This window comes from Solwaraspora sp. WMMD791, assembly GCF_029581195.1.
Classification (GTDB): domain Bacteria; phylum Actinomycetota; class Actinomycetes; order Mycobacteriales; family Micromonosporaceae; genus Micromonospora_E.
On record NZ_CP120737.1, the window covers coordinates 4,778,924 to 4,892,653 of the forward strand.

Consider the following 113,730-nt stretch of genomic DNA (forward strand, 5'->3'; position numbering starts at 1 on the left):
ACGTGGCGTAGCTGGCCGTCGACGGCTCGCCGGCGTCGGTGAAGCCGCCCCGCTTCAGCGAGATGCCCCGGTACTCGATGTCGACGCCGTCCTCGACGAGCTCCAGGCACAGTGCCACGGTGTCGCACTGCTCGCCGCCGGTGGTCACCCCGTTGATCTGCGCGGCGATGGCCGCCGGGTCGGTGGTGCCGGCCAACTGCGTGGCGAGGGCACTGATCACCACCGCGTCGTAGGCCTCACCGGCGTACAGGAAGTCGTTGAGCTGGCCGTCGACGGTGCGCAACCGCTCGACGAAGTCGTCCGACAGCGGCGTCAGCGGGCTGGTGCCCTTCATCCCGGACAGCAGGCCGGCCTGATCCTCGAACTCGGCCGCGAAGGAGTTGATCATGTTTCCGTCGGTGCCGTACAGCCGGACGGGCTCGACAGCGACGTCGTCGGTCGTCGACGTGTCGCCGCAACCGGTGGCGGTGACCAACAGGGTCGCGCAGACGGCCAGGGCGGCGGTGCGGGAGCCGCGTGACACGGGCATGGGACGTCCTCCATCGGCCGAAGGTCCGCAGGGCACCTTAGCGTCTTACCGGCTCAAACGCGATGTCAGGCATGGTACGCGGGCCGCCGGGCGGCCAGTTGGGCGGCATTGCGACCGAGTGGGCGGTTCGGTGGTCACGCCTTGACCACGCGACATACCCTTCCGCTCATGACCGACCGACGCGACGGGGCCGACGAGGCGTTCACCGACGCCACCGAGATCCTGCGCTCCGCCCTGGCCGGCGACAGCGACGGCGTGGCCGGGGCCTTCGACGCCGTGGTGGACCGCAGCGGCGTGGCCGGCGCCTACGACGTGGCGTGGTGCCTGGCCGCGACGATGGTCGGCGACGACGTCCCGGTCGGCGGCTGGACCCTCGACTTTCCCGGCATCGACGAGGCACGCTACGACGCCCGCTGGGTGGCACGGTTCATCAGCGCCTACGCGAACTCGGACAGCTCGACCGGGGAGGCGTTGTTCGGCGCGGCCCTGGCCGACGGGCAGCTACCGGAGTGCCTGCTCACCCTGGCCGGCTCCGCGGTCGCCACACTGCGCCGCCGCCGCGCCGCCTGACCGGCCGGTCACCGGGCTGCCACCGCCGTCGGGCCGGTCACCGGGCTGCGACCGCCGTCGGGCCGGTCACTTGCTCCAGTCGTGTTTGGCGGCGCGGACCAGTTTGTCCTTGAGCTCTCTGGTGTGCCGGCGGGAGACCGGCAGCTCGGTGCCGTCGATCACCACGACGTAGCCGGAGTTCGCCAGCCGCAGCTCGGTGATCAGCCGCAACTGGACCAGGAACGACCGGTGGATCCGGACGAACCCGGCATCGGCCCACCGCTCGCCGAGCGTGGCCAACGGGACCCGGACCAGATGCGACCCTTCCGCGGTGTGCAACCGGGCGTAGTCGCCCTGCGCCTCGACCCAGCGGACCGCCGAGCGGGGCAGCATCCGGGTCGTACCGGCCAACTCGACCGGGATCGCCGGATCCTCCTCGTTGCGGGCCATCGCCGCCGGATGCGACGGCACCACCCGGGCGGTCAGCACCCGTCGGACCGACTCCGCCAGCCGTTCGGCCCGCACCGGCTTACGGACGTAGTCGGTGACGCCCAGGTCGAACGCGTCCACCGCGGCGTCGTCGTAGGCGGTGACGAAGACGATCGCCGGCGGCCGGGCGAACCGGCGCAGTACCCGGGCCAGCTCCATGCCGTCCAGACCAGGCATCCGGATGTCGAGGAAGACCGCGTCGACGTCGGTGTCGCGCAGCACCCGCAGCGCCTCGGTGGCATCGGACGCGGTGTGCAGCCGGGCCACCCGGGGGTCGGCCCGTAGCAGGTACGCCAGCTCGTCGAGGGCCGGTGGCTCGTCGTCGACGGCGAGCACCCGCAGGAACGGGGTCACGACACCACCTCCCATCGCCCGGCCGCGCCCGGCCGGGCGTCGGGGTGGAACTTCGGCACCCGCATGCTCACCTTCGTACCCGCTCCCACGGCTGTCTCCACCACCAGGCCGAACTGGTCGCCGAAGACCGACCGCAGCCGCTCGTCGACGTTCGACAGGCCGACGTGCTGGCCGGCGTCGTCGGCCGGGTCGCCACCTCGACGGACCTGATCCGCCCCGGTGCCGCCGGTGAACACCGCCGGGTCCATCCCCACGCCGTCGTCCTCCACGGTGATGTGGCATTCGGTGCCGGCGTCGCGCGCCTCGATGCTGACCGTGCCGAGGCCCGGTTTGCGGGACAAGCCGTGCCGGACCGCATTCTCCACCAGCGGCTGCAGACAGAGGAAGGGCAGATGCACGGGGAGCACCTCGGGGGCGATCTGCAGCCGCACCTGGAGCCGTTCGCCGAACCGGGCCCGCTCGATCGTCAGATAGCGGTCGATGGACCGCAGCTCCTCGGCGAGCGTGGTGAACTCGCCGTGGGCCCGGAACGAGTAGCGGGTGAACTCGGCGAACTCCAGGATCAGGTCCCGGGCCCGCTCCGGGTCGGTCCGTACGAACGAGGCGATCGCGGTGAGCGCGTTGTAGATGAAGTGCGGGCTGATCTGCGCCCGTAACGCGCGTACCTCGGCGCGGGCGAGCCGTTCCCGCGACGAGTCCAGCTCGGCCAGGGCCAGCTGGCTGCCGGCCCAGTGCGCGGTCTCTAGGGTGGCCTGGACCAGGCCGGGCGCCGGATCGTCGTCGACGACGGCGACCAGAGCCACGGCGGCGGCCCGGTCCGGCCCGGTCAGCGGCGCGACGACCGCGCCGCGGATCAGGCAGTCGGGGCGGTCGCAGGGCAGGTCCCGGGCGGTCAGGACGACCGACCGGCCGGTGTCCAGGGCCCGGCCGGTAGCGGCGACGAGCTGGTCGCCGTGGTGGCCGCCGCGCCCGTCGAAGGCGAGCACTTCGTCGCGGCCGGTGAGCGCGGCACCGGGGGCGCCGACCAGGGCGCGCAGATGCCGTACGGCCTTGGCGGCACCGGCGGCGTCCAGACCGTTGCGCAGCGGCTCGGCGGCCAGGCCGGCGGTGTGCAGAACCTCGTAGGTGGCCCGTTGGGTGGCGGTGGCGATGCCACGGCGGCCACGGAGCCGGACGACCGCGTACACCGCGGCGGTCAGGGCGGTCACCAGGGCCAGTACCGCCAGTGGTGCGGATAGGTTTGCGCCCACGGGTCAGATCCTGTCCGGTGCCGGCGGTGCTGCCAAGTTCGGCGCGATGGTCATTCGGTCAACGGTCGGCTACCGGCTGCCGGCGGACCGTGCGGCCGGCGGACCGTGCGGCCGGCGGACCGTCCGGCCGGCGGACCGGCCGGTGCCCCGCCGCCGGGTGGTACCGGCCGCCAAAGGGCGGTCAGTACGCGCCCTTGCGGGCCAGCACGACGCCGATGGTCCGCCACAGGATGCTCAGGTCGTAGGTGAGCGACCAGTTGTCGACGTAGTAGAGGTCGAGCCGGACCGCCTCGTCCCAGGACAGGTCGGAGCGCCCGGAGACCTGCCACAGACCGGTCATACCGGGGCGGACCAGCAGCCGGCGTCGGACGTCGCCGAGGAAGTCACCGTCGTCGGCGGGCAGCGGGCGCGGCCCGACCAGGGACATCTCACCCCGGAGTACGTTGATCAGCTGCGGCAGCTCGTCGATCGAGCTGGCGCGCAGGAACCGGCCGATCGGGAAGACCCGTGGATCGTTGCGGATCTTGAAGAGCATCCCGTCGGTCTCGTTCTGGTCCACCAGGGAGGCGAGCCGCTCCTCGGCGTCGACGTACATGGTCCGGAACTTCCAGACCTGGAACACCTTGCCCTCGTGGCCGACGCGCGACTGCCGGAAGAACACCGGCCCCTGGTCGGACATCCGGATGGCGATCGCCACCGCGACGAACAGCGGCGCCAACGCGATCAGCCCGAGCCCGGCGGCGACCCGGTCGAGCAGGTTCTTGGCCAGCCAACCCAGCCCGGAGAGCGTCGGCTCCTCGACGTGCAGCAGCGGCAGGCCCTCGATCGGGCGGATGTGCACCCGGGGCCCGGCGATGTCGGTCAGCTGCGGGGCGACGATCAGGTCGATGCCGCTGCCCTCCAGCTGCCAGGCCAGCCGGCGCAGCTCACCCGGCTCGGAGCTGGCCGAGCCGCAGACCGCGATGGTGTCGGCTCCGACCTCACGGACCAGGGCGAGCACGTTGCGTCCGGCGTACACCGGGACCGGGGTGTCGATGCCGCGGGCGGCGGCGTATCCGTCGGTGAGGTGGATGGCGACCGGGATCAGCCCGGCGGCCGGGCTGCGGGTGACCGCGGTGAAGACCTCCAGGGCCTCCGGCAGCGTACCGACCAGCACCATGCGGTGTGCGGCGTGGCCGACGCGGCGGCGCAGCACGTGCAGGGCGTACCGGGCGAGGAACCGGAACAGCAGGATCAGGGCGAGTGCGCCGATGAGCGCGGTGGCGACCGAGAGCCGGGACAGGTCGGTCTTGGTGGCGAAGGCGAGGAACGACACGCTCGCGGCGACCGTCACGCCGGCGCGCAGCACCCGCTTGAACTCGTCGGTGCCCAGGCCGAGGTAGCGCCGGTCGTACGCGCCGGTGCCCCAGAGCACCACCACCCAGCCGAGCGGCAGGAGCAGGTAGGTGACCGTGTGGAACCAGGTGGCGTCCTTGTCGGCGTCGGAGAAGCCGGAGGTGGCCTTCTCGAACAGGGAGATCGAGATGTAGCTGGCGAGCACCGCCGCGACGAAGTCGAGCAGGAGCAGGATCGCGGTGTACGGCCGGTGCCACCGCGACGCGCGTCGGCGTGCCCGGGCCCACGCCGACCGGGGTACGCCGTTGGTCGGCGGCGGCGCGGGCGGCTGGATCTCGAAGCTGTCGACGTGGCGCAACCTGTTGCTCCGGCTGGTATTGGTTACCGGGCGTTCGAGGCTTGTCGTCACCTCACCCACGTCCTCCCGCGTGACACGTGCCGCCCACTCTCCGTGAAGGCCTGGCTCGCCCACCAGCTCAGTCTCCCACGGCGCCCGTACACGGACGGTGACCCGAAAGACTTTACGCCCCTCGTCCGAAGGGTGGGTGCCGGTGGTCGGTGATGGTGCTGAAGCTTTGGGACCGGGCCACTATACCGATGGATCGTCACCACGGAAGTCTCCGTTGTGGTGCGCATCGCCGTAGCGGGGGATGATCACCGCTCAGACCCCGATTTCGTCACCTAACGCACAAGGCGGGACAACCGTCGGTCAGCAAGTGGGGTGCCGCCGGTCTGGCAGGTGGGGCAGTACTGCAGGCTCGAATCTGCAAAAGAGACTTCTCTGATTTTATCCCCGCATACCGGACATGGTAACCCGGTGCGACCGTGCACTGTCATTCCGGATCGCTTCTCGCCCTTCAACGTCGCCGCCCGCTGACCCACCGAGCGGTCCACCGCGTCGGTCAGCACCCGTCGGGTGGCGGCGTACAGCGCCGACATCTGATCGTCGGTGAGCCGGTGGGTCAGCGCGAACGGCGACAGCCGGGCGGAGTGCAGAATCTCGTCGGAGTACGCGTTGCCGACGCCGGCCACCACCTCCTGCGTGGTCAACACCCCTTTGACCTGCCCACGCCGGCCCCGCAGCCGCTGCCCGAAGGTGGCCGCGTCCACGGTGAGCACGTCCGGACCCAGTCTGGCCACCCCCGGCACCTGCGTCGGGTCGGTGACCAGGTACGTCGCCAACTTCTTCTGCGTACCGGCCTCGGTCAGGTCGAACCCGGAACCGTCGTCGAGTCGGACCCGGACCGCGATCGGCCCCTTGCCCGGCTTCAGCGGCGTCGCCGACGGGAAACTCTCCCGGTAGTGCAGCCAGCCGGCCCGCGCCAGATGCACCACCAGGTGCAGCTCACCGCCGAGCTCCACGTCCAGGAACTTGCCGTGCCGGCCGGCGCCGGTGATCTCCAGCCCGGCCAGCGCCGACAGCGGCGGATCGTAGGTCTTCAGGGCGCTGATCGCCGACACGTCGACACGCTCCACCTGGCGGCCCACCGCGCGCTGGCGCAGGTAGGCCGCGAGCGCCTGCACCTCCGGCAACTCGGGCACCCCTCAGACGGTAGCGTCTGACGACGTCGAGCAGGAGGGTTGACCCGGTGAGAGTCGTCGTGGCGCACAACCGATACCGGCAGGCCCAGCCCTCCGGGGAGAACGTCATCGTCGACAGCGAGATCGACCAGCTCGCCGCCGCCGGTGTCGAGGTGATCCCGTTCCTGCGCAGCTCCGACGACATTCCGGCGCTGCCGGCGACCGGCAAGGCGCTGCTGCCGATCTCGCCCAGCTACGCCCCGGCCGCCCAGCGGGACCTGGACCGGCTGCTCGCCACCCACCGGCCGGACGTGCTGCACCTGCACAACCCGTACCCGCTGATCTCGCCCTGGGCGATCCGCACGGCGCACCGGCACCGGGTGCCGGTGGTGCACACCGTGCACAACTACCGGCAGGTCTGCTCGGCCGGGCTGTACTTCCGTGACGGGCGGATCTGCACCGACTGCCAGGGCCGGGCGATCGGCCTGCCCGGCGTGGTGCACCGCTGCTACCGGGGCTCGCGGGCGCAGAGCGCGGTGATGGCCGCGACCCTGGCGCTGCACCGGCCCACCTGGCGCTCGGTCGACCGGTTCATCGCGCTCACCTCTGCGGTCGCCGCGCACCTGCGCGACTACGGCGTCCCCGACGAACGGATCGTGGTCAAGCCGAACGCGATTCCCGACCCCGGCCCACCCGCACCGCTCGGCGAGGGCTTCCTCTTCCTCGGCCGGCTCACCCCGGAGAAGGGCATCGGCCTGCTGCTCGACGCATGGCAGCGGCATCCGGAGGGGTCGCTCGGCACGCTGCGCGTCGGTGGCGACGGCGAACTGCGCGAGCTGGTCGAGGCCGCCGCCGCCGGCCGTGCCGACATCGACTTCCTCGGCCCGCTGGACAGGTCGGCGGTACGCGACGCGCTGCGCGCCACCGCCGTGGTGCTGGCCGTCTCCACCTGGCACGACGTTCTGCCGACCGTGGTGATCGAGGCGTTGGCCAGTGGCCGGCCGGTGCTCGGCACGGCCCTTGGCGGCATCCCGTACCTGGTGGGCGCCGACGCCGCAGACCCTGCCGCCACCGCTGCCGGCTGGGTGGTGCCGCCGGAGGCGGCCGCGTTGGCCGCGGCGCTGCCGGTCGCCCGCGACGGCGTTGCCGCCCTGACCGGCGTCGCCCGCGCCCGCTACGAGACCACCTTCCACCCCGACGTGGTCATGAAGCAGCACCTCGCCGTCTACGACGCGGTCAGCACCGGGACCAGAGGGACCGGCTGACCGTCGAGCCGTCAGCGGAGGGCGGAGCGGGCGGAGAAGGTGATGCTGGCGAGCAGGAAGCCCCCGTTGACCACGGTGAACGCGGCGATCACCCAGACCGCCAGCGCCGGTGCGGCGGTCAGCACCACTCCGGCGACGAAGATCACCGCACCGTAGTCGCGGATCAGCTTCACCAGCCGTACGGGTAGCGAGGTCGAGGTGACCATGCTGGCCGCGTTCGGGCCGGCCTGCATCACCGAGGTCACCAGGTTCACCATCCAGGTGCCGGCGAACGCCGCGACCAGCCACACCGGGGTCGCCGGGGACTGCGCCACCGCGACCGTCGACAGTGCGGTGACCAGCGCGATCTGGGCGGCCACGTCGCAGAGTACGTCGACCCGGGCACCGGCCCGGCTGGTCTGCCCGGTCACCCTGGCCAACTGACCGTCGGCACAGTCCAACGCGTACGCGATCTGCCAGCCGACCAGCGCGACCAGCCCGATCAGCCAGGCCGGCACGGACCCGGCGGCCACCGCGTCGGCGGACGTGATCACCGCGACCGACGCGGCCAGCCCGAGCAGCAGGTTCGCCACGGTCAGCACCGTCGGTGCCAGCCGCAGCCGGGCACCGGCGTACGCGAACACCGCGCCCAGCCGCTGGCTGACCGCCTCGCTGAACAGCCCACCCCCCCTGTTGGCCTGGTAGAAATCTGTCAGGAGCGGGACGGTAACGATCTGTTCACCTTGCGAAGCTGCTGAGGGCACCGAGGTATTCTGCCAGCCGCTCCTCGACGGCGGTCGCATCGAGGTGCAGGTGCTCCAGGATGGTGTACCGGTCCGGCCGGGTGTGCGGAGCGTGCCCGACGGCGGCGACGAAGTCGGCGTCGGACAGCCCCAGATCGGCCGGGCGCAGCGGTAGACCGTGCCGGCCCAGCGCCGCCGCCAGCTGGGCGAACCGCAGCCGGTCGCCCCGCAGGAACGTACAGAACAGCGCGCCGAGACCGACCTGCTCGCCGTGCGAGCCGGTGCCCGGGTACAGCAGATCGATGGCGTGCGAGATCTCGTGACAGCCGCCGCTGGCCGGCCGGCTCGACCCGCAGACCGCCATCGCGATGCCGCCCAGGATCAGCGCCTCGGCGAGGGTGGTCAGGAATGCGTCGTCGCCGAGGCCGCCCGGGTGGTTGAGCAGCGCCTCGGCACCGGTGCGGGCCAGCGTCACGGCGAGACCGTCGATCGGTTCGTCGCGGACGGCGTGCGCCAGCTCCCAGTCGGCGACCGCGCTGATGTTGCTCAACGCGTCGCCGATGCCGGCCCGGGTCTGCCGGTCCGGGCCGTCGGAGACGAAGTCCAGGTCGACGACGATCGCCAGCGGGATGTGTACGCCGTACGAGCCGCGCCCGCCGTCATGGTCCAGTGACGCCACCGGGGAGGCGATCCCGTCGTTGGCCAGGCTGGTCGCGACGCTCACCATCGGGATGGCGTACCGGGAGGCGGCGTACTTGGCGGTGTCGATGGTCTTGCCGCCGCCGATGCCGACCACCGCGTCGTAGGAGCGTTGCCGCAGCTTCTCGCCCAGCTCGTGGGCGGCCTGCAGGGTGCCGCCGGCGACGGTGAACACGTCGGCGCGGCCGAGACCGGGAGCGATCAGTTCGGCGATCCGTTCCCCCTGGCCAGGGCCGACGACCACGGCGACCTCGCCGCCGCCGGAGATCCGTCGGTCGGCCAGCAGCGCGCCCAGGCCGGCGACCGCACCCCGGCGTACGTCGATGGCCAGTGGGGTGTGGACGGTACGGGCTAGTAGCGGCATGCGATGTCCCGTGCCCTGGTCAGGTCGTCGTGGTTGTCCACCTCGACCCAGGCGACGTCGCCGATCGGGGCGCCGCGCACCTCGCCACCACGGTCGGCGTACTCCTGGTAGCCGTCCTCGTAGTAGAGGTTCGGATCCCGCCGCCAGGTCGCCTCCAACGCCTCGGCGAGCCCGGCGGCGGCCGAGGACTCGATCAGGGTGGCACCGATGTACTCGCCGTGGGCCTGCGCCGGGTCCATCAGCTTGGTGATCCGGGTCAGCTGCCCGGCGTCGTCGAAGACGACCTTCATCTCCTCGTCGGCGAGCTTCTTCACGTCGTCGACGGCGAGCAGGATGCTCGGCCCCCGCCCGGTCAGCAGGGTCTGCTCGACGCTGGCCGGGTGCACGGTGTCGCCGTTGACCAGCAGGGCACCGGCGGCGAAGTGGTCGCGGGCCAGCCACAGCGAGTACGCGTTGTTCCACTCCTCGGCCCGGTCGTTGTGCACCAGGGTCAGCGCTACGCCGTGGCGGGCCTGCAGGTCGGCCTGGCGGGCGCGGACGGCGTCGGCGGCGTAGCCGACCACCACGACCACGTCGGTGAGCCCGGCGGCGGCGAGGTTACGCAGCCCGATGTCCAGGATCGTGGTCTCCCCGTCGACCGGCACCAGTGCCTTCGGCAGGGTGTCGGTGTACGGGCGTAGTCGCCGGCCCGCTCCGGCGGCGAGCACGAGACCGATCATCAGGCGGTCCTCCTGGTAAGGGGTGGGGTGTGGGGTACCGGTGGAGGATAGCGGCTCAGCCGGGGAGCGCAGCGAGGTCGGCGAGCAGGGTCACCCGCTGGTCCGGGTCCAGTGCCTGGTAGGGCCCGGCCGCCCGCCGGTCGGTCTCCTGCTCGATGGCGAGCCGGGCGGGTCCGGGCGGCAGGTCGATGATGCTGCGGGAGGTGTGCCCGGCGGCTGTCCACGCGGCGGCGTGCGCGTCGGCCCGGTGGTAGCGCAGCGCGCAGAGCCGATTCAGCAGCAGCACCCCGGCCGGGGTCCCTTCCGGTTCGTACGGTGGGGCGACGGCACCGAAGGCGTCCTGGCCGTCGTTCGGGTCCTGACCGTCGGCCGTCGGTTGACCGTCGGCCGTCGGCCGAGCGTCGGTGGCCGGCTGGTGATCGGAGTCGGTGCCGGTCAGCGCGGCGGCCAGCAGCCGGCCGGTGAGGTCGACCAGCCGCGCCAGCCGGCTGGCGTGTTCGCTGCCCCAGATCGTCGCGGTCACCTCGGCGTGCAGCGCGTACAGGTCGGTCAGGTAGGCGCCGCCGCGTTCGGTGGCCCGAAGCGCGCCGTCCGGGTGGCGTACCACCATGCCGTAGGCGACCTGCTTGTCGAGGACCCGCTGGCAGCTCGCCGGGTCGTGGTAACGGGTGACGGCGGCGAAGCCGGCGGCGGCGACCAGTCCGCCGGGGGCGGCGAGTCGGGTACGCAGATCGATGAGGAACCCGACGGCGGCCGGTCCGCCGTACCGTTGCTGCAGTTCGGTGCCGGCGCTGGCGGCGGCGGTCATCGCCGCGCGGTAGACCCGGTCCACGGCGGGTGCGGTGAGCGCGGCGCACCGGTGGCCGGGCAGCCACAGTTGGTCGGCGCTGCTCACAGGCCCAGGGTGCGCAGGACGGCGAAGCCGTTGTCGGCTATCCGGCGGATCAGGCCGTCGTTGACGTCGGCCGACTCGTCGAGGACGTCGAGTTCGTCGGCGCGCAGCCAGCGGAACTCGGTGTGCTTGCCGGGCTCGAGGACGGGGTGGGCCAGGTCGCCGTCGACCCGTACCAGGTAGTCGACCTCGACCCGGGCGATGCCGTCGTCGCCGACGTAGCGGTACTCACCGACCTCGGCCAGGATCTGGGCGACCCGCCACCCGGTTTCTTCCTGTACCTCCCGGTGCAGGGTGTCGAGCAGGGTTTCGCCCGGTTCGACGTGGCCGCCGACGATGTCCCAGGTGTCGGGGAAGAGCCGCCGGTACGGCGACCGGCGCTGAAAGAAGATCCGGCCGTCGTCGTCGACGATCAGCGCTGCGGCGCACCGCAGCGGCTGGCCGGGTGCGTCCCGCTCAGGGGGTGGGGCGGACACGTCTGTGACAGTAGCGATCCGCCCCGGGGAAGAACCAGGACGAGCGGCGGACCGCCCGGCGCAGCGGACGGGTCAGGCTCTTGTGGACCGCCCGGATGCAGGTCACGATGTCCGTACCGTGCATTTTCGGGAGGTGATGCGTGATGCGCGTCGAAGATGTCATGTCCCGCCGGATCTTGATGGTTGGTCCCGATCACACGTTGCGGCAGGCCGCGCAGATGATGGCCGCCCGGCGGATCGGATCGGTGGTGGTGGCCGATCCCGATTCGCAGGGCATCGGCATCATGACCGAGCGCGACGTGCTGTACGCCGTCGGTGCCGGACTCGATCCCGACGTCGAACCCACCCGGGCCCACCTGACCTGGGACGTGGTCTACGCCGGGCCGGACACGACGCTGACCGAGGCGGCGCAGGCGATGGTCAGGGGCGGCTTCCGACATCTGGTGGTGCTCGACGACGGCGAGGTCGTCGGCGTGGTGTCGGTTCGGGACCTGCTCAAGGTCTGGACCGTCGACCGGACCGTCGACCGGACCGTCGCCGATCCCGGCGCTGCCCCGGGCGCTGCCCCGGTGGTGCCGGTGAGTGTCCTGCCACACCAGCCGGAGGCGATCGGCTGATCGCGTCGTACGCTGGCAGCCATGAGCGCCGAGCAGCTGATCTCCTTCGCCCGTGGGGCGCCCTCGCTGGACATCGTCGACATCGACGGGCTGAAGGCCGCCGCCGGGCGGGCCTTCGACGCCGATCCGGCCGGGGTGACCGCGTACGGTACCTCCGTCGGTTACCTTCCGCTGCGCCGCTGGATCGCCGACAAGCACGGGGTAGCGCCGGAGCAGGTGCTGGTCACCAACGGTTCCCTGCAGGCCGACGCGTTCCTCTTCGACCACCTGGTGCAGCCGGGCGACGCGGTGGTGGTCGAACGGCCGACCTACGACCGGACGCTGCTCAACCTGCGTCAGCTCGGTGCGCAGGTGCACCCGGTCACGATCGAGTCGGACGGGCTGGACACCGACGAGCTGCGCAAGCTGCTGGAGTCCGGGGTCCGGCCGAAGCTGGCGCACATCATTCCGAACTACCAGAACCCGGCCGGGGTGACCCTGTCGGCGGCGAAGCGACGGGCACTGCTGGAACTGGCGGTCGAGTTCGGCTTCACCATCTTCGAGGACGACCCGTACGCCGACATCCGGTTCCGGGGCGAGGCGCTGCCGTCGATGCTCTCGCTGGACACCGACGGTGTGGTGGTGCACGCCTCCAGTTTCACCAAGACCGTCTGCCCGGGGGTCCGGGTCGGCTACCTGGTCGGCGAGGCCGGGCTGATCAAGACGATCGCCGGGCGGGCCACCAACCTCTACATCTCGCCGGGCATGGTGGCGCAGGCGATCGTGCACCAGTTCTGCGTCTCCGGCGACCTGGACCGGTCGATCGCCACCGTGCGTACCGCGCTGTCCGAGCGGGCCCGGGTGCTGGGCGAGTCGCTGCGCAAGCACATCCCAGGGGTACGGTTCACCGAGCCGGACGGCGGCTACTTCCTGTGGGTCGAGTTGCCCGACGACGTGGCGGTCGACGCGTTGGTGCCGGCGGCGGCGCAGCGCGGCGTCGCTGTGGTCAAGGGCAGCGACTTCCTGCTGTCCGGCGGTGACCATGCGCTGCGCCTGGCCTACTCGGCGGTGACGGTCGACCAGATCGACGAAGGCGTCCGCCGGCTGGCCGAGGCGGTCGACGAGGTACGCGGGGCGTAGCTTCACGAGTTTTCGGATCACGCCCCCGGTGCCCGCGAAGGGCGCCGGGGGCGTGTCGTGTGGTGGTTTCCTGTTTCTCAGGACGGCTGCCGTGCGGGCACCGGGAGGGAGGCGGGCTGATGGCGGATTCCGCTGGCGGGCAGCCGCGATGGCCAGATGGCGGCAGCAGCCGGGCCCTGTCGCGGGCCTGGACGGCCCCGGTACGGGCGGTCAGCCGGATGCTGCACTCCACCGAGACCGGGCCGGAGCCGGAGCCGGAGCCGCTACCGGAGCGCAGCGGGATCGTCGACTGTGCGCTCTACATCGACGGGGTCCGCCAGCCCGGATCGTGGCAGCATCCCGAGGCGTTGGCGACCGCCCGGCAGGAGACCAACGCCTTCGTCTGGCTGGGGCTGCACGAGCCGAGCCTGGCGGAGATGGCCGGCATCGCCGACACGTACGGACTGCACGAGCTGGCGGTGGAGGACGCGGTCAAGGCCGAGCAGCGGCCGAAGCTGGAGCAGTTCGGCGAGGTCAACTTCCTGGTGCTGCGGACCGCCCGGTACGTCGACCACGAGAAACTGACCGGCGACTCGGAAGTGGTCGAGACCGGCCAGGTGATGCTCTTCATCGGGCGGGGGTTCGTGATCAGCGTGCGGCACGGCGACGCCTGCCGCCTGTCGCCGGTGCGGGCCGATCTGGAACGCAACCGGGAGCTGATGACGCAGGGGCCGTGGGCGGTGGCGTACGCGGTGACCGACCGGGTGGTGGACCTCTACCTGGAAGTGGTCGACCGGATCGAGACCGATCTGGAGACCGTCGAGGCGGACGTGTTCTCGCCGGAGGCCAGCGACAAGGTGCACGAGATCTACCAGTTGAAGCGCGAGCTGGTCGAGTTCAAGCGCACGGTGGCCCCGTTGCAGCGGCCGATGATGACCTTGACGGCCGAGATCAACGAGGAGGTGCCGGCGGAGGTCCGCCGCTACTTCCGCGACGTGCAGGACCATCTCAGCCGGGTCGTCGAGCAGATCAACGCGTACGACGACCTGCTGAACTCGATTCTGCAGGCCCGGTTGGCGCAGGTGACCGTGGCGCAGAACAACGACATGCGCAAGATCGCGGCCTGGGCCGGTATCGCGGCGGTGTGGACCGCACTGGCCGGGATCTACGGCATGAACTTCGAGTTCATGCCGGAGACGGACTGGAAGTTCGGCTACCCGATCGTGCTCGCGTTGATGCTGAGCATCTCCCTGGTGCTGTACCGGTCGTTCCGGCGTAACGGCTGGCTCTGACTCCGGTCAACGCCCGGCCGGCGCGGACTGCGACACGACGGCGGACTGCGACACGACCGCGGACTGCGACACGACCGCGGGCCGGCAGCGGACAGGTGGTCCGCGGCCGGCCCGCCGAGCGGTGCCGGTCTCGGGCAGCGCCGGTGGTCGACCCTCGGGCAGCGCCGGTGGTCGACCCTCAGTTGGCGCCGGTGGTCGACGACGGCGACGGGTTCGCCGTCGACGAGTTGGTGCCGGGCATCGGGCTGGGGACGGCCGAGGCGTCGGTGGCGTTGCTGGCGGCTCGCATCGAGTCCAGTGCCTGGCCCGGGTCGTACTCCTCCCACTGGGCGGCGCGTCGACGGCGTACCGCCATCGTGCCGAGCGCACCGGCGGCCGCCAGCAGGCCGACGATCATCGGCCACCGACGGCGGCCGGCGTCCTTGCCGCGACCGGGAGTGAAGCGCGAGTTCTTCGCGCGGGTCTTCATCGCCTTGGCCTTCACGGCCTTGGTGCGTCCGGTGGACTTGGCGGCCGCCATCGCCCGCATCCCGGATTTTCTCGCTGCCAACATGTTCGTCGCCTTAGCCTTCCTGGTCGCCCGGCCGGCCTGGCGGGCACCGTCTGCGGCGGCCACCGCCAGCGGCGCCAGCGTGGCCATGGTCCGGGTCATGCCCTGCGATGCCGAGTCGCGCATCCGGTCGGCGGTCGGCCCGACCGCTGTCCGGGCGGCGTGGATCCGTGGGCCGACGGTGGCGCCGACGCCCCCGGCCGCATGCGTCGCCGCCTGCATGAAATGATCAAGGCTCTCGCCGAGCTCCGCTCGGACGAGGTCCCGCCGCCTGGCCCGCCTGGAGATCCTCAACACCGCTGCCTACCTCCTGTGCTGTCGTTACGCCGTCATCCTCCACCTTCGGGTGCCTCCGTGTAGCCGGATCGGGCACATGGGAGGATTCGCATGGAACTGACCAACAACTGAGGAGTACCCGTGGCTGAGGCTGTCTACGCCACCTTGCACACCAATCACGGACCGATCCGGTTGGAGCTGTTCGCCAACCACGCACCGAAGACGGTCCGCAACTTCGTCGAACTCGCCGAGGGAACCCGTGAGTACACGGACCCGCGCACCGGTCAGCCGGGTAGCGGTCCGTACTACGACGGCACCATCTCGCACCGTGTGATCAGCGGGTTCATGGTCCAGATGGGCGACCCGACCGGCACCGGCCGGGGCGGCCCGGGCTACACGTTCGCCGACGAGTTCCACCCGGAGCTGCGGTTCGACCGGCCGTACCTGTTGGCGATGGCGAACGCCGGGCCGGGCACCAACGGTTCGCAGTTCTTCATCACCGTCAGCCCGACGCCGCACCTGAACAACCGGCACACCATCTTCGGTCAGGTCGCGGACCAGGACTCGGTGAAGGTCGTCGACTCGATCGCCACCACCGCCACGAACCCGGCGGACCGTCCGCTCAGCGACGTCGTGATCAACCGGGTGGAGATCGAACGGGTCGGCTGACCTGTCGAGACCGGGCCGACCGCCCGTCGCCGCCCGACCGTCCAGTTGATCATGGCGGCGGCGGGTCGGCGGCCCGGCAGGTAACCTTGGCGTTCATGGAGACGCACCGGGACTCCGACGGCCGACGTCGGCGCAGCGAGGTGGCGCGATGAGTGATCGCGATGAGTGATCCGGCCCCCACCGTGCCGGTCTGCTACCGGCACACCTCCCGGGAGACCTGGGTCCGGTGCTCCCGGTGCGAGCGGCCGATCTGCCCCGACTGCATGCAGGAAGCTGCGGTCGGGCACCAGTGCCCGGAGTGCGTAGCCGAAGGGCGGCGGACCCAGCGGTCGGCGCGTACCGCCTTCGGTGGCAGTGCCGCCGGCCAGCAGGGCATCGTCACCAAGGTCCTGATCGGCCTCAACGCACTCGCGGCGGTGATCGGTCTGGTGGTTTCCGGTGGCGGCTCGCTGCTGGGCGCGGGGCTGTTCTCCGCCGCCGGGTGGCTGCACGGCTTCGGTGGCGTGATCGGCCCGGACGTGACGGTCCGGGCCAACGGCACCGTCCTGGGCGGGGCCCTGCCGATGTACGGCGACGTCTTCGTCGGCATCGACAACGGCGGCGTCTACCGGCTGATCACCGCCATGTTCATCCACTACGGCCTGCTGCACCTGCTGTTCAACATGTGGGCGCTGTGGGTGCTCGGCCGCAATCTCGAGTCCGTGCTCGGGCCGGCCCGCTTCCTGGCGCTCTACCTGATCGCCGGGCTGGGCGGCAACGTGGCGGCGTACCTGATCTCGCCCAACTCGCTGTCGGCCGGCGCGTCGACCGCCGTCTTCGGCCTGTTCGCCGCCTTCTTCATCGTGCTGCGCCGGCTGAAGCGTGACACCTCTGCGGTCGTCGGCATCCTGGTGATCAACCTGATCCTCACCTTCACCGTGTCCAGCCTGTCGATCGCCGGGCACATCGGCGGGCTGATCACCGGGGCGCTGATCGGCACGATCCTGGCCTACGCACCACGGACCAACCGGACCGTGGTGCAGGCGGTCGGCTGCGGCGGGGTGCTGCTCTTCCTGATCCTGCTCACGGTGGCCCGGATAGCGCTCGCCCACGCGGGCTGATCACGGCTGGCGGCCGCCGTGGGCATGCCACCACGTCGTCAGGGTGGCCGCCACCTCGGCCGGGTCCGCGCCGAGGTCGGTGCCGCCGAGCAGGTGCAGCGAATCGCCGGCGTCGATCTCCAGCAGTTCGGTACGGACACCTCGGTGCCCGCGGCGGTCCACGGTGATCGACTCGACCCGCTGCCATTCGATGATGCGTCGACCGGCGAGCCCGGTGACCACCTCGACGCCCTGCGGGCCGGCGGTCAGCCGTACCGGCACCAGCAGGTCGCGCAGCGCCCAGCCGGTGAGCCCGGCGGCGGCCACCAGGCCGAGGGCCGACCGGATCGGGTCGCCATCGGCGAACAGCAGCCCGACCGTGGCGACCAGCGCCGCCGCGACGACCTTCGCGACCGGCACCTTCGCCGGGACCCGCCAACTCGTCGCCGGTGGCAGCGTCGTGTCCGGGTCGGGACGACCCGCCGGCCCGTCGTGGTCGGCGTGGTCGGTGGTGTCGTCGTCGCGCACCGGTCAAGGATGCCAGCGGTACGGGGCACGGCGTAGGATTGCCGCAACCAAGTTACCGGGGAGTAGGCATGAGGGACGCGGTCATCGTCGGGGCGGTCCGGACACCGGTCGGACGGCGCAAGGGTGCGCTGGCGTCGGTGCACCCGGTGGAGTTGTCCAGCCACGTGCTGCGCGCGCTCGTCGAGCGGACCGGCATCGACCCGGGCGACGTCGACGACGTCGTCTGGGGCTGCGTCTTCCAGGTCGGCGACCAGAGCTGGAACATCGCCCGCAGTGCCGTACTCGCTGCCGGCTGGCCGGAGTCGGTGCCCGCCACCACGGTGGACCGGCAGTGCGGTTCGAGTCAACAGGCCCTGCACTTCGCTGCGGCGGCGGTGATCTCCGGCCAGGCCGATCTGGTGGTGGCCGGCGGGGTCGAGTCGATGACCCGGGTCCCGATGGGTGCCAGCACCGGCACCGGACGACCCTTCGGCGACCAGGTGCGGGACCGCTACCGTGGCGTCGACGGCGTCACTGCCGACGAGCCGGTGCCGTTCAACCAGGGCGTCAGCGCCGAGCTGATCGCGGCCCGGTGGGGGCTGTCCCGTACCGCGCTGGACGAGTTCGCGTTGGCCAGCCATCAGCGGGCAGCGGCGGCGCAGGACGCTGGCGAGTTCGACGCGGAGATCGCCCCGGTGCCGGTGGCCGGCTCCGGCCCGGCACCGGGCGCACCTGGTGAGTCGCCGGCCGGCGACAAGGTCGGCGCCGACGAGGGCATCCGCCGCGACACTTCGCTCGCCAAGCTCGGCGAACTGGCGACCCCGTTCCGGGCCGACGGGGTGGTGACCGCCGGGTCGGCGTCGCAGATCTCCGACGGCGCGGCGGCGCTCGCGGTGACCACCTCGCAGTGGGCGCGGGAGCACGGCGTACGGCCGCTGGCCCGGGTGCACACGGCGGTGGTGGTCGGCGACGACCCGGTGATGATGCTGACCGCGCCGATCCCGGCTACCGAACGGGCGCTGCGTCGCAGCGGCCTGAGCCTGGCCGAGATCGGGGTGTACGAGGTCAACGAGGCGTTCGCGCCGGTGCCGTTGGCCTGGCTGGCCGAGACCGGGGCGGATCCGGCCCGGCTCAACCCGCGCGGTGGTGCGATCGCCCTCGGCCACCCGCTCGGCGCCAGTGGGGCCCGGATCATGACGACGATGCTGCACCACATGCGGTCGACCGGCGTGCGGTACGGCCTGCAGACGATGTGCGAGGGCGGCGGGATGGCCAACGCCACCATCGTGGAAATTCTGTAGCTGAAATTTCGCCATTACCCCGAGTCATGATGGGTTGACGTGTCGTTAACACGACATGGACGTCTTCTCCCGTACGTTCCTGCCCGCGGCGGCGGAGACCGCCGTGCCGATATCCACGACCAGCCGACACATGCCGGTGCTCCGGCGCTGTGTCTCCCCCAACGAACGCACCGTCCTCGTCGCCCGGTGCCAACGCCCCGACCAGCCGATGCAGGGTGACTACCTGCTCCTACTGACCCGACGCCGGCTGGTGGTCACCCAGGAGACGATCCTGTGGCGCCGCCTGCGGCTGCACCTCAACAGCGAGTTACGACACCTGGACCACGTCACCTGGACCACCGACCCGCGCGCCGGGATCGTCGAACTCGCGGTCACCGCCATCGACGGCATCCGGGAACGCTTCCTGATCAAGGTCCCCGACCCGGGCCGGGCCAGCCACATCGAAGCGCTGTTCAGCTACGCGTTCCTGGCCCGCCCGCTCGACGCCCGCAGCACCGCCGCCGCCTGACCCGCGCCAGTCTGCCGTCGGCAGACCCGCGCGCGTCTGCCGTCGTCAGACCCGCCTGTCGCCGCGCTGCCTGCCACCGCCCGACGCGCGTGTTCGGAGTGGTTCACGGCCCGGCGACCGGCGACTGGATCGAACCGGAGCAGGTCGAGCACTTCAGCCAGACCTCCCGGGTGCGTCCGCCGATCAGGGCAAAGGTGAAAGCTTTCCCTGCCCCGAGGCATTTCGGGCAGATCGGTGGCCGACGCCGCCTCGGTGCCGGCAGATCATCCTTGTCGCCCATGGGGCGACCCTACCGTCCGTCGTCACCGCCGGTGCACGTCGTCCGCCGTCGTGCCCGGCGGTGCAGGTCCCGTGCCGCTGCCCGGCGGTGCGGATCCCGTGCCGCGTGGTCGATCAGGAAGGGGGAGTGGCGACGCCGACATAGCCCTGGTAGCGCACCGCCCAACCGTCCGGCACCAACTCCGTACAGTCGTCGCGCTCACCGAGGCAGACGATGGCGTCGACCGACGCCGGATCAGCCGGCGGCCGGTTCGGCAGCACCGACTGCAGCGACACGATGTCGTGCTCAGGCAGCACCAGCCACAGTGGGTACTCCCAGGTGATGTTCTGCTGCACCACGCCGATCCGGTGGGCGTCGGCACGGCGTACCTCCTCGGCCGCCCACCGGAAGTCCGCCGCCCAGTGCGGCCGACGCAGGAACCGGGTGTCCCACGGGTCGGTGGTGAACACCGATCCGGCCCCGACGAGCCGACGCGGAAAGCCGTACGACACCGCCAGGACACCGGACAGCGCCGCCGTGGCCAGCACGGCCACGGCGGCGATCGCCGCCACCGACCGTCGCCCACCCGGACCGCCGTCGGCGCGGCGCCGGAACAGGGCATCCAACCAGAGCCCGACCAGCGGGACGGCCAGGATCAGGCAGAACAGCAACAAGCGGTTCCCCCACGGCTGCCACTTGATCATCGCGAAGTAGAGCAGCAGCGCCGCCGCGACCGCAGCGGCGTACGCCCGGACCGCGCCCGGTGCGGCCGGGGCCACCAGCCGGGGCCGGGCCAACGCGACCACCCCGGCGACCAGCGCCAGGCCACCGGCGAGCGGGAACGCGACCCGGTCCTCGTCCGGGTACCAGGCGGGCACCGGGAACTCGGTCCGGTGGAAGGTGATCTCCGGATCCTGCGGGTCCACCCCGATCGCCTCGGCGACCGCCACGATCGCCGCCGCGGTGCCGGCCCGCAGCGGCGCCAACGGCGTGTCCAACGCGGTGTGCCCCACCCGCAACCCGTTGACGAACACCGCCGCAGGGTCGTGCCGCTGCACGGGGCCGACTCGCGCAGCCGGGGCGGGCCGAGCGGGTGACCGAACTCGTCGGTGATCCGGGCAAGGAACGGACCGACGACGACCCCGGCGACCGCCAGAATCGCCAGCGACGCCGCCCCGGTCCGTAGCACCGCCCCGGGTCGCAGCACCGCGCCGGGTCGCAGCACCGCGCCGGGCCGGCGCAGCCAGCCGGCCAGTCGCAGCTGACCCAGCCCCCAGAGCACGAGCAGCGGGCCGGCACCCAGCAGACCGCTGGTCTTCGTCAACGCGGTCAACCCGGTCGCGGCGCCGAGCGCCAGGACCGTACCGATGCTTGCCCGGTGGCGTAGCCCGTCCAGCGCGAGCGTGGCGACGCAGCCCGTCCACGCCGCCGCCACCAGATCGGTCTGGGTGCTGGTGGCCTGCAGCACCACCATCGGGGTGGTCCCGGCGACGAAGGCGGCGATCAGCTGCGCCCGGCGGCCGCCGCCGAACTGGGCGACGATCCGGGTCACGATCAGTAGACAGCCGACCCCGGCCAACCACTGCACCAGGTTGTAGAGCGCGTCGCCGCCGGTCAGCAGCCGCAGGTGCAGCAGCAGATACTCGGCACCCGGCGGGATCGTCACCTGACGGTGGATCGCCGTCGCCCAGAGCTGCAGGTCACCCTGGGCCACCCAGTGCTCCACCTTCGGCAGGTGGTAGGTCTGCGAGTCGACATTGTTCGGCTCGGCGAGCAGCGCGACGAGCAGCTCGACACCGAGCATCCCGCCGACAGCGACGGCCAACAGCCGCTCGGCGCGGGTCGCCGTACCCCAGATCTGTCGCAGCCGGGCCCACCGACGGGCAGCGAGCGTACGGGGTGCCGGGCGGCCGTCCCGTCGCCACCGCAGCGCGGCGGCGACGCCGAGAACCACCAGCGCGGCCAGCCAGGTCAGCCCGATCACCGGTGCGGTCAGCCCGCCGACGGCGCCCCACAGCTCGACCGTGAGCACCGCGAACGTGCCGGTGACCAGCGCGGCCAGCACGATCGTCCGCCGCCCGGCCGCCGGCAGTCGGAAGTGGGAGTCGGACCCGGGACGCACCAGGTAGGCCGCGAGGACTGACAGCAGTGGCGGCGCTAACAGGGCGATCATCCAGCCGGCTGGCATGGCGGGAAGTAAACACCATCGGGCGTACGGAAGCCGTCCGCACCCGCGTCGGACACGCTTCGTACGGTGGGGTTGACCTTGAGTGCGCCCGGCTCCGGGAGGTGGACACACCAGGTGTCAGTGGGGCAGGTGATCCAGTGCCGACCGGGTTAGTCTAGGGCGACTGCCATCATTTGCGTTCGGAGACCATGGTGAAGCTCTCGATCCTCATGCCGGTCTACAACGAGGAAGAACGCGTCGGGAACGCCCTCAAGCAGGCGCTCGCCGTGGACTACCCGTGTGAGATCGAGCTTGTCGTCGTCGACGACGGCAGCCGGGACGGCACGGGCGAGATCCTGGGGCGGGTCGACGACGCCCGGCTGCGGGTGATCACCCACCCGCGCAACGCCGGCAAGGGTGCGGCGATCCGTACGGCGGTCGAGGCGGCCGAGGGCGACTACATGGTGATCCTCGACGCGGATCTGGAGTACGACCCGCAGGACATTCCGAAGCTGCTGGAGCCGGTGCTCGATGGGCGGGCCACCGTGGTCTACGGCAATCGCACGTTCGGCAGCCACAGCGCCTACAGCTTCTGGTACGTGATGGGCAACAAGGCGGTCACCACGGCGGCCAACGTGCTGTTCAACTCTTACATCGGTGACCTGGAGACCTGTTTCAAGCTGCTGCCGCTGTCGCTGTACCGCTCGTTGGACGTCAAGTCGCGCGGGTTCGGCATGGAGGCCGAGGTGACCGGCAAGCTGCTGCGCCAGCGGATCCGCCCGTACGAGGTGCCGATTTCCTACCGGGCGCGTGGCCGCGAGGAAGGCAAGAAGATCACCTGGAAGGACGGGGTGGAGGCCCTGTGGATTCTGGGCCGGGAGCGCGCCCGTCGCCAAGGAGGACGCTCCACCACCGCCTCCTCCTGACCCCCGCACTCCCTGACGCCCCCCGCTCTCCTCGACGACCCGCTCTCCCCGACGATCTTGCAGTTATCGCGAAGATTTGTCCGGATTGTCGGTCGATAACTGCAAGATCGCCGCGATCATGAGGTCGTGATCATGGGCGGAATGGGTTCATGGGGCGATGAAGCGGATGATCGAGTGGCGTAGGCCGGCCGGGTCCAGCCCGTGCCAGCGGTCATGGTCTGCTGGGCTGCCGTACCGGTGCAGGTCCCGCCGGCCGACCCCCAACGCCAGCAGCCGGTACGGCCGGTCCGCCAGCGCCTCGCCGACCAGGTGGCTGGAGGTGCCGGCCAGGTACGGTTCGACCAGCACCACCACCGGTGCCGCCTGGTCGACCAGCATCCGCAGGCCGGTGGCGTCCCACGGTCGCGGGGTGTTGGTGTACGCCACCGTCACGTCCTGCCCGTCGACCGCCGCCAGCACCGGGTCCAGCATCGGGCCGACGGCGACGACGACCGGGGCTCCCCCGCTGCCCCGACGCACCGTCACCAGTCGGCCCGACACCGCGTCGCCGTGCAGGCCACGGTTGGCCCGCGTACCGAGCCGCAGGTAGACCGGGTCGTCGTGGGCGGCGGCGGCACGCAGCAGCGGCCCGACCTCGTCGGCGTGCCCCGGCACGTGCACCGTCCACTGTCCTGCCGTGTCGAGCAGGGTGACGTCGCCGGGGGACATGTGGGTCCGCCCCTCCGCCGACGCGTCGTACGAGCCGGCGATGCTGACCAGCACGGCACCGACGCCCTGGTGGTCGAGGTCGAGCTTGATCTGCTCGTACGCCCGGTCGACCAGGAACGGGGCGTAGGAATGGGCGATCGGCCGCAGCCCGGTCAGGGCCAGCCCACCGGCTACCCCGATCATCAGCTGCTCCCGGATGCCGACGTTGAGCACCCGGTCCGGGTGCCGGCGGGCGGCCGGGGCGAAGGCGTCGGCCGAGATGTCGGCCAACACGACGGCGGTACGCGGGTCGTCGTCGAGCAGTCCGGTGGCGGCCCTGGTGAACGCCTCACGCATGTCCGTCCTCCTCCTCGTCCGAGCCGCTGCTGGACGACCCCGAGCCGCTGCTGGACGACTTGGGGGCAGGGGCGGCGTACTTGGCCGGGACCCGGGCGACGACCAGATGCGGCCGTACGCCGTCGTGGCCCGTCAGTGCGGCGGTCAGCGCGTCGTGGTCGTGCCCGTCGACGACCGACGCCGACCAGCCGTTGACGGTGAACCGGCTGGCCAGGCCCCCAGGCCAGCCGTGGGTGGCCGAATCGTTGTCGACGACGACCACGGTCAGGTCGGCGAGCTGCCGGCTGCCGGCGTACGCGATCGCCTCGTGGTTGGACCCTTCGTCGAGTTCGGCGTCGCCGACCAGGACGTACACCCGGGCCCCGCCGGCCCGCGCGGAGCCGGCGGCCGGGCCCTGGGCGCAGCTGCGGGTCAGGCCCTGGGCGCGCAGGCCGAGCAGCATGCCGACGCCGAGCCCGAGGCCGTGCCCGAGCGACCCGGAGCCGATCTCCACGCCGGGCACCAGCAGCCGGTCCGGGTGGTGCCCGAGCGGGCTGTCCGGCCCGGCCAGGTCGTCGAGCCAGGTGTGCGGCAGGAAACCCTTCGCGGCGAGTACGGCGTAGTAGGCGGCCGGCCCGTGTCCTTTGGACAGTAGGAACCGGTCCCGGTCGACGGCGTCGACCGTCTGTGGGTCGACCCGCAGGATCCGGTCGTAGAGGACCCAGAGGACGTCCAGTGTCGAGTAAGCGCTCGGCTCGTGCTTCTCGTCGCCGGTGATCCGACGCAACAGCGGTGCGAGCGCCGCGTACCCGGGGTCCGCCGGTGGGTCCGTGACGGCGGCCGGGCTGGCTACGAACGTGGTCATGCCACTACTCTGCAACTTCAAGCGGACTTGAACTCAAGGGCTGTGTGATGCAGAAGGCATTGACGATCGGTGAGCTGGCCGCCCGGTCCGGGGTGGCACCCTCGGCGCTGCGCTACTACGAGCAGTTCGGGCTGATCCGGGCCGACCGGACCGGCGGCAACCAACGCCGGTACGAGCGCAGCGAACTGCGCCGGGTCGCGTTCATCCGGACTGCCCAGCAGATCGGCGTACCGCTGGAGGAGATCCGGGCCGCCCTCGACGACCTGCCGGCGTCGCGTACCCCCACCAAGGCCGACTGGGCGCGGCTGTCCCGACGCTGGCGGGCCCGGCTGGACGACCGCATCGCGTTGCTGACCCGGCTGCGCGACGACCTGACCAACTGCATCGGCTGCGGCTGCCTGTCGCTGCAGTCCTGCACGCTGAACAACCCCGCCGACCGGCTCGCCGCCGCCGGCCCCGGCCCCCGTCTGCTGCTCGACGGCGGGAGTTAATCCTCGCCGGTGACCAGCAGGACCTTGCCCAGGTGGTCGCTGCCCTCGACGACGCGGTGCGCCTGCGCGGCCTGCGCCAGCGGCAGCCGCCGGTCGATCACCGGCCGGATCGCCCCGGAGGCCACCAGCGGCCACACCTGGTCGTGCACCCGACGGACGATCTCCGCCTTCTCGGCCAGCGGCCGGGACCGCAGCGCGGTCGTGAAGATCGTCGCGCGTTTGGCCAGCATTGCCCCGAGGTTCACCTCGGCCTTGCGGCCACCCTGCAGGCCGATGATCGCCAACCGGCCGCCGACCGCCAAGGTGTCGATGTTGCGCTCCAGGTAGGCGGCGCCGATGATGTCCAGGATCACGTCCACCCCGCCGTCGCCGTCGCCGGTCAACTCCCGGGCCCGGGTGACGAAATCCTCCGTCGTGTAGTCGATCGTGTGGTGGGCGCCCAACGCCCGCAGCTGCTCGTGTTTGCCGGCCCGCGCCGTGGTCAGCACGGTCGCGCCGAGCGCCGCGCCCAGCTGGATCGCGAACGTACCGATGCCGCTGCCACCGCCGTGCACCAGCAGCGACTCACCGGCCCGCAGACCGGCGAGCTTGACCACGTTCGACCAGACCGTGCAGGCCACCTCGGGCAGCGCGGCCGCGTCGACCAGGCTCAACCCGGCCGGCACCGGCAGCAGCTGACCGGCCGGCACGGCGACCCGTTCGGCGTACCCGCCGCCGGCCAGCAGCGCGCAGACCTGGTCGCCGACCCGGTGGTGGGAGACCTCCGCGCCGACCGCGCTGATCACCCCCGAGCATTCCAACCCGAGGTACGGCGACGCGCCCGGCGGCGGTGGGTAGTGTCCCTGTCGTTGCAGCAGGTCGGCCCGGTTGACCGCGGTCGCCGCCACGTCGACGATCACCTCGTTCGGGCACGGGGTCGGGTCGGGCACCTCGGCCCACGTCAGGGCCTCTGGCCCGCCGGGCTGCGGCACGGTGATCGCATGCATGGCAACAGTCTTACCCGTCGGGCCGGTTGCCAGGCGGCTACCGCCGCGTTAACCATGGGGCCGGGCACCGGTTCCGGGCCCGTGGCACACTAGGGCACAGCGGCGCGGCAGCCACCGTCTCCGGCTCGCCTCGCACCGGGAGGGCTCGCCTAGTGGCCGATGGCGCTGGTCTTGAAAACCGGTAAGGCAGCAATGTCTTCGTGGGTTCGAATCCCACGCCCTCCGCTCACCTAGCCAGCAAAAAACGCCCCCTGACCAGCGCGAATGCCAGTCGGGGGGCGTGTTCATGAATGCTGAACCGGTCTCACTTCGCCCCACCCCGGTGCCGCCGGGTCTCGCTGGCCGTGTCGGCTACGTGTTGGCGTCATCCGGCGCGTCGGCCTGGTCCTCGGTGCTCAACGCCCCCTCGATCCGCTTCCGGGCAGCCTCGTCCTGCCCGTCGATGCACGAGGCGTAAACCTTCAACAGCACGTGCACGCTGTGTCCGGCCGTTGGGCTAACTGGGTTGCTGGCACCCCAGCATTGAGCCAGAGCGACACAGCAGCGTGCCGCAGTTCATACGGTCGGTGCGCCAGCGGTGAACGCTGCTGTGCTGGTGTCAGCGCTACCTCACGCGCCTGCCGCAGGCGTGCAGATAGGTGCTCAGGTGGACTTCAGCGATACTCAACCCTTGACGGTAACGGGATAGCTGCCTTGATCGATGATCCGGCGCGGAGCAATGAGGGTCAGTTTGCGTTACTGCAAGGGCTGCGTCGGTTGAGCGAGATTGGTGGCGGGACGAATGGAAATACCGGACATTGAGTGGGAGTTGAACTAGTTATGGCGGATACCTGGTACACCGAGAACCCTCAAATCGATGTGGTGGGCACGCGGGGGGTTGGCTCCTCGGCCACTTCTTGCAGGAATCGGACGGCGGTGTTCGTGCTACCGAAGCGCTCGAAGTCAAGTGGGGAATCCATCCCGAGGGGGAACGGCGTGCCGAGTGGGTTTCCGGTGACGGGCGGACCACTCTGCTCGTTCTAGTGCAGGGTCGATTCCGGCTAGACTTGTCGGTCGGAAGTGTCGTGCTAGAACGCCAAGGGCGACTATGTCGTGTGGGGGCCGGGTATCGATCACTCATGGCAGGCGGAACGAGGTTCCGTAGTTCTGACTGTCCGCTGGCCGTCTATTTCGATGTGATTTGATGCTTGCGGCCAGGGTCGTATAGGCCGCCGCTGCGAGTCATTGTTGCGGCGGCCCGCTGTCTTCGAGTCTCTATCGATGGGCGGCTACGAGATCGCGCAGTTCCTCTACTGCAAGCCAAGGCTTGGAGTGATGGATCATCCGATGACAGTTCGAGCAAATCAAGGCAAGATCACTGAGCCGGGTTACGGTCCGTCCGGTGACATGGAGCGGGGTTCGATGGTGGCACTCGATGTAATCAGCTCCCCGGTCGCCGTAGGTGCGTCCGAAGTTGAAACCGCAGGCCTCGCATTCAATCGGAATCCCCCGACGCCTTGCGTCGGCAATCTTTCTGCTCCGAAGCCTTGGATCGCGTTCGCGGCGTAGGTGCTTCTTATACAGCACGCCCCCTTCCTCTGCGCCTGTATCGTCCAAGGTGGCGTCGGAGAGATTCGAGGTGTTGCTATCCCAACTGCTTAAGGTGTCTCGTATCGCGAGTGCCATTGCGTGCATCTCGGCAGGCTTTTGAAGGAAGTCAAGCAAGACTTCGCGATCCAGCCGGTTGCCATTGGTGGGCGTGCCAGCGTAGTCGGGATGCTGCGTCACAATGTCTGAAGTCTTGCGCTCAACTCCTGCTGGGTTGCGGAAGTCAGCCCGCCGTCCCTGCAGCGGGTGAATCGCCGAGGTCTGAAGGAGTCGCGACAACTCGATTGCGCGCGCATCCTCCTGTGCAATGGTTCGCCAGGCGTTGGCCTCCACGAGTGCGCATGCAAGGATAACTTCATCCCGCGTCCACGCCGGGTTCCGGATGAACCGCACAGTGAAGCCAAGTCGACGTAGGGTCTCGCCCACGCTCTTGTCCCCGCCCGTCAAATCATCGGAGCGCCAGGGCCGGTCCCCGCTGATGCCATGAGCCGCGCCGACGATGGCCTTGGAGTCGTAGAGCTTCCCGCCGTGCTCTAGGTAGTAAGCCTGGGCCTTGCCGAAGCCGTGGAGTTGAAGGAACTCATCCTGGCCGAGGCGGTCGTACTCAGCCAGTGCGGCGAGTACGGCGGAGCGGGTCACGTCTGCAAGCGTCACAGCCTGACGGTACGACGTCGATGCGACAGTTGCCGGTAGCAGATCCGGGAGACGTCCTCTGGCAACCGTCCGTTGCGGCGGGCGGCCGGGTACTACGCCGACGGTCGGCGCTTGCCACTGCCGGTGCCGTCTCGTGTCGTATCGGTGTGTCGCCGTGTCAACGCTGACTGCTGTTCGTGCTGGTCAGAGCCTCGGTCATGGTGGTCTTGGAAACCGGTAAGGCAGCAATGTCTTCGTCGGTTCGAATCCCACGCCCTCCGCTCCACAGGACGCACAGCGGCTTTCGACCGCGACGTACCGGTCAAGGGCCGCACATGCACCGCAGGGGAACTGGGCCGCCCCGGCGCAGGGGATGTCAGTCAGTCGTACACGTGTGGGAAGACTTCATTTCTGCTTGCCGTGTGGATCCAGTTGAGGTGGGCGATCGTCATGAACGCGATGCCCATCCACTGGTAGTCCCGCTGGTGGTTGCTGTTCGAGTAGACGCCGACGACCCGGTTCCGGTAGATCAACCCGGCTCCCGAGTCACCGTAGCTGGGGAACCCACTGCCCTTGTAGACCAGATGGTAGGTGTAATGGGACTGGTTGTCCCTATAGATCCGTACGCCGCAGATCTTCAGGACGGGTGAAACCTGAGGCGGGCCGTCACCGGGGTGGTTTGTTTGCCCCCAGCCGCTGATCGACACTTCCTGGTTGACAGGTGCCGACCCGTACCCGAGCTTGATGACCTGATCCGCCCTTGCCGGCTGAGCAAGCTCGATGAGCATGAGGTCGTAGCCTTCACCACGGCGCTGCATGGAGTTGACCGCGCTGCGGTGCCCTGCTCCGAACCTGCGGTCGCCGAGGTAGACCCCGATGCCGTACGTCGGTATGCCGAGGGGGACGCAGTGGCTGCTGGTGAGCACCCACCGTACGTGCACGAGGCTGCCGGAGCAGCTGAAGTTGCCGTTGACCCAGATCTGGACCTGCCCCCTCAGGTAGCCGGCGTTGCTGCCGCCGATGATCGCCTGGGCGGCTGTCGTCTCGACGAGCATCCCGGTGGCGGCCAGGGTCAGGGCCATGGCCGACGCGGCCAGTCTGCGTAGGACTTTCATAGTGCTCCGTTTCGGTCGAGCGTCGATAGGTGCTTCTCGATCCTGCGGGACGGGTCGGGGTCGGCCAATCCAGCCTGCTGCTCCGTCGTGGTAGCGCAGGCGGTATGGCGATGCTCCAGAGTGGGGGATTGACCCGTGGGTCAGCCGATTCGGGCATCAGCGGCGGCAGCTGGTGCCGACCTGGCTAAGGTCGGCAGATATGAGTCGGCGGGACTGGAGTGCCTGGCACGAGGCGTACGCGGATCCAGACTCCGCGCTGTCCCGGCGGTTGGTGGTGGTGCAGGCCCGGATCCGGGAGACGCTGGACGCGGCCCCGCCGGGCCCGGTCCGAGTGGTGAGCATGTGCGCCGGCGAGGGTCGGGACGTGCTCGGCGTACTGGATGGGCATCCGCGCCGGACGGACGTGCGCGGCCGGCTCGTCGAGCTGGACCCGCAGCTTGCCGACCGGGCCCGCCGCCGGGCTGCCGCGATCGGCGTCGACCTTGAGGTGGTCACCGGGGACGCGGCCCGATCCGCCCACTACGCGGGTGCCGTACCCGCCGATCTGGTCCTGCTCTGCGGGGTGTTCGGCAACATCGCCGACGTCGATGTCGCCCGGGTGGTCGCGGCCGCGCCGCAGCTGACCGCTGCCGGCGGCACGGTGGTCTGGACCCGGCACCGTCGCGAGCCGGACCTGGTGCCGCGCATCCTGGAGTGGTTCGCCGCCGCCGGCTTCGTCCAGGTCTGGCTTTCCGACAAATCCGAGGGGTACGGGGTCGGCGTGCACCGCTTCGCCGGGGTGCCTGCGGCGTTGCGTCTGCGCCTCGACGGGACGCTGTTCCGCTTCGTCGGCCGGGACTAGTCCACGGCGAGGTTGCGGGTGACGTGGCAGGCGATCTCGCGAAGTACGTCGATCTGGTGGTCGGTGAGGCCGTCGATGACGTACCGGCGGACGGCGGCGACGTGGCCGGGGGCGGCGGCGACGACCAGGTCCCAGCCGGCATCGGTCAGGACGGCGGTGGTGTAGCGGGGGTTGTCGGCGTCGGGTTCGCGGCGCAGCAGACCGCGTCGCTCGAGGCGGGTGACGACGTTCGACAGCCGCGACAGCGAGCTGGAGAGGTGACCGGCGAGGTCGCTGAGGCGCATGGTACGGCCGGGCGTCATGGACAGGACGCTGAGCGCGAAGTAGTCGAACAGCGTCAGGTTGTTGTCCCGCAGCAGCTGGGCGTCGAGCGCGCTGGGCAGATTGAACATGAGCTTGGCCAGGGCCAACCACGCTTCGCGTTCGCGGTCGGTCAGCCATCGGGGTTCGTCCGGCACGTGGCAAGCGTACGTCTGCCGCTTCACCGTTGAAGTGACCGATCTCTCAAAAGGTTCAAGCTTGAACCGGCAGCGTCTACCGTTGGGCTTCAAGCTTGAACCTACGAAAACCTGGAGTAGTGGTGACCCTGTTCCGGCTGGACGCCAGCATCCGTACGCACGGCTCCGCGAGCCGCGAGATCGCCGACATCGTCGAGCAGGAGTGGCGCACCGCCCACCCCGGCGACCCGGTGGTGACCCGCCACGTCGGCGTCGACACCCTGCCGTCCACCGTCTGGGCAGCTGCGGTGACCGCCGGCATGACCCCGGCCGAGGAGCGGACCGCCGAGCAGCGCGACGCCGTCGCCCTCGCCGCGACACTCGTGGACGAACTGATCGCCGCCGACGCGATCCTGCTCGCCGTACCGCTCTACAACTACGGCGTCTCCCAGCACTTCAAGACGTACCTGGATGTCGTCCTGGCCGATCCACGGGCGACCGGAGTCCCGTTCCTCGCCGGAAAGCCGGTCGTGCTCGCCACCGTCCGGGGCGGCGCGTACGGCACCGGCACCCCGCGTGAGGGTTGGGACCACTCCACCCCGTACCTGCGGCGGATCATCGCCGACTGCTGGGGCGCCGACCTCACCGTGGTCGAACGCGAGTTCACCCTCGTCGGGGTCAACCCCGCGCTGGACTCCTTCACCGACGTGGCCGCGCAGCTGCACTCCGGCGCGCTGCAGGCCGCCCGGGACGCCGGCCGCGCCCTCGGCGCGTTGCCCGTCCCGGCCTGATCGGGCCCGCCTGCGGCCGAGATCGACGGTCGAGGGTTCGGACGTAATGATTCCTGGCGAATCCGGCTCATCGATGTAGGGAACTGCGGCAGCCTCGTTGTAGCGTGACCTGGCAGCAGGACAAAGCCGTGATCTGCCGGAGCCGGTGAGTGGTGACATGCCTCTATTGGAGCTGCGCGATGTCAGCAAGTCGTACACGTCGGCAGCCGAGGAGGTCCGAGCCGTCCGAGGTGTGAGCCTGGCGGCAACCGCCGGCGAGTTCATCTGCATCCACGGCCCCAGCGGCTCTGGAAAGTCCACGCTTCTCAATCTGATCGTCGGCCTGGATCTCGCCGATGAAGGCGAGATCCAGGTTGACGGCGTCGACGTCGGACGGATGGATGAGGCCGCGCGGGCGAATCTCCGACTGCGTACCGTGGGGGTGGTTTTTCAGGACCACGCCCTTGTCGAGGAGTTCACGGCGGCCGAGAACGTCGCCCTCCCGCTGGAGGCCAGTGGAACGGCCACGGCCGACGCTCTGGCGCAGGCCGATCGCCTGTTGACGCGAGTTGGCCTGGCGGATCTCGGCAGACGTTGGCCGGGGCAGCTCAGCGGCGGGCAACGACAGCGGGTCGGGATCGCCCGCGCGCTCGCTGGCGGCCGACGCATCCTCGTGGCGGACGAGCCAACCGGCTCGCTGGACAGCAGGGCGTCAAGTGACCTGTTCGAGCTGATCAGCGAGCTCTGCTCGGCCGGCGCGTTGGCTGTCGTCAGTTCGCATGATCCGCTCTGTCGCAGATACGCCGACGCCGTTTACGAGATGGTGGACGGGTCGCTGCGTGGTGCGCCGTGAGTGGCCGGTTGGCTGGACCCGGACGACTTGTCGTCACCTTCGCGCGCAGGTTCGCGCGATCCGGGCGGATGCGGGTCAGCGCCGTCCCGGTGTTCGTAGCCGCAGTGCTGGTGACCGGCCTGTACGTCGCGCTGGTCGGTCAGTCGGTGAGCGCGGAGCAGGTCGCTCAACGGGACATGGGCCGTTACGGTGCCTATGCGGGATTCGGCGTAGTCGACCTGCCGCCGGGTAGCAGGATCCGGGATTCGCTGAGCGCTGCACTGCCTGATGGGCAGGGCGGGCAGTCCAACGTCGCTCTGGTCTGCACCGACCTGGCAATTCCGGCGCTGGCCCATGGTTCGATCAGATTCGTCGAGATGGACTGGGCGCAGGACCCGTTCCCGGGGAACTACCGTACGCTCTCCGGGCGTTGGCCGAAGCGGGCGAACGAGATTGTCGTCGTCAACCCCGATACGGCGACAGGTTCGATACCGGAGCACCTCAGCCTGTACGGCGGTCGCGTCGAATTCACCGTTGTCGGCAGCGTCGACGACCTCTTCTCGGGGAACATGGAGGTCTTTGCCGGACCCGGCACCTGGGCTGCCATGGACCCTGAGCTTGCTGCGGTCAACTCACTGCTGCGCGCCCAGCCAGTCGTCTACTGGGACGGTGCCGAGGTGCCCGCGACGGTGGCTGCCATCGCACAGACACTACGGGGAGCATCGGGCGACACCGCAGCGGCGGATCTCGCCGACCAGGTGGAACGGACGTACGTCAGCCGTGAAGCAATCGTGTCCCAGGCACGTCCTACCTGGATCGACCGGTCACCGGCCGGCTACACGATTCCGTCGTTGGCACTGCCACTACTGGCGACGCTGGCCGCGTTCGCCCTGACCAGGCGGCAGATCGTGCTGTCCGTGCGCAGGATGACCTCGGTCGGTGTCGCTCACCGGATCGCGGTCGGTGGTGCCAGCCTGGCGCAGAGCCTGTGGTGTCTGGCCGCAATGGTCATCGGACATGTGGTCGGGTTGGCGCTTGGCGTACTGGCTGCCCGGCTCCTGGCCCGGACACTCGGACAACCAGTTGGACCGGTGCCCTACACCATCGGACCGCTCGCCCAGGGCATCGCTGTGGTCCTCCTCGGCTGCGTTGCCGGCACCCTGCTGTTCGGGCAGGCCAGGGCCAACCGGGTCGACACGGCAGGGGTGCCCGGCCGCGCCCTCGGGCAGCAGCCGCGAACGCCACGGGACGGTCTGCTGCGCAATGCTCGACACCTGCTGGCGGCGCTTGCGGTCGGGGTGGCGCTGGTGCGCCTTCCCGGCCTCGATTCGCCGGCGAAAGCGATGCACGTCGCCGGGCTGCTGGCGGCCGCGGTGCTGCTGATGCTGCCGGATCTGATCCCCGCCGTCTTCCGCCGGCTGCCCGAGGCGAACCTGCGTGCGCGGCTCAGCAAGCGGCAGCTCCTGACGGACACCCGTCGGGCAACCGCCTTCATCGCGGCCATCGCGGTGCTGCTGGGGTTGTCGACCGGGTTCGTGTCGCTCCTGGACACGATGATCCGTACCGCCGGTGCGCAGGTGTATCCGGATGTGTTGCCCGGCCAGGTGAAGATCGCCGACATCGCCACGGATGTGCAACCGGCACCGCAGGTCGCGTTGGACGCGGCACGGACCGTGCCGGCGTTGCGGGATCAGACACCGGTGTCCGTCCACTACCTCACCGACGCCGATGCCGTAGGGGAGACCCACGTCGTCGCGGACGATGCCTGGGGTCTGTTGCTGGCCGTGGACTCGGTCGCCGCCGCAGACCGGCTCCTCGGGACGAGACTCGCTGAGCAGCGACGCGCGCTACTGGCACGTGGAGGAGTCCTGTTCTGGGATGCCCGTACCCCGATCGGTGATGCCGTGGATCTTCGCCTTGCCGCAGCCGAGGGCGTCGGCGCGGTGCTGGCCACGATCCCCGCAGCGGCGTTCGAGGTCGAGCCGGCGGGGTGGAACGTCGGCACCACGGGCCTCGTGCTGACGGATACCGCCCGGGAGCATGACCTGCCTGTCACCGCAGGCGCGGTGATCTACACCGGCGTCAGCCAGGCGGACGCCGAGGCGGCGCAGGCTGCGGTGAACGCTGCCGGCCTGGACCCACGCATCGCAAAGATCTACCGTACGCCGCCCACGCCCATCCCACCGGTGGCGCTCAACATCACCGCCGTCGGCGTGGTGATCCTGGCGCTGGCCCTGACTCTGACGACGACGCAGACGCAGATTCGCATCCTGCGGCAGCACCTCGGGCACCTTGTCGCGCTCGGAGTGCCGCCCCGCTGGGCGAGGGCGGTCCTGGTCCGTCAACACGTGGTGCTGACCGTCGTGGCGACCGGGGTCGGGCTGCTCATCGGGTTCCCGGCCGTGCTGCTGGCAGCTTGGCGGATTCCCGGCTTCGTCCTCAGCATTCCGTGGGGCCAACTGGCGGTTCTGACCGCCGCCGTCTACTCCTCGATCGCCGTCGCGACGCTGCTGGCGACTCGCCGACTCACCGCGAAGGACCGCCTGGCAGCGTGACGGCCCAGCTCACGGGCTCGGTACTACCAGTTGTGCTGCCGGGTAGCATCAACGGCATGAAGAAGCTGTCGATCTCCGTACCGCAGGACGTCGCGGACACGTTGGCCGAGCAGCCGAACGCGTCCGCCTACGTCACCGAGGCGGTGCGGGGGCGGATGCGCCTGGATGCCCTCCGGGCCGAGCTGGCTGAGTCCGGCATCGAAGTCACCGAGGCCGGGCTGGCGGCTGCGCGAGCTCGCCGCGCCACCGTCGACATGCAGTGGCCGGCCGAGCGGTACGACGTGGTCCGGGACCGGGTGCGCCAACACCTGCGTGACGAAGAGTCCCCGGCCGGGCAGGCACCGGCCGCGTGACCGGCGACGACGAACGACCGGTCCGTTTGGTGCTGGACCGGTCGGCGCTGCTCGCCTACGTGTCCGGGTCGGTGCACGTCGCGGAGCCGATCTACGAGGTCACCCAGGACCGGGTGCGGTTCGGTGTCACCGCCGTCAGTGTGGCCGAGACCCTGGCGATGGTGGGCGACAGCAAGGACCGCCAGTTGCTGCACCGGCTGTTGAATCTGGCCGCCTGCGCTGTCCTGGACACCACGGGCTGGACCTGGCAGGAGCTGTCCTACTGGCGGGGCGTCACCGGGCGGGTGGACCTTGCCTCCACCGTCATGGCCTGCCTGGAGCACCGGGCTCCGATCCTGACCGGCGAGTCGCGGTACGGCGACGACCTGCCGGTGACCTATCTCCCGGAGTGAGCCGTCCCCGCCATCGACCGGACGTCTCGGTCGGGGCCAGAGCGGCGGTACGCGGTCGACTGCTCGAATCTCCGCCTTCATTTGTCAGGCGTGGCGTCGTCTGTCGACGCTGTGAGCCATTCCAGACACGCAGCTGATCCTGCCACGATCGCGGTGGCGATGATCTGCGGCTTCTGCCAGGGATGGTTCCTGAGCGTCCGCCAGAGTTGTGCGTACGAGCGCCGAGCGAAGTCGTACGTCGCGTACCAGTTGCCGTCCGAACGAGCAGAGAAGCCGTACGCCTGATGCGTTCACCGCGCGTCGTCGGTGGGTGACCATCTAGTCAGGACAGCGCAAGCCCGCCGGCAAGCGAGAGGGCGATGGTCGTCGAGATACTTCGTGAACGGTGATGCCCGTCAGTCTTCTTGCTGGGTCGGGCGGTGGGTGCGGATCCACTCGGCGACCTCGTCGCGGTCCCAGATCCGTACCCGACCGGAGGCGACGAGCGCGAATGGTGCCGGGAAGCTCGACCGGTTGGTGATCTCGGTGGCGCGGGTGCGGGACACACCACCGAGCATTTCGGCGACATCGGATAGCGCGACGAGTCTCACGAGCTGAACGTAGGCACCGGTTACCCGTGAACGTTGACACTTGCAAGGTTGCCTGTGGACGGTCATGGATGCTGTTCGGACGAGACACTCAGCGGTGTGACGCCGATTGGCATGGTCGAGTGCGTGGTGCCGTAAACGATCTTGAAAAGGAGTGAGTGGTGATCGTCGAATTCGTTCGTGAGCTGGTGGTGCGGTGGCGGGAGTGGCGCGACGGGCGGTCTGCGGCGTCGAAGCGGCTGGCCCGGCTCGACCAGGAACGGGCGGCGGCCCGGCAACGGCGGTTGGACGGCAACCGGGGGCACCGGTGGTCGTCGGAGCCGACGATGCTCACTCCGACCCTGCGTCCGCTGATGACCTACGGCCAGATGGTCGGCTACCGCGTACCAGCGGGTTTGTGATCTTGGTCGACGACGACGACGGCGAGGGCGAGTCGGAGCCGAGCACCGACGACGACGCCGACCTCACCCGCGAGTGCGTGACCGACGAAGCGGCCGACATGGTGCTCACGTTGCGGTGGAGCTTCGAAGACTTGAAGGCCGAGCACGGTGAGGTCGGTGCCCGGCGGATTCTCGCCGAGATCCTGGCCCGCTGGGAGGCCAACGGCGGCGAGCCGGTGGCGCTCGACGACTGATGGCACGTGACCACGGGGATTCGTCTTCCTTCAGGAAGGAGTACGTCGATGTGGAGTATCGGAGCGCTGATCGGGACGACGCTGCTCGGTTACTGCGCCGGGCTGTGGTCGTTCAAGGTGAAGTCCAGGTGGTGCCCGGTGTGTGGCCGGACCACGCTGCCGCTCGACCACCGGGGGTGTTGATGACCGGCATGTGTGACGACCGCTGGGTCGGCCCGATCCGCGACGACGACGTCGTGACGATCAGGTTCACCTGGGCCGAGCTGGTGGCCGAGCACAGTACGGCCGGCGCGGTGGCGATCCTGGCCGACAAGGCCGGCCAGTGGCGGCGCGAGCCGGGGCCGGCTGCGACGACCGAAATATCCGTGAGGGGGGATTGCGAAGATGCGTGAACTGGTGAGGCAGTTGCGACGGCCGGCCGGCGACCGAAGCTACCAGTGGCCAGCCAAAGCATGCCGATCACCTGGTGATCAGGGTACCGCCTGAAGTACTGCCGGCTGAAATGACCCTGACGCCGTATCCGGCTGTCCTGTGCGCCGTCAGCGACGTCGCTTGCGCTTCCATTCCCGGCACGAGTCGGGTGGATTAGTTCGGCGACGTGGGCGGGTCTACCTGCACGTCCTCCTCCTTCGATAGCGATCCGAAAGGCGTAAGAAAGTCTTACGGAGGAGATATGATGTCCTGTGCGCAGGCGTCGCCGTCTGCTTGGTTGCATTCAATTTGAGATTCATCGAAGACTACGCCGGACCAGTATACGGGCGCGGTGCTGCGGATCTCACCGTCGGGGGTACGAATGACTGGGAAGTCTGACTCGTAGTGGCTGCCGTCAGCCCTGACTCCGGCGACCCGAAGCACCAGGGTTTCTGAAGTGTGACTGGTCTTCGGGTAACGTCGAGTGCCGACCACACGTGGGGGATCGGCACCAGCTTCCCAGCCTTTCGACTCCGTGTAGTCGAGCAAGGACCTGCAAGTCGCGGACGTGGCGGCGACAGTCTGACACAAGCCGGTTGAGTTGCCGGCCTGCGCCAGTACCGCAGCTCGTGAAAGTAGATCCTCTGCCTGGGTGCGTTCAATGTGCCGGCTCGGCTCGTCCAGAGCCCAGTCCATGACCGTGACAGCCGTGGCGATGAAGATCCCCAGCAGCCCGACGGCAGCAGCTGATAGCGCCCCAGGCTTGGCAATCCCTCTCCTGCTGAACATCATCACTCGATTCTAGCCGCAAGGGTCAAGAATTCCGCCAATAGGGTTGCATTCCGAGGTTACGAATCCCCATCGGAGATGAAGCTGTGGGGCGGCGAAGGCCGGATCATGCCCGATTGCGATGAGCAATGCGACTTCACGCACTTCGTTGTTGTATGCGTCGCCGTTCCAGGTCGTACGGAAGTCGGCGCCTGCTTCCCCCTTTTCCGGGTTGAGCTCCTCGCATGTATGCACGGTGTGTTCAGCGCCAAAGCCTGCGTAGCTGACTGCCAAGGTGTAGTCGCTGCAGTTGCCAAGATTGATTGTTGACCTCGGGCTCCAATCGTTCCACACCCACGCCGGCGATGTGTTGGGGGCCTGCTCGGTGTCAACATAGCAGGAGGTGAGCTCGCGGTATCTGTCTATATCTGTTATGCCGCACGATGCATACATCTTGTACGCATAATTTCGGCGGGTCTCGCCCGCATAGGTCATCAATCCCCATTGGCTACACATGTCCATCCATGCCCAGAAATTTTCCAGCCTTGCCCAGCAGGTCGGCTGACGCCAGTCTGTCTGCGAATCTGCCATCGATCCACCCGACGCGGGTGCGGGAGGGGTGTCTGCGGTCGTTGACATCAGGAATTTAGTATCCCCGTTGTTGTCTTGGGTCTCCTGTGCCTGCAGACGTGCATCCTTAGGTCTGATTACCGTTATTCCTTCGATGGTGGCGACTTCGTAATCGGCTGGACTGACAGTTATTCCCCAGCGTCCTTCGATGCGGCTTACGAACTCTTGGACTTTGTCGTTGTGCAAATTTGGGCTAGGTGTATCGGCGTGGGCGGGTTTCCCGACTAGAGAAACTGAGAAGCACATGACGAAGGCGGTTGACGATGCGGCGATGCGTCGGAAAATTCCATGTTCGATGCCTTGGCGGTGCTCCATCTTGTGATCCCTGCTGTCGGAGCGATGTGGAGTTCCTAGTTTCACACATCAATGTAGGTGCGTCAATGTTTGTGTAGGAAGTTGCCATTTACCCTTGTGGGCCGTGTGCCAGTGCTGCTTGTGGCGCCAGGCCGGCGCCGGTGGTCCGCCGGTCCGGTCGGCCGCGGCCGACCGGCTGCTGCCGGTGTCAGCTGGTCCGAGCTGGACTGATTAGTTTGGTAGCCGACACAGGATGATCGTCAGACGTTTGCCGACGTAGATGCCACTAAGTGTCACTCATTGGCCACCGCACAGCATCGATGTTGGCCGGGAAACTTCGGCGGTGATCAATGCGCCGCATAACCCGTAGCCGCAGAACCCGTACTCGAACAGTCCGTATCCGCACCCTGCCCCCGGCCCGGCCGCCGCCGGTCCCGGCCTGCGCCCCGGCCAGACCGGCCCTGGCCTGAGCCCCGGCCGGAAGGTCGCCGGGATCCTCGGCGGCGTACTGCTGACGTTCGTCCTGTTCTGCTGCGGTGGGCTCGCAGTGATCGGCGCGTTCGCCCCCGAGCAGTCGGACACCGACACGGTCGACGCTGCCGGGCTGACCGGGCGTACCGGCAACGGGTCCGGATCGTCCGGCTCCGTCGCCGGGGTACCGGGAGCCAGCTCGCCCAGCGCCAGCGCCTCGCCGACGCCGAGCGCGTCGCCGAGCGTCGCACCGACGCCCAGCGCCTCGGCGTCACCCACGCCGCCGCCGGCACCACCACGCCCGAAGGTGGAGACCAGGACGGTCACCGAGACCGAGCAGATCCCGTTCCAGGAGAAGCGGGTCGACGACCCGAGCCTGGCCAAAGGCACCACCAAGGTCAAGACCAACGGGGTCGCCGGGGTGCGGACGCTGACCTACGAGGTGACCCTGACCGACGGCGTGCAGACCGGCAAACGGCTGATCAGCGAGCAGGTGACCAAGCAGCCGGTCACCAAGGTCGTGCTGGTCGGCACGAAGGTCACCCAGCAGTGCCACAGCAGCTACACGGGCGCGTGTGTGCCGATCGCCAGCGACGTCGACTGCGCCGGCGGCAGCGGCAACGGTCCGGCGTACGTCAGCGGGCCGGTGCGGGTCGTCGGACCGGACGTCTACGACCTGGACCGCGACGGCGACGGCGTCGCCTGCGAGTAGCGACCGGGTCCGCCGGGTCGGAGGGTCCGACGGCCCGGCGGGTCCGCCGACCCGGCCGGGTCGGACGGTGGTCAGGCGGAGCGGTTGTAGACCGTGATCGTCAGGTTGATCCAGCTGAAGACGGTGTATCCGATCCGGACGTCTTCGCGGTTGAACCGCACCGAGGCGAAACGGTCCTCGTTGGTGATCGCGCAGGCGTACCGGGTTTCGGGCAGGTCCTCGTTGAGCGTCAGCTCGTAGTGCGCCGTCGCCTGCTGGCAAAGCTCCGGGCCGTCACCTGTGGCTTCCCTCAGCTCGGCATTGTTTATCGGCTGCAGGCCGATGACGCTGAACCGAAGATCGGCCCGGCCCGTCTCGTCGTAGCCCGTGACGTCCCAGTCCGGAGCAAGTGAGTCGAGGTCGATCTCCGATGTCGCGGAGAGCGGGATGACAGTTTCAGCCCGGTGCACCGTCACCGACGTGTCGCCCGGCGCGGGAGCCTGGCCGCCAGCGGTTCGCGACGGACCCGATGAACCCGAGGAACCCGAGGAACCCGAGGAACCCGAGGAACTGCTCACGGTCGGGTTCGGGGCCGGCGCGCTGGCCTCCGGTGCCGCGACCGGCCGCAACGACCACCCGAGGCTGCCCGCACCGATCAGCGCCAGCGCCAGCGCGCTGTGGAAGCCGAGGAGACGGTTGTCGGCCGTACGCCATCTGAAGGCGAGCGCGACCCCGCCGACGAGCAGGCTGCCCGCGATGAGCCGCAGCCCAGCCGTGGGATGCTCGGTGAAGAAGGACGCGACACCGGCGATCGACCCGGCCAAAGCCGCTGCCTGAACGAGGCGCTCGACCCAGTTGATCTTTTGCCGGGGCGTGGGCGGATCGGTACGCGGCGACGGTGGATCCACGGTGGCCGACACAGCCCCAGCGTATCAATTTCGGCAGATCGGCTTGTCCGGATAGACGACAGGTTTGTCGTAGAGGAGCTTGCTGTCGCCGACGCCACCCTCCTTGGGGACCGGCTTGGCGTTGAACAATTGCAGGAATGTGTTGATCACCGTGACCAGGCCGGCCGGGATGGTGAAGCCGACGCCGTACGACGCCCAGAGGCCGAGCTGGGCGCTGCGGCACACCACGATCGGCGCGCCGAGCGCGGAGCCGATGGTCATTCCGAGGGTGAGGGTCAGCTGGAAGTAGAGCCCGGCGATGAAGCCGAGCGCGCCGAGCCCGACGTGGAACTTGGCGTGGTAGTCGAGCCAGACGCCGTTGACGCCGACCGAGATGCCGGTGATCGAGTCGATCAGGCTCTGGTCGACGCTGATCGAGGTTGGCGCGCGGACCCCGAAGGAGCCGTTGGCGTAGCCGAAGGACATCGACTGGTTCAGCGACCATTCGCCGACGGCGGAGATGTTGCCGTCCTTGGCACCGAACGCCGTGTGCACCCCGATGACCTGGGTCACCGTGGCCGCGAACGGTACGCCGAGCACCTCGCCGATCGGGACGCTGAAGTCGACCGGGATCGGGATGCGTGGGTCGATGTTCTGACCGGTCGACGTCGTCGCGTTGATCTCGACCCGCAGCGCCGCCGCCCCGTTGATCTCGAACTCGGCCCGGATCACCTGGGCGCCCCGGATCTCCAGGTGGAAGGCGGCGGTCGGGGCGGTCATCTTGAGCAGGACCAGACCCACCAGCCGGACGCCGGTCGAGCCGTAGGTGAATTCCGCGCCGACGCCGTTGGCGCAGCAGATCGGCTTCGGAGTCAGCTGAGGACGCTGGTTGGCCGCCGGCACCACCAGCCCGCCGCCGGTCCCGCCGCTGTCGCCGCCGGTCCCGCCGGTCTCCGCCCAACTGGCCGCCGCGTCCGGGTACGCGACCGCAGCCGACAGCGGGACCGGCTCCGCGCTGGTGAAGGTGCCGTCGCGGATCACGTCGGTGATGTCCACCGGGCCGATCGCGACCGCCAGGTCCTCCCCTTCGGGCCGTACGTCGATCACCCGGCCGACGGCCCGGCCGGTGAGGAACATGACCTTGCCTGGGGTCAGTTGGTCGGCGTTCGCCGCCGCCGGGTCTATCCGCCAGGTGAAGGTGTCGGCGGCGACTGAGCGGATGGAGTCCGCCCCGCCGCCGACGATCACCACGTCCGGCTGGTAGGTGACGTCGGGGTGCGGCGTCGGCGCGGCACCGTACCGCTGTTGCGCCTGCGCGCTCACCGGCGGCCCGGTCGGTGCCGCCGGGTCGCCGGCCGCACCGCCGGCCGGATCGGTGGCCGGGCCGCCGCGCGCGCAGCCGGTGACGGTGAGCAGGGCGACGGTGGTGACGGCGAGCAGCCGCCGGTGGTCGTCGACGCGGATCCGCATGGCCGGCACCACTTTCTGCGATGAACGGCAGGTCAGAGTCGACCGGCGATGAGCCGGGCGGCGTCCTCCAGCCGTTGGCGGTTCTCGGCGGGGTCGTTGAGCAGCACCAGCCGCAGGCACACCCACTGGCCGGACTTCTGCAGGTAGGCGGCGTCGTCCTCGGCGTACGCCTCGTCGCCGATGCCGGACAGCTCGCGGAACTCGTGCCCCAGCTCGCGGTTGATGTCGAGGATCTTCTTCGCTCCCGGGCCGACGAAGATCTCGACCTGGGCGAGCGGGCCGGAGGTCGGCCCGGTGAAGGTGCAGGTCGCCTTGACCGGTAGCGGGTCGTTGAGGGCGGTGCCCGCCAACTGTTCCGCCTCCTGCTTGGTCAGCAGCGCACAGGGGTCGACATCGGCCGATGCGCCGGCGGTCGCGCCGTCGTCGCCGGACCCGTCGGTATCCTGGCCGGACCCGTCGGTGTCCTGGCCGGATCCGTCGGTGGATTGGCCCGATTCGCCGGCGGCCTGGCCGGTCGGCGCGGTGGCCCGGCTGCGGATCAGCCCGATCAGGTCGACCACGGTGTCCCGGTCGAGGTCGCGGGCGGTGATCTGGATTTCGCTGGCCCGGTCCGCGACGGCGAACTCGGCGATGCCACCGGCGGCGAACCGGATGCCGTCCGGGCCGGGTTCGGTCTCGCCGTACGGCGATTCGGGCAGTTGGCCGTCGACGGCGGTGCCCCAGTCGCCGATGCTCACGGTGACCGAGTGGTAGGTGTCCGGGTTCTCCCAGGTGCAGGCGCTGCCGGCGGGGCCGCCGGACGGTACGCCGCCGTCGTGGTCGCCGATGAGCGGGGTGATCTCGTCGGTGGCCAGCAGCGTGCAGGCGTCGATCGGCGGTACGTCGTCGGGCTCCGCGCCGGCTGCCGGCGGTTGCCCGTCGGCGGGCGGCGTCGCCGGGTCGGTGCCGCCGCAGGCGGCGGTCGCGGGGATCAGCAGTACGGCCGCGATCGCCAGCGGCCAGCGGTGTCGCCGGGCTGACCGGCGGTGTCGCCGGGTGTGCCGGCGTGCGGTGACGGGCGGGTCGGTGTCCATCGTGGTGCCTCCGGCAGCGGCGGGTTCAGGTCGGGTCGGGCGTCGGCGTCGTCCTGCGACGGGACGGCGGTGCCCGCAGTGGCGGGTGGCGCGGCGGTGTCGCTGGTCTAGCATCATATTCATTAGACGCCAGTATTGTCGAGAGACGTCGTCTAGTGAATCCGTTGGTAGTATCTGCTGGCTATGGCTGAGGCGAAGGAGAGCAGGCCCGCCCGCCGCTACCGGTCGGCGGTGCGCGAGGAGAGCGCCCGGCGTACCCGTCGGGCGGTCGTCGCGGCGGCCCGTGACCTCTTCACCGAGCGCGGCTACGCGGCGACCTCGCTGGCGGACGTGGCCGCCGTGGCCGGCGTCGCCCGGCCGACCGTCTTCGCCGCGTTCGGCTCCAAACCGGCGCTGCTGCGGCAGGTCCTCGACGAGGCGCTCGCCGGTGACGACGAGCCCGTCGCCGTGGCGGACCGCCCCTGGTACCGGCCGGTCCGGGTGGCGACGACCCAGCCGGCGGTGCTCGACGCGTACGCGGAGGTGTGCCGGCTGATCGGCGGCCGCGCGGCCCGGATGTTCGAGACGGTGCGCCGCGCCACCGACGACGCTCCCGAAGCGGGCGAGGTGTGGGAGACGTTGCTGCGCAACCGCCGCATCGGTGCCGGTACGGTCGCCGTCCGGCTGGCCGAGCTGGGGCCGTTACGCGACGGTGTCGACGTGCAGCGGGCCACCGACGTCGTCTGGCACTTCAACGACCCGGCCCACTACGACAGCCTGGTGCTGCACTGCGGCTGGGACGAGCAGGTGTTCCGGGACTGGCTGGCCAGCCAGCTCAAGCACGCACTGCTGCCCGGCCACTGACTAGGCGCTGAGGTAGAGCCAGTAGGCGAGCGAGATCAGCGCCATGACCGCGACGAAGGCCAGTGGTACGGCCAGCACGGCGGTCAGTACGGGGAACCGCCGGTGCAGCGGGTCGCGCTGCTCCCACCGCCAGCGGAATCGACGCAGCGCGGCGACCCCGGGCAGGCGCGTCACGCCAGCGCCGACCCGGTCACGCCAGGTCACGGCGCGTGGCGGCGGATTGCGCATCCAGTCCGGCAGGTCGACGTTCACCGGGCGATTGTCCGGCAGGTCGCCGGCCGGCCGCATCCGGATTTCCACCGGCTCTCCGGGGTGCTCAGCCGAGGCCATCGTGGCCGCCACGTCGTTCGTCGGCGTCGGCGATCCCGTGCCGGACGGCGAGCCGGATGATCCAGTAGAGCACCAGTGCACCGAGGCCGTACCCGACAAGGGTCAGGATCAAAAAGAAGAGACCCTGGCCGAGAAAGAATTCCATGCCGGCATGGTGACACCCGGGTTCAAATCACATTGATCTTGCTGATCGTTCCAGCGCGCGTGGCCGGAGATGAATGGTCCGGCCGGTGAACCACTTCCGGTCGACTCTTGACGAACTCTCATCGAGTTCTCGTCCAGTGTCCATCTGCTTCGGTTGAGATCAGCTGGTGGAGATCGCGGTTGAGCAGGGGCGTTGTTGTGAGTTACTTCACGTTCTGACCGATCGGTCAGGCATTCCGGGGTGGCTCCGGCATCCTTGGTCGCGGCGGGTAAGCGTAGGGAAGGAGGTAGGCCAGGTGACGCAGGCCAGCCGCAGCGGCACAGGGCGGGCCGAGCTGCGTGAGCAGATCCTCGCCGTGGCGGCCCAGCGGTTCGCCGTGGTCGGCTTCCGGGGCACCTCGCTGCAGGACATCGCCGCCGAGGTCGGCTGCGCCAAGGCCTCGCTGCTCTACCACTTCGACAGCAAGGACGCGATCCTCGCCGCCCTGATGAAACCGGCCGTCGACAGCCTGGCCGACCTCGACCGGCGACTGGCCGACCTCGACGACGAGGCCGCCCACCGTACGGCGATCGACGGTTTCATCGAACTCTGCCTGCGCTTCCGGCGACAGATCGCGGTGCTCTACGCCGAGATCCCGCAACTGCTGCACCAGCCGGCCTTCTGCGACCTGGAGCAGATGATCGGCCGGCTGCACTGCGCGTTGGCCGGCGACCGCGACGACCCTGCGGAGATGTTCGCGGCCCTGGTCGTCCTGGCCGGGGCCTCCGCCGCCAGCGCCGAGCATCTCGACCTCACCGACGACGAACTCCGCCCGATGCTGACCCAGGTCATCGCCCGGACCCTCGGCGACCCGCCGCGCGCCTGGGACTGACCAGCACCACACATACCAATCCGCCACGCCCGACACCTCAGAGGATGCCGCATGGCCACCCTGCTCTACCGGCTCGGCCGGACCGCCTTCCGCAGACGCCACCTGGTCGTCGCCATCTGGCTGATCGCCCTGGTGGCGCTCGGCGCGGCCGCGCTCGCCTTCCGTGGGCCGACCGCCAGCAACTTCAGCATCCCCGGCACCGAGTCGCAGGCGGCGCTGGACCAGCTGCAGGAGCAGTTCCCGGAAGCCAGCGGCGCCGGTGGGACGATCATCGTCGTCGCCCCCGAAGGCCAGCAGTTGACCACCGGCGACGGCCAGTCGGCCGTACTGTCCGTCGTGGTCGAGGCCAACGAACTGCCCGGGGTGGTCGGCGCCCTCGACCCGTTCCAGACCGGCACGGTCTCCCCGGACGGGCGGTACGCGCTGATCAACGTGCAGTTCGCCGACCCGGTCGACGAGGTCACCACCGAGCAGCGGGACGCGTACGAGGCCGTCGGCGCCACGGCCCGCGACGCCGGATACCAGGTCGCCACCGGTGGTGAGGTGCTCAACACCGAGCCGCACGTCGGATCGCAGGAAGCGATCGGTGTGGCGATCGCCCTGGTGGTCCTGATCGTCACCTTCGGATCGCTGGTCGCCGCCGGGATGACCATGCTGAACGCCCTGATCGGCGTCGGCGCGGGAATGGCCGGACTCTTCGCCCTGAGCGGCGTCGTCAGCCTCACCTCCACCGCCCCGGTGCTGGCCCTGATGCTCGGCCTCGCCGTCGGCATCGACTACTCGCTGTTCATCACCTCCCGGCACCGGCAGAACATGCTCGACGGGCTGGAACCGGAGGAGGCCGCGGCGCGGGCGGTCGGCACCGCCGGGTCGGCGGTCGTCTTCGCCGGGGCCACCGTCGTCATCGCCCTCGCCGGCCTCGCCGTCGTCGGCATCCCGTTCCTCACCGTGATGGGTCTGGCCGCCGCCGGTACGGTCAGCGTTGCCGTTCTGGTCGCCATCACTCTGCAGCCCGCGCTGCTCGGCTACGCCGGCCGCCGGGTCCTGCCCCGCCGGGTCCGGGCCGCCCAGCCGACCGAGCAGACCGGGAACACCGAGAACACCGAGACGTTCGGGTTCCGCTGGGCGCGGCTGATCATCAAGCTGCGGATCCCGGTGATCCTGCTCGGGGTGGCCGGGCTCGGCGCCCTGGCCATCCCCGCCGCCGACATGCGGATCGCGCTGCCGGACGCCAGCACCGCCCCGGTCGGCAGCACCGAGCGCACCGCCTCCGACCTGATCTCCGAAGGGTTCGGGCCGGGCTTCAACGGCCGGCTGCTGATGGTGGTCTCCGGTGACTCGGCCGAGTCCACCACCGCCACCGCCGGCCAGGTCGCGGCCACCGTGCAGGGGCTGGACGGCGTCGTGGCCGTCACCCCGCCGCAGCCCAGCCAGGACGGGCAGACCGTGATCCTGGCGGTCATCCCGGCCACCGGCCCCACCGACGTCGAAACCGAGGAGCTCGTCGAGCGGATCCGCGAGGAGATCGCCGTACTCGGATTGTCGCCCGACGACGACGGCGCGGTCCAGGTGGCCCTGACCGGCGCGACCGCCGTCGGCATCGACGTGTCCGACAAGCTCTCCGATGCGATGCCGGTCTACCTGCTGCTCGTCGTCGGCCTGTCGATCCTGCTGCTGATGCTGGTGTTCCGGTCGATCCTGGTGCCGGTGAAGGCCGCCGCCGGGTTCCTGCTGACCGTCGGCGCCAGCTTCGGGATCACGGTCGCCGTGTTCCAGTGGGGCTGGCTGTCCGGGCTGGTCGGCCTGGACACCGCCGGGCCGCTGGTCAGCTTCCTGCCCATCCTGCTGATCGGCATCCTGTTCGGCCTCGCCATGGACTACGAGGTGTTCCTGGTCTCCCGGATGCGGGAGGACTTCGTGCACGGCGACACCGCGACCCAGGCCACCATCAACGGGATGGGCCACGGGGCCCGGGTGGTCACCGCCGCCGCGCTGATCATGACGGCGGTGTTCGGCGGGTTCGTCCTGCTCGACGACCCGGTGATCAAGTCGATGGGCTTCGCACTGGCGATCGGCGTACTGATCGACGCGTTCGTCGTACGGATGACGATCGTGCCGGCGGTGATGTCGCTGCTCGGCAACGCCGCCTGGCGACTGCCCCGCCCGCTGGCCCGGATCCTGCCGAACGTCGACATCGAGGGCGAGCAGCTGCGGGTCCGGCTCGCCGCCGAGCGGGAGGCCCAGCTGGTCTCCACCGGCACCGACCGGGCCTGACCGACGGGCTCACCACACCGACCGGCCGGCACCGGCGTGCGCGCGTCGCGCGCCGGTGCCGGTGCGTCCACGTGCGCCGGTGCCGGTGCCGGTGTGCCGACTGCAGACCGGCACCGGGTGCGGCAGGATGCCAGGCATGAACCTGGCAGACCGACCCATCGCGCCCAGCCCGTACGACCTGCTTCCGCCGGTCGACTCGTTCACGCTGACCAGCACGGACGTCCTCGACGGCGACGTGCTGCCCGACGCGCACATCTTCACCGGCGCCGGCGGGGAGAACCTGTCCCCGCAGCTGTCCTGGTCGGGGTTCCCGGCCGGGACGAAGGGATTCGTCGTCACCTGCTTCGACCCGGACGCCCCGACCGGGTGCGGATTCTGGCACTGGCTGCTGGTCAACCTGCCGGTGTCGGTGACCGACCTGGCGCGGGGCGCGGGCAGTGCTCCCGAGGCGGCGGCTCCGGGGGCGTTCAGTGTGCGTAACGACTTCGGCAACGCCCGCTACGACGGGTCCGCGCCGCCGGCCGGGGACCGGCCGCACCGCTACATCTTCGCCGTACACGCCCTCGACGTGCAGCGGCTCGACCTTGGGCCGGAGGCGACCCCGGCGTACGTCGGGTTCAACCTGACGTTCCACACCCTGGCCCGGGCGACGCTGACCGCGACCTACCAGAAGCTGGGCTGACCCATCCCGGCGATCTTGCACTTATCGATGGACAAATAGGGCAAATCCGCTCGATAACTGCAAGATCGTCGAGGGGGGACCGTGGTGCCCGGGGTGGTCAGGGGCGGATGCAGCAGCCGGGGCAGATCTTCGGGTCCGGCAGGGTGAACGCCAGACAGCAGGTCCGGCGCTGTACGGTCAGCGCGCCGTCCGCCCCGGGTACCAACTCGATCAGGTCGCCGACGTCGAGCGCGTCGAGCAGTGTGCCGATCGTCGCGGCCGACGACCCCGGCAGGGCGTCCGCCGCCTGCAGCACCGCGTAGGCGACGCCGGAGGAGAGCGAGCCGAGCAGGGTACGCGGGCCGAGCTTGACCCGGGAGTGGATCCGGTCGAGCAGTGGGCTCATGTGCTGGTCGAGCAGGGACGTCCGCAGCACCCGGAGCAGTTCGGCCTCGTCGGCCACCACCAGCACCTCGGGCAGGCCGGCGGCTGCGATCGGGTCGTGCGGCAGCACCGCGACCGGGATGCCGGGGCGCAGGCCGACGTCGACCAACGGGCCGTCGTCGTCCATCCGCAGCAGTACGTCGTCGGCCCGCATCAGCGGCACCCGTCGGGCCGACGCCCAGCCGAGCGCGACCGGCAGGGCCACCCAGTAGCTGTACGCCTTCCAGGCCAGGGCGGCGGCGGCGTGCCGTTTCGCCTGCCAGCGGCTGGCCGCCGAGTCGAGCATCCGGGGCAGCTGGTCGCCGTCGATCAGCGCGGTGGCCGGAAACCAGCCGGTGGCGTCGTGGACCAGCAGGCCGGCGTGCAGGCCCGGCAGGTCGTCGGTGCCGAACGCGGCACGCAGGGTGGCGCTGATCGGGGCCAGTGGGGCGGCGGCCCGAGCGCGGGGGTCGATGACGGCAGTCACTGGTGGTGACCGCCGTTCGCGGAACCGGTGGCCGCGAGGGAGCCGATGCTCCCGTGCTGAGCTGGGCGGTCGTTGCCCTGCCTCATCGCTGTCACCTCTCGCACCTTCCGCGTGCTGCCGACGTCTCACCCTAGCTTCCTAAGGCTAGCCTAACCAGACTTTGGCGAAACTGCCGCATGAAGAAATAACATCGTGTAACGGAGAGTGTTTGTTGCGCTCCGGTGTGGTGCGGGTCGGTGGGTAGCGTCCATCGCAAGGCAACTGTGGGTTACCCCGCTGGCGACATCTCGTCCATAGGATGACGTACGGCTCTGTTGGCATTGCTGAGCGTGGCGGACGTCGAGTTGTCAAGGATTCTGTCGGTAACGCGCCAATGTCGACCGGGCGTACGAGTCGGAAAGCAGACTGAAGATCCGGCCTGAGGGGACGCCTTGCGATGACCAGCTCGCCCATCGACCGCGCCGCGGACACCTTCGCGGCCGAACTCGCCCAGTGGCGCATCGACCGGGCGATGACCAAGAAGCAGCTGGCCGCGCGGATGGGCTTCGACCCTTCCTACATCAGCCACGTCGAAGGCCGCCGGCACCGCCCCACCGAGGACTTCGCCCGCCGCGCCGAAGCCGTGCTCGGCGCCGGCGGCGCGATCTGGCAGCGCTACCAGGAGTACGACGAACTGCGGCACAGCCGGGCCACCACCACCCCGCTGCGCGACCCACCCGTACCGGAGCAGTGGATGCCGCCCGGCACCGGACTCATCGTCGAACAGGAGGTCGCCACCCTCAGCTACCAGGACGGCTACTACCACTGCACGATCCGCCGCGCGCTCTACAACGCCGGCACCGAGCCGGTGACCCGCTACCTCGCCCGGATCGCCGTCGACCGGTACCCCGACGACCCGGACCGATCCAACCGCCACCACCGCGACCACCCGCTGACCTTCGCCGAACTGGACCTGCACGCCTACTGCGGCCCACCCGGACACCGCGAACCGATGCAGTGGCGCAAGAAGCACGACCGGGACGCGTTCAAGGAGGTCTGGCTGCTGTTCGAGAACCCCGACGGGCGGTACCCGCTCTACCCAGGCCAGCGCACGACCATCGAGTACGCCTACCGGGTCGGGCAGGAGAAATGGGGGCAGTGGTTCCAGCGCGCCGTCCGGCTGCCGACCCGGCAGCTCACCGTACGGCTGGAGTTCCCGGCGGCGTTCGAGCCGCAGGTGTGGGGGGTCGAGACGTCGTTGTCGGCCGAGGACGCGCCGCTGCGTACCCCGCTGCGCCGCCAGCAGGTCGACGGCCGGACCGTGTGGGAATGGTCGACCGACGCCCCGTTGCTCAACGCCCGCTACCGGCTGGAGTGGCGGTTCCGCTCCGGCCAGCCGGGTGGCCCCGCGCCGGACGGTGCCGACGGTACGCCGGACCGGCCCGACACCCGGGCCAGTGAGCGGATGCGGGCCATCGGCATCGTGCAGCGTGGCGCCGAGATGCTGCGGCAACCGGCCCAGCCGTTCGAGCTGCCGGCCGACGAGACCGTGGCCCTGGACACCGTGGACCGGCTGCGGGCGATGCTGGCGCGACTCGACGAGCTGCACCCGTTCAGCAAGGGTGTCGGGCTGGCCGCACCCCAGATCGGGCTGCCCTGGGCCGCTGCGGTCGTTCGGTCCGCCGACGCCGGTGCCGAGCCACTGGTGCTGCTCAACCCCCGGGTCGTCGACGCCTCCGCCGACACCGACGACCGGTACGAAGGCTGTCTGTCCTTCTTCGACGTCCGAGGGCTGGTCCCGCGCCCGCTGCGCCTCGACGTCGAACACGCCCGGTTCGACGGCAGTCGGGTGATCACCTCGTTCGACCGGGCGATGGCCCGGCTGGTCGCCCACGAGATCGACCACCTGGAGGGGCGGCTGTACGTGGACCGGATGCCGCCCGGATCGACCCTGGTCCCGGTCGAGCAGTACCGCGACAGCGGCCGCCCCTGGACCTACTGACGCCGATCCACCGCCGGCCTCACACCTCTCCGAAGCTGTCGTAGCGGATGTGCGCGGCCGGCACCTCCAGCTCGGCCAGGGTCCGCAGACTGGCCCGGACCATGCCGGACGGGCCGGCCACGAAGAAGTCGTGCTCGTGCCACGGGCCGTAGCGGGCCAGCACGTCGGGCACCGTACCGTGCTCGCCGGTCCAGCCCGGGTCGTCGGTGCAGCACGGCACCAGGTTCAGCCACGGGTACGCGGCGGCGAGCCGCTGCAGCTCCGGCAGGTCGTACAGGTCGTCACGGGTACGGGCGCCGAAGTAGACGTGCACCCACCGGCTGCGGTTGAACCGGGTCAGCTCGTCGACCAGCGCCTTGATCGGTGCCAGCCCCACCCCGCCGGCCAGGCAGACGATGTCGCGGGGCGAGTCGCGGTCCAGCAGCATCGTGCCCATCGGGGCGGCGACCCGCAGCAGGTCGCCGGGGCGGACCCGGCGGACCAGCGCGCTGGAGACCCAGCCGGCCCCGGCGGCCCGGACGTGGAGTTCCAGTACGTTGTCCGGCCGGGGCGCGTTGGCGATCGAGTAGCTGCGCCACAGCCGGGGCGCGTAGCGCGGCGCCTCCACGCTGACGTACTGCCCGGCCTGGTGGACCAGCGGATGCTGCAGCGGCCGGCAGGTCAGTACGGCGACGTCGGTGCCCCGGCGTTCGTGGCTGAGCACCTCGGCGTGCCAGAAGGCCGGGCCGGTGTCGCTCTCGGCACCGATGATCAGGTTGGTGGTGAGCAGTTGCAGGGCCTCGCTCCAGGCCTGGTCGTACTCGATGGTCCACCGTTCGTCGGCCACCGTCCGCAGCGCTTCGAGCAGGGCGGGGCCGAACACCGCGTACTGTGCAGGTTGCACATGGAACTTGCGGTGCGCCCGGCCGAGGCCCTGCAGGTACTCGGCGAACTGCTCCGGGTCGTCGATCGAGCCGACCGCACTGACCAGCGCCTCCACCAGGCAGCGGCGCTGGGTGTCCATGTGTACCGGGAACAGCTGGCGCAGGCTCGGCTGGTCGAGGAACAGCCGGGCGTAGAAATAGCCGGCGACCTGGTCGCGCTCCTCCTCGACGAGGACCCAGCTCTCCTTCAGCAGTTGTGCGAGATTGCTCATCGGGCCCTTCCCCGTCACCGTGCCGCCACTGACCACGTATTCGCTCAGTCCCAGAGTGAACACTCTTCGTAGTGCTCCGTCGGACACGATGTGCGACTTTGCTCAGTCGTACCGGCTGCGGCACAGTGGTCCGGTGACGGTCGAACTCACCGGGCCACCACCGCCGGCCAGCAGCCGCGACGCCGACCCGGCCAGCCCGCTGCCACCCCGGATACTCCGCCACGAGGTGCTGCTGGTGCTGGGCGTCTCCCTCGGCCAGTCCGCCATCTACGCGCTGGTGACCATCACCGCCCGGCTCACCGCAGACCGGCCACTGGGCCAGCAGACCGCCACCATGAACGCCTCCCAGTCGGCCCGCCCCTGGCTGGACCTCACGTACCAACTGCTCGGGATCTTCTTCGCCCTGGTCCCGGTCGTACTGGCGGTCCACCTGCTCAACCGTGATCGCGCCGACGCCCGTGCCCGGCTCGGCCTCGACGCCCGGTCGCCGTGGCGCGACCTTGGCTGGGGCGCGACGCTGGCCGCCGCGATCGGGCTGCCCGGACTCGCGCTGTTCTGGGTGGCCGCGCTGCTCGGCCTCAACGCCAGCCTGGTCCCGGCCGCGCTACCGCAGCTGTGGTGGACGGTCCCGGTCCTGATCCTGGCGGCCGCGCAGAACGCCATCCTGGAGGAGGTCATCGTGGTCGGCTACCTGATGACCCGACTGCGTCAGCTCGGCTGGCGCATCGGCGCGGTCGTCGCCACCAGTTGCCTGCTGCGCGGCACCTACCACCTCTACCAGGGCCTCGGGGCGTTCGTCGGCAACGTGATCATGGGCGTGTTGCTGTCGTTGTTCTTCCTGCGTACCCGGCGGGTGATGCCGCTGATCATCGCGCACACCCTGCTGGACGTGTTCGCGTTCGTCGGCTACGCGCTGCTGCCACGGGAGTGGTTCAGCTGGCTGTGACCGGCCGTCGGTAGAGCGCCGTCGCCCGCGCGGCCAGCCGCTGCATCACCAGCGTGTCGCCGGTGCAGGCGACCAGCGCCCGCGCCCCCGGCAGCAGCCGGGCCGGTAGCCGCAGCAGGGCCCAGCCGCCGCCGGACAGGCCGCCAGCCAGCTCGGCGAGCCGCTGCGCGCCACCGGACCAACGCGCCACCGGGTCGCCGTCGTCGTCGGCGGCCGGTCGCTGCGCGGCGGCCAGCGCCGTCCGGGCCGCGTCGACATCGGGATGTACGCCGGTCAACACCAGCAACTCCGCCGCCCGCTGCCGGTCGGTCGGGTCGTGCCCGTACGCGGCCGACACGTGCAGGGTCAGCGCGGCCTGGGCCCAGCCGAGAGTCGCCAGCTCCATCGCCGGGCCGAGCAGCCCGGCGGCACCGGCCGCGACCGCACCGGCGCCGGCGTACCGGGTGAACCGGCGGGCCGCCAGCCGGGCGAGGGCGTCGTCGCCGGCCGCCGGGTAGTCGCTGCGCAGCCGCGCCACCCAGTCGCGCGCCGCCGGCCCGATCCGGTCGACCGCCGTCAGGGCCAACAACTCCGGGGCGTACGTCGGACGCGCCAGCACCTGCCAGCCGATCCCGTCCGGTACGCCGACCGGCGTCGGCGGTGCGGGCGGTGTCGCCGGCGGAGGTGGGGCCGGTACGGCGGCTGCCGCCTTCCTCGGGGCGGCCCGCTTCGCCGGTGCCTTGGCTGGTGCCGTGGTCGGTGCCTTCCTGACGGGTGCCGTCTTCTTCGCCGGCACCGCCTTTTTCGTCACCGGCTGCTGTTGCCGTCGTGCGCTGGCGGCCGGCGGCACCGGCTCCGGCGTCGGCGGCTGGAACAGCACCGGCGCGATGGCAGCCGGCGGAGCCTTCGGTTTCGCCGCCTTCGCCGCCTTCGCCGGGGCGGCCTTCTCCGCCGGGGCGGCCTTCGGTGGGGTGGCCTTGGGCGCGGCGGCCTTCGGGGTACGGCGGCGGCCCGGCTGCGCGGGGGGCGACGGCTCCTCCATGCTGAGTCAGCCTATCCCGAACCCGCCAGCACCACCCGTCACACGCGGTGCCGGGCCCGCGCGGCCCCGCGCCGGCCCCGCGTCTCGCCGGCGAACCGGCCCGCGCTGGCCGCGCGTTTCGCCGGCAGGTCGGCGGGTACCCCGGCGCGGTGGCCCGACCTGCCGCTGACCTCGCCGCGCTGGCGACGCCGCTGACCAGCGCCGACGACCTCGATCCGCTGATCGAGCGGGTCGGTGACGCCCGAGTGGTGATGCTCGGCGAGGCCAGCCACGGCACCCACGAGTTCTACGCCTGGCGGGCGGCCGTCACCCGTCGACTCGTCACCGAACGTGGCTTCCAGTTCGTCGCCGTCGAAGGCGACTGGCCCGACTGCGACCGGGTCGACCGCAGCGTACGGGGCCGGCTCGACGCCCCCCGCGACCCCCGCGACGCACTGATCAGCTTCGAACGGTGGCCGACCTGGATGTGGGCCAACGACGAGGTGGTCGACTTCTGCCGGTGGCTGCGTCGGCACAACGACTCGGTCGGCGAGGCCGCCCGGGTCGGCTTCCACGGCCTCGACGTCTACTCGTTGTGGGAGTCGCTGCGGGAGATCCTGGTCCACCTGCGTGAGCACCGGCCCGACCAGGTGCCGGCGGCGCTGGCCGCGTACCGCTGCTTCGAACCGTACGGCGAGGATCCGCAGGACTACGCCTCGGCCCTGCGGCTCGTCCCGGCCGGCTGCGAGGCGGAAGTGATCGACCTGCTGGTCCAGCTGCGGGCCGCGGCCGCCGCCGACGGCGCCGGCAGCTTCGGAGCCTGGCAGAACGCCGAGGTCGTGGCCGGTGCCGAACGCTACTACCGGGCGCTGCTGGCCGGCGGCCGACTCTCCTGGAACGTCCGGGACCGGCACATGGACGACACCCTCGACCGGCTGCTCGACCACTACGGGCCGACCTCGAAGGCCGTCGTCTGGGCGCACAACACCCATGTCGGCGACGCCCGCGCCACCGACATGGCCGACCTCGGCGAGGTCAACATCGGACAGTTGGCCCGCGAGCGGTACGGCCGGGACCAGGTCGTGCTGGTCGGCTTCGGCACCTACCAGGGCACCGTGGTGGCCGGGGACTCGTGGGGTGCGCCGATGCGGCTGATGCCCGTACCGCCGGCCCGGCCCGGGTCGCTCGAAGCGGAACTGTCCGCCGTCGCCCCGGCCGAGGCGTTGTTCGTCTTCCCGGCCGACGGCGGACCGGACCTGCTCACCGACGAGCGGGACCACCGGGCGATCGGGGTCGTCTACCGGCCGCACCGGGAACGGCACGGCAACTACGTGCCGACCGTCCTCGGTGACCGCTACGACGCGTTCTGCTGGTTCGACCGCAGCCGGGGGGTACGGCCGCTGCGTACCCCCCACGTCGACCTGCGGGAACCCGAGACCTTCCCGTCCGGGGTCTGAGCCGCGATCCGGCCGGGCCGGTTGGCGTGCGCCCTATTCGGTGCGCAGCCCGTCGGCGCGCATCAGCCGCCACAGCGCCGGCAGGCCGGCCACCGCGACCAGCAGCGTCGCGCCGACCCCGGCCGCGCTGACCCCGACCACGGTCCACCAGCTGATCAGCAGGTCGCGGCCGACCATGCCGAGCAGCACCGCGCCGAGCCCGACACCGGCGGTCACCGCCAGGACCAGACCCAGCAGTACGGGCACCAGGTGCTGCCACAGCACGGCCCAGCCGAGCGCCCGACGCGGCGTGCCGAACGCGTCCAGCATGGCCAGCAGCCGGCGCCGCTCCCGCAGCTGCTCCAGCGTGGTGACCAGCATGCTCGCGCCGATCAGCAGCAGGGTGACGACGATACCGATGGCCAGTCCCCGTCGGATGTCGCCGAACCGGCGTACCTCCGTCGTCGCCGACAGGGTGGAGAGCAGATCGGTCGGGTTGACCTCGGCGAGAATGTTGCGGACGTGCTCGACCGCGTCCGGCTGGCCGGGATCGAGCATCAGGTACGCCATCGTCGGCAGCGGGCCGGCCGCGTCGACGTCGACCGTGTCCGGGGTGGCGAAGACGCCGTGCCGCGCGATGCCGTACGGGTCGTCGCGTTGCTGCGCCGGCCGGGCGTCGGCCGGCACCGTCCACTCGTAGCCGCCGGGCTCGACCCGCACCCGGTCACCGGCCTGCACCCACGCCACGTCCTGCTGATCCTCCGGTGGTGTCACGACGAACACGGTGCCGTCGGCGCAGTCGCTCAGCGCGATCAGCTCGGCGAGCACCGCACAGTCGGCGATCACCAGCTCGGCCGAGGACGGCGCGTCGGCCGGGCCGCCGGTGACCAGGACGGAGCGGTAGCCGGCGGTCGAGGTGACCCCGGGCACCGCGTCCAGCCGGGCCAGCAGCGCGTCACCGGCCGACCGGTCCTGCTCGCCGAGGTACGCGAGGTGGCTGGCCCGGTCGGGATCGGCACCGGTGTCCTGGACGAAGTCGTCGTCGATGCCGGTGAACAGGGCCTGCAACGCGATGGTGCCGGCCACCGCGACCGCGACCCCGGAGACCAGCCGGGCGTTGCCGCCGCCGTCGACCTGCAGCCGGCGGATCGCCAACTGCCAGGGCACCGGGCCGCCGCGCAGCCGCCGTACGGCGGTCTCGACCAGCCACGGCAGCAGCGTCACCACCCCGATCAGCAGCAGCACCGCCCCGGCGGCCACCTGGTAGCGGGCCGCCGGATCGAAGGTGGTGATCCCGTCGCGCAGCAGCGGGTAGAGCAGCGCCAGCCCGGCCAGCGGTACGGCCAGCCGCCACCAGGCCCGTCGTCGGCGCGGCGTGCTCCGACGTACCACGCCGAGCGGTTCGACGACGACACCGCGCAGCGCGATCAGGCCGACCGCGACGGCGGCCAGCGGCGCGGCGACGACGACCAGCGCCACCAGTACGGCCGGTGGCCGCAGGTCGGCGGCGAAGACGCTGAGGTTCCACACCTGCAGCAGCGGGGCGATCTGCCTGCCGACGGCGAACAGCAGGGCACCGACGGCCAGACCGAGCACCGCGCCGGTGAGCGCCTCCCCGGCGGCGATCCGGGCGATCATCCGCCGGTCGGCACCGACCAGCCGCAGCGCGGCGAGCCGGCGGTCCCGGCTGGCACCGCCGAAGCGGACCGCCGCGCCGAGAAAGACCACGATCGGCAGCAGCAGGACGACGAAGATGACCACCAGCAGCAGGGTCAGGGTCGGCCCGAACTCCTCGCCGGGTGGTCCGCCACCGAACGACGCGACTCGAGGGTGCGACACCGGGTCGAGGGTGTCGACGCCCCGGTAGAAGGCCAGTTCGGCGGGGCCGGTCAGACCGGCCGGGCCGATCTCGCCGATGATCCGTTCACCGATGCGGGGGGCCAGCAGCGCGCCGTCCGGGCTGGCCAGCAGCTCGGCCAGCGCCGGTGAGACGACCGCCTCGCCGGGGCCGGGCAGCCGGGTCACTCCTGGCGGCAGCGGTGCCCGCTGGCCACCTGACCGCACCGCCATGCCCCAGATCGACCGGCCCTGGAAGGTCGTGTAGGCGTGCGTGATCAGCAGCGTGTCGTCGGCCAGTGCGGTCGATGCGCTGTCGTCGGTCGACGGGCCCGCGTCGTCGGCGGTCGGTGGTGCCTGCTGCCAGGTACGGTCGGCGCCGCGCTGCTCGCGGGCGTCCAACGCGGCCGGCACCGCGGCGGCGAGCAGCAGCATCGCCACCCCGATGCCGACGCCGACGGCGGTGAAGATCGTCCTGGTCCAGCCGTCCCGGCCGCCGCTGAAGGCCAGCCGGGCACCGAAGGCCAGGTCGTGCCCGAGCCGGCCGAGCCCACCGCCACCGTCACGCTGCCTGTCGTCGCGTGGCCGGTCGGCGTACTGCCCGGTGTCACGCGGCCCGGTCATCGGGCCAGCGCCAGGTCGCGGGTGCGGCCGTCGCGGACCACGACCTCCCGGTCGGCGTACGCGGCGACCCGTGGCTCGTGGGTCACCAGCACCACGGCCGTCGTGGCATCGCGGGCGGCGGCGGTCAGCAGCTGCATCACCCGCTCGCCGTTGAGCGAGTCGAGGGCACCGGTCGGCTCGTCGGCGAAGACCACCGACGGCTCGCCGACCAGCGCGCGGGCGATCGCCACCCGTTGGCCCTGCCCGCCGGACATCTCGCCGGGCCGCTTGTCGGCGACGTCGCCGACCTCCAGCCGGTCCAGCCAGTCGGCGGCCCGCCGCTGCGCGTCGCGGCGGCCGACCCGGTTGAGCCGCAGCGGCAGCGCGACGTTCTCCACCGCCGTCAGCTCCGGCACCAGCTGCCCGAACTGGAAGATGAACCCGAAGTCGGTACGGCGCAGCGCGCTGCGCCGTACGTCGGACATGGCGGTCACGTCCTGGTCGCGGTAGCCGACCCGCCCCGAGTCGGGTCGGCTGATCCCGGCCAGGCAGTGCAGCAGGGTCGACTTGCCGGATCCGGACGGACCCATGATCGCGACCACCTCGCCGGCGACGATCCGGATCGACGCCCCGGCCAGTGCCGGGGTCGCCCCGAACGACTTGTGCAGTTCCTCGGCGTACAGCAGGGGTGTCGTCACCGGTGCAGCTCCTTGGCGAGTTGGTCGAGCCGGGCGGCGGTCAGCTCCAGCCAGCGCAGGTCGGCTTCCAGGTGGAACAGGGCGTGATCGCAGATGAGCTGGTCGGCGAGGTCGCCGCCGGTCTTGCGGCGGGTCAGCTCGCGCATCAGCCGCAGGTGCTCGCCGCGCTGCACGTCCAGCAGGTCGGCGGCGGGCCGGCCGGTGAGCAGCGCCAGCACGACCTTGGTGTAGAGGGTGTTCTGCAGGTAGACGTCAGGTTTCTCGGGTTGGCGCAGCCACTGGGTGACGTCGGTGACACCGGCGTCGGTGATCGCGTACCGCTTGCGTTCCGGGCCGTCGCCGGGGACCACGCCGTCGACCTCGACGAGGCCGTCGCGCAGCAGCCGGGACAGGGTCGAGTAGACCTGGCCGAAGTGCAGCGGCTTGCCACGGGCGAACCGTTCGTCGTAGGCGCGCTTGAGGTCGTAGCCGTGCCGGGGGGCGGACTCCAGTAGCCCGAGGAAGGTCTGACCGAGGGACATGGTCGTCACTGTACCCCAGGTGTATACACCGGGTGTATACGGATTGCCGGGCCCGCTTGAGCAGTGAGTCGGTTGACACCAGCTATTCGCTCAGTGAATAGTTACCCGGGTGTCCACCGTCCACGTTCTCCTCGGGCTGCTGTCCCGTGGCCCCCGGCACGGCTACGAGCTCAAACGCGACCACGACCAGCGGCTGCCCCGCGCCAAACCCATCGCGTTCGGCCAGGTCTACGCCACCCTCGGCCGGATGCAACGCGACGGACTCGTCGAGGAGGCGCAGCGCGACCGCGCCGCCGGACCCGACCGCACCTCGTACGCCCTCACCGACACCGGCCGGACCGCCCTCGACACCTGGCTCGACGCCATCGAGGCACCCGCCCCGTACGTCACCAGCGCCCTGCTGGCCAAGGTCGTCGTCGCCCTGCTGATCGACGACCCCGAACGGGCCCGGCGCTACCTGGCCGCCCAACGCGCCGCGCACGCCGCCCGGATCCGGGAACTCACCCGCACCAAGACCACCCCCGACGCCACCCTCGGCGAGATCGTCGCCGCCGACTACGCCATCAACCATCTCGACGCCGACCTGCGCTGGCTCGACGCCACCGTCGGACGCGTCGCCGACCTGCACCGGGAGGTGCACCAGTGACAACCAGCGAAACGGTGCTCGCCGGCCGGGGAGTGGTCCGCTCGTACGGCGCCACCCCGGCGCTGCGCGGAGTCACCCTCGACGTCGCCGAAGGCGAGATCGTCGCCGTCACCGGACCGAGCGGCTGCGGCAAGTCCACCCTGCTGCACTGCCTCGCCGGCATCCTGCGCCCCGACGCCGGCGAGGTGCTCTACCGCGACCAGCGAATCGACCTGCTCTCCGAATCGGCCCGCGCCGTGCTGCGGCGTACCGAATTCGGGGTGCTGTTCCAGTTCGGCCAGCTCGTCCCGGAACTGACCGCCGCGGAGAACGTCGCCCTGCCCCTGCTACTCGCCGGCACGGGGCGGCGAGCAGCACGGACAGCGGCGCTCACCTGGCTGGACCGGCTCGGCGTCGCCGACCGGGCCGACACCGTACCCGGCGAGATGTCCGGCGGCGAGCAGCAACGCTGCGCCATGGCCCGCGCGATGATCAGCGAGCCACGGGTGCTCTTCGCCGACGAACCCACCGGGGCGCTGGACAGCCTCGCCGGTGAACAGGTCCTCGGCCAGCTGGTCCGGATCGCCCGCGATCAGCGGACCGCCGTCGTGCTGGTCACCCACTCTCCGCGCGTCGCCGGGTACGCCGACCGGGAGATCCTGCTGCGCGACGGCGAGGTGGACCCGGCCGGGCTCGGCCAGGTCGTCACCCAGGCGGCCGGGTCGTGATCCGCCCGACCACCCTGCTGCGGCTCGGCCTCGCCGGCACCCGCACCGACACCGTACGGATCGTCCTCACCGCCGCCGCGTCGTCCCTGGCCACCCTCACCTTCCTGGCCGCGGCGACGGTCATCGCCGTACCCACGGTCTCCGACGACCGCTCGAACCGGTCCCCGCAGTACGGCCCGGCGCTGCTCGCCGAAGCCGGCCTGCGGCCCGGCGTCGCCATCACCCTGTTCCTGTTGGCGATCCCGGTGCTCGCCCTCGCCGGACAGTGCGCCCGACTCGGCGCCCCGGCCCGCAACCGCCGGCTCGCCGCGATCCGGCTGGCCGGCGGCACCCCCGGCCAGGTCCGGGCGCTGGCCGCCACCGAAACCGGACTGGCCAGTACGCTCGGCGCCGGTGTCGGACTGGCCGGCTACCTGGTCGGCCGGTGGCTGCTGCACCGCCCCGACGCCAACGGTCTGCTGCCGCTGCCCACCGACGTCCTGCCCCCGGCCTGGGCCCTGCTGCTCATCGTTGCCGGCATCCCGCTGCTGGCCACCGGTGTCGCCGCCGTGCTGCTGCGCGGCGTCGTCGTCTCGCCGTTCGGCGTCCGCCGCAGCGGCCGGGTCGGCCGCCCCGGCTGGTGGCCCGGCATCCTGATCCTCGGCGGGTTGGCCATCGCCTTCGTGTTCCGGCCGCTGCTCGACTGGACCGTCGGCCAGGGAATGCCGTTGTGGACGGTGGCGCTGCTCGGCTTCGTCGGCGCGCTCGCCGTCGCGATCGGCGTCGCCACCGGCACCGGCTGGATCTCCCACGTCAGCGGGCAACTGCTGCACCGGGTGGCCCGCCGCCCCGCGACCCTGCTCGCCGCCCGACGGCTGACCGCCGACCCGTGGCACGGTGCCCGGACCTTCGCCGCGTTGCTGGTCTGCGTGCTGTTCGGGGCCGGCACCGCCGGCTACCGCGCCTACATGGCGACCGAGTTCAGCAGCTGGGAAGGGGTCGAGCGGCTGCTCGCCGAGCAGAGCGGGCAGCCCTACCACCCGAGCGACAACAGCTTCTACTTCAACGCGGTCACCCTGGTGAACATCGCGGTCCTCGTCGGCCTGACGATCGCCGCCGCCGGTCTGGCGGTCGCGGTCGCCGAGAGCGTCGTCGAACGCCGCCGCGCCAACGCCGCACTCGTCGCCACCGGCGTGCCGCGAGGCGTCCTCGCCCGCTCCGTCCTGGTGCAGACCCTCACGCCGCTGCTGCCCGCGACCCTGGTGGCGCTGGCCGCCGGGACCATGCTGGTCCGGGCGCTCGGCACCGAGGTCTCCTCCGGCTCCCGGACGACCGGCTACTGCGAACCAGCCGACGCCTGCCGAACCCCTGAGGACTGGGAGCGGTACGCCCGCTTCATCGAACACCCCGGGGTCACCCTCGCGGTGCCGGTGCCCCTGGACGACCTGGCCCTGCTCGGGGCCGGGGCGGTGCTGGCCGCCCTGGCCACGGTCGGCATCGGTCTGCTGTTCCTGCGCGGCGCCACCGACGTGACGGAACTACGCGCCAGCTGACCGGCGGTCACACCGTGGCCCGGCCCGGGGCCGGCGCGTCAGGCCCGGCCCGGGGCCGGCGCGTCAGGCCCGGCGCGTCCGGGCCGTGTCCGCTGTCAGGGCCGGCCGACAGGGCCGAGCAGCGCCGACTCCATCGACGTCGGATGCAGCATCACCCACTGCAGCCGGCCCTGGCCGACCAGCCCGACCATCTCCGGGTGGATTCGCGACAGCCAGCTCTGCGCCCCGGTGAACCCCAACGTCGACGCGGCGAGCCCCGCCTCGGCCTCGGTCAACCGCTGGAACACCACCAGGTCGCTGCGGACCAACGGATCCAGATCCCAACTGCCCAGATCGCTGCGGACCACCAGCGTCGCCCGCCAGGGGGCACCGACGTCCGGCAGCGCGCCCACCGACGGACCGACGTCGACCACCAGCAACTGCGGATGCGCCGGCGACGGCGGATCCGGCGGCCGGGTGCCCGGCGGCAGGAACGACACCGACTCCCGTCCCAGCCCGCACTGGTGCGCGAACCCGTGCCAGTCCGGCTCCCGGGCCGACGCCACGAACAGGTGCGCGCCGAGTGCCAACGCCCGCAACGCCAGCAACTGCGCGCACCGCAGCCCGCCGACCAGCAGCAGCCGGGTCGGTTCGGGACGGAACAGCCGTACCGACACCGGCTCACCCTGCCGGTTGCGCCCGACGACCAGGCCGTCCCCGCCGGCCCGGAGCCGTACGTCACCCAGCGCCTCCGGCCCGGCGATGTGCAGCCCGGCCGGCGGATCCATCGACAAGGGACCGGTCACGGCAGGAAACCCCCGAGTGGCAACGTGGCGGCCAGACCCTGGGCGTGCTCGCCGTCGATCCGTTCGGTGAGCCCACCACGTTCGCGTACCGCCTCGGTCAGCGCCTGGTCGCCGGCGGCCAGCGTCGCGGTGTCGGTGGCGGTCAACCGGACCGCCGCCGACACGATCACCTCCTGACCGCCGACCTGCGTCGGATGCGGTGGCTCGCGGGTCACCGCCACCGACACCACCGTGTCGACCATCGGCAACTGCCGCAGTACGTCGTCGAGCTGCCACGGCAGCTCCGGCCAGCGCAGCAGCCGGCGGCAGACCTGCGGCACCTGGCCGCTCCACCAGGCGTGCCAGGTCTCCTGTGCGGTCACCCGGTCACTGGCGGTGCCGTACACGTTGCCGGCGTCCAACCGACCCGGCAGCGCGGCAAGGTAGCCGATCGCGGTCAGCAGGTCGTCGCGGCCCAACAGCCGGGCCGGCATCCGCTCCTGCTTCAACTGGCGCTGCACCCGACGCAGTGCCGACACCAGCACCGGCGTCAGCACCGTGTCGGTGTAGCTGTCCGGGGTCCGCATCGCCTGGATCACCAGCCAGGCCCGGCGGTGCGCCGGCACGTCGCCGCCGGTCAACTCCCGGTACGAACGTTCCACCAGACCCCGGCCGGCGCGCGGCGCGGCCGCCACCTGGACCAGCAGCTGCACCGCCACCGGCGGAGCCGCCGGATCGGCCGCCGGCAGCAGCGCCGCCGGCGACGGCAGGCTCAGCGCCGACCCGACGAAGAGCGAACCGTCGGCCGGGTCCAGCTCCAGCACGCCGCACAACCCACCACTGTGGCTGATCGTCGCGGCCGTCCGCCCGGCCACCTCGACGGCGCCGACCGTGGCCGGGTCGGCCACGAAGCGCAGCAGGTCCAGTGCCCGATTGCCGCCCCCGGCGGGCAGCCGCCGGGACCGCAACCGGAACCTCAGCCACACCACCAGCCACTGGTACAGCCAGCGGCCCCGGACCCGGACGACGGTCGGCGCCACCAGCGGCACCAGGATCGCCGCGGCCAGCAGCGCCGTCATCGGCCCCCGCTGGTACGCGGCGAGCAGCGCGGTCAGCGCCAACTGCCAGTAGACGAGCTGCCCCAACGCGAACGGCCCCGTACCGGGCCGGATCCGACGTGGCCGGATGCGGCCGACCGGCGCGGCGGCAGCCGAGGACCCGGCGGCGGCCTCGCCGAGCACCGGCACCCGCGCCGCGCCGGCGGCCCGGGTCCGGCCCACGGCCGCCGCCTGCGGTGCCGGTGGGGTGACACCGGCCCGCGCGGCGACGGCCGCCGCACCCTGGCCGGCGACGGCCGCCGCACCCTGGCCGGCTGCGGCCGCGACCTGGCCAGCGGCGGTGCCGACCTGGCTGGCAGCGGCGTTGCGCTGACCGGCCCCGCCGAGCCGTGGCGGCGGCACCGACGACGGTGCCGCCGCCGACTCCGCATCGGCGGGCGTGGGAGCCGGGCGCTGCTGCGGTGCCCACTGCTGCCCGGGTACGGCGGTGGCACCCCGGTACGGGTCCGGCGATGCCGGCGGCTCAGCGGTCATCGCTCATCGGCCGGTCGCCGCCCGTACGTCGGCCTCGGTCACCGTACGCAGATCGTCCAGGCTCGGCCGCTGACCGGACTGCCGCAACCGTTGCGCCTGCGCCTTGCGTACCCCCTCGAAAAGCTTGCGGGCCTCGCGGGCGTTGCCGAAGTTCTCGTCCCGGCGCACCGCCGAGAAGTGCGCCAGCAGCACCTGCGGGACCGTGTCGGCCAGCAGGTACTCGTCGGCGGCCGCCATCCGTTCGACGATCACCACCAGCTGCTGCGGCGAATAGTTGCCGAACTCGATGGTCTTGGCGAACCGGGACGCCAGACCGGGGTTGGCGTCGAGGAACTGGACCATCTCGACGGTGTAGCCGGCCGCGATCACCGCGATCTCGTCCCGATGGTCCTCCATCAGCTTCACCAGGGTGTCGATCGCCTCCTGGCCGAAATCGCCGCCGCTGCCGAACGACCGGGACAGCGTGTACGCCTCGTCGATGAACAGCACCCCGCCCCGGGCCTGCTCGAAGACGGCGGCGGTCTTCTCGGCGGTGTGCCCGAGGTACTGCCCGACCAGGTCCCGCCGGGACACCTCCTTGAACGGGCCACCCGGCAGCACCGCCAACGCGGCCAGCAACTCGCCGTAGATCCGGGCGACCGTCGTCTTACCGGTGCCCGGCGCACCGGCGAAGATCAGGTGGTGGCTGACCGCGCTGACCGGCAGCCCGGCCCCGCGCCGCCACTCGTTGACCTGGATTTCGTCGATCAGGGACCGGACCTCGTCCTTGACCGACTCCAACCCGACCATCGCGTCCAACTCGGCCAGCAACTCATCGGCGCGGGCAGTGTCCTGCCCACCGCTGTGCTGCGCGGCGGCCGCCCCGAACACGGCCCGGCGGCTCGCCGTACCGGTGACGATCGTCGGATCCGCGCCGTCGGCCACCTCGAACGCCGGCGTCGCGGTGTTCTCGGTGCTGCACTCCTCGACGCTTCCGCCGCAGCCCCGGCCGAACGACACCGCCGGCCCACCGGTGTCCCGGATCCGGCAGCGGCGCAACGTCGGCGCGCTCTGGTGGGCGACCGCCACCCCGGCCCCGCCGGTACCGGAGATCTCGCAGGTCTCCAACGTGGGCCGGCCGTGCTGGTAGACGTACACGCCACGGTTGCCGCAGCCGCTGATGGTGGACGCCCGGATCGTCGGGGCCGCACCGATGCGCACGATCACCCCGTCCTCGGCGAGATCGGTGAACTCGCAACCGTCCACGGTGCCGTCGGCGTCCTCGACGACCAGGCCGTACCGGGCACCGGAGACCGTGCACCGGGTGAGGGCGAAACGGGAGCGGCCACCGATCGTCACACCCGCGCCGAACCCGGCGTGCAGCCGACACCCCGACATCGTCAACTCGGCCCGGTCCACCGCGACCGCCGGCGCGTCACCGGCCCGCAGCACCAGGTCACGCAACTCCACCGCACCGCCGTTCGCGGACACCGTCGGGTACGTACCGCTGGACGCGTCGACCGTGACCGATCCCGGGCCCTGCGCGGCGACCACGGCGATCCGGCGGTCGTTGACGAACAGCGCTTCGTAGTAGGTGCCCGGGGCCACCGACACCACTGTGTCGTCGGTCGCCGCCGCGAGAGCGTCGCCGATCGACGGATATGCGCCGGGCCGGTCCGGACAGACAGTCAGGGTGCGGGTCATCGCTCCGGGCTTCATACATGGCGGGACAGGGGATCCCGACGATATCTCAGCCGTCCCACCCCAGGCGTCCGGTGCACACGGCGGCGGTTGTCTACCCTCAACCGTGACGCCGTTCCGCTCCGGGAAGGAGAGCCGTGGCGCAGGTCCGCATGCTGCCGCTGGCCGCGGCCGCCCTGCTGGTCGACGGTCAGGTCCACACCCACACGTCGGTACGGGGCGACGTCGCCCCGCAGCTGCATCCGCTGATCCGGCGGCTGCTGCAGGAGGTGCCGGTGGCGCAGCGGGAACGCTTCGCCGGCTGGTGCGCCGAACCGGTCCTGCTCTCCGACCGACTCCACGCCGTCGCGCAGCGTACCGGCCAGGCCGAGCTGTCGCCGGCCGCCGCCCGGGCCGCCCTGTGGGGGGCCCGGCTGCGGCTCACCCTGGTCCGGGAGCCCGACGACCCGGCCCACGGCACCGCCGTCGCCCCCTGCCGCACCTGCCAGTATCTGCTCGACTGGGGCGGCGTGGAGGTGCTGCGGTGAGGACCGCCGACGAGTTCCCGCCCGATTTTCCGCCGGAGGTGCTGGCCGTCCTGACCCGGGCCGGCTGGCAGCCGGGCCACCGGGACACCGGGCGCGGCCGGGACTGGGCACTGCGGGTCGCCGGCCACGTCGGCCGCGACGGCCGGCAACACGCCGTCGTCGGTCCGGCGATCGAGGCGTACGCCGACTTCGGCGGCCTGCACGTGGTGCCGGACGGCCCCGGCACGGCCGTAGCCCCCAGCACCCTGCACCTGGACCCGATGCGGGCCGTGCACACCGTGGCGACCCTCGCCACCTTCGGCGACGTACTCGGGGTGCCGGTCAGCCCGCTCGGGGTGGAAGGCGACGGCCGGGGGATCCTCGCCGTCGACGCCCGGCGGCGGGTGTTCGTGCTCGACCACGGCGGCGACTGGTACCTGGGCGCGTCCGTGCCGCAGGCGATCACCGCCCTCGTCCTCGGGCTGGCACCGCAGCGGGTCGCCGAGGACGGTACCTGGTGACCGGGCCGCTGCTGCTGCCGGTCTCCGACGACACCGCCGCCGGGCGGGCACCGTTCGCCTGGCCCACCGTCGACCACGACGGTACGCCGCACGTGCTGGCCTTCACCTCGCCGCAGGCCATCGCCGACGCCCTGCCGGGCCAGTCCGTCCAGTACGTCACAGTGGAGTTCGCCGAGGTGGCGGCCAACCTGCCCGACGGCTGGTGCCTTGCGGTCGACCCCGGGTCGCCGACCGCCGTGCTGCTGCCCGCCAGCGAACTGCGCCACCAGCCGACGCAGGACGGCACCGTCGACGTGGCGCAGGCGCTGCGGGACGCCGTCGCCGCCGAGGACCCGGACGCGCTGATGGCCGCGCTGCTGCGGGCCGAGTTCACCGTACCGCTGGCCCCGCAGGCTGCCGGGATGCCGCAGGCCGCCGGGGCGCGCGACGGTGCCGCAGCGCCGGGGTTGGCCGATCCGGATTTCCCCTGGTGGTGCCTGCCGGACGTCGACGGAAACCCGTCGGTGCCGGTCTTCACCTCGCCGGCGCTGCTGCGCCAGGCCCTCGACGACCAGCCGGCGACAGTGGTCGCCAGCAGCGTGCAACTCTTCGCGCACTGGCCCGACCCGAGCTGGCACCTCGCCGTCGATCCGGGCACCCCGTTCGCGGTGAGCCTGCCCGGAACGGCGGTACGGGAAGTCAGCGGCTGGCTCGACGAGGTACGCCGTACCGTCACCGACGTGGCCGCCGGGTCACCCGTCGCCGCCGGCCCCGCCGACCCGGGCTCCGACCAGCCTGGCCTTGACGAGCCGGACCCGGACCTGCCGGTACGGATGCAGGTGGTCGTCCCGCACCGCTACCTGCAGGCGTACGTGTCGGACGACTACGACCGGGTGGCCGGCGTCGTCCACCGCTGGCACGGCCCCGGCCGGGACACCCCCCGACGGCTGTACGCCCGCCTCGCCCTGCTCGGCCCGGAGTCGCCGTTCACCGTCGACGACGAATGGGTGCCGGTGCTGCGCTGGACGCCCGGCCCGGACACGCCGCCGAGCTGGCTCGACGGCGGACCGCAGCATCGGTCGCTGGTGGTGCCGGACGGGGCGCAGCTGCGGGTGCTGCACCACGACGGCGGCGACGAACTCCTGGCCAGCTTCGACCGGGCGGCCCGCCGCTGGCAGCCAACGGACCAGCTGGCGGACTAGCCAACGGAACAGCCGGCGGTTATGGACGGTGCCCCACCCAGCGGCGGGCCGGCGGGGTCTCCAACAGGATCAGGGCCAGCCCGGCCAACCCGCCGACGATCATCGGCGCCACCATGGTCCGGTTGTAGTCGATCCGGCCGAGCAGCAGCAGTACGCCCGGAACGACCAGGACCAGCCCGACGGTGACCCCGGCCGGCAGCTGCAGCATGTTCGGGCCACCGGTCCAGACGACCCGCATCCCGCCCAGGGTCATCAGGAGCAGCAGGAGGCAGATCCCGAAGATCCCTGCTGCGATGATCCACATGAGGAACGCCGCGAGTCCCTCGGCGCCGAACCCGACCCGCAGGATCGCGACCCCGGCGACCAGCCAGAGGACCGCGGTCGGGATCGCCAACAGCACGGCGGCGACGACGACCGCCGGCCGCCGGGGTGCGGCGGCAGCGGGGGCCGAGGCCGGCTCGGGCACCATCGGAGTACGTCCTTTCCGTCGCCGGTCGACGGCGGTGTGCGCAGGTCAGCGGGGCGGCGGCCGCCAGACCGTATCGTCCTCGCCGGTCGGCGGCGTCTCCGGTGCCGGCCCCGCCCCTGGTGCGGTCACCGGCTCCGGCGCGGTCACCGGCGCCGGCAGCGGTACGCCGGTCTCCGGTGCACCGGGCGGGCCGTCCCGGGCCGCCGTACGCCGGGACCGCCGCCGCAGCCAGCGGATCAGCAGGACGACGCCGGTGATCAGCGTGCCGAGGATAGTGAAGAAGATCAGCATGCCGATCGCCTCGTCCATGCCGAACGAGTAGCCCGGCTCAGGCGGCAGGTAGGCGATCGGGTCCGGTGACGCGGTCGGCGACGGCCGCGGGCTGGCCCGGTCGTCCGGCTCTGTGGTGAGCGCGGCGTGGATGTCGAGGATGCCCCAGCCGAAGTCGAGGTCCTTGCCGGGCGGGCCGGCGTCGTACGCGGTGCCGACCAGGCGTTGGAAGAGTCTTCCCTGGTCCTCGTCCGGGAACCTGGACTTCAGCAGCGCGAACGCTCCCGACACCAACGCGGTGGCAGCACTGGCGCCGTCCTGTGTGTAGTACCCTCCACCAACCTCAGCCCGGACGATGTCCTCCCCGGGGGCGGCGATGGTGGTCTCCTCCGCCCGGATCGACTCCGGGCTCAGCCCTCGGTCGCGTCCGCTACTCGTCACCGCGATGGTCCACTCGCTGCGGGCCGGTTCGCCGATGAAGATGTCGCGGCGGTTGCCGATGCCGGCGACCACGATGACGCCGCGCTGGTAGGCGTCCTTGACAGCCTCCTCCAGCGCCGGATCCGAGGAGCCGGTGAGTGAGACGTTGATGATGTCGGCACCGCTGTTGACCGCCCAGTTGATCCCGAGTGCGATCGAGCGGGGCGGGATGACGTCGGTGGTCGGGCTGGTGATCGCGACCGGCAGGATCCGCGCCTTCGGCGCGACCCCGAGCACGCCGTCGCGCCCACCCGGCCCGTGCCCGTGACCGGCGATCAGCGAGGCCATGCCGGTGCCGTGGTTGCGCCGGTCGATATGGCCCTTGCCGTCGCCGTCATACAGATCCGCGCCGGGCAGGACGTTGTCCCGCAGATCCGGGTGGCTGGCGTCGACGCCGGTGTCGACGACGGCGACGGTGACCCCCTCGCCCTGGGTGATCTGGTGCACCTCGGCGAGCCGCATCGCCTCGACGTGCCAGGACCGGTCGCGGATGTCGTCGGCCCGCGCCGGGCAGGCGGGCAGCCCGGTCGCGCCGAGCGCACCGACCATCGTGGCGGCCACCAGGGCCGTCAGACGCCGGGCGGCACCCATGGGTGGTGCACTCCTCTCCGTCGAGCGGTCGCGACGCGACCCGACACCGTGACCGGATGATACCGCTCCAGGGCCTTTGCCCGACGATGCCCGGCTGTCGGTTGTCGTCACTGCCGGCCCAGGGTCCGGCCCTGCTCCTGCGGTGGCCGCTCGGTCGGGGCGTCGATGGTGCCGGTACCGGCCCGCTCGGTCTCCCACAACTCGTCGTCGCCGTCACCGTGGGCCCAGGTCTGCGGCTCCTCGGAGGTGCGGCCGCTGCGGGCGCGACCACCGCCCACCGCCGGGCCGGCACCACGCTGACCGCCGAGCACCGGACCGGGTGCCTTGGGGCCGCCGGTGCGGCTGGCCGGTGCCGCGCGGCCGGACAGTCGCGGGGCGGTCGGTGCCGACTTGCCGGCGGCTCCGGGCGCGGGCGGCGAGGGCAGCCGGGGTGCGCCAGCCGTCGAACCACCAGCCGGTCGGGGGCGTTGCCCGCCGAGGCTGGGTGGCGGAGTGGCCGGTCGGCCGGCACCCGCGCCGGTCGGCTTGGCCGGTCGGCCGGCTGTGCTGCCCGGCAGTTGCGGTGCCGTCGGCGGGGTGCCGCGACCGGTCGGCCGGCTGGCCGGGGGTGCCGGCCGCCCCCCGGCGCCCGGGCCGGTGCTGCCCGGCAGCGTCGGGCGGTTCGGGGCCGGCCCGCGCGACGCCGGATTGCCCGGCGGTGGTCCACCCGCGCCGGGCAGGGTCGGCCGAGGCGGTCCGGGTGGCCGACCGGTGTTCGGGCGGTTGGTGCCGGCAGGCGGTGGCGCCGGCCGGTTGACCCCGGGTGTACCGGGTCGCGGGCCGGGCGGTGTCACGCCGGGCGGCACCACGGCAGGAGGTGGACTCGGGGCCGGACCGGCGCCGGGTGGCGTGACGGTGGGCACCGGGGGAGGGGCGGTCGGTGGGGCGACCGTGCCGCCGGCCAGGTTCAGCCCGTCCGGCACCACCGGCGGCGGGGCGGACGGCGGTGCCCCGGGGCCCGTGTCGAGGCCGGCCGGCGGGGCGCCGGGCCGGATCAGGTCGGGTCGCGTTGGCGGCGCACCCGGTGCCCCACCGGGCGGAACACCCGGCGGCAGCCCGGGGCCACCGGTCGGCGTCGTCAGCGTTGGGTCGACCACTGCCGCGTCGGTCGGGCCCTTGAAGGCGGTGCCCCGGGTGATGTGGCTCAGGTACACGTCGATGTACATGTCGGCTAGCGGCTTGATGATGTCCCGGGCACGCTCGTAGTAGTCGTCCATCACGTCTTTGCGGGTCCGACCGGTGGTCCCGGGGATCCAGTCGTAGGTGTCGGACCACTGCAGACCCTTGTCCGGGTCGGCCGCCTCCACGGTGTACTGCTCCCAGAGGCTGCGGAACTCCCGCTGGGTGGACTCGATCTTCGTGGCCAACTGCTCCAACCCACGACGGTTGCTGTCGGCCGCCTCCTTCCACTCGTCGAGCGAGTAGAGGGTGGCACCGACCCGTTGCATGAAGTACTCACCGGCCGGGGACTGCCACCGGTCGGCCAGCGAGGTCGCGTACCGCTGCAGGTTGTTGCGGGTGCTGTCGAGCAGCACGCTGATCCGGTGCCACATCTCGGCGACGGCGACCACCCGCTCGTCGCTCTCGTTCTGGATCCAACCCCACATCGTCTCGATGGTGGTCGTTTCCTTGTCCCAGACAGTGGGTTCGTAACGCTGGTTCGGATCCGACGCGTCGTAGGTGACGTAGTCGTTCCCGCTGGACGGGTACGGCACCGACATCGGCCGCCAACCAAAGTAGTCCCCGGACATCCTCGCTCCTTGAGGCCGCTATCCGTGCCGATCAGTGGTCCGCCGGCGGACTCTTGAGGTCATCGTGGTGCATGTCTTCGTCGTCGGCTTCGATGTCGTACGCCCCGTCGCCGTCGCCGACGGTCTCCGCGTCGTACAGGGAAAGGCCCGGTTCGGCCGTCTGCGGGGCGTACGCGGACGGCTCCGGCTCCGGCTCGCCGACTGCCAGGCTGGGGTCCTCGATACCGCTGCCCGGCTCCTGCCAGAGACCGCTGAGAGTGTCCTGTCCGTCCACCGCTATGAAAGCGTTGAAAATGGCTTTCTGGTCGGCCTCGGCGAGGGCGTCGCCGTCGAGATATTCGGCAGAGATCGACTTTGCCGCCGTGGCCAACGAAGCGAGGCCTTTCGCCACCTCGCCGAGCAGCAGCGTGGCCGCTCGGCGGTTCTCGTCATGGCGGCCCTGGAAGAACCGGCCCTCGGACAGGCCGGAGCCGCCGAACGGCACCGGGATGGCGAGCATGTGGTTGATGCCGCCTTCCAGGCTCGGCTGGAAGTTGAGCCGCAACTCGTCCATTACGCACTGGGCGAAGTCGTCGAGCTGCTCGATGTCGACGTTGATCGTTTCGTTGACCAACCAGCTGTCGTCCGCCATGCTCTCCTCCCCCGGGTGCCGTACACGCATCGGCAACGACAAAACTATCGCGTTGCCGCAACCGGTGTGAACCGTCCGTCACGTTGTGGACGGTAGGTGTAGCAACTGGACGAGCCGGGTGCCTTCCCGTCTGGTGACCAGCCAGCCCCGGCCCGGGGGCAGCGGGCCCGGCCGGACGTTGCCGAGCAGCACCCCCTCGTCGCGGTTGCCGGACATGACCAGCCCCGGGGTGCCGAGTTCCCGCAGCCGCATCAGGACCGGTTCGTAGAGGGCCCGGCTCGCGCCGCCGCTGCGTCGGGCGATCACCAGGTGCAGTCCGATGTCGCGGGCCTGGGGCAGGAACTCCAGCAGCGGCAGCAGCGGGTTGCTGCCGCCGCCGGCGACCAGGTCGTAGTCGTCGACCAGCAGGTACAGGTCGGGGCCGCGCCACCAGCTGCGGGCCCGTAGCTGCTCGGGGGTGACGTCCGCCGGGGGCAGCCGGTCGCGCATCACGTTGACCACTTCGGTCATCATGCCCTCGGTGACCTGCGCCGAGGTGCCGTACCCGATCTGGTGTTCCTTGCTGATGTCGCCGAGCAGGCTGCGCCGGTAGTCGACGACGATGAGCCGGGCCTGGGTCAGGTCGTTGCGGTCGGTGACGCCCCGGGCGAACGCCCGCAGGAAGCTGCTCTTGCCGGACTCGCCGTCGCCGAAGACGATGAAGTGCGGGTCGGTGCCGAGGTCGAGGTGCACCGGCTGCAGGTCGGCCTCGGCGATGGCGATCGGCACCCCGGGCCGTCCGGTGTCGGGCACGCTGTCGTACGGCACCTCGGCCGGCAGTAGCCGCACCGGTGGCGCGCCCGGCCCCTGCCAGGCGGCCGCGATGTCGGCGACGAACCGGCGGGCGCCGTCGGTGAGGGTCTCGCTGTCGGCGTCGCCGTCGGCGCGGGGCAGCGCGGCGAGGAACTGCATGCCGTCGGGGGTGATGCCCCGGCCGGGGGCCTTGTCCGGCACGTTCATCGCGGCCCGCCGGTCCAGGTGGGAGTCGCTGGCGTCGGCGAGGCGCAGCTCCAGCCGGGTGCCGAAGACGTCCCGTACGGCGGGCCGCAGGTCCATCCACCGGCTCGCGGTGATCACCAGGTGTACGCCGAACGACAGCCCCCGGTTGGCGATGTCGGTGATCGCCGGTTCCAGGTCCTCGAATTCGCCCCGTACGGCGGCCCACCCGTCGATGACCAGGAACACGTCACCGAACGGGTCGTCGGTGTGCCCGCCGTGGCGGCGTTCCCGCCGGTAGGTGGCCATCGAGTCGATGCGGCGTTCGGCGAAGCGGCGTTCCCGCTGGGCCATCAGCAGCCGCAGTTCGGCGATGGTCCGGCGGACCTGGCCGGCGTCGAGCCGGGTGGCGACGCCGCCGACGTGCGGCAGGTCGCGCAGTGCGGTGAGTGCCCCGCTGCCCAGGTCGAGGCAGTAGATCTGCACCTCGCGCGGGGTGTGGGTGAGGGCGAGGGCGGACACGACGGTCCGCAGCAGGGTGCTCTTGCCGCTCTGCGGGCCGCCGACGATGACGGTGTGTCCGGCGGATCCGGCCAGTTCCAGCCAGAGGACGTCACGGCGCTGTTCGAACGGTCTGTCGATGACGCCGACGGCGGCCCGTAGTTCGCCCTGCAGGGCGGGGCTGGCGGCGGTGAGGCCGCGTTCCGGGTCGGCGGCCAGCGGGGAGAGCAGCTGGTCGAGGGTCATCGGGTCGCCGAGCGGTGGCAGCCACACCTGGTGGGCAGGTTTGCCGCGGCCGGCGAGTCGGCCGACCAGGATGTCGAGCAGGCTTTCGCCGGTGGCGTCGGTCGGTTCGGGTTCGGGTGCGCGGGCGGCGGTGGGCAGCCGGGGGGCGACGTACTGGGTGGTGTATTCCTGGACGCGGTCGTCGCCGTCGCCGGCGGCGACCGCTTCGGCGGTCTTGCTGCGGTACGTGCCGGAGACGTACGCGGCCCGGAAACGCACCAGCGGCTCGGTGCCGAAGCGCAGGTAGCCGTGGCCGGGGGAGCGGGGCAGTTCGTAGGCGTCGGTGGCGCCCAGCACGACCCGGCTCTCCATCGCGGAGAAGGTCCGTAGGCCGATCCGGTACGACAGGTGGGTGTCCAGGCCGCGGAGCCGGCCCTCCTCCAGGCGCTGCGAGGCGAGCAGCAGGTGCACGCTCAACGACCGGCCGACTCGTCCGATCTGGACGAACATGTCGATGAAGTCGGGTTTGGCGGTCAGCAGCTCGGAGAACTCGTCACAGATGATCAGCAGCGCCGGCATCGGGTCCAGCGGGGCGCCGGCCGCCCGAGCCTTCTCGTAGTCGCGCTGCGAGGCGTAGTTGCCGGCCGAGCGGAGCAGCTCCTGGCGGCGGACCAGCTCGCCGTTGATGGCGTCGGTCATCCGGTCGACCAGCGGCAGCTCGTCGGAGAGGTTCGTGATCACCGCGCTGGTGTGCGGCAGTTTGTCCAGCCGGGTGAACGTCGCACCACCCTTGAAGTCGATCAGCACGAAGTTCAACGTCTCCGACGAGTGCGTGGCGGCCAGGGCCAGCACCAGCGTCCGCAGCAGCTCGGACTTGCCGGAACCGGTCGCGCCGATCAGCAGGCCGTGCGGGCCCATCCCGTCCTGCGCGGACTCCTTCAGGTCCAGCTCGACCGGCGTACCGTCCGGGGTCAGCCCGAGCGGCACCCGCAGCCGGTCCCGGTTGGGCCGGGGCGTCCAGGCCCGGTCCACGTCGAACTCGTACGGATCCCCCAGGTCCAGCAGGTCGGCCAGGTCCTGCTCCTGGTGCAGCGGCTGTTCGCCCCGGGACGCGGCGGACAGCCGCAGCGGCGCCAGCTGCATCGCCAGCGCCTCGGCCTCGGCGACGGCGCAGCTGTCGGCGGTGCCGATCGCCACCCGCCCGTCCAGGGTCACGCTGGTCATCGCCCCGTCGGCGGCCAGCTCCAGCAGCAGCCGCGCCCGGTCCAGTACGCGCGGCGGCGGCTCGGACAGGTCGAGGATCGTCACCCCTTCGACCCCGCCCTCGGTCATCAGATGGTCGGATCCGGCCGGGTCACCACCGTCGATCACCACCAGCAGGTGCGGACCGGGTGCGGCCGTACCGGCACCGGAGACGTTGAACCGGGGCCGGTTGGCCAGCACGTCGTCGAGCATCGCCTCCAGCCCGGTCACCGTCGGTGACACCAGCCGCAGTGCCCCCATCGCGTCGGTACGGGTCGGGTGCAGCGCGTGCGGCAGCCACTTGGTCCACTCCCACTGGTCCCGCCGGGCCGGCGCCGCGCAGACCGCCACCAGCACGTCGTCCGGGGCGTGGAAGGCGGCGGCCTGGCAGATCACCGCCCGTACCAGGCCCCGGGCGGCGTCGGCGTCGCCGCGCAGGTGCACTCGGGCGAAGCCGCGCAACGCCATGTCGACCGGCAGGTCCGGCACCGAGGCGTAGGTGGTGAGGAAGCGGCGCAACGCCAGCGCGCACATCGGCTCCAGCTTCTCCAGCGCCGTCGGCGGCGGCGGGACCAGCGGGGTCGCCAGCTCCTGCGGCCCCAGACCCACCCGTACGGTGGCGAAGTCGGCGTCCCCACGACGGCGCTCCCACAGCCGGGGACCGACCGGCACCGACCACAGCGCCTGCGGGTCGGGGTGCCGGTAGAACGCTGCCTCCCGCTGCTGGCGGACGGTGCGCAGCACCCGGCGGCGCTGCCGCGACAGGTGCGCCATGTACTCGCGGCGGCGCTGCGCCATCTCCTGCTTGCTCGGCCCGCCGGCCTGGCCGGTCAGTTGGGAGGCGAGCATGCCGAGTGCGGAGAGTCCGAACAGGCCACCGGCGACGTAGCTCAGGGTCGAACCGCCCCGACCGGCGTACATCAGCGCCATCGCCACCGAGCCGGCCAGCATCGGCAGCAGCATCATCAGCTGCCCCCAGGACCGGCCGGTCGGGGCCGGCAGTTCCGGTGGCGCGTCGAGCAGCACCTCCCCGGACGGGTACTCCGGCTCCGGCTGGCGCGTCGGACGCCGAATCACGACCGTACCCACGGATCGACCCTCCCCGTCGTCGTCACACCCGGCTGCCGTCGCACTACCGGCACCGATGGCACCGGCACATGGTAGGTAGCCTTCTCGAGTCAGGACAGCCCGCGGCATCGACGAGGAGTCAGCAGTGGTCACCCAGGCCGGAACCGGACTCGCCCGGATCGCCGTCGTGGCACCGACCCGACGGATCGATCTGGCCCTGCCCGAGCACCTGCCGCTGGTCGGTCTGCTGCCGGCGGTGCTGCGCCACGCCGAGGAGGACCCCTCCGACGGTACGGCCGACGGCGGCTGGGCGCTGCGCCGCACCGACGGCTCCACTCTCGACCTGACCCGTACCCTCGCCGCCCAGCAGGTCCGCGACGGCGAGACCCTGCACCTGCTGCCCCGCCGGACCGACTGGCCGGAGCTGGCCTACGACGACCTGATGGAGGCGGTCGCGGCCGGTGCCCGCCGCCGGGGCCGGCCGTGGACCCCGGCGGCGACCCGGGCGACCGGGCTGCTGGTCACCGCCGTACTGCTGCTGCTCGCCCTGGTCGCGGTGGTGACCGCCGGCGAGGTCGGGCTGCTCGTCGGGCTGGCCCTGCTCGGTACGGCCGCCGTCCTGGTCGCCGTCGGCACGGTGCTGTCCCGGGCGATGGCCGATTCGCTGGCCGGTGCGGCCCTGACCGCGTTGGCGCTGCCGTACGCCTTCCTCGGCGGCGCGGTGGCGCTGGCCGACGGTGCCCGGATCACCGCGCTGGGGGCACCGCACGTGCTGGCCGGCGCGGCGGCGCTGGCGTTGACCGGCCTGCTCGGCATGCTCGCCGTCGGCGACGCCGGCCGGGTCTTCGTGGCGGCCATGTTCACCGGCGTCGGCGGGGTGCTCGGCGCGGCGCTGGCGGTCGGCCCGCTGGACGCGCCGAAAGCGGCGGCCGTCGTGGTCAGCCTGGTCACGTTGCTGCTGCCGGCGATGCCGCTGATCTCGGTACGGGCCGGCAAGCTGCCGATGCCGTCGTTGCCGCGTACCCCGGAGGACCTGGTCCGTGACGATCCGCAGCCGGACCGGGCGCAGATCTACCAGGCGACGGCGCGCGCCGACGAGGTGCTGACCGGGTTGATGTTCGGTGCGGCGGCGACCGCCACCGCCGCCCTGGCGGTACTCACCGTCGCGGCGTCGGTCGGCGCGTTGCTGCTGGTCGCGGTGGTGTCCGCGGGTTTCCTGCTGCGGGCCCGGCTGGTGCCGACCGTTCGGCACCGGGTGCCGCTGCTGGTCGGCGGGCTGGCCGGGGTCGCCCTGCTGGTGCTGGTCGGCGCTGCCGACGTACCGACCGGGGTACGGGTCGCACTGCTGCCGGTGGTGCTGCTGGTGGTGGCCCTGGTGGTGGCAGCCGGGATGGTCTACAGTCGGCGGCCGCCGGCGCCCCGGCTGGCCCGCCTCGGTGACGGGCTCGATGTGGTGCTGCAGCTGGCGGTGGTGCCGGTGGCCTGCGCCGTGCTCGGCCTCTACGGGTTCATGCGGGCGATCAACGGCTGACCTGTCGCTGCCGTCCCTGGCCGACGGCTGACCGTCAGTCCTGCGACGACAGCTGGTCGGGCCGCAGCGGCGGGAACGGCCCACCCCGGATCAGCCGGGTCAACGCCGCGTCGACACTGCCGGCGACGAACTGGTAGCCGGCCCAGTGCAGCAGGAACACCCGGCCGGCGGCGTCGACGACCAGCTCGGACGGGCCGTCGGAGTTGCCGCCGAGCGGGAACACCGGGTGGTCGTACTCGTCGACGAAGACCCGGGCCTCCTCGGTGACCAGGCCGCTGCGGACCGGGTGCAGGAACGTCGGGAAGCCGGCGTCGGCCGTACCGTCGCTGCCGAACTGCGGCAGCGTCAGGCCGCCGAACTCGACAAGCGCCGCCCGCGCGGCCGGGCTCATCACCAGGCCGTCGAGCTCACCGGCCCACCGGCTCGCCCACTGGTCGACCATCGCGGTGACGTCGCGGCCGGCGAACCAGCCGGCGGCGGTCAGCACGTGGCGGACGTCCGGCGGGAACCGGTGGTCGGCGGAGCGTTCGGCGGCGTACCGGGCGGCGACGACCGCCACCGGAAGCGGCGGCCACTGGCTGACCACGCCTGACTGCCGGTCGACGACGATGCGCGCCGCCCCACTGGTCGCCGGCGGCGCGGGCGGCCCCACCGGTTCGGCGGGAACCTGGCTGCCGGTGTCCCCGGTGGGGACCAGCCAGGCAACGTACCCGTGGTCGAACTCGTACAGGCCGATCTCCGCCGCCGGGTCCGCGCCGTGCGTCGTCGCCCAGTCGCGGGCCAGCGCGAGCGCCTCGTCGCGTCCGATCACCGATGCGTCCCTCCGCCGCCGGGGTCGGACCCCGGGGTACGTCGTCGTAGCCGGAGCCTATGGTAGGCAGCACGCTGCGTGGTGGGGATACGCGGCACCGGCGGTCGGGAGGTGGCCAGGGATGCCGTCGCGGCGCGACCAGGTCCAGTCGTACCAGTTCTTCGTCCAGCGGATGACGTCCGCGCTGGTCGCCCGGGATCCGGACCCGGTCGCGGCACCGTTCGGCCGGCTCGGCGCGGCGGGCCTGGGTGGGATCATGGTCGCCGTGCTCTGCCTCGGCGCGGTCGGCATCTTCGGCTTCGTCGTCCCCGGTGGAGCGACCGGCTGGCAGGACGGCGACTCGGTGATCCTGGAGAAGGAGACCGGGACCCGGTACCTGTACCGCGACGGCCACCTGCACCCGGTGGTGAACTACGCGTCGGCGCTGCTGGCGTTGGAGAGCTTCGCGCCGCTGACCCGGGTCTCCCGCAACTCGCTGGACGTGGCACCGCGCGGGGCCCGGATCGGCATCCCGGACGCCCCCGACGCCCTGCCCGGGGCGGACCGGCTGCTCACCGACGGCTGGACGTTGTGTTCCCAGGTGGTGCGGGACCAGGCCGGCGAGGCGACCACCCGTACGGTGCTGACGGTCGGCCGGGCACCGGTCGGCGGCCGGTCCGCCGGTGACGGGGCGCTGCTGGTCCGTGACGCCGACAGTGGCCGGCTGCACCTGATCTGGCGCGACCAGCGGCACGAACTGGTCGACCCGGAGATCGTCCTGGAAGGGCTGACCCTGCGGTCGGAGCCGATCGTGCTGGTCGGCGGCGCGTGGCTGAACGCGTTGCCGGCCGGGGAGCCGATCGGCAGCCGGTCGGTGGCCGGCCGGGGCGAGCCGTCGGCGGCCCTGCCGGACGCGGTCACCGGCGAGATCTACGCGGTGCAGAATCAGGCCGGCGACCGGCAGTACTACCTGGCCGAACGGGCCCGGCTGCTGCCGTTGACCGAGTTGCAGGCAGAGGTGCTGCTGGCTGATCCGGGGACGCGGGAGGCGTACGACGGGGAGCAGCCGGTCGTACGGACCGCCGCCGCGGCGACGGTGGTCGCCGCGCCCCGGGCCGAGCGTCCGGCGCAGACCACCGCCCCCGCGCCGGAACGCCGGCCGGAGATCGTCCGGCTCACCGACGGCCGGCAGAGCGTCTGCGCCGGGTACGCCCCGGACCGCCACGAGCCGCAGGTGCTGCTCGACGCGCAGGTCGAGTCGGTGGAGCAGTCGCTGGTCACGCCGGCGCGGACCGCCGACGGGGTGCCGCTGGCCGACGTGGTGGTGATCGCGCCGGGGCACGGCGCCCTGGTGGAGGCGCTGCCCAGCCCGGACGCCCCCGCCGGGACCCTGACCCTGGTCACCGACCTCGGCATCCGGTACCCGCTGGCGGACCGCGCGGTGGCCGCGATGCTCGGCTATCCGCAGGCGACGCCGGTACGGCTGCCGACCAGCCTGGTGGTGCGGCTGCCGGCCGGGCCGACCCTGGACCCGGTCGCGGCGAAACAGCCAGTCTGAGCCACTACAGTGGATCTTCGCTCCCGGTACGGTGAGTGTCGGACGGGCGGCAACGGTCTGGCGCCACTGGACATCAGCAACTACCGTTTCCATTGACAGATGGTGCGTCGGCGCACCATGCGGCACCGCCCCTTCGAATTCGGGGCATCGCACCAGAGGACGGGGTGAAACTCCACCATGAGCGGGATGAACACCAATACCGGTCTGATGGTTCAGACCGAGAAGGACGTCGACGGCGTCGCGGACCGGCTGACCTCGAACCTGAATCGGCTGATGGATCAGCTCATGCCCCTCTACGACCAGTGGAAGGGGATCGGTGCCGGCTCGTTCCAGCAGGTGCGCCAATCGTTCGACGAGGACATGGCGCGGCTGAACGTCGCGCTGCGGTCGATCGCCGAAGCCGTCGGCTCGGCCGGTAAGGACTACGAAGTCAGCGACGAGGAGATCAAGTCCGAGATGGATTCGGCCGGCGCTTCCGCCGGCCAGATCACCGCCGCGCTGAAGCTCTGACCGGGGGGAATCGAGATGGACATTCGCTACGACTTCGCCGCGTTGAACGGTGCCGCCGACAACTGCGGCTCGGCGGCCAAGAACATGATGGCCGAGCTCGACGGGCTCAAGACCGGCATCCAGCCGCTGGTGGCGACCTGGGAAGGCTCCGCGCAGACGGCGTACCTGGCCCGGCAGGCCGAGTGGGAGTCGGCGGCCACCGACCTCAACGACCTGCTCACCCGGATCGAGAAGGCGTTGCGCGAGGCGGCTGTCCGGATGCAGGCCCGCGAGGCGGCCAACCGCGCCAAGTTCGAGTGACCCGGACGGTGACCGGGGCCGGACCCCCTGCGCGGTCCAGCCCCGGTCACCGGCCTGACCTGGCCCCACCCGGCCCCGGTCACCGGAGCCGGGTGCCCGGCACCACGAAGAACGTCTCCTGCGGATCCGCCCCTGGGTCCCCGGCCGCCCCAACGGAGCCACCAGCGCCGCCGGCGACGGGCGCCCCGCCCGGCGGTACGTCGACCCACCGGGTCGGCCGCCAACGTCGACGCCGCCCGTACGGCAGTGCGCTGACCGCCACGACGACCCCCGCCGCGATCATCGCCACAGCGGCGGCCACCACCACCGCGACCAGCCCGAGCGACCGCCACCGCTGCGCCCGGGCCACCGCCGCCGGATCCTCGGTGACCGCCGGCAACGCCGGCACGGCCAGCGGCTCGGCCGCACTGAGCTGCTCGGTCACCGCCCGGTACGGGTTGACCACCCCGTGGCCGTAGCCGTCAGCGCGGCTACCGGCCGCCGGGTCGGCGGTGGCGATGAGCCGGCGGGTCACCTCCGCCGCCGACAACTGCGGCTCGGCGGCGCGCAGCAGCGCCGCCGCCGCGCTCACCATCGGGGTGGCGTAGCTGGTGCCGCTGAGCACCTCGTGCCCGGAGACCCGGCTCGCCGCGACGACCGCCCCACCCGGTGCCACCAGGTCGACGTACCCGCCGACCTGCGAGTCCGGCAGCCGTACGCCGTTTTCGTCGATCGCCCCGACGCCGATCACCCCGTCGAAACCCGCCGGGTACGGCGTCGGATCGGGCACCTCGCCGCGCTGATGGTTGTTGCCGGCCGCAGCGACCAGGACGACGTCGGCCCGGCGGGCCCGGTCCACCGCCGCACGTACCGCCTCGTCGGCCCGGTACATCGTCAACGACATGTTGATCACGTCGGCGCCGGCCGCCACCGCCACGTCGATCGCCTCGGCGAGCCGGGCACCGGGCGAGCCGGTGCCACCCTCGGCGGCCTGCACCCGCTCGGTGACCCGTACCGGCACGATCGTCACCCCGGGTGCCAGCCCGTGGAAGCCGACCCCGTCGCGGCGGGTGGCCGCGATCAGGCTGGCCACGGCGGTGCCGTGCGAGGCGCAGTCCACGGTGCCGCTGTCCTCGACGTCGAGCAGGTCGGTGCCGTCGGCCACCCGGCCGGCCAGCTGCGGATGGTCGTCGTCCACCCCGGAGTCGATCACCGCTACCCGGACGCCGGACCCGTCGGTGACCGGCCAGATCCGGTCCGGCGCGAGCCACCGCTGATGCCACGACAGCTGCGGGATCACCGGACCGGGCTGGGCCGGGTTACGGCAGCTGCCGGGTGCGGCGGCGGCCGGTGCCCCCGGCGCGGCCGTCGTGACGAGCACGGTGACGACCGTGGCCAACAGCCCGGCCCAGGACGCGGTGCCGGCCCAGGACGCGGTGCCGGCCGAGGAGCCTACGCGGGGTGGTCCGCTGATCCGGGTCCGGGTCAACGCCGGTGAGCGCATCCGTCGACCTCCTGACGAGCCGGTGGGTGCGGGCATCGTACCGAGCTGGCCAGGCCGAGCGGGCTCGTGCGGCTGGCACACATTCAGTATCGTCAGGACGATGCCGTGCCCGGGCGGTACGGGGTCGTGCCCGGTGACGCGGCGACGGGGAGGACACCATGGACCTGCAGGGGCTGCGTGCCCGCGCGGACGAGCTCATGGCACAGTTCGACCGGATGCGCGCGGGCGTCGGCGACGTACAGCAGCAGTTGCGTGCCGTGTCGGCGACGGTGACCTCCGACGACGGTCTCGTCACGGTGACCGTCGGCCCGCGCGGCCAGGTGACCAAAGTGGAACTGGATCCGCGCATCTACCGGCGGCCGAACGCCGCGCAGCTGGCCGCCACCATCACCGACACCATCCGGACCGCCGCCGACCAGGCGATGGCTGAGGTGGAGCGGATCTGCCGGCCGCTGGTGCCGGACGCCCAGTTCCAGGCGCACATGGACGCCGACCTCGACGGCATCTTCCGCCAGCTCGACGCCGACCTGCCCGGAGGTGACCGCAGGTGACCGACCCACAACAGACCTTCGTCGACCCGGATCTGGTGCGACCGGCCGGGGCCGTGCTCGGTGGTGCCGTGGAGCGGCTCTCCGGCGAGTGGACCCGGCTGACCGCCACCATCCGTGGCCTCAACGCCGCTCGGCCCTGGGGCGACGACGAAGCCGGACGGGCCTTCAACGAGCACTACCTCGACGGCGGTGACGAGGCCCCGGCCGCGGTCACCCTCGACGCCGGCGACGAGCTGATCGCCGCGATCGACGACGTCGGCGTGCGGATCGTCTCCTCCGTCGACGGCACCGTCGACGACGACGACGCGGTCTCCACCAGCTTCGGCGGCAAGTGACCCGGCAGCTGTCGGAAGGCCCACGTCGTGTCGATCATGAACCCGAGGGAGGGGCTCGGCGAGTACGCGTGGGTCTGGGACGCGATCTGCTGGGTGAGCGCCGGTGAGGCCTGGCCCACCGGCGACGAGGTCGAGATGCGCGAGCTCGCCGATGCCTGGCGGCAGCTTGCCGAGGCAATCGGCGAGGCCCTCGCCGAGGCCGACCCGGCGGCGCTGCGGGTCATCGAAGGCTGGGGTGGCGACGCCGGCGCCGAATTCGCCACCTTCTGGCAGCAGGTCGGCGTCGGACCCAACACCGGACTGCCGGTGCTGCAGAAGGCCGCCGCCGCCTTCGCCAGCGGCTGCGACAACGCCGCCAACGAGATCGAGTACGCCAAACTGACCATCCTGATCGCCGTCGCCATCACGGTGATCGCGGTCTTCGTGGCGCTGCTGATGGCCTGGCTCGGTGGCGTTTCCGCCGGCGCCATCCCCGGCATCCTCGCCGCCGGCCGGCAGGCCGTCACCGTCGCCTTCCGGCGGCTGCTCGCCCAGCTCGGCCGGCAGATGCTGACCCAGGCCGGGATGCGGGCCGCGTTGCAGAGTTCGGCACGGCTCGCCACCACCGGGGTGAGCCGGATCGGCGCCCGCCGGCTCGGCACCCAACTGGGCATCGAACTCGCCGAGGAGATCGGCGAGGAACTGATCATCGACGTCGGTGCCCAGGCGTACCAGATGGCCCGGGGCAACCGCCGCGAGTGGGAAGGCAACCGGACGCTGACCGCCGCCGTCGGCGGAGCCTTCGGCGGGGCGCTCGGCTTCGGCGGCAACCGGCTGCTGCGCAACACCATCGCCCCGCGCGTACCGGTGTCGTTCCGGCCACCGGCGCTGAACTTCGGGACCTCCCGGGCCGCCCGGTGGAGCGCCGGCACCCTCCGCTGGGGTGGCCGCTCGGTCGCCGCCGGCCTGCAGAACGCGGTGATCTCACCGGCGGCCAGCGTCGCCGCGAACCTCGCCGTCAACCAGCAGTGGACCAGCCCCGGCTGGCAGGGTGTCCTCGGCGGCTTCACCAGCGGTGCGGGCCGGGGCGGTGCCACCATGGCGGCGTCGTCGGCCGGTGCCGCCGCCGCTGGCTTCGCCAACCGGCTGGGCGGCGTCGCGCCACCCAGCGGCGCCATCGACCTGGCGACCGGGATGCCGCTGACGACCGTCGGTGCCGGCGGGATCGACCTGGGTACGCTCGGCAGCAGCAGCACAGTGGACGGCAGTGCCGGCACCGCCGGCACCGGCGGCGCCGGCGGCGCGGGTGGCGCGGGTGGCGCGGGTGGTGGAGCCGGCAGTACGGCGGGTGTCGGTGTCGCCGATGGTGCCGGCCCGCCCGCGTCGACGAGTGCCGCTCCATCGGGCGCCGATCCATCGGGCGCCGCGCCACCGGCGACTGTGCCGGAGGCCGGTGCCGGCTCCATCTCGTTGGCGCCCACGACCGTGGACGTGACCGCTCCGGACGTCGTTGCCTCGAACCTGGCCGCCACCGAGGTCGAACAGCCCGCTCGGCCCGACACCGTGACACCGACGGCAACCTCCGGTGACGGACCGCCGGCCCAGGTCGGGGCCGGGCCGCCGGGGTCTGCGGCTGCCCCATCCACGCCGGCTGCCCCATCCACGCCGGCTGCCCCATCCGCGCCGGGGGCTGCGTCCGCGCCGGGGGCTGTGGCACCGAGCGGTGGTACGGCTGCAGCGGGTGCGCCGCCGACCAGCGCCACCTCAGCGGCGTCGACCCCAGCGACGTCCACCCCAGCGACGTCGACCCCAGCGACGTCCACCGCCACGCCGGCCGCATCCGCGTCCACCGCCGCCACCACTGCCCCGGGCACCTCGACCGCCGGTGCGAACACGTCGACCAGCCCGGCCACGTCGGCCAGTCCAGGCACCTCCGCCAGTCCGAACACGGCCGCCGCCAGTGCGAACACGTCGACCGGGACCGCGACGACACCGGCCCGGCCACCTGTGTCGACCATCGGGCCCTCCGCGGGCTCGGTCACCTTCAGCCCGCCGGTCGCCGCGCCGGCACCCGTACCGGCACCGGCCGTGGGGACCCCGGCGACCGGGGCCACCCCGGTCGGCCAGACGCCACCCGTACTGCCGCCGATCGGCCCGCCGGCACCCGTACCGCCGCCGGCCGCGACCGCTGGCGACCCGGACCGGGCGGCGCAGCCGGCGTCCCGCGGACCCGCCCCCGGACCGGCCGTCGACCCGCAGACGCTGCAGCGGTCGACCGGCCCCACCGGCAGCGGTACGCACAGTTGGCAGCTGGCACCGGTCCAGTTCGACGGCGACCCCACCAGCCCCGACGCCGACCAGGCACTCATCGAGGCATCCCGGGCGCTGGTCGACTCCGTCCAGGACGCGGTGACCCGACGGCAGCAGCAGATCACCCCCGGCGAGCAGATCTCGATGGCCAAACGGCCGGGTGTGGTCGGGGCGCTGCTGACCCGCAACGGGCAGCTCACCACCCACACCAGCATGACCGCCGACCAGAGCACCGACCCGGCCGCCGAACCGACCCCGCATCCACTGGTCCAGACCGTGCTGGACCAGGTCGCCCGGCAGGTCGACCGGCCCGGCAGCGGGCACGGCAAATGCGCCGAGGTCGCCCTGGTCTCCGACGTGGTGTACCAGCTGGAACGGCAGTGGAACGACGCCGGCCGACCCGGCGACTTCGACACGTACGCCCGATCGGAGCTGGCCGGGGCGCGGATCGTCACCCACCAGTTCCGCCGCGCCCAGGACATCGACGTGGTATACGAACGCGGCGACTACCGACCACCGTGCCGGTCGTGCGGGCCGCTGCTGGACAACCTCGGTATCACCCCGGTGGTCGACACCGAACGGCTGCCCGGCCCGGGCGTACCGCCCGACTCCGGCGCGTTGGGTGACGGGCGGGCGCTGCCGGAGACCAGACCGACCGGCGACGGACTTCCGCTGGTGCCACCGGACCCTGCCGACCAGCAGGCGCTGGCCGACGCCGTACCGGTCGGGTCGGACGGCCGACCGGCCCGGCACCCCGACCCGCGCGACGGCCGCTGGCCGGAACTGGTCAACGACGGCGGTCCGGCGAACCCCGGCCGCAGCACGAACTGCGCCGACGTCGGACTCTCCGTCCTCGCCACCTGGTACGGCGACCCGCAGGTCGCGGCCGCCACCGAACCGGGGCTGACCGCCGAACCGGACAGCACCCGGCGGCAGGAACAGTGGCTGGGCGCGCCCTTCGCACCGGCCGGGCGCGGGACCGCCGGGCTGGACGCGGTCGCCGACCAGCTGCGCCGCGCCGGCCCCGGCTCCGCCGCCCTGATCATCACCAGCTGGACCGCGGCGGCCGGCGGCGGCGCGCACACCTGGAACGCCGTCAACCACGACGGGCAGATCATCTGGATCGACGCGCAGAGTCGGACCGTTTCCGACACCGCACCGATCTACGGCAGCGAGGTCAACGGGGTCTGGTCGATCACCCTCGACGCCGACGGCAACCCGGTGCCCGCCGACGGCCCGCAGACCAGCACGAACGCGTCGACGACCGCGTCGACGATCGCGTCGACCACCGGGACGGTCAGCGACTCTGCGTACCTGGACGCGTTGACCGAGCCTGACCGGGACACCCTGCGTGGTGAACTGGCCGCCGCCCAGGTCGACGCCGACGCGATCCTGGCCGAGCTGCAGACCATCGGTGACCGGCTCAACGCCGACCTCGGCCTGGCCGGCACCGACACGCTCACCCCGCTGGGCAGCGAGTACCGGGTCAAGGGCGCCGAGTCGCTGGCCCGCAGGTTCAGCACCGACTTCGAGCCGAAGGGCTACACCCTCCCGGAGGCACTGGCCGAGATCAACGACGTGGTCCGGTTCTCCGTACGGGCACCGGAGACCGACGCGTACGGGCCGGCGGTGGCCGGGGTGCTCGACGCGCTGACCGCCAGCGGCCACCAGGTGACCGACGTCAAGAGCTTCTGGCACCCCGGGAACCGGTTCTTCGGGCTGAACTGCACCCTCGTCTCGCCGACCGGGCGCACGTACGAGGTGCAGTTCCCGACCGCCACGAGCTGGGCGATCGGCAAGCAGACGCACGGCCCGTACGAGGTGATGCGCGACCCGGCGCGGACCCCGGCCGACCGGATGCACGCCTTCCTCGACATCCTCGCCGTGAACAGGGCGCACGACATCGCCGACCGGATGCCCGGCGGCATGCCGGTGCTGACCGAGCGGTACGGCCCGCCGAAGGACACCAGCTTCGCCAAGTGGATCGGCAAACAGGACCAGGCCGGCCTGCGGCAGGACTACGCCGACTGGCTGGCCGCCGACCCGAGTCGCAGCTTCCGGCAGGAGTTGGCTGCGCGAGGATTGGACCCGTCCGACCTGCCCGGATTCGATCCCGACGCGATAGGAAGCACCGATGCCGACCCTGACCTTCCGCTACCACCTGCTGTATCGGACGGACGACCAGACCCAGCCGCCGGTCAACGTGATAGCGGTGGCGGCCGGCCCCGGGCCGACCCAGGCGGTGATCTGGGACCGTCCGACGTCGAGGTGGGGCTTCCGACCGGACGTGGCGGCGTCGATCCTGTACGCCAACCCGGAGCGCCACAGCGTACGGGCAGTGGACCGGTCGACGGCGGAGTCGGTGACCCGTCACTTCACGACGGTCCCGTTGCCGAGCGAGCCGGAGTTGACCCGGATCTGCCAGGAGGCCAGCCGGACCTGACCACGGGTCGGGACGACGGCGGGGAGGCTGCTGCTGATGGAGTTCCAGTACTACCTGCTGTACCACCCGACGCGGCGGTCGGACCATCCGGCGAACGTGATCGCGTTGGCCAACGATCAAGGTCCCACCAGAGCGGTGATCTGGGACCGTCCGACGGCCAGGTGGACCTGCCAGCCGGACGTCGCGACAGCAGTGCTGTTCGTGAACCAGGAACGCAACAACTTCCGAGGGGTGGACCGGGAGACGGCGGAGTCGGCGACGCATCACTTCACGACGGTCCCGTTGCCGAGCGAGCCGGAGTTGACCCGCATCTGCCAGGAGACGGGCGAGGCCTAAGCGCGGAACGGTCCGCATCGCTGGACCGTGATGCACCGTATTTCGACGAGTTGTCGGACCGGGAGCGAAAGATTGTTATCGACGCCGTTCATGCGGCGCGGATAGATGCTGATGTAATCATTGGAGACATTCGACAAGTAATCGACGAGATCAATTCAGGTCAGAATTTTCCTGGTAGCCTTCCCCTCACGCTTCTTGGGGTGGAGAATTGTGTCAAAGGGTCGAGCTCTTTGGCGCGGAAGTTCCTGGTCGACTTTGGTGCGTTCGGAATTGACTTGCCGTCGGCGCTTGGCGAGATCAACGACATCGTGAGATTCGCGGTTCGCTGTCCGGACGGTGATTCGTATGGAACTGCGGTGGAGGGTGTGCTTGGCGGATTGGAGTCGCAGGGGCATCGGGTCGAGTCTGGTAAAGTTTTCTGGAGGTCTGGAAATAGGTACTACGGATGTAATGTTACCCTGACTTCCCCCGAGGGTCGAACTTATGAGCTGCAGTTTCCGACAAGTACAAGCTGGTCGGTTGGAAAGCAAACCCATGCTGCGTACGAGCTAGTAAGGGATGTCTCGGTCGAATTTCCACAGCGAGTGGGCGCCTTCCTGGAAATTCTGGCGTTGAACAGGGAAAGTGGTCTTGCGGGAAATCTGCCAGGGTCGCTTGATTCGCTTCTTGTTCGATTTGGTGAACCGAAATTCAATGGATTTGCGAAGTGGTTTTCAGCGGTTGAGTCGTCCGGACTGCTGCAGGCGGGGATTCGGCGGAAGTACCTCGGCTGGCTCGAAAGCAGCGGGCTAACCTTCTCGGATATTCTTGTGGCACATGGCCTAGGGCAAGAAGATGTCCCTGGTTTCGTGCTCGACCCTACGGCGGTGACTGATGGACGACCTGAGGTTCCAGTACTACCTGCTGTACCGGCCAGTGAATCCGACGGAGACCCCAGTGAACGTGCTGGCACTAGCCAGCGACCTAGGTCCGACCAAGGCGGTGATCTGGGACTACCGGAGCAACCGTTGGGGCTTCAGGCCCGACGTAGCGGTGTCGGTCCTGTACGCGAATCAGGAGCGCCACACGTTCCACGGCACCGATCGGGCGACGGCGGAGTCGGTGACGCATCACTTCACGGCGGTCCCGTTGCCGAGCGAGGCGGAGTTGACCCGGATCTGTCGGGAGGCCAGCGAGGCCTGACCTCGGGCAAGGACGACGGCGGGGAGGCTGCCACTGATGGAGTTTCACTACTACGTGCTGTCCCAGCAGATCGATCCGACGGACATCCCGGTGAACGTCATAGCACTGGCGAACTGCCCCGGTCCGACTCAGGCGGTGATCTGGGACCGTCGGGCAGACCGATGGAGCTCCCGCCCGGACGTCGCAGTGGCGATCCTGTACGCGAATCAGGAGCGTCACACGTTCCACCGGACCGATCGGGCGACGGCGGAGTCGGTGACGCGGCACTTCACGACGGTGCCGTTGCCGAGCGAAGCGGAGTTGACCCGGATCTGCCAGGAGGCCAGCCCGACCTGACTGGCACCCGGCCGGGGTCGGGTGAGAGCCGTGATGCGGTGTCGACGAGCCTCGCGTCGGCGGACGCCACAGGCCAATCGTCGACGTTGCCGGAGCAGGGAGGGGGAGTCGATGACCGAGGACGAGACCGTCGTGGACCTGACGGGCGTGGTGACCGCCCAGCCGAGCCTGCCGGCGACGGTGGTGGTCGAGGAGTACGTGGCGGAGCGTCGACAGGGGCGGATCTCGGGCCGGCAGGTGTGGCCGGAGACGGGCCCGTCAGCGGAGTAGGCGACCGGACCGTACCGCTGAAGGGCGGCGATGCGCCGCTGGCCGGCTCCCGTCCGGTGGGTCCGTTGAATCTGGCGCCGTTGGAGGATGCGGGTTTTCAGGCTGATCTTGAGGCGGTGTTGTGGTCGGGTGGTGGGTTCGTGGTGGGTGCGGATCCGTCGTCGCATCCGTTTGGTGGGTTGGTGAATGATGGTGGTCCGGGGCGGTCGGGTCGGGGCAACAATTGTATGGATTGTTCGTTGGCGGGGTTGTCGACGTTTCTTGGTCGGCCGATGGTGTCGCTGCCGCGCTGGCCCGACGTCCTGCCGGACGGCACTGTCGACCGGCAGACCGGCGAGGCGTCCGGTGTCGACCGGGCCGAGGAATGGTTGGGTGGGGAGTGGGTGGCGCCGCCGGCGGACATGCCGGGTGTGCCGCAGAAGCGGGCGGTGGCGGTTGCCCGGCAGTACGCGCAGTTGCAGGAGCGGGTGGCGGCGGCGGGGCCGGGTAGTGCCGCCCTGGTCGTCGCCGATTGGCTCAGTGCGGACGAGCGTACGGGGCAGGTGCAGGTCGACGCCGACGGCAACGCCCTGGCCGACGGCTCGCACGCGTTCCTGATCGTCTACCCGTACGGGGCCGATCGCCCGGTGTGGTGGGATCCGCAGGACGGCCAGACGTGGACGGTGCCGCCGGCGCATGTCGTCGCCGCCACTCACACGTTGTGGTCGATGGACGCGCCGGCTGCAGGTGGAGGGACCAACAGTGACTCGGGACGAAGCGCAGGAGCTGATCCAACGGCTGGTCGGGACGCCGAACCGGATGGCGCTGCACGAGTTCGAGTTCGGCTGGCTGGCGCAGGAGATCCTGAGTCCGCAGGAACGCGGTACGGGGATGCGGATCGGCCTGGGGAGCTACATCATCGACCGGGACGGGACGGTGACGGTGCACGGGAGTCTGCCCGTACCGGTGACGATCAGCCGGTACGCGGCGGAGCGTCGGCAGGGCCGGATCTCGGGTCGGCAGGTGTGGCCGGAGACGGACTCGCCGGAGTAACAGGCGGAGTTTCCGGAGTAACGGACGGAGTCTCCGGAGTAGCTGACGGACACGCCGATTCCGGACCGTTGTCGGGTGCGCGTCCGGTGGGTCCGTTGAATCTGGCGCCGTTGGAGGATGTGGGTTTTCAGGCGGATCTTGAGGCGGTGTTGTGGTCGGGTGGTGGGTTCGTGGTGGGTGCGGATCCGTCGTCGCATCCGTTCGGCGGTTTGGTGAATGATGGTGGTCCGGGGCGGTCGGGTCGGGGCAACAATTGTATGGATTGTTCGTTGGCGGGGTTGTCGACGTTTCTTGGTCGGCCGATGGTGTCGCTGCCGCGTTGGCCGGACCGGGCGGGCGACGGGACGATCGACCGGGTCACCGGTGAGGCCGACGGGATCAGCCGGGCCGAGCAGTGGTTGGGCGGGGAGTGGGTGGCGCCGCCGGCGGACATGCCGGGTGCGCCGCAGAAGCGGGCGGTGGCGGTTGCCCGGCAGTACGCGCAGTTGCAGGAGCGGGTGGCGGCGGCGGGGCCGGGCAGTGCCGCCCTGGTCGTCGCCGACTGGCTGAGTTTCGATCAGGACACCGGCCGGCTGCACCTGGACGCCGACGGGAACGTGCAGGCGGCGGGCTCGCACGCGTTCCTGATCGTCTACCCGTACGGGGCCGACGGGCCGGTGTGGTGGGATCCGCAGTACGGCGGAACCGCGACGCAGCCACCCGCCGAGTATCTGGCGGCGACGCACACGTTGTGGTCGATGGACGCGCCGACGGCACGGGGAGGGACCGGAAGTGACTCGGGACGACGCGCAGGAGCTGATCCAGCGGCTGGTCGGGACGCCGAACCGGATGGCGCTGCACGAGTTCGAGTTCGGCTGGGTGGCGCGGGAGATCCTCTCGGAGACGGAACGCACCCAGGGGATGGGGCTGGGCCAGGGGAACTGGGTGATCGACCACGACGGGACGGTGACGGCCCATCGGAGCATGCCGCCGTCGATCATCATGCAGGAGTACGCGGCGGCCCGCCGGGCGGGCCGGACGACCGGCCGCCAGGTGTGGCCGCTGACGGTCGCGCCGGAGCAGCAGAGCTAGCCACTGACGGTCGCGCCGGAGCAGCAGAGCCAGCCGCCGCGCCGGGCGGCCTGATCAGCTCCGCGCCGGACGGCCTGGTCAGCGCGGCCGCCGGGACGACCTTCGGGGGTGCGCTGTACGACGCCGACCCGGTCGCGGTCGGCGCGGCGGTACGCGACGCGCTCGACACCGGGCTACTGCCCGCCGGCGCGGTCGCCGACCCGGTCGCCGGCACGGTCACCCTCGACACCTCGGCCGGGCCGGTGACCGTCACCGTCACCGTGACATCCCTGCCGCCCGGTACGACGGTGGCACCCGTCGCCACCATCGCGACGCACGCCGACGGGGCGACCGTACGGGTGTCCGACCGGGCCTCCACCGACCATGTCCGGCGGGCGGTCGCCGCCGCACTGGCCGAAGTGGACGCCATCGCCCAGGAGCGGGCCGACGGGCTGCGTACCGATGCGACGACGGCGCTCGCCGAAGGGTCCCGGCCCGAGGGTGACGGGCAGCGGCACCTGACCGCGCGGGACATGGGGCGGCTGGCGGAGCTGCGTACCGTCGCCGACCAGTTGGCGCAGGCCGGCACCGGCCGGCACGCCGACCCGGCCCAGGTGGCCCAGTTGCATGCCGAAGCGGTCGGCCTGCTGATCAGCAGCGGGCTGCTGGAGCCGTACCCGGGGCACCGGGTGCACAGCCTGGTGCCGAACGTACCGGTGGTCGGGCTGGCCGCCACGGATGCCCGGTTCGCTGCCGTCCGTACCCAGTTGGGGCCGGCCTTCGCGGACCTCGCCGGGCTGCTCACGGTCGCCCGCGACCGACCCGGCCTGGCCGACGAGATCCGGGTCGTCCAGGCCGACGTACGGGCGGCGGCCCGCCAGTGGGCCGCGCAGGCGACCGCCGCCCGCGACCAGGCGGACCTGGCGTTGACCGACCGGGTCGACGCCGCGCTCGACGCCGACCCGCAGCACGTCTTCGACCGGCTGGTCATCGGCGGCGGCTGGGCGGCCACGGCCGACTTCGCCACCCTCGACGCGCCGCCGGACACCGGCGACGGTCTGCCGCCGGTGCTGGCGGTGTCGCAGGGCCACGACCCGTGGGCGGACCGACAGCAGCTGCTGATGGGGCAGGTCCCCACCGAGTTGGAGATCCCCGGGCTGCCGTTCCAGCCGGCGGACTTCGCCGACGAAGGCACCCAGTTCGCCCGCTCCAGTGACTTCGCGGCGGCGGTCGGCGCGGCCCGCGCGTACACCGGGATGCCCAGCTACCAGGGCACCGCGACCGCGATCCTGCCCCGCCCGACCGGTGCCGACGCTGCGGCCGGTTGGCCGGCGGGCGCGAACTACCGGGTGACGATCGGCGAGCGCGGTTTCTACGCCGCCACCGTGGACATCGCCGCCGGTCCGGGCCCGGCGCGGGTGCCGGCCGCGCCGGTGTCGACAACCGGCCGGTACGTCGACCCGGCGACCGGCTACCAGGTCGACCGGTCCGGTCCGGTGCCGGTGTTCCGGGACCCGACCGGGGTGGCCGTCGACCCGACGACGCTGCCCGCGCAGGTACGCACGGTGCTCGGCGGCACCGACACCGTCCGCGCCGACCTGCCGCTGCTGGCTGACACCGCCGGCCGACTCACCGATCCGCTGCTGGTCGATCCGGCCAGCGGGTACGCCGTCGACGCCGGGACCGGCCAGGTGTACGCGCGGGACGGCTCCCCGGTCGACCCGGCGGCGCTGCCGGCTGGTGCCGCGCAGCGGCTCGGCTTCGACGCTGACGGCCGGTTCACCGACCCTCGGCCAGCGCGTCCCCGGGTCGACTTCGGTGGGCAGAACCTGGCCGACGCGTACCAGCCGGGTGACCGGGTGCTGGTGTTCGGCGCGGGTGCCTCCGGGGCCTGGGACATCGAGCAGGCCGCCGCGTCACCGGTGGCCACCATCGACTGGTCGGCCCGCGCGGTCGGGCTGCCGCCGGCGGACCGCACCGGGGATCCGGCCCGGGATGCCGAGCTGCAGTTTCAGCGCAGCTTCTCCGGCGGCTACAACCGCCGTAACACGCTGCCCGACGTCGGCGCGTACGACGTGGCTGCCACCGACAGCCGGATCAGCCAGTCGCTGCGCGAGATCGTCTCCGCCCGGCACACAGTGGACGGTACGTTCCTGGTCGAGTTCACCGACGGCACCCGCCACGAGTACGACCGGGTGGTCCTCTCCATCGGCCAGGCTCCTGAATATCCAGGGGGAGTCGCCGCCCTCGCCGGCACACTGGAGTTGCGCCCGCTGCCTGGGCCAGCGACGACCCGAGAGGGTAAGCCGGACATCCTTGGACTTTCCGACGACTCCGGCCGACTCCGGGTCCTCGGTGCCGCCGCCGTGGCCCGCCCGCTCATGCCGAGACTGGGCAGGTTCCGGAAATCGGTGGAAGTCGAGGTGGCGAAACTGTCGGCGGCGCTGCCGGACGATTCACGCAACATCCCGCCGAGCATTCGATTTCATGCCCAACGCATCGCCGAGGCCAACCGGAACTCGCCACCAATCCGGTCACACCTCGCCGAAGTCGACGTACCCACCCCGCCAGGCGATGTCGGGATCGAGCCAGGGCAGCGGCCCGTGCTCGGCGGCGATCCGTTCGGCGATCGGCGGAATGAAGACGTCGATCGGGTCCTGCCCGCCGACGGCGTCGAAGCCCTCACCGTAGGGGACCAGCTCGGCGTGGTTCCGCGCGAAGTAGACGAACCGCAGGTCGGGCAGGACCCGGGGAGCGAGTTCGGCGAACAGTTCGGCACCCGCCTGGGTGATGCCGCAGTTGACCAGCCCCAGCCAGCGGAGCCGCCGCAGGTGCGGCGAGGCCAGCAGAACGCGCAGCCCGTCGTTTCCGATCGGGTTGTTGTTCAGTCCGAGGCTGGTGAGGCGGGCCAGCAGCGGGCTCGCGGCGATCGGACCGATCAGGTCCGGGCCGACGTCGGTGAGCCAGACATGGCGGACCGGAACCCGGCGGTAGATGTCCGCGCCCCGGTCGAGGAAGTCGGCCCCCGGCAGCTCGATGAATTCGGCGAATCCGCGCCGGACGAGCCAATCGGTGACCAGGCCGGCGACGGGCGCGCCGAGTCGGGGAGTCAGCCGGTGGCTGAGTACGGCGGCCCGATCGGACAATTCAGGATCGACCGGGGTGCCGGCGATGACGGCCAGATCGCAGGCGATCTCGGCGCGGATCAGCTCGGCGTGGTCGGGGTCGGTGGGTTCGATGGCGTCGGCGTAGCGCAGCCGCAGGTCCATGTCGTCGGGGTCGGCGAGGATGGCGGCGTACAGGGTGTCGCTGACGGCGGGCCGGGCGTCGCTGGCGTCGGACATGACCGCAGCGTATCGACGCCACCCACGACAGCCGATGCGCGGCTGACCCGGATTCGGGAGCTGGCGGCCCACTACACCGCCGCCGACCCGCCGACCCGGCTGGCGCTGCGCGCCGAGATCGGCGTACTCGTCGACCAGCTCGGCCTGACCGGCGGCACCCCGCAGGCGTACGCGCGGTGGGCGCAGCTGCCGCCGGACCTGGCGAACCTGCTGCTGCGGCTCACCTCACCGGCGCTCGCCCCGGAGACCGTACTGGCGGTGCTCGGCGCGGACCCGGCGACGCTGACCGAGCCGCAACGTGCCCAGCAGCGCGACTACCGGGCCCGGCTGGTCCACAACGGGTACGTGCCGTTCGCGCCGCAGCTCACCGAGCAGCTGCACCGGCTCGTCGTCGACGCCGAGCACGGTCAGCAGAGCCTGCCGACGTTGCCGGCCTCCGCCGGCCAGGTGATCGGGTTGCGCCCGGATCAGATCGCGCAGCTGCGGGCCGTCGATCCGGCGCTGGCCGCGCGGATCGCCCGCGACGGCGTGTACGTCGACCTGACCGGCCGGGTCGACATCAGCCCGTACGTGTTGGCGAACGCGCCGCAGGTCGACGTGGGCGGCGTACACCCTGGGTTTGACCTGGCGACGGACGCCGGCCGGCGGGCGCTGCTGGCCGAGGACACCCGCCGGGCGTACGCGACGATCACCGCGACGTACGGGCAGAACCCGGAGGTCGTCCGGCTGCTCGGCAGCCACCGCTTCCACTACCTGGGGCAGAGCCGCACGATGGTGCTGGTCTCGGATGCGCTGACCCGGTCGATCCTCAACCTGGCGCCGAGCGACCCGGTCGGGCCAGCGTCCGCGTCGGCTGAAGCTGCGCCCGAGGCAGCACCGCTCGCCGCCGGTCCGACCGAGATCCACGTGTACGCCGACCACCCCACCCTGCCGGAGCCGGATCCCGGGGAGGTGGCACCGGAGTACGGCCGCCCGGTGGATCCGCGCTCCGGTGCACCGGCACCCCTGTGGAACGGGCCGCCCCGGCGGGAGCACGTCGCGCAGGGAGCGCTCGGCGACTGCGGCATGTTGGCGTCGATCGGTGCGATCGCCGGGCACAGCCCGCAGACGATCGGGCACCTGTTCCAGCCCAACCCGGACGGCACCGTCGATGTCGTGCTGCACGAGAGCAGCCTCCCCGGTGACCGGACCGCTCCGACCGGGCGACGGTTGCGGATCACTGTGACCCCGGACGTTCCGGTGCACGCCATCATGCCGGGTCAGGCCGCCTACGCTGACCAGTCGCAGGTGGGGGCGGCGTGGGCGAGCATCCTGGAGAAGGCGCTCGCGGCGGTCGACCGGACCTGGACCGCGTCCCGGCAGGTCCACTGGCAACAGCAGTGGCAGGGTTGGCAGGGTCGGACCGATCCGCATCGGGCGGCACCGCTGGGCTACGCCCGGATGAACCCCGGCAGCACCCCGGACCTGTGGGCGGAGCTGCTGACCCAGCTCACCGGCGAGCCGGCCCGCACCGGGCGGTTCCCCATCGCGCCGGGCAGCGAGCCTGCCGCCGAGGCGACGTTGGCCCGGCTGCTGGCCCAGGGGAAACCGGTGATCGCCAGCACCAAGCCGCCGGACCGCTACCTGCATCTGCCGAACGGAACACCGCCGTACGGGCTGTATGCCGGACACGCGTACGAGGTGGTGGCGGCACAGGGCGGGCACGTCTGGCTGCGCAACCCGTGGAACCATGGCCATCCGCAGCCGATCCCGGTGCGGGCGTTCCTCGACCTGATGAGCAGGGACTACGCCCACCTGGATCGTGCACCGGTGGTGCCGCCGCCCCCGCCGGTGCCGCCCGTGGCGGAGCAGGCGAGCGGGCCAGGTGAGTCGATGGCGCAAGCCCGGGTCGGCGGGTCGGCCGGTGTGGCTTCCACCGCGCTGACCGCTGCGGGGCCGGGCCGTACGGTGGTCGACCGGGGCGGCGCGTACTTCATCTACTACGTGGACCGGGGCCCGGCCGGTGAGCTGGTCCAGTTGGTGGCCGTCGAGGTGGGACCGGACGGGCAGCAGCGGTCGACAGGGTGGAGCGCTGGTCGGGTCGGTGTGGCGGCACCGCCGACAGCCGGTGCGGTGGCCCCGCTGGCAGCCGGTGCCGAACGCCTGCCGGTGAGCCGGGCGGAGGCTGAGCAGGTGGCGCGCAGCGAGTGGGGCTTCGAGTTGCCGGACGAGCCGACGCTGCATGAGATGCTCGGTGGCTGAACTCTCGACGGAAAGGGACAGGATGGTGCCGTCGCACCCCGATGTGCTGGTGATCCGGAACAACACACAGCTGAACATGGGTACGTTCAGCCTCGGTGCCGGTGGGGCGAACCCGCGTCGGCCGGTGACCGCGCAGATTGTGGTGGCCTACCCCGGGTCCGCCGATTCGACGACGCATCTGCTGCGGCTGGGTGAGACCTTCCCGATCGGTGCCGATTACTGGTACTTCGCCGGGGCGCATTTCGAGAACGCCGGCCGGTGGCGGGTGACGGTGCGACGGCTGGGGCCGGGTGAGGTGCCGCCGGTGGTGGACGAGTCGACGGCGGTGACGGGGTGGCGGCCGGCGCAGCTGCAGCCGTTCGGCCAGCTGGACGAGGCGCGGTTGCAGGCGTTGGAGCAGGCGTTGGGTCGCGAGTTGACGGGCGACTACCGCGACTGGCTGGCCGAGACGAACGGGGTGCAGCCGATGGAGCCGCAGTGGGTGCCGGGTGCGCCGTTCACGCTGTTTCCGGGGCGGCCGTTGTTGGGCGTCCATCCGGAGTATCCGGCGTACGACCTGCTGACCGCGGAGCGGGAGTGGCGGGTCGGGAAGCTGTCGACGGACTTCCTGGTGATCGCCGTACCGATGGAGGGTCTGCTGCTGCTGCGGTTGACGGACCCGCATCCGGGGACGGTCGGCTTCCTGCCGAACGATCTGCTGGCCGGCCCCGGTACGCCGGAGGTGGTCGCCTGGCGGGAGCGGCAGGTGGTCACCACCGGCCTGGGTTGGTCGTTCGGCGACTTCCTCGGCCGACTCACCCCACTCGACGCGCCGACCGCCTGACGCCGATTCACCGGCTGCCGGTGGGGGCGGAGCCGATCACCAGGAAGGTGTTCTCGGGCCACGGGTAGGAGTCGGTGTCACCGGGTTCGGCCGGTCGGAGGAAGACGATCCGCACGAGGCGGGGCCACCAGCGGGTCGGCTCCGACCAGGTGCACTGGACCTGCCGTTCGCCGGTGTCGGCGCAGTCGCCGACCTGTTCCCACCCGTCGAGTTGGCCGGCGACGTCGGATCGGACCTGGTCCCAGGTGGTGGCGGCCGGCATGGCGTAGGTCGCCACCTGCGGTGCGCCGCGTTCGCTGCGCAGGTCGGTGGCGACTTCAGCGGTACGGTTGTCGACGACCGCCTCGTACTCGCCTTCGGGCAGCGCCGTCGACGCCCCGGCCGGTGCCGCGACGGGGACCGGCTCGCCGGCGGTCGTCCAGCGCACACCGGCCACCGCTGCCGCACCGAGCACGAGGACCGCCCCGGTAACCGCAAGAATGACTCGCACAGCCGGAGTCTAGGAACACCGGTCCAGCCGGCACGGCACCCTGCACAGCCGGTCGGTCAGTCGACCGGCCGACCTGCCGGTTGCCCGCTGGTCGTTGCCCGCTGGCTGGTCACGCCGGGCTGTAGGGCAGCACCCGGTAGCCGACGGACTGGCCGTACGTCATCAGTGGGCGCAGGGTTGGGACCAGCTCGGTCGGCTCGGACGCCCAGTGGCGTCCCCGGTTGCGTTCCATCCGGCGCTGCCGGATCGCCGCCTGCTCGCGCCGCAGGTGTGCAAGTCGTCGGGATGCCGTGGAGCGACCGGAGTGCCAGTCCAGCCAGCGCAGCCACCAGTCGCGAATCATTTCGGTGATCATTTCTTCTCCTTGATCAATTGTCAGGGTGTCGTCGCCGGGACAAGCGGTAGAGCCCGCGACGCTGCACGAATATCTCCCGACGTTCGGCGGCGTTGCCGTAGCCGTCGATGACGTAACCGGTGATCCAGATCCAGCCGTCGTACGTCCACTTCCGGTCGACCGAGATCACCCGCATCCGGAAGCCCCGGCCGTCGGCGAACTGCACGCTCGCCTCGCGGCCGATCAGCAGGACGTCTCCCGGTTTCGGCTCGGGTGTGGCGACCAGGCGGCTATCCGCCACGCCGGTGCAGTGGCCACGTCGGACGGCCGCACACCGGGCACCACCTGGACTTGACCTTGAACGACCACAGCCCGGCACAGAAGCCGAGCAGCGCCGCCCCGACAACCGCCCCGAATCCCAGCATCGGTATCCCTTCCGGCGGCACCGTGGCCGCCATCGCGATCATGAAAACTCCGTCACTCGCGTCGATGGGACCCCGGAGAGCAATCCAGCCGGGGGAACTCTCCGGGGTCAATTTCCACCCTGGACTCTCCGGCCCGACAAGAGCAAGATGCCAACAGGGCAACGGAAAGCCGCCGGCAGTGGTCCGGCAGCCAGTGGACAAAGTCGAGTGATTTGGGGGACGTGAAGACCTATGTCTGCGAGCGAGTATCTGGTAATAGAGCTACGCCGCATCCGGGAGTCGCTGGGGCTCACCCAGGAGTCGTGGGCGGAGCGCGTCCACTTCTCGGCAAAGCACGTGGGCTCCATCGAGCGCGGTGAGCGGCCGGCGTTGCCGGACTATCTGGCCTCGGTCGACAAGGCGTTCGGCACCGCGTTGATGAAGTTCTACCGGGAGTTCGTCGTCGGCGAGCGCACGCCGGTCTGGTTCCGGCCGTTCAGCGACCACGAGGGCGGTGCGACGCTGATCCGGGCGTTCCAGCCGCTGCTGATCCCCGGCCTGTTGCAGACCGAGGCGTACGCCGATGCGGTGCTGACGGCCTACCGGGTGCCCGAGGAGGCGGCGGCGATCGCGTTGACCACCCGGATGGGTCGGCAGGCCATCCTGCGGCGGGAGAAGCCCTGCCAGCTTGCCGCCGTCATCGACGAGAGCGTGCTGACCCGGCGGGCCGGCAGCCCCGAGATCATGCGGGAGCAGTTGACCGCACTGGTCGAGGCCTGCCAGCGGCCGAACATCCAGGTGCAGGTGGTGCCGTCGGAGGTGGGCGTCTACCCGGGGATGGACGGCGCGTTCGTGCTGGCCAGCGTCGATGGCCGCACGGTCGGCTTCCTGGACAGCCATCTGGACGGCCGGGTGGTGGAGGCCCCGGACGATACGGCGGCCTTGGAGGGGACCTGGGAGACAATCCGGGGGTACGCTCTGCCACATCACCAGAGCCTTGACCTGATCACGAGGACGGCTGAGAAATGGACCTGAGCACCGCCCCTAGTTGGCGCACTAGCACCTACTCCGAAGCCGGCTCCTGCGTCGAGGTGGCCGACAACCTGCCCGGCCGGGTCCTGGTCCGGGACACCAAGGACCGCAGCGGCCCGATGCTGACCTTCGGCCCGGCCGCCTGGCGCTCCTTCGTCGAGCTGGCCAAGCAGCACTGACGGCCTGACGCCTACCCCGGCGCGACAGCCGGTGAGCGCCGACCCTGCTTCGGTAGGGTCGGCGCTCCCGCATCGCTCGCTGGGCGCAGCGAGGCTTCCGGGCGCGAGTTTCAATTTTGAATCGCGGTTGACGCAGCAGCTTCCTCGGGAGCTGCCCTTGAATGAGTGCCTTGGCCTGGCAGTTGGTCGAGAACATCCTGCGGCGCTGGCTCGGTGGGTGGGACTGCGGGGAGGCGTGCAGCGGTGGCGTCCGGTAGTAGGTTCGGCGGGTGACGCCCGACGAGACCGCTCCTGAGCCGCTTACGGCAGCGCAGCGCTTGGCGGCTGCCCTGAGTCAGGCGCCGCCGCTTCCGCTGAGCGCGGATGAGTTTGCGGAGTTGGAAGCGGCGCAGGACCGCGCGGACGCCGACGCTGAGCTGATCTGGGGCGTACGGGGGTAGGCAGCGGCCTGAGGCTGCGCCCACCACAGGTCTTCGACGGCTCGGCACCGATTGAGGCAAGGGCGACCGGAGTCGCGCGTCGAGTGGAGGGCTCAGGTACCTAATCCTGCAATGGTGAGGTGTCTGAGCCCTCCACTCGATGTCGTTCGGCACCATCACGGGCGCCTCATGGCTGGCCGTTTCTGTGGTTCCCTGCTCCTATGCCTTCGTCTGCCAGCAGGTTGCGCGCCGCCGACCAGATCGCCTACCTCGACCAGGCGGCCTCCAGCGATCCGGGGCGTCGGTACAAGCAGCAACTGTTGACGGCGTTGGACCTGCGACCAGGACACACCGTGCTGGACGTCGGCTGTGGACCAGGCACTGACCTGCCCGCGATGGCTGTCGCCGTGGGCGGCGACGGAGCCGTCCTCGGCATCGACCACGACCCCGAGATGGTGCAGCAGGCCCGGCACCGGACGGCAGCGTACCCGCAGGTGTCCGTCCGGTCCGGTGACGCCCATGCCCTGCCGTTTGACGACGCCAGCGTCGACCGTGCCCGTACCGATCGGGTGCTGCAACACCTGGCCGACCCTGGTCAGGCGGTGGCCGAGCTTCGACGGGTCGTCCGCCCCGGCGGGCTGGTCGCGTTGGCCGACCCGGACTGGGACACCCTTGCCATCGACGCCGTCGACACCGCGACGAGCCGGGCGTACACCCGCTTCATCGTCAGTGACGTGGTGCGCAACGCCGACGTTGGCCGGCGACTCGGCCGGCTCCTGGCTGACGCTGGTTTCGAGGTCGTCGCTGTGGACGCGACCGTCGCGATGTTCCGCGACTACCGCGAAGCGGAGGCCGTACTGCGGATGCCGGCAGTGGCCCGACATGCCTGGCAGTCCGGAGTGCTCGACGAGGCCAGCGCGCGGTCCTGGCTCGCCAGCCTGACCGACGGCCCGTTCCTGGCCGTCGTCATGTTCTTCACCGCCATCGGCCGCGTCCCATAACCGAGGGCCAGCGCCCGTGCAAGCGGAGCACGAGAGGATCGGTTGCGGAGGGCCTGCGGTTTTTATCCTTTCTTGCGCCGCCTCACGCTTGAAAGTTCAGTCGGTGCGACTATCAGATGAGGTATCCAGCCAGTGACAAGACTATGGTGAGCTCGCCAGATGCCAGTGCTAGGTATCCAGCATCTCTGGCTCTCTCCTTGCTCTTCATGTCATATGGCTTTAATAAGAGCTTGTTGTAGACGGAAATGTCCCCTGCTGTCGTTCGCGAACGAACCACAGTAACGAGTCCAGCCACGGCGACAGCAAGGCCGCCGGCGGCGACTCCTGGCAAGGGTGTCAGGGAGTCTCCCCACTGCAGAATTAGGAGCGATGCCGACACCATGGCGAAGGTCGAAGCTGCCCCGATTCCAGTCCTGATCTCGCTCGGGCGAACAAAGAGTGGGGGGTGATCGCGAATGTATTCATCATCATCATCCTTGAAGTTGAGTGAATCTCGATTGCGCCAGAATGCCGTCTCCTCTGGTTGCGCGTTGAGTCGCCCGTCCTTCTTGTCGCGGTTCATGTAGGACAAAACCGTGAAAATCGCACTCACGACACTTGCGATCATCGCAATGAATGCGACAGTGTTGCTATCCAACACGCCTCCTTTGGACCGCTGTCCAGGCTGGATTCTACCCTGGCTACGAAAGGCGCGTCGGCGGTGCTAAACCCGTCAGTCGATCCGCTCCACCTCAGCTGAAATCCAACTCGGCGGGTCAGTGCTTTGCGGCTTGGCCGTTAGGTGCCCACTCGTCGGCGAAGGTTTCCATCTGGCGGATCACCAGGTCGACGGCGGCCCGCTCGTGGTCCGGCGGGTAGTCGTAGCGGGCCAGTAGACGGCGGATGTGGGTCCGCAGCTTGGCGCGCACCGGCTCGCGGGAGAACCAGTCCACGGTGATCGACGACTGGATCGATTTGACCAGCTCCCGGGCGATGTCGGCGAGGGTGCCGACCCCCATCAGCTCGGTAGCTGCTTCGTTCTGCGCGACGGCGTCGTAGAAGGCCAGCTCGGCGTGGTTGAGCGGCGGGTCGAACCGCTGGCCGCGCCGGGCGTCCGCAGACACCTCTTTGGCCAGCTCGACCAGCTCGACGATCAGCTGCGCGCTGGTCAGCTGCTGCCGCATGTAGCGGCCCATCAGGTCTTCGAGGAGGGCGGAGAAGCGCTCCTGGCGTACCACGTTGTGTTTGGTGACCTCGCGCATCTTCTGCTCGATCAGCCGGCGCAGCGCGGACACCGCCAGGTGTGGGGTTTCCGAGTCTTGCAGGCGCTGCAGCGCGACCCCGTTGAGGTCGGTGATGTCGAGCCGGCCGAGCCCGGCCTCCTCGTAGATGTCGGTGATGTCGGCGGCGTCGACCACTTGGGCGGCGAGATGGGCGAGGTAGCGCTCCACCTCGGCCGTATTGGGCAGCCCTTTGGCTTCCCGGTCGGCGGCCTCCTCCTTGACGATCCAGACCCGGACGTCCCGGAAGAACGTGATGTCGCGGCGCAGCCGTTGGATGTCGCCGGCCCGCTCGACGAAGTCACGGCTGGTGGCGCAGAGCGCGTAGAAGCGCTCCAGCCGGCCAGCCGAGTCACGGAACCGCTGGTGCAGCGGCTTGGTGCCGGGCTCGACGGTGTTGCCCGGGGTACGCGGGTCGCGCAGGTAGTTGGCGACCTTGCGTACTGCCCGCACCCAGCGGGTCCGGTCCTGACCGTTGGCGAGGATCTCCCGCCACTTCACTGGGGCCGGGGCAAGCATCGCTTCGATGACGGCGATCTCGTTGTGCACCTCGCCGATGGCCCGATCGATCTCCCGGCCGAGGGTCTGGTCCTCCTGGTCGCGCCGGCTGTACTCGGTGAGCGCCTTCCGCAGGTTCTCGGTCAGCGGGGCGTAGCCGACCAGCAGACCGTCCTGCTTGCCCCGGAAGCGGCGGTTGACCCGGGCCAGGGCCTGCATCAGGTTGGCGCCCCGCATCGGCCGGTCCATGTAGATCGTGTGGATCGGCGGCGCGTCGTAGCCGGTGAGCAGCATCGAATGCACGATGAGCAGCTCCAGCTCGTCGTCCGGGTCCTTCGCCCGAGCCTGTACGGTCTTGAGCTGCGACGGGCGCAGGTGATGGGGGCGCAGCAGCTCGTCGTCGGTGGGCACCCCATGGAAGACGATCTTCATCTTGCCCTTGTCGACGGCCGGGTCCGCCCAGTCGGGCCGCAGCTTGGCGATGGCGTCGAAGATGCGGACGCAGATCTCCCGGGTCGCGCCGACCAGCATCGCCTTGCCCGGCCCGCCGAGTTGCGGCTCCATCAACGTGCGCCGCTCATCCCAGTGCTCGACCAGGTCCTTCGCCAGGGTTTCGACCCGGTCAGGGGCACCGTAGATCGTGTTCAGGGTCGCCACCTTGGCTTCGGCTTTGCGCCGCTCCCCGTCGTCCAGGCTGGCGGTGAGCTGCTCCACCTCATCGTCGATGGTGTCGGGGTCGATGTCCGGTGGCAGCGACACCGGGATGATCCGCGGCTCGTGGTAGACCCGCACGGTCGCCTCGTCGTCGACGGCCCGCTTCAGGTCGTACACGTCGATGTAGTCGCCGAAGATGGCGCGGGTGTTGACCTCGGCGGTGGAGATCGGGGTGCCGGTGAAGGCGATGAACGTCGCGTGCGGCAGCGCGTCGCGCAGGTGCCGGGCGTAGCCGTCGAGGGTGTCGTAGTGGCTGCGGTGCGCCTCGTCGACGATCACCAGGATGTTGCGGCGCTCGGACAGGAGCGGATGCGACCTCCCGGCCTGCCGGTCCGCGATCGAGGCAGTGAGCATGGACCGCTACCGGACCGAACAGCACCGGCTCGGTACGCCGTACCAGACAATCCAGCAGGCGCTCGGCGATGCCCACGGCGTGAAGGAGGTGCTCAGCCTCGGACTCTTCAACGGCATCGTGCCCCGACCGGAGCTGTTCACACGCCTCGACCGGGACTACGGCCGGGACGCGTCCCGGACGGTCCAGGCGGTTGCCCGCGCGGTCCACGGATACCCGAGCGGCATGCCGACCCGGCAGATGCTCAGGAACACCACGGCACTGGTGGAGGGGCTGCGATGAACCAGTCCGTCCACCTCGCCACCGCTGACCGGATGCTGACCACTGTGGTCCGGGGCACCCGAGGTGCCTGGCCGCGGGCATGTGCCTGGCTGCTACGGCACGAGCTCGAAGCAGCCATGGACCGCTACTGGGCCCGGGTCTGTCCGACGATCGGCCAGACCCGGGTGCAGCGGCCGAAGCTGCTCCTGCTCGCCCACTACGCCGGGCCACAGCTGGCGGGCCGGGCCAGCTACCTGTGGTGGGCCCTGTCCCGAGCCGGACACCACCACCACTACGAACTCGGCGTCACCGCTGCCGAGCTGACGCGGTTTCGCACCGAACTCCTCGAAATCGTCGGGCTCCTAGACCACGCGGAGCCATCGCAACACGGACAGCGCAAGTAGGCCAGTGCTCCCGCATCGGCGTCAGTCCAACTGGGTCACGACGTTGCCGTCGGCGTCGTGACCGACGACGGCGGTGATGTCGGAGAGGTTCATCCCGTCGCGCTTATCCCCGTTTCGAGGAAGCCAGACCGCGTAAGCGCCGACCTGGCGATTTCGGGTGGCGGGGAGCCGGTGGACGGCGGCCGTAGCGGTCTGGCCGAACATGGTCACGGATACGCTGGTCACGGCACCGCGTACGGGCCCGACCAGGATGATCTCCCGCTGCTGCGGGTCCAGCGGGGCGACGTACGGCATCGGCTTGGTGGGCAGCAGTGGTGGACCCACAGTGTCCAGAGCCTCCGGTGCCGGATCACAGAAGACGAACTCGTTCTCCTTGCCCTCCCTGCGCTTACCGTCGACGCGGGCGACGCGCACGCAGAACGCGTCCTCGGCGAGCCAGGCGGCGGTCTCCCAACCCGGTACGCGGGCATCCAACACCACGGGCTGTCCGACGGTCGGGGTGGGCGGGGGCGCCTCAGGGGCAGGAGTAGCGTCAGCGCAGCCTTGCACAGCGAGTAGCCCGGCTACGACGGTCAGGATGATGCGGGCGCGCATGCTGACAGTATTGCGCATGTCTGAGAGATCTCCGGCTTGATGTCCCCGTGGCGGCCGATGACCGCCACGGGGAAGAGGTGGGCGATCAGCAGAAGCAGGCGTATGTCCAGCCGATCCGATAGTTCATGTACACGATGGGTGTGCTCCACGGGAGTCGGACAGTGCTGGCGCCCGACGCGCTGCGGCTGTCGTTCTGGCCACCTGTGCTTGCGCCATGCCACTCCACCTTATGGAGTGTTTGGTTCCACGTCACATCCCAGCCGTCGTCGCAGAGCGGCACCTGGTATGAGAGCGAGATGATATGGGACAGGCCGATGGCGAAGCTGGCACAGTTGTTCCCGGATTGGTTGGCCGACGGCGATGCCTCGACGATTTCTGCGCCGCTACCCGACCAGGTGACCTGGCTGTACCCTTTTTGGAGTTCCTTACCACCGCCAAGTACACCGGTGCCCCAGCCGTGCGCCGAACCGGAGCCTGCACCGTACCAGGCATTGAGATCCGACGCGTCCACGTCGTACAGCTTGTAGCAGCCGGACCATTCAAAGTCGGGGTCAGGGTAGGAGGTCTCGCTGTAGACGCAACCGGAACTCACGATCGGCGGTTCGTTCATCGCGATGGAGCTGTCGTCCCAGTGCGCCTGCCGCCGCGCTTCGGTCGGGCTGAAGCCGGCGGCAATCGCGTCAGCATAGACGCTGCGGCCGGCAGCTGAGTAGGCGGCGGCGTCTGCAGTCGATGATCTGCCAAGGCCATGCGGGTCGATAACCTGCACGGCACGGTCATAGACGCGCCGGCCGTCGGCCGTGGTGATCGAGGCCCCAGGGCCATCGAAGATCACCTTCGCGCCAGCGGACGATACGACAGTGATGCCCTCCGTGTAGCGCAGGCGAACGGCCGAGCCGTCGTACAACGGCTCAGCGGAGATCAGGATCGGGCTCCAGATCTTCTCTCCGACGGCAGGTACAGCCTGTGCTGTTCCCGTCAGCAGCATCGGAGCCGCCAAGACGACTGCAGCGACGGCGACGGCCTCGCGTTGCATCCTCATCGACAGGTTCCTCCCCTGTAGTGCCTTGAGGTGTTGCTGAGTACACGTGGCCGAAGGCGATGCATGCTGCATAGGGCGGAGGTCGATTCTGCAGATGGTGACGCAGCGTCTCGAGGGCTCGCACCGTCTGGCTGGTGACGGTTCCCGGCGCGCACCCCAACGCTCGCGCAGTCTGTTCTACGCTCAGGTCGCGAAAGAAGCGCAGCGTCACGACGGTGCGCTGACGGGAGCCCAGGCGTCGTAACGCGGGCAGCAGTATCGAGCGGTCGTCAACTGAGGTGTGTGAATCCATGGCCTGGACGGCGTCCGCCGCCACAGATATCGGTACCTCGCGCTGCCAGCGCGACCGACGACGTTCGGTCAGGAAACTACGGACCATGGTGCGCCGGGCGTACGCCCCGAGCTCTGCGCGCCGATCCAGTCGGTCCCAGCGTTGGTACACGTTCCAGAGCGCCACTTGGACGAGATCGTCGGCTTCGTGCCAGTCGCCGCAGATGTCGTAGGCCTCCCGGCGCAGCCAGCGCCGTATCACCCGGACGAATGCCTCAAACTCCACCACGCTCGCATCACTCGTCATCAGCGATCCCCCGTTCCCGTTGCCATGATCATTTCGGGTGCAGCATCAGGAGGTCATCAAGGCGTGTATGCCTGTAGATCAAAATTACCCAGGCAAGGCCAAGTGTACATCAACCAACATAAATGTTGCATCACGCGATCTCGTCGGTTCGGGGGTGCTGTTGCGGCTGGCCTGGAAAGTCGATCGTGTACGCGGACTCAAACTGGTGATCTTCCTGCCCTAGCCTGTGCCGACGTCGGCACAGGTCGGTCCGATCATCGACGACCTGGCGATTCGAAGACTTCGGCGTGCTGATCAGGAGCTATGCGTGCCGGACTTCGGCTGCGCAGCAACCGTGCTGGCCTCGCAGGGACAGAGCCGGGGTCGGTTTCGGCCGGCCGGATCGCGAGTTGAGGTGTGAGGAAGGAGTGCGTAGGTCCTGGTCACTCGTTCTCGCGGCGCGCTGGACGTGGGTGGAGTGGATGTCGGGCCAGCATGCGTAGCTGTTACGACCCACTGGCGGTCCTACCGGCCGCCACCGCGCAGTTCCTCGACAGCCTCGTTCAGCCGGCGGGCGTTGGCGGGGCTGGCCACTCGATCGGGCCAGTTCACTGCGGCGGCCAGTTCCTGTTTGCCGGCCTCGACGGCCTGTTCGCCCCCGGCTCGCTCGACATGGGCCGCGCGGATGTCGCGCCAGCGTCGGTAATTGATCATTGAGCCTTTTCCAAGCTGATCTTGCAGGTCAGGGCAGGCGCAGCAAGCCAGGAGAGCGCTGAGGGCGAGGCTCCAGGTAAGACAGCAGTCGACCAAGATCCGATGCCCCGACCGGGAGCCTCGCCCGTGCTGTCTTACCCCTCCACGATCCCGCTGTCCAGCCGCACCCTCAACCACCTCACCGACCTCATCCGAGCCCACCGCAACCAGCATCGATCCCGATGGCGGCGCCTCGACCCCGGCCGCCAGGCACTACTCGCCCTGGCCCACCTACACAACGGCGACACCTACACCCGGCTCGCCGCCGGGTTCGCCGTCGGCGTCGCCACCGCCTGGCGGTACGTGCAGGAAGCGATCGCCCTGCTCGCCGCGGTCGCCGAGGACCTGGCCACGGCGATGCGCCGCATCCGACACCTGGCGTACACGATCCTCGACGGCACGCTGATCCCGATCGACCGCGTGGCGGACCAGAAGCCGTACTACTCCGGCAAACACCGGCGCCACGGCGTGAACGTGCAGGTCATCGCCGACCCCGCCGGCCGGCTCGTCTGGGCCTCCCGGACACTGCCGGGCTCGGCGCACGACCTCACCGCCGCCCGTGTCCACGGCATCACCCACGCGCTGACCAGCGCCCAGGTGATGACCTTCGCCGACAAGGGCTACCAGGGCGCCCGAGGCACCGTCCGCACCCCGTTCAAGCGCCACCGCTCCCGGCCGAAGCTGTCACGCCGCCAGAAGACGATCAACCGGGCACACGCGAAGATCCGAGCACACGGCGAACGGGCCATCGCCACGCTCAAGACCTGGAAGATCCTGACCAAGCTGCGCTGCAGCCCACACCGCGCCACCGCGATCGTGCAGGCCATCCTCGTCCTGCACCACGTCGAAGCCAACCGCTACACAGGATGAAAATGGCTCATTGCTACCCCTGGCTGGCGTCGTTGCCCGGTAGGAGGGCGGTGTAGGTGTCGCGGAGGGCGGTGAGGCGGTCGCGGCGGAACCGGCCCGGTTCGCGGCGTCGCATCCGCTGCCCGACCTCGCTGGTGACGGTGTCGGGCGGCACCTCGTCGGCGTCGGCCGGGATGAACTTGAGCACCTCGTCGAGCGCGGCGACGGCCCGGGACAGGGCGGCCGCCGCACGCCGCCGCAACGGGTCGGCAGCATCCGGATCAACAGAGTCGACAACAGCAGCGTCCGCAGCGGCGAAGTCGGCGGGGACCAGGTCGGCGTACTGGTCGGCGACGGCGAGCCACTCGCCAGGGTCGATGAGTCGCGACGGCTCCGGACCGCCGTACGCGAAAGCGGCGCCGGCGGCCGGGCGCAGCGGCTCGGCGGGCAGCCGGAACAGGAACTCCCGGGCGGTGCCGCAGCCGGCGCAGTTGCCCTGGTAGCGGGTGGCGAGGTCGCCGTCGGCGAGCGCGACCACCTCGACCTGGGGGGTGAAGCGCGCCTCGCCGCAGTCGCACGGGTGCAGGTCGAGGTAGAGGCGCGCTTCGGCGCTGCTGCGTGCCGCCGGCAGGACGGCGCTCACAACACACCGCCGACCGTCGCCGGCACCCCGGCGACCGCCGCCGGGACTGCGGGCAGCGCTGCCGGCACCCCGCCGAGCACGGCTGGCTTTCCGGCGACCGGTGCCGGGTCGGCGACTGGGGTGAGCCGTGGCTGACCTGGGCGGACGTGGTACCGCAGCCAGTTTGCCAGCAGCCGCCGGGACGTGGCGACGATCTGCGCCTCACGCGCGTACAGGGTGGCGGTGAAGGCGTCGAGATCGGCGTCGTCCGGGCCGATCCAGCCTTCGCGGACCAGGGCGCCGCGCCGGCTGCGGGCCAGCGCCGCGACGATGGTCGCGGTGATCTCGGGGTGGGCCTGGATCGTCCGTACGGTCGGACCGATGGCCAGCGCCTCGTTGCGGTAGAGCCGGCTGTACGCCAACTCGACGACCGCCCCTTCGGCGGCGCGCGCCGGCACCTGGTCGACCACGTCGACGTGCGAGGTGAACAGGTCGAACTCGTCGGGCAGACCGGTGAACAGCGGGTCGAGCCGGCCGGCCGGGGTGAGCCGTACCGTGTCGACGCCGAACCGGCGGCCGTGCCCGCCGATCGTCGCCCGGCCGCCGATCGACTCGGCGCGGGCCTGGTGTGACCAGCAGATGTGCAGCTCCGGTACGCCGGCCGCAGCGGCGGCGCGGAAGAACTCCTTGGTCCGGGTGATCCACGGCAGGTGTTCGTACGCGGAGTGCCCGGAGCCGCCGCCGATGACCGCGTCGGCCTCGATGGTGTCGGGCAGGGGTTGCCCGTCGGCGACGTCGATGGTGACGATCTGGCTCGGGTCCAGCCCGGTCGCCTCGGCGATCCACTGCGGATAGCTGGTGAGGCCGATCGCGGTCAGCAGGGCGCGTTCCTGCGTGTTGACGAAGAGCAGGCGGATCCGGTCCCGGAGCCGGTGGGAGGTGCGCACGTGGTGGGGCACCTGCCGGAGACTACCGGCTGGGTGATGATCGTCGGCCGATCGGCGGCAGGAAAGCGCTTACTCGACCCTGTCGGGTAACGGCACATTCACTGATACTGGTCGACGTGGTGATCGAACTGCCGACCGTGGACCGGCGTACGGTGTCGTTCGCCGCACCGGACCCGCCGCGTACCGCCCCGATCACCTGGGGCCAGCGGGCACTGTGGATGGCGATCCGGCGGCACGGTGCCGGCCAGGTCATGTTCGCGCTGAAACGGTGGGTCGCCGTACCGCGCCGGGCGCAGGCCGACCCCGACCGGGTGTACGCCGCGATCGCCGCCCTCATGGCCCGGCACGCCTCGCTGCGGACCAGGTTGGCGTTGACCGGCGACGAACCCCGCCAACTGGTCGCGGACGCGGGGGAGCTGCCGGTCCTGCTGGTCCCGACCACACCGGGTGACGGGGTCGGCAGCGGGCCGGGTGACGGGGCCGGCGACCCGGCGGCGGCCGCGCGGCGGGTCGCCGACGAGCTGGCGTCGGTGCCGTTCGCGCACGCTGACGACTGGCCGCAGCGGGTCGCCGTGGTGACCCGCGACGGGGTACCGCAGCAGGTCGTGGTGGTGTTCAGCCACACCACGGTCGACTTCCGCGCCGCCGAGCTGGTGCTGCGGGACCTGCGGCTGCTGCTCGCCCGGGGCCGCATCGACGGCGCGCCCGGCCTGCAGCCGGCCGACAGCGCGCCCGGTCTGCAGTCGGCCGACATCGCCGACCTGGAGCGGCAGGACCGGCTGCGGCGGCGGTCGGCGCGGGCGGCGGCGTACTGGGTCGACGTCACCCGCCGGTTGTCCCGCGACACCCGGCTGCCGGCGCGCGAGCCGCTGTCGCCCCGGTTCCGGCGCGGGGTGCTGGTCTCGGCGGCGGCCGACACGGCGGTGCGGCTGCTCGCCGTACGGCTGCGCACGACGACCTCGACGGTGCTGCTCGCCGCCGTCGCCCGGGTGGTCGGGGACTGGTCCGGTAACGACCTGGTCGGCATGCACACGATGGTCAACAACCGGGTGCCCGACGGCTATCCGATGGCGATCGCCAAGCTCAACCAGCTGGCGCTGGTGCCGGTCGACCTGACCGGGGCACCGACGGTGGCGCAGCTGGTGCCCCGGGTGTGGCGGGCGGCGCTGGACGGCTACCGGCACGGCTACTACGACCCGCAGACCCTCAGCGACGCCTTCACCGCGGCCGGGCTGCCGTACGCGACCGGGGTGAACCCGCACTGCTATCTCAACGACATCCGGCTGTCGGCCGACGACGACCTGTTCGGGCGGGACGTCACCGAATCGGCGGTTCGTGCCGGGATGGCCGCGACGACCTATGCGCCGACCGACGGGTTCGCGCGGTTCACCTGGCGTACCCGGGTCGAGATCCTCGACCGGCCGGGCGCGCTGGGGCTGGCGCTGACCGCCGATACCACCTACTTCGCGCTCGACGACATCGAGCGGTTCCTGCGGGCGCTGGAGGCCCACCTGGTGGACGCGGCGTTCGCCGGCCCGCCGGTGAGCGGGCCTCGACTCGCGGAATAGTTGACGCAGCAACTATGTTTGGTCGGGTAGTCCGAGGGAACCCCAACCGGCCCTCGCCGCGAGGAGGAGCAGACCATGCAGTTCGGCGTCTTCACCGTCGGTGACGTCACCGTCGACCCGACCAACGGCCGGGAGCCGACCGAGCGTGAGCGGATCAAGGCCATGGTCGCCATCGCGCTCAAGGCCGAAGAGGTCGGCCTCGACGTCTTCGCCACCGGCGAACACCACAACCCGCCCTTCGTCCCGTCGTCGCCGACCACCATGCTCGGCTACATCGC

At 71.1% G+C, this 113,730-nt stretch carries 107 protein-coding genes, 1 tRNA gene and 3 pseudogenes (2 of these 111 only partly in view); 54 read left to right on the forward strand and 57 right to left on the reverse strand.

Annotation, left to right across the window (positions count from 1 at the left end):
• Positions 1–529 carry the 5' portion of an ABC transporter substrate-binding protein gene (locus O7623_RS21265; protein WP_282224772.1) on the reverse strand. Its footprint begins 818 nt before the window's first position, so the window shows 529 of its 1,347 coding nt (coding positions 1–529); it begins with the start codon at positions 527–529; the stop codon falls past the left edge of the window.
• A gap of 168 nt (positions 530–697) precedes the next feature.
• Between O7623_RS21265 and O7623_RS21270 the strand changes: the two genes are divergently transcribed.
• Positions 698–1,099, forward strand: a complete 402-nt coding sequence (locus O7623_RS21270) for a hypothetical protein (protein WP_282224773.1) — start codon at positions 698–700, stop codon at positions 1,097–1,099.
• 66 nt (positions 1,100–1,165) lie between these two features.
• On the opposite strand, the gene O7623_RS21275 is transcribed toward O7623_RS21270, so the two are convergent.
• The 4 genes from O7623_RS21275 to O7623_RS21290 all read right to left on the reverse strand — a co-directional run bounded on the left by O7623_RS21275 (position 1,166) and on the right by O7623_RS21290 (position 6,048).
• Positions 1,166–1,921, reverse strand: coding sequence for a LytTR family DNA-binding domain-containing protein (locus O7623_RS21275; protein ID WP_282224774.1), 756 nt, complete (start codon positions 1,919–1,921; stop codon positions 1,166–1,168).
• The gene (locus O7623_RS21280) at positions 1,918–3,171 is read right to left on the reverse strand and encodes a histidine kinase (protein WP_282224775.1); all 1,254 of its coding nucleotides are present in this window, start codon (positions 3,169–3,171) and stop codon (positions 1,918–1,920) included. The genes O7623_RS21275 and O7623_RS21280 overlap by 4 nt, the downstream gene beginning before the upstream one ends.
• 181 nt (positions 3,172–3,352) lie before the next feature.
• The gene (locus O7623_RS21285; protein ID WP_282224776.1) at positions 3,353–4,864 is read right to left on the reverse strand and encodes a sugar transferase; all 1,512 of its coding nucleotides are present in this window, start codon (positions 4,862–4,864) and stop codon (positions 3,353–3,355) included.
• A gap of 323 nt (positions 4,865–5,187) precedes the next feature.
• A complete protein-coding gene (locus O7623_RS21290) occupies positions 5,188–6,048 on the reverse strand; it encodes a DNA-formamidopyrimidine glycosylase family protein (protein WP_282224777.1) in 861 nt (286 codons plus the stop codon).
• Between the two features lie 47 nt (positions 6,049–6,095).
• On the opposite strand from O7623_RS21290, the gene O7623_RS21295 reads away from it, so the two are divergent.
• On the forward strand, positions 6,096–7,292 hold the full coding sequence (locus O7623_RS21295; RefSeq protein ID WP_282224778.1) for a glycosyltransferase family 4 protein: 1,197 nt from the start codon (positions 6,096–6,098) through the stop codon (positions 7,290–7,292).
• 11 nt (positions 7,293–7,303) lie between these two features.
• Here O7623_RS21295 and O7623_RS21300 read toward each other — a convergent pair whose 3' ends face one another.
• The 5 genes from O7623_RS21300 to O7623_RS21320 are packed head-to-tail and all read right to left on the reverse strand — an operon-like array spanning position 7,304 to position 11,164.
• Complete coding sequence (locus O7623_RS21300; RefSeq protein WP_282224779.1) at positions 7,304–8,035, reverse strand: CDP-alcohol phosphatidyltransferase family protein; 732 nt, start codon at positions 8,033–8,035, stop codon at positions 7,304–7,306.
• Positions 8,010–9,077: an iron-containing alcohol dehydrogenase family protein gene (locus O7623_RS21305; protein WP_282224780.1), complete on the reverse strand. Its 1,068-nt coding sequence runs from the start codon at positions 9,075–9,077 to the stop codon at positions 8,010–8,012. The genes O7623_RS21300 and O7623_RS21305 overlap by 26 nt, the downstream gene beginning before the upstream one ends.
• Positions 9,065–9,796: a phosphocholine cytidylyltransferase family protein gene (locus O7623_RS21310; protein WP_282224781.1), complete on the reverse strand. Its 732-nt coding sequence runs from the start codon at positions 9,794–9,796 to the stop codon at positions 9,065–9,067. The genes O7623_RS21305 and O7623_RS21310 overlap by 13 nt, the downstream gene beginning before the upstream one ends.
• 55 nt (positions 9,797–9,851) lie before the next feature.
• Positions 9,852–10,691 carry a hypothetical protein gene (locus O7623_RS21315; protein ID WP_282224782.1) on the reverse strand — a complete coding sequence of 280 codons (840 nt, stop codon included), beginning with the start codon at positions 10,689–10,691 and terminating at the stop codon, positions 9,852–9,854.
• A complete protein-coding gene (locus tag O7623_RS21320; protein ID WP_282224783.1) occupies positions 10,688–11,164 on the reverse strand; it encodes an NUDIX domain-containing protein in 477 nt (158 codons plus the stop codon). The genes O7623_RS21315 and O7623_RS21320 overlap by 4 nt, the downstream gene beginning before the upstream one ends.
• Before the next feature lie 143 nt (positions 11,165–11,307).
• On the opposite strand from O7623_RS21320, the pseudogene O7623_RS21325 reads away from it, so the two are divergent.
• From O7623_RS21325 to corA, 3 genes and pseudogenes are all read left to right on the forward strand, one after another.
• Positions 11,308–11,670 (forward strand): annotated as a pseudogene (locus O7623_RS21325) (CBS domain-containing protein); the annotation flags it as partial.
• A gap of 132 nt (positions 11,671–11,802) precedes the next feature.
• The gene (locus O7623_RS21330; protein WP_282224784.1) at positions 11,803–12,900 is read left to right on the forward strand and encodes a PLP-dependent aminotransferase family protein; all 1,098 of its coding nucleotides are present in this window, start codon (positions 11,803–11,805) and stop codon (positions 12,898–12,900) included.
• Between the two features lie 218 nt (positions 12,901–13,118).
• On the forward strand, positions 13,119–14,171 hold the full coding sequence (corA, locus tag O7623_RS21335) for a magnesium/cobalt transporter CorA (protein ID WP_282229501.1): 1,053 nt from the start codon (positions 13,119–13,121) through the stop codon (positions 14,169–14,171).
• 178 nt (positions 14,172–14,349) lie between these two features.
• Here corA and O7623_RS21340 read toward each other — a convergent pair whose 3' ends face one another.
• Complete coding sequence (locus O7623_RS21340; RefSeq protein ID WP_282224785.1) at positions 14,350–14,943, reverse strand: hypothetical protein; 594 nt, start codon at positions 14,941–14,943, stop codon at positions 14,350–14,352.
• A 195-nt stretch (positions 14,944–15,138) separates the two neighbouring features.
• Between O7623_RS21340 and O7623_RS21345 the strand changes: the two genes are divergently transcribed.
• Positions 15,139–15,666 (forward strand): peptidylprolyl isomerase, encoded by a 528-nt coding sequence (locus tag O7623_RS21345; RefSeq protein ID WP_282224786.1) that lies wholly within the window; start codon positions 15,139–15,141, stop codon positions 15,664–15,666.
• Between the two features lie 161 nt (positions 15,667–15,827).
• On the forward strand, positions 15,828–16,766 hold the full coding sequence (locus O7623_RS21350; protein ID WP_282224787.1) for a rhomboid family intramembrane serine protease: 939 nt from the start codon (positions 15,828–15,830) through the stop codon (positions 16,764–16,766).
• On the opposite strand, the gene O7623_RS21355 is transcribed toward O7623_RS21350, so the two are convergent.
• Entirely contained in the window at positions 16,767–17,201 is a 435-nt protein-coding gene (locus tag O7623_RS21355) for a PH domain-containing protein (protein WP_282229502.1), read from the reverse strand.
• A 140-nt stretch (positions 17,202–17,341) separates the two neighbouring features.
• On the opposite strand from O7623_RS21355, the gene O7623_RS21360 reads away from it, so the two are divergent.
• Complete coding sequence (locus O7623_RS21360; RefSeq protein WP_282224788.1) at positions 17,342–18,553, forward strand: acetyl-CoA C-acyltransferase; 1,212 nt, start codon at positions 17,342–17,344, stop codon at positions 18,551–18,553.
• 55 nt (positions 18,554–18,608) lie between these two features.
• Positions 18,609–19,061 (forward strand): hypothetical protein, encoded by a 453-nt coding sequence (locus O7623_RS21365; RefSeq protein ID WP_282224789.1) that lies wholly within the window; start codon positions 18,609–18,611, stop codon positions 19,059–19,061.
• Positions 19,062–19,454: 393 nt separating this feature from the next.
• On the opposite strand, the gene O7623_RS21370 is transcribed toward O7623_RS21365, so the two are convergent.
• Both O7623_RS21370 and O7623_RS21375 read right to left on the reverse strand, forming a co-directional pair.
• On the reverse strand, positions 19,455–20,117 hold the full coding sequence (locus tag O7623_RS21370; RefSeq protein ID WP_282224790.1) for a hypothetical protein: 663 nt from the start codon (positions 20,115–20,117) through the stop codon (positions 19,455–19,457).
• Positions 20,021–21,508 (reverse strand): hypothetical protein, encoded by a 1,488-nt coding sequence (locus tag O7623_RS21375; RefSeq protein ID WP_282224791.1) that lies wholly within the window; start codon positions 21,506–21,508, stop codon positions 20,021–20,023. Before O7623_RS21375 ends, O7623_RS21370 begins: the two co-directional genes overlap by 97 nt.
• Positions 21,509–21,699: 191 nt before the next feature.
• Here O7623_RS21375 and O7623_RS21380 point away from each other — a divergent pair, with 191 nt between their 5' ends.
• The gene (locus O7623_RS21380) at positions 21,700–22,413 is read left to right on the forward strand and encodes a glycosyltransferase family 2 protein (RefSeq protein ID WP_282224792.1); all 714 of its coding nucleotides are present in this window, start codon (positions 21,700–21,702) and stop codon (positions 22,411–22,413) included.
• A gap of 147 nt (positions 22,414–22,560) precedes the next feature.
• On the opposite strand, the gene O7623_RS21385 is transcribed toward O7623_RS21380, so the two are convergent.
• Together O7623_RS21385 and O7623_RS21390 are read right to left on the reverse strand one after the other, a co-directional pair.
• Complete coding sequence (locus O7623_RS21385; protein ID WP_282224793.1) at positions 22,561–23,457, reverse strand: transketolase; 897 nt, start codon at positions 23,455–23,457, stop codon at positions 22,561–22,563.
• Positions 23,450–24,301, reverse strand: a complete 852-nt coding sequence (locus O7623_RS21390) for a transketolase (protein WP_282224794.1) — start codon at positions 24,299–24,301, stop codon at positions 23,450–23,452. Before O7623_RS21390 ends, O7623_RS21385 begins: the two co-directional genes overlap by 8 nt.
• A gap of 47 nt (positions 24,302–24,348) precedes the next feature.
• On the opposite strand from O7623_RS21390, the gene soxR reads away from it, so the two are divergent.
• Positions 24,349–24,792, forward strand: a complete 444-nt coding sequence (soxR, locus tag O7623_RS21395; protein WP_282224795.1) for a redox-sensitive transcriptional activator SoxR — start codon at positions 24,349–24,351, stop codon at positions 24,790–24,792.
• Here soxR and O7623_RS21400 read toward each other — a convergent pair.
• Complete coding sequence (locus tag O7623_RS21400; RefSeq protein ID WP_282224796.1) at positions 24,789–25,778, reverse strand: NAD(P)H-quinone oxidoreductase; 990 nt, start codon at positions 25,776–25,778, stop codon at positions 24,789–24,791. The two genes, soxR and O7623_RS21400, sit on opposite strands and share 4 nt — an antisense overlap.
• A gap of 138 nt (positions 25,779–25,916) precedes the next feature.
• Here O7623_RS21400 and O7623_RS21405 point away from each other — a divergent pair.
• Positions 25,917–26,003: transfer RNA gene (locus tag O7623_RS21405), tRNA-Ser, on the forward strand.
• Between the two features lie 126 nt (positions 26,004–26,129).
• Here O7623_RS21405 and O7623_RS21410 read toward each other — a convergent pair.
• The 3 genes and pseudogenes from O7623_RS21410 to O7623_RS21420 form a co-directional block, all read right to left on the reverse strand.
• Positions 26,130–26,380, reverse strand: a pseudogene (locus O7623_RS21410) (integrase); the annotation flags it as partial.
• A 652-nt stretch (positions 26,381–27,032) separates the two neighbouring features.
• The gene (locus O7623_RS21415; RefSeq protein WP_282224797.1) at positions 27,033–28,019 is read right to left on the reverse strand and encodes an HNH endonuclease; all 987 of its coding nucleotides are present in this window, start codon (positions 28,017–28,019) and stop codon (positions 27,033–27,035) included.
• Between the two features lie 359 nt (positions 28,020–28,378).
• Positions 28,379–29,113, reverse strand: coding sequence for a trypsin-like serine protease (locus O7623_RS21420; RefSeq protein WP_282224798.1), 735 nt, complete (start codon positions 29,111–29,113; stop codon positions 28,379–28,381).
• Between the two features lie 199 nt (positions 29,114–29,312).
• On the opposite strand from O7623_RS21420, the gene O7623_RS21425 reads away from it, so the two are divergent.
• Positions 29,313–29,954: an SAM-dependent methyltransferase gene (locus O7623_RS21425; RefSeq protein WP_282224799.1), complete on the forward strand. Its 642-nt coding sequence runs from the start codon at positions 29,313–29,315 to the stop codon at positions 29,952–29,954.
• On the opposite strand, the gene O7623_RS21430 is transcribed toward O7623_RS21425, so the two are convergent.
• Positions 29,951–30,412, reverse strand: a complete 462-nt coding sequence (locus O7623_RS21430; RefSeq protein WP_282224800.1) for a MarR family transcriptional regulator — start codon at positions 30,410–30,412, stop codon at positions 29,951–29,953. The genes O7623_RS21425 and O7623_RS21430 overlap by 4 nt on opposite strands.
• 122 nt (positions 30,413–30,534) lie before the next feature.
• Between O7623_RS21430 and O7623_RS21435 the strand changes: the two genes are divergently transcribed.
• The 5 genes from O7623_RS21435 (at position 30,535) to O7623_RS21455 (ending at position 35,293) form a co-directional block, all read left to right on the forward strand.
• Entirely contained in the window at positions 30,535–31,182 is a 648-nt protein-coding gene (locus O7623_RS21435) for an NAD(P)H-dependent oxidoreductase (RefSeq protein ID WP_282224801.1), read from the forward strand.
• A 157-nt stretch (positions 31,183–31,339) separates the two neighbouring features.
• Positions 31,340–32,014, forward strand: coding sequence for an ABC transporter ATP-binding protein (locus O7623_RS21440; RefSeq protein ID WP_282224802.1), 675 nt, complete (start codon positions 31,340–31,342; stop codon positions 32,012–32,014).
• Positions 32,015–32,103: 89 nt separating this feature from the next.
• Entirely contained in the window at positions 32,104–34,548 is a 2,445-nt protein-coding gene (locus O7623_RS21445; RefSeq protein WP_282224803.1) for an FtsX-like permease family protein, read from the forward strand.
• A gap of 56 nt (positions 34,549–34,604) precedes the next feature.
• Positions 34,605–34,901, forward strand: a complete 297-nt coding sequence (locus O7623_RS21450) for a hypothetical protein (protein ID WP_282224804.1) — start codon at positions 34,605–34,607, stop codon at positions 34,899–34,901.
• Complete coding sequence (locus O7623_RS21455; RefSeq protein ID WP_282224805.1) at positions 34,898–35,293, forward strand: hypothetical protein; 396 nt, start codon at positions 34,898–34,900, stop codon at positions 35,291–35,293. The genes O7623_RS21450 and O7623_RS21455 overlap by 4 nt, the downstream gene beginning before the upstream one ends.
• A gap of 395 nt (positions 35,294–35,688) precedes the next feature.
• Here the strand turns inward: O7623_RS21455 and O7623_RS21460 are convergent, their stop codons facing one another.
• Positions 35,689–35,883, reverse strand: coding sequence for a hypothetical protein (locus O7623_RS21460; protein WP_282224806.1), 195 nt, complete (start codon positions 35,881–35,883; stop codon positions 35,689–35,691).
• A gap of 158 nt (positions 35,884–36,041) precedes the next feature.
• Between O7623_RS21460 and O7623_RS21465 the strand changes: the two genes are divergently transcribed.
• The 4 genes from O7623_RS21465 to O7623_RS21480 are packed head-to-tail and all read left to right on the forward strand — an operon-like array spanning position 36,042 to position 36,906.
• The gene (locus tag O7623_RS21465) at positions 36,042–36,281 is read left to right on the forward strand and encodes a hypothetical protein (protein WP_282224807.1); all 240 of its coding nucleotides are present in this window, start codon (positions 36,042–36,044) and stop codon (positions 36,279–36,281) included.
• Positions 36,278–36,514 (forward strand): hypothetical protein, encoded by a 237-nt coding sequence (locus tag O7623_RS21470; RefSeq protein ID WP_282224808.1) that lies wholly within the window; start codon positions 36,278–36,280, stop codon positions 36,512–36,514. The genes O7623_RS21465 and O7623_RS21470 overlap by 4 nt, the downstream gene beginning before the upstream one ends.
• A gap of 48 nt (positions 36,515–36,562) precedes the next feature.
• Positions 36,563–36,697, forward strand: a complete 135-nt coding sequence (locus O7623_RS21475; RefSeq protein WP_282224809.1) for a hypothetical protein — start codon at positions 36,563–36,565, stop codon at positions 36,695–36,697.
• On the forward strand, positions 36,691–36,906 hold the full coding sequence (locus tag O7623_RS21480; protein ID WP_282224810.1) for a hypothetical protein: 216 nt from the start codon (positions 36,691–36,693) through the stop codon (positions 36,904–36,906). The genes O7623_RS21475 and O7623_RS21480 overlap by 7 nt, the downstream gene beginning before the upstream one ends.
• 268 nt (positions 36,907–37,174) lie before the next feature.
• Here O7623_RS21480 and O7623_RS21485 read toward each other — a convergent pair whose 3' ends face one another.
• The 3 genes from O7623_RS21485 to O7623_RS21495 all read right to left on the reverse strand — a co-directional run bounded on the left by O7623_RS21485 (position 37,175) and on the right by O7623_RS21495 (position 39,415).
• Positions 37,175–37,717, reverse strand: a complete 543-nt coding sequence (locus O7623_RS21485) for a hypothetical protein (protein WP_282224811.1) — start codon at positions 37,715–37,717, stop codon at positions 37,175–37,177.
• 9 nt (positions 37,718–37,726) lie between these two features.
• Positions 37,727–38,638: a hypothetical protein gene (locus tag O7623_RS21490; RefSeq protein WP_282224812.1), complete on the reverse strand. Its 912-nt coding sequence runs from the start codon at positions 38,636–38,638 to the stop codon at positions 37,727–37,729.
• A 276-nt stretch (positions 38,639–38,914) separates the two neighbouring features.
• Entirely contained in the window at positions 38,915–39,415 is a 501-nt protein-coding gene (locus O7623_RS21495; RefSeq protein ID WP_282224813.1) for a hypothetical protein, read from the reverse strand.
• On the opposite strand from O7623_RS21495, the gene O7623_RS21500 reads away from it, so the two are divergent.
• The gene (locus O7623_RS21500) at positions 39,396–39,800 is read left to right on the forward strand and encodes a G5 domain-containing protein (RefSeq protein ID WP_282224814.1); all 405 of its coding nucleotides are present in this window, start codon (positions 39,396–39,398) and stop codon (positions 39,798–39,800) included. The two genes, O7623_RS21495 and O7623_RS21500, sit on opposite strands and share 20 nt — an antisense overlap.
• A 71-nt stretch (positions 39,801–39,871) precedes the next feature.
• Here the strand turns inward: O7623_RS21500 and O7623_RS21505 are convergent, their stop codons facing one another.
• The gene (locus O7623_RS21505; RefSeq protein ID WP_282224815.1) at positions 39,872–40,255 is read right to left on the reverse strand and encodes a hypothetical protein; all 384 of its coding nucleotides are present in this window, start codon (positions 40,253–40,255) and stop codon (positions 39,872–39,874) included.
• Between O7623_RS21505 and O7623_RS21510 the strand changes: the two genes are divergently transcribed.
• Complete coding sequence (locus O7623_RS21510; protein WP_282224816.1) at positions 40,227–40,616, forward strand: hypothetical protein; 390 nt, start codon at positions 40,227–40,229, stop codon at positions 40,614–40,616. The genes O7623_RS21505 and O7623_RS21510 overlap by 29 nt on opposite strands.
• A gap of 95 nt (positions 40,617–40,711) precedes the next feature.
• Here the strand turns inward: O7623_RS21510 and O7623_RS21515 are convergent, their stop codons facing one another.
• Both O7623_RS21515 and O7623_RS21520 read right to left on the reverse strand, forming a co-directional pair.
• Entirely contained in the window at positions 40,712–42,136 is a 1,425-nt protein-coding gene (locus O7623_RS21515; protein WP_282224817.1) for a hypothetical protein, read from the reverse strand.
• A 32-nt stretch (positions 42,137–42,168) separates the two neighbouring features.
• Entirely contained in the window at positions 42,169–43,209 is a 1,041-nt protein-coding gene (locus O7623_RS21520) for a hypothetical protein (RefSeq protein WP_282224818.1), read from the reverse strand.
• Positions 43,210–43,392: 183 nt separating this feature from the next.
• Between O7623_RS21520 and O7623_RS21525 the strand changes: the two genes are divergently transcribed.
• On the forward strand, positions 43,393–44,052 hold the full coding sequence (locus O7623_RS21525; protein ID WP_282224819.1) for a TetR family transcriptional regulator: 660 nt from the start codon (positions 43,393–43,395) through the stop codon (positions 44,050–44,052).
• Here O7623_RS21525 and O7623_RS21530 read toward each other — a convergent pair whose 3' ends face one another.
• Both O7623_RS21530 and O7623_RS21535 read right to left on the reverse strand, forming a co-directional pair.
• Positions 44,053–44,352: a hypothetical protein gene (locus O7623_RS21530; RefSeq protein ID WP_282224820.1), complete on the reverse strand. Its 300-nt coding sequence runs from the start codon at positions 44,350–44,352 to the stop codon at positions 44,053–44,055.
• A 16-nt stretch (positions 44,353–44,368) separates the two neighbouring features.
• Entirely contained in the window at positions 44,369–44,527 is a 159-nt protein-coding gene (locus tag O7623_RS21535; protein WP_282224821.1) for a hypothetical protein, read from the reverse strand.
• 295 nt (positions 44,528–44,822) lie between these two features.
• On the opposite strand from O7623_RS21535, the gene O7623_RS21540 reads away from it, so the two are divergent.
• From O7623_RS21540 to O7623_RS21550, 3 genes are all read left to right on the forward strand, one after another.
• Positions 44,823–45,398, forward strand: coding sequence for a TetR/AcrR family transcriptional regulator (locus O7623_RS21540; RefSeq protein ID WP_282224822.1), 576 nt, complete (start codon positions 44,823–44,825; stop codon positions 45,396–45,398).
• Positions 45,399–45,449: 51 nt separating this feature from the next.
• Entirely contained in the window at positions 45,450–47,672 is a 2,223-nt protein-coding gene (locus O7623_RS21545; RefSeq protein WP_282224823.1) for an MMPL family transporter, read from the forward strand.
• 136 nt (positions 47,673–47,808) lie between these two features.
• On the forward strand, positions 47,809–48,354 hold the full coding sequence (locus O7623_RS21550) for a YbhB/YbcL family Raf kinase inhibitor-like protein (RefSeq protein ID WP_282224824.1): 546 nt from the start codon (positions 47,809–47,811) through the stop codon (positions 48,352–48,354).
• A 97-nt stretch (positions 48,355–48,451) separates the two neighbouring features.
• Here O7623_RS21550 and O7623_RS21555 read toward each other — a convergent pair whose 3' ends face one another.
• On the reverse strand, positions 48,452–49,243 hold the full coding sequence (locus O7623_RS21555) for a hypothetical protein (RefSeq protein ID WP_282224825.1): 792 nt from the start codon (positions 49,241–49,243) through the stop codon (positions 48,452–48,454).
• Between the two features lie 436 nt (positions 49,244–49,679).
• Here O7623_RS21555 and O7623_RS21560 point away from each other — a divergent pair, with 436 nt between their 5' ends.
• A complete protein-coding gene (locus tag O7623_RS21560; protein ID WP_282224826.1) occupies positions 49,680–51,224 on the forward strand; it encodes a peptide deformylase in 1,545 nt (514 codons plus the stop codon).
• 19 nt (positions 51,225–51,243) lie between these two features.
• Here O7623_RS21560 and O7623_RS21565 read toward each other — a convergent pair whose 3' ends face one another.
• Positions 51,244–52,359 carry a globin domain-containing protein gene (locus O7623_RS21565; protein ID WP_282224827.1) on the reverse strand — a complete coding sequence of 372 codons (1,116 nt, stop codon included), beginning with the start codon at positions 52,357–52,359 and terminating at the stop codon, positions 51,244–51,246.
• A gap of 199 nt (positions 52,360–52,558) precedes the next feature.
• On the opposite strand from O7623_RS21565, the gene O7623_RS21570 reads away from it, so the two are divergent.
• A complete protein-coding gene (locus O7623_RS21570; RefSeq protein ID WP_282229503.1) occupies positions 52,559–53,305 on the forward strand; it encodes a CPBP family intramembrane glutamic endopeptidase in 747 nt (248 codons plus the stop codon).
• Here O7623_RS21570 and O7623_RS21575 read toward each other — a convergent pair.
• A complete protein-coding gene (locus tag O7623_RS21575; protein ID WP_282224828.1) occupies positions 53,292–54,326 on the reverse strand; it encodes a hypothetical protein in 1,035 nt (344 codons plus the stop codon). The genes O7623_RS21570 and O7623_RS21575 overlap by 14 nt on opposite strands.
• A 251-nt stretch (positions 54,327–54,577) precedes the next feature.
• Between O7623_RS21575 and O7623_RS21580 the strand changes: the two genes are divergently transcribed.
• The gene (locus O7623_RS21580) at positions 54,578–55,762 is read left to right on the forward strand and encodes an erythromycin esterase family protein (protein ID WP_282229504.1); all 1,185 of its coding nucleotides are present in this window, start codon (positions 54,578–54,580) and stop codon (positions 55,760–55,762) included.
• 33 nt (positions 55,763–55,795) lie between these two features.
• On the opposite strand, the gene O7623_RS21585 is transcribed toward O7623_RS21580, so the two are convergent.
• From O7623_RS21585 to O7623_RS21595, 3 genes are read right to left on the reverse strand one after another with little or no spacing between them, the layout of a single operon-like run.
• Entirely contained in the window at positions 55,796–58,201 is a 2,406-nt protein-coding gene (locus O7623_RS21585) for an FtsX-like permease family protein (RefSeq protein ID WP_282224829.1), read from the reverse strand.
• Entirely contained in the window at positions 58,198–58,878 is a 681-nt protein-coding gene (locus tag O7623_RS21590) for an ABC transporter ATP-binding protein (protein WP_282224830.1), read from the reverse strand. Before O7623_RS21590 ends, O7623_RS21585 begins: the two co-directional genes overlap by 4 nt.
• Complete coding sequence (locus O7623_RS21595; protein ID WP_282224831.1) at positions 58,875–59,399, reverse strand: PadR family transcriptional regulator; 525 nt, start codon at positions 59,397–59,399, stop codon at positions 58,875–58,877. The genes O7623_RS21590 and O7623_RS21595 overlap by 4 nt, the downstream gene beginning before the upstream one ends.
• Before the next feature lie 109 nt (positions 59,400–59,508).
• On the opposite strand from O7623_RS21595, the gene O7623_RS21600 reads away from it, so the two are divergent.
• From O7623_RS21600 to O7623_RS21610, 3 genes are read left to right on the forward strand one after another with little or no spacing between them, the layout of a single operon-like run.
• Positions 59,509–60,045: a PadR family transcriptional regulator gene (locus O7623_RS21600; RefSeq protein WP_282224832.1), complete on the forward strand. Its 537-nt coding sequence runs from the start codon at positions 59,509–59,511 to the stop codon at positions 60,043–60,045.
• Positions 60,042–60,752 (forward strand): ABC transporter ATP-binding protein, encoded by a 711-nt coding sequence (locus O7623_RS21605; RefSeq protein WP_282224833.1) that lies wholly within the window; start codon positions 60,042–60,044, stop codon positions 60,750–60,752. Before O7623_RS21600 ends, O7623_RS21605 begins: the two co-directional genes overlap by 4 nt.
• A complete protein-coding gene (locus O7623_RS21610) occupies positions 60,749–62,284 on the forward strand; it encodes an FtsX-like permease family protein (RefSeq protein WP_348775100.1) in 1,536 nt (511 codons plus the stop codon). The genes O7623_RS21605 and O7623_RS21610 overlap by 4 nt, the downstream gene beginning before the upstream one ends.
• Positions 62,285–62,379: 95 nt before the next feature.
• Here the strand turns inward: O7623_RS21610 and O7623_RS21615 are convergent, their stop codons facing one another.
• From O7623_RS21615 to O7623_RS21625, 3 genes are read right to left on the reverse strand one after another with little or no spacing between them, the layout of a single operon-like run.
• On the reverse strand, positions 62,380–63,069 hold the full coding sequence (locus O7623_RS21615; RefSeq protein ID WP_282224834.1) for a hypothetical protein: 690 nt from the start codon (positions 63,067–63,069) through the stop codon (positions 62,380–62,382).
• Positions 63,066–64,640: a type VII secretion protein EccE gene (gene eccE, locus O7623_RS21620; protein WP_282224835.1), complete on the reverse strand. Its 1,575-nt coding sequence runs from the start codon at positions 64,638–64,640 to the stop codon at positions 63,066–63,068. Before eccE ends, O7623_RS21615 begins: the two co-directional genes overlap by 4 nt.
• Positions 64,641–64,643: 3 nt before the next feature.
• Complete coding sequence (locus tag O7623_RS21625; protein ID WP_282224836.1) at positions 64,644–66,323, reverse strand: right-handed parallel beta-helix repeat-containing protein; 1,680 nt, start codon at positions 66,321–66,323, stop codon at positions 64,644–64,646.
• A gap of 134 nt (positions 66,324–66,457) precedes the next feature.
• On the opposite strand from O7623_RS21625, the gene O7623_RS21630 reads away from it, so the two are divergent.
• The 3 genes from O7623_RS21630 to O7623_RS21640 are packed head-to-tail and all read left to right on the forward strand — an operon-like array spanning position 66,458 to position 68,528.
• On the forward strand, positions 66,458–66,847 hold the full coding sequence (locus O7623_RS21630) for a YwqJ-related putative deaminase (protein ID WP_282224837.1): 390 nt from the start codon (positions 66,458–66,460) through the stop codon (positions 66,845–66,847).
• Positions 66,844–67,347 (forward strand): SUKH-3 domain-containing protein, encoded by a 504-nt coding sequence (locus tag O7623_RS21635; RefSeq protein WP_282224838.1) that lies wholly within the window; start codon positions 66,844–66,846, stop codon positions 67,345–67,347. Before O7623_RS21630 ends, O7623_RS21635 begins: the two co-directional genes overlap by 4 nt.
• Complete coding sequence (locus tag O7623_RS21640) at positions 67,344–68,528, forward strand: SseB family protein (RefSeq protein ID WP_282224839.1); 1,185 nt, start codon at positions 67,344–67,346, stop codon at positions 68,526–68,528. Before O7623_RS21635 ends, O7623_RS21640 begins: the two co-directional genes overlap by 4 nt.
• Positions 68,529–68,547: 19 nt before the next feature.
• Here the strand turns inward: O7623_RS21640 and O7623_RS21645 are convergent, their stop codons facing one another.
• The 5 genes from O7623_RS21645 to eccCa form a co-directional block, all read right to left on the reverse strand.
• Positions 68,548–68,997, reverse strand: coding sequence for a hypothetical protein (locus tag O7623_RS21645; RefSeq protein ID WP_282224840.1), 450 nt, complete (start codon positions 68,995–68,997; stop codon positions 68,548–68,550).
• A 45-nt stretch (positions 68,998–69,042) separates the two neighbouring features.
• Positions 69,043–70,338, reverse strand: coding sequence for a S8 family serine peptidase (locus O7623_RS21650; protein WP_282224841.1), 1,296 nt, complete (start codon positions 70,336–70,338; stop codon positions 69,043–69,045).
• A gap of 107 nt (positions 70,339–70,445) precedes the next feature.
• Complete coding sequence (locus O7623_RS21655) at positions 70,446–72,128, reverse strand: hypothetical protein (protein ID WP_282224842.1); 1,683 nt, start codon at positions 72,126–72,128, stop codon at positions 70,446–70,448.
• Positions 72,129–72,159: 31 nt separating this feature from the next.
• Entirely contained in the window at positions 72,160–72,759 is a 600-nt protein-coding gene (locus O7623_RS21660) for a hypothetical protein (RefSeq protein ID WP_282224843.1), read from the reverse strand.
• A 78-nt stretch (positions 72,760–72,837) separates the two neighbouring features.
• A complete protein-coding gene (gene eccCa / locus O7623_RS21665) occupies positions 72,838–76,791 on the reverse strand; it encodes a type VII secretion protein EccCa (protein WP_282224844.1) in 3,954 nt (1,317 codons plus the stop codon).
• 124 nt (positions 76,792–76,915) lie between these two features.
• Between eccCa and eccD the strand changes: the two genes are divergently transcribed.
• A complete protein-coding gene (gene eccD / locus O7623_RS21670; RefSeq protein ID WP_282224845.1) occupies positions 76,916–78,301 on the forward strand; it encodes a type VII secretion integral membrane protein EccD in 1,386 nt (461 codons plus the stop codon).
• A gap of 34 nt (positions 78,302–78,335) precedes the next feature.
• Here eccD and O7623_RS21675 read toward each other — a convergent pair whose 3' ends face one another.
• Entirely contained in the window at positions 78,336–79,112 is a 777-nt protein-coding gene (locus O7623_RS21675; RefSeq protein ID WP_282224846.1) for an SUKH-3 domain-containing protein, read from the reverse strand.
• Between the two features lie 121 nt (positions 79,113–79,233).
• On the opposite strand from O7623_RS21675, the gene eccB reads away from it, so the two are divergent.
• The 3 genes from eccB (at position 79,234) to O7623_RS21690 (ending at position 81,459) form a co-directional block, all read left to right on the forward strand.
• Entirely contained in the window at positions 79,234–80,649 is a 1,416-nt protein-coding gene (gene eccB, locus O7623_RS21680; protein WP_282224847.1) for a type VII secretion protein EccB, read from the forward strand.
• 186 nt (positions 80,650–80,835) lie between these two features.
• Positions 80,836–81,159, forward strand: a complete 324-nt coding sequence (locus tag O7623_RS21685; RefSeq protein ID WP_282224848.1) for a WXG100 family type VII secretion target — start codon at positions 80,836–80,838, stop codon at positions 81,157–81,159.
• A 15-nt stretch (positions 81,160–81,174) separates the two neighbouring features.
• Positions 81,175–81,459, forward strand: coding sequence for a WXG100 family type VII secretion target (locus tag O7623_RS21690; protein ID WP_282224849.1), 285 nt, complete (start codon positions 81,175–81,177; stop codon positions 81,457–81,459).
• A 79-nt stretch (positions 81,460–81,538) separates the two neighbouring features.
• Here the strand turns inward: O7623_RS21690 and mycP are convergent, their stop codons facing one another.
• Positions 81,539–82,942: a type VII secretion-associated serine protease mycosin gene (gene mycP, locus O7623_RS21695; RefSeq protein ID WP_282224850.1), complete on the reverse strand. Its 1,404-nt coding sequence runs from the start codon at positions 82,940–82,942 to the stop codon at positions 81,539–81,541.
• Positions 82,943–83,100: 158 nt separating this feature from the next.
• On the opposite strand from mycP, the gene O7623_RS21700 reads away from it, so the two are divergent.
• From O7623_RS21700 to O7623_RS21715, 4 genes are read left to right on the forward strand one after another with little or no spacing between them, the layout of a single operon-like run.
• Positions 83,101–83,493 (forward strand): YbaB/EbfC family nucleoid-associated protein, encoded by a 393-nt coding sequence (locus O7623_RS21700; protein ID WP_282224851.1) that lies wholly within the window; start codon positions 83,101–83,103, stop codon positions 83,491–83,493.
• A complete protein-coding gene (locus tag O7623_RS21705) occupies positions 83,490–83,828 on the forward strand; it encodes a hypothetical protein (protein WP_282224852.1) in 339 nt (112 codons plus the stop codon). Before O7623_RS21700 ends, O7623_RS21705 begins: the two co-directional genes overlap by 4 nt.
• 36 nt (positions 83,829–83,864) lie before the next feature.
• The gene (locus O7623_RS21710; RefSeq protein WP_282224853.1) at positions 83,865–98,351 is read left to right on the forward strand and encodes a toxin glutamine deamidase domain-containing protein; all 14,487 of its coding nucleotides are present in this window, start codon (positions 83,865–83,867) and stop codon (positions 98,349–98,351) included.
• A 22-nt stretch (positions 98,352–98,373) separates the two neighbouring features.
• Positions 98,374–99,174, forward strand: coding sequence for a DUF6406 domain-containing protein (locus O7623_RS21715; RefSeq protein ID WP_282229506.1), 801 nt, complete (start codon positions 98,374–98,376; stop codon positions 99,172–99,174).
• Between the two features lie 7 nt (positions 99,175–99,181).
• Here the strand turns inward: O7623_RS21715 and O7623_RS21720 are convergent, their stop codons facing one another.
• The 3 genes from O7623_RS21720 to O7623_RS21730 form a co-directional block, all read right to left on the reverse strand.
• The gene (locus O7623_RS21720) at positions 99,182–99,664 is read right to left on the reverse strand and encodes a hypothetical protein (RefSeq protein WP_282224854.1); all 483 of its coding nucleotides are present in this window, start codon (positions 99,662–99,664) and stop codon (positions 99,182–99,184) included.
• A gap of 109 nt (positions 99,665–99,773) precedes the next feature.
• Positions 99,774–100,019, reverse strand: a complete 246-nt coding sequence (locus tag O7623_RS21725) for a hypothetical protein (RefSeq protein WP_282224855.1) — start codon at positions 100,017–100,019, stop codon at positions 99,774–99,776.
• Between the two features lie 13 nt (positions 100,020–100,032).
• Positions 100,033–100,299 carry a hypothetical protein gene (locus O7623_RS21730; protein ID WP_348775101.1) on the reverse strand — a complete coding sequence of 89 codons (267 nt, stop codon included), beginning with the start codon at positions 100,297–100,299 and terminating at the stop codon, positions 100,033–100,035.
• A 355-nt stretch (positions 100,300–100,654) separates the two neighbouring features.
• Between O7623_RS21730 and O7623_RS21735 the strand changes: the two genes are divergently transcribed.
• From O7623_RS21735 to O7623_RS21745, 3 genes are all read left to right on the forward strand, one after another.
• Positions 100,655–101,437: a helix-turn-helix transcriptional regulator gene (locus O7623_RS21735; RefSeq protein ID WP_282224856.1), complete on the forward strand. Its 783-nt coding sequence runs from the start codon at positions 100,655–100,657 to the stop codon at positions 101,435–101,437.
• Positions 101,428–101,613 carry a DUF397 domain-containing protein gene (locus O7623_RS21740; protein WP_282224857.1) on the forward strand — a complete coding sequence of 62 codons (186 nt, stop codon included), beginning with the start codon at positions 101,428–101,430 and terminating at the stop codon, positions 101,611–101,613. The genes O7623_RS21735 and O7623_RS21740 overlap by 10 nt, the downstream gene beginning before the upstream one ends.
• 640 nt (positions 101,614–102,253) lie before the next feature.
• Positions 102,254–103,033, forward strand: coding sequence for a methyltransferase domain-containing protein (locus O7623_RS21745; protein WP_282224858.1), 780 nt, complete (start codon positions 102,254–102,256; stop codon positions 103,031–103,033).
• A 112-nt stretch (positions 103,034–103,145) separates the two neighbouring features.
• Here the strand turns inward: O7623_RS21745 and O7623_RS21750 are convergent, their stop codons facing one another.
• Together O7623_RS21750 and O7623_RS21755 are read right to left on the reverse strand one after the other, a co-directional pair.
• Entirely contained in the window at positions 103,146–103,673 is a 528-nt protein-coding gene (locus O7623_RS21750) for a hypothetical protein (protein ID WP_282224859.1), read from the reverse strand.
• 115 nt (positions 103,674–103,788) lie between these two features.
• Complete coding sequence (locus O7623_RS21755) at positions 103,789–105,858, reverse strand: type I restriction enzyme endonuclease domain-containing protein (RefSeq protein ID WP_282224860.1); 2,070 nt, start codon at positions 105,856–105,858, stop codon at positions 103,789–103,791.
• Between O7623_RS21755 and O7623_RS21760 the strand changes: the two genes are divergently transcribed.
• Positions 105,857–106,138, forward strand: coding sequence for a hypothetical protein (locus O7623_RS21760; RefSeq protein WP_282224861.1), 282 nt, complete (start codon positions 105,857–105,859; stop codon positions 106,136–106,138). The two genes, O7623_RS21755 and O7623_RS21760, sit on opposite strands and share 2 nt — an antisense overlap.
• Positions 106,135–106,521: a hypothetical protein gene (locus O7623_RS21765; protein WP_282224862.1), complete on the forward strand. Its 387-nt coding sequence runs from the start codon at positions 106,135–106,137 to the stop codon at positions 106,519–106,521. Before O7623_RS21760 ends, O7623_RS21765 begins: the two co-directional genes overlap by 4 nt.
• A gap of 21 nt (positions 106,522–106,542) precedes the next feature.
• Here O7623_RS21765 and O7623_RS21770 read toward each other — a convergent pair whose 3' ends face one another.
• The 3 genes from O7623_RS21770 to O7623_RS21780 form a co-directional block, all read right to left on the reverse strand.
• Positions 106,543–106,998: a hypothetical protein gene (locus O7623_RS21770; RefSeq protein WP_282224863.1), complete on the reverse strand. Its 456-nt coding sequence runs from the start codon at positions 106,996–106,998 to the stop codon at positions 106,543–106,545.
• A 202-nt stretch (positions 106,999–107,200) separates the two neighbouring features.
• The gene (locus O7623_RS21775) at positions 107,201–108,103 is read right to left on the reverse strand and encodes a hypothetical protein (protein ID WP_282224864.1); all 903 of its coding nucleotides are present in this window, start codon (positions 108,101–108,103) and stop codon (positions 107,201–107,203) included.
• On the reverse strand, positions 108,027–108,734 hold the full coding sequence (locus O7623_RS21780) for a SigE family RNA polymerase sigma factor (protein WP_282224865.1): 708 nt from the start codon (positions 108,732–108,734) through the stop codon (positions 108,027–108,029). Before O7623_RS21780 ends, O7623_RS21775 begins: the two co-directional genes overlap by 77 nt.
• Before the next feature lie 37 nt (positions 108,735–108,771).
• Between O7623_RS21780 and O7623_RS21785 the strand changes: the two genes are divergently transcribed.
• The gene (locus O7623_RS21785) at positions 108,772–108,957 is read left to right on the forward strand and encodes a hypothetical protein (RefSeq protein ID WP_282224866.1); all 186 of its coding nucleotides are present in this window, start codon (positions 108,772–108,774) and stop codon (positions 108,955–108,957) included.
• A gap of 365 nt (positions 108,958–109,322) precedes the next feature.
• On the opposite strand, the pseudogene O7623_RS21790 reads toward O7623_RS21785, so the two are convergent.
• Positions 109,323–109,427 (reverse strand): annotated as a pseudogene (locus tag O7623_RS21790) (transcriptional regulator); the annotation flags it as partial.
• 126 nt (positions 109,428–109,553) lie between these two features.
• Here O7623_RS21790 and O7623_RS21795 point away from each other — a divergent pair.
• Positions 109,554–110,336, forward strand: coding sequence for a transposase family protein (locus O7623_RS21795; protein WP_282224867.1), 783 nt, complete (start codon positions 109,554–109,556; stop codon positions 110,334–110,336).
• Positions 110,337–110,349: 13 nt separating this feature from the next.
• Here the strand turns inward: O7623_RS21795 and O7623_RS21800 are convergent, their stop codons facing one another.
• Both O7623_RS21800 and O7623_RS21805 read right to left on the reverse strand, forming a co-directional pair.
• Positions 110,350–110,958: a hypothetical protein gene (locus O7623_RS21800; RefSeq protein WP_282224868.1), complete on the reverse strand. Its 609-nt coding sequence runs from the start codon at positions 110,956–110,958 to the stop codon at positions 110,350–110,352.
• A complete protein-coding gene (locus O7623_RS21805) occupies positions 110,955–111,896 on the reverse strand; it encodes a type 1 glutamine amidotransferase (protein WP_282224869.1) in 942 nt (313 codons plus the stop codon). The genes O7623_RS21800 and O7623_RS21805 overlap by 4 nt, the downstream gene beginning before the upstream one ends.
• 104 nt (positions 111,897–112,000) lie before the next feature.
• Between O7623_RS21805 and O7623_RS21810 the strand changes: the two genes are divergently transcribed.
• The gene (locus tag O7623_RS21810; protein ID WP_282224870.1) at positions 112,001–113,452 is read left to right on the forward strand and encodes a condensation domain-containing protein; all 1,452 of its coding nucleotides are present in this window, start codon (positions 112,001–112,003) and stop codon (positions 113,450–113,452) included.
• Positions 113,453–113,527: 75 nt separating this feature from the next.
• A protein-coding gene (locus O7623_RS21815) for an LLM class flavin-dependent oxidoreductase (RefSeq protein WP_282224871.1) crosses the window boundary here: on the forward strand, positions 113,528–113,730 show its beginning. It continues 940 nt past the right edge of the window; the window shows 203 of its 1,143 coding nt (coding positions 1–203); it begins with the start codon at positions 113,528–113,530; its stop codon lies beyond the right edge, outside the window.

Excerpts from the sequence above, each read along its gene's own strand:
- O7623_RS21375 (WP_282224791.1), bottom strand. The coding sequence starts at position 21,508 with ATGCCAGCCGGCTGGATGATCGCCCTGTTAGCGCCGCCACTGCTGTCA.
- O7623_RS21660 (WP_282224843.1), bottom strand. The coding sequence starts at position 72,759 with ATGGCGGACGACAGCTGGTTGGTCAACGAAACGATCAACGTCGACATC.
- O7623_RS21535 (WP_282224821.1), bottom strand. The coding sequence starts at position 44,527 with ATGGAATTCTTTCTCGGCCAGGGTCTCTTCTTTTTGATCCTGACCCTT.
- O7623_RS21330 (WP_282224784.1), top strand. The coding sequence starts at position 11,803 with ATGAGCGCCGAGCAGCTGATCTCCTTCGCCCGTGGGGCGCCCTCGCTG.
- O7623_RS21515 (WP_282224817.1), bottom strand. The coding sequence starts at position 42,136 with ATGCGGATCCGCGTCGACGACCACCGGCGGCTGCTCGCCGTCACCACC.
- O7623_RS21740 (WP_282224857.1), top strand. The coding sequence starts at position 101,428 with ATGGACCTGAGCACCGCCCCTAGTTGGCGCACTAGCACCTACTCCGAA.
- O7623_RS21510 (WP_282224816.1), top strand. The coding sequence starts at position 40,227 with ATGACAGTTTCAGCCCGGTGCACCGTCACCGACGTGTCGCCCGGCGCG.
- O7623_RS21780 (WP_282224865.1), bottom strand. The coding sequence starts at position 108,734 with ATGACGAGTGATGCGAGCGTGGTGGAGTTTGAGGCATTCGTCCGGGTG.
- O7623_RS21485 (WP_282224811.1), bottom strand. The coding sequence starts at position 37,717 with ATGATGTTCAGCAGGAGAGGGATTGCCAAGCCTGGGGCGCTATCAGCT.
- O7623_RS21625 (WP_282224836.1), bottom strand. The coding sequence starts at position 66,323 with ATGACCCGCACCCTGACTGTCTGTCCGGACCGGCCCGGCGCATATCCG.
- O7623_RS21755 (WP_282224860.1), bottom strand. The coding sequence starts at position 105,858 with ATGCTCACTGCCTCGATCGCGGACCGGCAGGCCGGGAGGTCGCATCCG.
- O7623_RS21390 (WP_282224794.1), bottom strand. The coding sequence starts at position 24,301 with ATGACCACGTTCGTAGCCAGCCCGGCCGCCGTCACGGACCCACCGGCG.
- O7623_RS21450 (WP_282224804.1), top strand. The coding sequence starts at position 34,605 with ATGAAGAAGCTGTCGATCTCCGTACCGCAGGACGTCGCGGACACGTTG.
- soxR (WP_282224795.1), top strand. The coding sequence starts at position 24,349 with ATGCAGAAGGCATTGACGATCGGTGAGCTGGCCGCCCGGTCCGGGGTG.
- O7623_RS21715 (WP_282229506.1), top strand. The coding sequence starts at position 98,374 with ATGGTGCCGTCGCACCCCGATGTGCTGGTGATCCGGAACAACACACAG.
- O7623_RS21440 (WP_282224802.1), top strand. The coding sequence starts at position 31,340 with ATGCCTCTATTGGAGCTGCGCGATGTCAGCAAGTCGTACACGTCGGCA.
- O7623_RS21725 (WP_282224855.1), bottom strand. The coding sequence starts at position 100,019 with ATGATCACCGAAATGATTCGCGACTGGTGGCTGCGCTGGCTGGACTGG.
- eccB (WP_282224847.1), top strand. The coding sequence starts at position 79,234 with ATGCCGTCGCGGCGCGACCAGGTCCAGTCGTACCAGTTCTTCGTCCAG.
- O7623_RS21685 (WP_282224848.1), top strand. The coding sequence starts at position 80,836 with ATGAACACCAATACCGGTCTGATGGTTCAGACCGAGAAGGACGTCGAC.
- O7623_RS21690 (WP_282224849.1), top strand. The coding sequence starts at position 81,175 with ATGGACATTCGCTACGACTTCGCCGCGTTGAACGGTGCCGCCGACAAC.
- O7623_RS21575 (WP_282224828.1), bottom strand. The coding sequence starts at position 54,326 with ATGGAGGAGCCGTCGCCCCCCGCGCAGCCGGGCCGCCGCCGTACCCCG.
- O7623_RS21475 (WP_282224809.1), top strand. The coding sequence starts at position 36,563 with ATGTGGAGTATCGGAGCGCTGATCGGGACGACGCTGCTCGGTTACTGC.
- O7623_RS21310 (WP_282224781.1), bottom strand. The coding sequence starts at position 9,796 with ATGATCGGTCTCGTGCTCGCCGCCGGAGCGGGCCGGCGACTACGCCCG.
- O7623_RS21270 (WP_282224773.1), top strand. The coding sequence starts at position 698 with ATGACCGACCGACGCGACGGGGCCGACGAGGCGTTCACCGACGCCACC.
- O7623_RS21520 (WP_282224818.1), bottom strand. The coding sequence starts at position 43,209 with ATGGACACCGACCCGCCCGTCACCGCACGCCGGCACACCCGGCGACAC.
- O7623_RS21580 (WP_282229504.1), top strand. The coding sequence starts at position 54,578 with ATGCTCGGCGAGGCCAGCCACGGCACCCACGAGTTCTACGCCTGGCGG.
- O7623_RS21760 (WP_282224861.1), top strand. The coding sequence starts at position 105,857 with ATGGACCGCTACCGGACCGAACAGCACCGGCTCGGTACGCCGTACCAG.
- O7623_RS21350 (WP_282224787.1), top strand. The coding sequence starts at position 15,828 with ATGAGTGATCCGGCCCCCACCGTGCCGGTCTGCTACCGGCACACCTCC.
- O7623_RS21365 (WP_282224789.1), top strand. The coding sequence starts at position 18,609 with ATGGACGTCTTCTCCCGTACGTTCCTGCCCGCGGCGGCGGAGACCGCC.
- O7623_RS21420 (WP_282224798.1), bottom strand. The coding sequence starts at position 29,113 with ATGAAAGTCCTACGCAGACTGGCCGCGTCGGCCATGGCCCTGACCCTG.
- O7623_RS21745 (WP_282224858.1), top strand. The coding sequence starts at position 102,254 with ATGCCTTCGTCTGCCAGCAGGTTGCGCGCCGCCGACCAGATCGCCTAC.
- eccE (WP_282224835.1), bottom strand. The coding sequence starts at position 64,640 with ATGACCGCTGAGCCGCCGGCATCGCCGGACCCGTACCGGGGTGCCACC.
- O7623_RS21340 (WP_282224785.1), bottom strand. The coding sequence starts at position 14,943 with ATGCAGGCGGCGACGCATGCGGCCGGGGGCGTCGGCGCCACCGTCGGC.
- O7623_RS21560 (WP_282224826.1), top strand. The coding sequence starts at position 49,680 with ATGACCAGCTCGCCCATCGACCGCGCCGCGGACACCTTCGCGGCCGAA.
- O7623_RS21765 (WP_282224862.1), top strand. The coding sequence starts at position 106,135 with ATGAACCAGTCCGTCCACCTCGCCACCGCTGACCGGATGCTGACCACT.
- O7623_RS21565 (WP_282224827.1), bottom strand. The coding sequence starts at position 52,359 with ATGAGCAATCTCGCACAACTGCTGAAGGAGAGCTGGGTCCTCGTCGAG.
- O7623_RS21525 (WP_282224819.1), top strand. The coding sequence starts at position 43,393 with ATGGCTGAGGCGAAGGAGAGCAGGCCCGCCCGCCGCTACCGGTCGGCG.
- O7623_RS21700 (WP_282224851.1), top strand. The coding sequence starts at position 83,101 with ATGGACCTGCAGGGGCTGCGTGCCCGCGCGGACGAGCTCATGGCACAG.
- O7623_RS21305 (WP_282224780.1), bottom strand. The coding sequence starts at position 9,077 with ATGCCGCTACTAGCCCGTACCGTCCACACCCCACTGGCCATCGACGTA.
- O7623_RS21645 (WP_282224840.1), bottom strand. The coding sequence starts at position 68,997 with ATGGTGCCCGAGCCGGCCTCGGCCCCCGCTGCCGCCGCACCCCGGCGG.
- O7623_RS21735 (WP_282224856.1), top strand. The coding sequence starts at position 100,655 with ATGTCTGCGAGCGAGTATCTGGTAATAGAGCTACGCCGCATCCGGGAG.
- mycP (WP_282224850.1), bottom strand. The coding sequence starts at position 82,942 with ATGCGCTCACCGGCGTTGACCCGGACCCGGATCAGCGGACCACCCCGC.
- O7623_RS21775 (WP_282224864.1), bottom strand. The coding sequence starts at position 108,103 with ATGCTGCTGACGGGAACAGCACAGGCTGTACCTGCCGTCGGAGAGAAG.
- O7623_RS21545 (WP_282224823.1), top strand. The coding sequence starts at position 45,450 with ATGGCCACCCTGCTCTACCGGCTCGGCCGGACCGCCTTCCGCAGACGC.
- O7623_RS21585 (WP_282224829.1), bottom strand. The coding sequence starts at position 58,201 with ATGACCGGGCCGCGTGACACCGGGCAGTACGCCGACCGGCCACGCGAC.
- O7623_RS21550 (WP_282224824.1), top strand. The coding sequence starts at position 47,809 with ATGAACCTGGCAGACCGACCCATCGCGCCCAGCCCGTACGACCTGCTT.
- O7623_RS21655 (WP_282224842.1), bottom strand. The coding sequence starts at position 72,128 with ATGTCCGGGGACTACTTTGGTTGGCGGCCGATGTCGGTGCCGTACCCG.
- O7623_RS21650 (WP_282224841.1), bottom strand. The coding sequence starts at position 70,338 with ATGGGTGCCGCCCGGCGTCTGACGGCCCTGGTGGCCGCCACGATGGTC.
- O7623_RS21490 (WP_282224812.1), bottom strand. The coding sequence starts at position 38,638 with ATGGAGCACCGCCAAGGCATCGAACATGGAATTTTCCGACGCATCGCC.
- corA (WP_282229501.1), top strand. The coding sequence starts at position 13,119 with ATGCTGCACTCCACCGAGACCGGGCCGGAGCCGGAGCCGGAGCCGCTA.
- O7623_RS21710 (WP_282224853.1), top strand. The coding sequence starts at position 83,865 with ATGAACCCGAGGGAGGGGCTCGGCGAGTACGCGTGGGTCTGGGACGCG.
- O7623_RS21400 (WP_282224796.1), bottom strand. The coding sequence starts at position 25,778 with ATGCATGCGATCACCGTGCCGCAGCCCGGCGGGCCAGAGGCCCTGACG.
- O7623_RS21595 (WP_282224831.1), bottom strand. The coding sequence starts at position 59,399 with ATGTCCCTCGGTCAGACCTTCCTCGGGCTACTGGAGTCCGCCCCCCGG.
- O7623_RS21360 (WP_282224788.1), top strand. The coding sequence starts at position 17,342 with ATGAGGGACGCGGTCATCGTCGGGGCGGTCCGGACACCGGTCGGACGG.
- O7623_RS21425 (WP_282224799.1), top strand. The coding sequence starts at position 29,313 with ATGAGTCGGCGGGACTGGAGTGCCTGGCACGAGGCGTACGCGGATCCA.
- O7623_RS21385 (WP_282224793.1), bottom strand. The coding sequence starts at position 23,457 with ATGCGTGAGGCGTTCACCAGGGCCGCCACCGGACTGCTCGACGACGAC.